At 74.9% G+C, this 112285-nt stretch carries 111 protein-coding genes and 1 pseudogene (2 of these 112 running past the window's edge); 59 read left to right on the plus strand and 53 right to left on the minus strand.

Annotation, left to right across the window (positions count from 1 at the left end; all coding sequences use genetic code 11):
- The 3 genes from EDF38_RS01845 to EDF38_RS01855 all read left to right on the plus strand — a co-directional run.
- On the plus strand, positions 1-524 hold the final stretch of the coding sequence (locus EDF38_RS01845) for a zinc-binding dehydrogenase (RefSeq protein WP_199734550.1). 667 nt of this gene lie to the left of the window's left edge; 524 of the gene's 1191 nt are visible here — the last part of the coding sequence; its start codon lies off the left edge, out of view; its stop codon occupies positions 522-524.
- Positions 521-1552: a DUF4380 domain-containing protein gene (locus tag EDF38_RS01850; protein ID WP_123353691.1), complete on the plus strand. Its 1032-nt coding sequence runs from the start codon at positions 521-523 to the stop codon at positions 1550-1552. The genes EDF38_RS01845 and EDF38_RS01850 overlap by 4 nt, the downstream gene beginning before the upstream one ends.
- Before the next feature lie 138 nt (positions 1553-1690).
- Entirely contained in the window at positions 1691-2491 is an 801-nt protein-coding gene (locus EDF38_RS01855; RefSeq protein WP_123353692.1) for a TSUP family transporter, read from the plus strand.
- Between the two features lie 37 nt (positions 2492-2528).
- Here the strand turns inward: EDF38_RS01855 and EDF38_RS01860 are convergent, their stop codons facing one another.
- Positions 2529-3581 carry a helix-turn-helix transcriptional regulator gene (locus EDF38_RS01860; RefSeq protein WP_123353693.1) on the minus strand — a complete coding sequence of 351 codons (1053 nt, stop codon included), beginning with the start codon at positions 3579-3581 and terminating at the stop codon, positions 2529-2531.
- Between the two features lie 154 nt (positions 3582-3735).
- Between EDF38_RS01860 and EDF38_RS01865 the strand changes: the two genes are divergently transcribed.
- The 5 genes from EDF38_RS01865 to EDF38_RS01885 all read left to right on the plus strand — a co-directional run bounded on the left by EDF38_RS01865 (position 3736) and on the right by EDF38_RS01885 (position 8907).
- On the plus strand, positions 3736-4890 hold the full coding sequence (locus EDF38_RS01865; protein WP_233572133.1) for an FAD-dependent oxidoreductase: 1155 nt from the start codon (positions 3736-3738) through the stop codon (positions 4888-4890).
- Between the two features lie 294 nt (positions 4891-5184).
- Positions 5185-5943: an alpha/beta fold hydrolase gene (locus EDF38_RS01870; RefSeq protein WP_123353694.1), complete on the plus strand. Its 759-nt coding sequence runs from the start codon at positions 5185-5187 to the stop codon at positions 5941-5943.
- A gap of 144 nt (positions 5944-6087) precedes the next feature.
- Positions 6088-6582 (plus strand): pyridoxamine 5'-phosphate oxidase family protein, encoded by a 495-nt coding sequence (locus EDF38_RS01875; RefSeq protein ID WP_123353695.1) that lies wholly within the window; start codon positions 6088-6090, stop codon positions 6580-6582.
- A gap of 83 nt (positions 6583-6665) precedes the next feature.
- Positions 6666-7781: an SDR family oxidoreductase gene (locus tag EDF38_RS01880; RefSeq protein WP_123353696.1), complete on the plus strand. Its 1116-nt coding sequence runs from the start codon at positions 6666-6668 to the stop codon at positions 7779-7781.
- A 79-nt stretch (positions 7782-7860) separates the two neighbouring features.
- The gene (locus EDF38_RS01885; RefSeq protein ID WP_123353697.1) at positions 7861-8907 is read left to right on the plus strand and encodes an NAD(P)-dependent alcohol dehydrogenase; all 1047 of its coding nucleotides are present in this window, start codon (positions 7861-7863) and stop codon (positions 8905-8907) included.
- A 282-nt stretch (positions 8908-9189) separates the two neighbouring features.
- Here EDF38_RS01885 and EDF38_RS01890 read toward each other — a convergent pair whose 3' ends face one another.
- Positions 9190-9657, minus strand: a complete 468-nt coding sequence (locus EDF38_RS01890) for a hypothetical protein (RefSeq protein ID WP_123353698.1) — start codon at positions 9655-9657, stop codon at positions 9190-9192.
- The gene (locus EDF38_RS01895) at positions 9654-9974 is read right to left on the minus strand and encodes a hypothetical protein (RefSeq protein WP_123353699.1); all 321 of its coding nucleotides are present in this window, start codon (positions 9972-9974) and stop codon (positions 9654-9656) included. The genes EDF38_RS01890 and EDF38_RS01895 overlap by 4 nt, the downstream gene beginning before the upstream one ends.
- A gap of 121 nt (positions 9975-10095) precedes the next feature.
- Here EDF38_RS01895 and EDF38_RS01900 point away from each other — a divergent pair, with 121 nt between their 5' ends.
- Positions 10096-11712: a cryptochrome/photolyase family protein gene (locus EDF38_RS01900; protein ID WP_233572134.1), complete on the plus strand. Its 1617-nt coding sequence runs from the start codon at positions 10096-10098 to the stop codon at positions 11710-11712.
- Positions 11713-11752: 40 nt separating this feature from the next.
- Here EDF38_RS01900 and EDF38_RS01905 read toward each other — a convergent pair whose 3' ends face one another.
- The 3 genes from EDF38_RS01905 to EDF38_RS01915 form a co-directional block, all read right to left on the minus strand.
- A complete protein-coding gene (locus EDF38_RS01905) occupies positions 11753-12784 on the minus strand; it encodes an ornithine cyclodeaminase (RefSeq protein ID WP_123353700.1) in 1032 nt (343 codons plus the stop codon).
- Positions 12785-12953: 169 nt separating this feature from the next.
- Positions 12954-13892 (minus strand): AraC family transcriptional regulator, encoded by a 939-nt coding sequence (locus EDF38_RS01910; protein ID WP_158613299.1) that lies wholly within the window; start codon positions 13890-13892, stop codon positions 12954-12956.
- Positions 13893-14011: 119 nt separating this feature from the next.
- On the minus strand, positions 14012-14572 hold the full coding sequence (locus EDF38_RS01915; protein ID WP_148061429.1) for a TetR/AcrR family transcriptional regulator: 561 nt from the start codon (positions 14570-14572) through the stop codon (positions 14012-14014).
- A 391-nt stretch (positions 14573-14963) separates the two neighbouring features.
- Between EDF38_RS01915 and EDF38_RS01920 the strand changes: the two genes are divergently transcribed.
- The gene (locus EDF38_RS01920) at positions 14964-15299 is read left to right on the plus strand and encodes a hypothetical protein (protein ID WP_123353703.1); all 336 of its coding nucleotides are present in this window, start codon (positions 14964-14966) and stop codon (positions 15297-15299) included.
- A 92-nt stretch (positions 15300-15391) separates the two neighbouring features.
- Here EDF38_RS01920 and EDF38_RS01925 read toward each other — a convergent pair whose 3' ends face one another.
- The 6 genes from EDF38_RS01925 to EDF38_RS01950 form a co-directional block, all read right to left on the minus strand.
- Entirely contained in the window at positions 15392-16075 is a 684-nt protein-coding gene (locus EDF38_RS01925; RefSeq protein ID WP_158613300.1) for a DUF4232 domain-containing protein, read from the minus strand.
- A gap of 108 nt (positions 16076-16183) precedes the next feature.
- Positions 16184-17227, minus strand: a complete 1044-nt coding sequence (locus EDF38_RS01930; RefSeq protein ID WP_123353705.1) for a TerC family protein — start codon at positions 17225-17227, stop codon at positions 16184-16186.
- Between the two features lie 262 nt (positions 17228-17489).
- Positions 17490-18521, minus strand: coding sequence for a Gfo/Idh/MocA family protein (locus EDF38_RS01935; RefSeq protein WP_123353706.1), 1032 nt, complete (start codon positions 18519-18521; stop codon positions 17490-17492).
- Positions 18518-19288, minus strand: a complete 771-nt coding sequence (locus tag EDF38_RS01940) for a ThuA domain-containing protein (protein WP_123353707.1) — start codon at positions 19286-19288, stop codon at positions 18518-18520. The genes EDF38_RS01935 and EDF38_RS01940 overlap by 4 nt, the downstream gene beginning before the upstream one ends.
- On the minus strand, positions 19285-20556 hold the full coding sequence (locus tag EDF38_RS01945) for a Gfo/Idh/MocA family protein (RefSeq protein ID WP_199734551.1): 1272 nt from the start codon (positions 20554-20556) through the stop codon (positions 19285-19287). Before EDF38_RS01945 ends, EDF38_RS01940 begins: the two co-directional genes overlap by 4 nt.
- A gap of 91 nt (positions 20557-20647) precedes the next feature.
- Positions 20648-21199 (minus strand): hypothetical protein, encoded by a 552-nt coding sequence (locus EDF38_RS01950; RefSeq protein ID WP_123353708.1) that lies wholly within the window; start codon positions 21197-21199, stop codon positions 20648-20650.
- Positions 21200-21427: 228 nt separating this feature from the next.
- On the opposite strand from EDF38_RS01950, the gene EDF38_RS01955 reads away from it, so the two are divergent.
- Positions 21428-22141 (plus strand): YqjF family protein, encoded by a 714-nt coding sequence (locus tag EDF38_RS01955; protein ID WP_123353709.1) that lies wholly within the window; start codon positions 21428-21430, stop codon positions 22139-22141.
- A 172-nt stretch (positions 22142-22313) separates the two neighbouring features.
- Here the strand turns inward: EDF38_RS01955 and EDF38_RS01960 are convergent, their stop codons facing one another.
- On the minus strand, positions 22314-23051 hold the full coding sequence (locus tag EDF38_RS01960; RefSeq protein WP_123353710.1) for an SDR family oxidoreductase: 738 nt from the start codon (positions 23049-23051) through the stop codon (positions 22314-22316).
- An 85-nt stretch (positions 23052-23136) separates the two neighbouring features.
- On the opposite strand from EDF38_RS01960, the gene EDF38_RS01965 reads away from it, so the two are divergent.
- Positions 23137-23700 carry a TetR/AcrR family transcriptional regulator gene (locus tag EDF38_RS01965; RefSeq protein WP_199734552.1) on the plus strand — a complete coding sequence of 188 codons (564 nt, stop codon included), beginning with the start codon at positions 23137-23139 and terminating at the stop codon, positions 23698-23700.
- Positions 23701-23882: 182 nt separating this feature from the next.
- Here EDF38_RS01965 and hxlA read toward each other — a convergent pair whose 3' ends face one another.
- A complete protein-coding gene (gene hxlA, locus EDF38_RS01970) occupies positions 23883-24506 on the minus strand; it encodes a 3-hexulose-6-phosphate synthase (protein WP_123353712.1) in 624 nt (207 codons plus the stop codon).
- A gap of 48 nt (positions 24507-24554) precedes the next feature.
- Positions 24555-25178: a 6-phospho-3-hexuloisomerase gene (gene hxlB / locus EDF38_RS01975; protein ID WP_123353713.1), complete on the minus strand. Its 624-nt coding sequence runs from the start codon at positions 25176-25178 to the stop codon at positions 24555-24557.
- A gap of 117 nt (positions 25179-25295) precedes the next feature.
- Between hxlB and EDF38_RS01980 the strand changes: the two genes are divergently transcribed.
- Positions 25296-26183 carry a LuxR C-terminal-related transcriptional regulator gene (locus EDF38_RS01980; protein ID WP_123354960.1) on the plus strand — a complete coding sequence of 296 codons (888 nt, stop codon included), beginning with the start codon at positions 25296-25298 and terminating at the stop codon, positions 26181-26183.
- 33 nt (positions 26184-26216) lie between these two features.
- Here EDF38_RS01980 and EDF38_RS01985 read toward each other — a convergent pair whose 3' ends face one another.
- The 8 genes from EDF38_RS01985 to EDF38_RS02020 form a co-directional block, all read right to left on the minus strand.
- Positions 26217-26480, minus strand: coding sequence for a hypothetical protein (locus EDF38_RS01985; protein WP_123353714.1), 264 nt, complete (start codon positions 26478-26480; stop codon positions 26217-26219).
- Positions 26481-26586: 106 nt separating this feature from the next.
- The gene (locus tag EDF38_RS01990; protein ID WP_123353715.1) at positions 26587-27657 is read right to left on the minus strand and encodes a hypothetical protein; all 1071 of its coding nucleotides are present in this window, start codon (positions 27655-27657) and stop codon (positions 26587-26589) included.
- The gene (locus EDF38_RS01995; RefSeq protein WP_123353716.1) at positions 27654-28916 is read right to left on the minus strand and encodes a hypothetical protein; all 1263 of its coding nucleotides are present in this window, start codon (positions 28914-28916) and stop codon (positions 27654-27656) included. The genes EDF38_RS01990 and EDF38_RS01995 overlap by 4 nt, the downstream gene beginning before the upstream one ends.
- Positions 28913-29554 carry a response regulator transcription factor gene (locus EDF38_RS02000; RefSeq protein WP_199734553.1) on the minus strand — a complete coding sequence of 214 codons (642 nt, stop codon included), beginning with the start codon at positions 29552-29554 and terminating at the stop codon, positions 28913-28915. Before EDF38_RS02000 ends, EDF38_RS01995 begins: the two co-directional genes overlap by 4 nt.
- Before the next feature lie 985 nt (positions 29555-30539).
- A complete protein-coding gene (locus EDF38_RS02005; protein ID WP_123353718.1) occupies positions 30540-31556 on the minus strand; it encodes an ABC transporter substrate-binding protein in 1017 nt (338 codons plus the stop codon).
- 118 nt (positions 31557-31674) lie between these two features.
- Positions 31675-32559, minus strand: coding sequence for an ABC transporter ATP-binding protein (locus EDF38_RS02010; protein WP_123353719.1), 885 nt, complete (start codon positions 32557-32559; stop codon positions 31675-31677).
- The gene (locus tag EDF38_RS02015; protein ID WP_123353720.1) at positions 32556-33692 is read right to left on the minus strand and encodes an iron chelate uptake ABC transporter family permease subunit; all 1137 of its coding nucleotides are present in this window, start codon (positions 33690-33692) and stop codon (positions 32556-32558) included. Before EDF38_RS02015 ends, EDF38_RS02010 begins: the two co-directional genes overlap by 4 nt.
- Entirely contained in the window at positions 33689-34804 is a 1116-nt protein-coding gene (locus EDF38_RS02020) for an iron ABC transporter permease (protein ID WP_233572135.1), read from the minus strand. Before EDF38_RS02020 ends, EDF38_RS02015 begins: the two co-directional genes overlap by 4 nt.
- 266 nt (positions 34805-35070) lie before the next feature.
- Between EDF38_RS02020 and EDF38_RS02025 the strand changes: the two genes are divergently transcribed.
- The 9 genes from EDF38_RS02025 to deoC all read left to right on the plus strand — a co-directional run bounded on the left by EDF38_RS02025 (position 35071) and on the right by deoC (position 45346).
- On the plus strand, positions 35071-35670 hold the full coding sequence (locus tag EDF38_RS02025; protein ID WP_123353721.1) for a hypothetical protein: 600 nt from the start codon (positions 35071-35073) through the stop codon (positions 35668-35670).
- Between the two features lie 173 nt (positions 35671-35843).
- Complete coding sequence (locus EDF38_RS02030; protein WP_123353722.1) at positions 35844-37085, plus strand: signal peptidase I; 1242 nt, start codon at positions 35844-35846, stop codon at positions 37083-37085.
- Between the two features lie 177 nt (positions 37086-37262).
- Complete coding sequence (locus EDF38_RS02035) at positions 37263-38252, plus strand: substrate-binding domain-containing protein (protein WP_123353723.1); 990 nt, start codon at positions 37263-37265, stop codon at positions 38250-38252.
- Complete coding sequence (locus EDF38_RS02040; protein ID WP_199734554.1) at positions 38249-39361, plus strand: galactitol-1-phosphate 5-dehydrogenase; 1113 nt, start codon at positions 38249-38251, stop codon at positions 39359-39361. The genes EDF38_RS02035 and EDF38_RS02040 overlap by 4 nt, the downstream gene beginning before the upstream one ends.
- Position 39362: 1 nt before the next feature.
- Positions 39363-40964: a ribulokinase gene (locus EDF38_RS02045; RefSeq protein ID WP_123353724.1), complete on the plus strand. Its 1602-nt coding sequence runs from the start codon at positions 39363-39365 to the stop codon at positions 40962-40964.
- Positions 40961-41920: a sugar-binding transcriptional regulator gene (locus EDF38_RS02050; RefSeq protein WP_123353725.1), complete on the plus strand. Its 960-nt coding sequence runs from the start codon at positions 40961-40963 to the stop codon at positions 41918-41920. The genes EDF38_RS02045 and EDF38_RS02050 overlap by 4 nt, the downstream gene beginning before the upstream one ends.
- 1 nt (position 41921) lies before the next feature.
- Entirely contained in the window at positions 41922-43520 is a 1599-nt protein-coding gene (locus EDF38_RS02055; RefSeq protein ID WP_123353726.1) for a sugar ABC transporter ATP-binding protein, read from the plus strand.
- Positions 43513-44568 carry an ABC transporter permease gene (locus tag EDF38_RS02060; protein WP_123353727.1) on the plus strand — a complete coding sequence of 352 codons (1056 nt, stop codon included), beginning with the start codon at positions 43513-43515 and terminating at the stop codon, positions 44566-44568. The genes EDF38_RS02055 and EDF38_RS02060 overlap by 8 nt, the downstream gene beginning before the upstream one ends.
- 58 nt (positions 44569-44626) lie before the next feature.
- The gene (gene deoC / locus EDF38_RS02065) at positions 44627-45346 is read left to right on the plus strand and encodes a deoxyribose-phosphate aldolase (RefSeq protein WP_123353728.1); all 720 of its coding nucleotides are present in this window, start codon (positions 44627-44629) and stop codon (positions 45344-45346) included.
- A gap of 70 nt (positions 45347-45416) precedes the next feature.
- On the opposite strand, the gene EDF38_RS02070 is transcribed toward deoC, so the two are convergent.
- The gene (locus EDF38_RS02070; RefSeq protein ID WP_123353729.1) at positions 45417-45971 is read right to left on the minus strand and encodes a CGNR zinc finger domain-containing protein; all 555 of its coding nucleotides are present in this window, start codon (positions 45969-45971) and stop codon (positions 45417-45419) included.
- A 93-nt stretch (positions 45972-46064) separates the two neighbouring features.
- Here EDF38_RS02070 and EDF38_RS02075 point away from each other — a divergent pair, with 93 nt between their 5' ends.
- Positions 46065-47048 (plus strand): DMT family transporter, encoded by a 984-nt coding sequence (locus EDF38_RS02075; protein WP_199734555.1) that lies wholly within the window; start codon positions 46065-46067, stop codon positions 47046-47048.
- A 24-nt stretch (positions 47049-47072) separates the two neighbouring features.
- On the opposite strand, the gene EDF38_RS15790 is transcribed toward EDF38_RS02075, so the two are convergent.
- On the minus strand, positions 47073-47240 hold the full coding sequence (locus EDF38_RS15790; RefSeq protein WP_158613301.1) for a hypothetical protein: 168 nt from the start codon (positions 47238-47240) through the stop codon (positions 47073-47075).
- A 303-nt stretch (positions 47241-47543) separates the two neighbouring features.
- Between EDF38_RS15790 and EDF38_RS02085 the strand changes: the two genes are divergently transcribed.
- The 3 genes from EDF38_RS02085 to EDF38_RS02095 all read left to right on the plus strand — a co-directional run bounded on the left by EDF38_RS02085 (position 47544) and on the right by EDF38_RS02095 (position 51671).
- On the plus strand, positions 47544-49103 hold the full coding sequence (locus EDF38_RS02085; protein WP_148061430.1) for an alpha/beta hydrolase: 1560 nt from the start codon (positions 47544-47546) through the stop codon (positions 49101-49103).
- Positions 49100-50653: a GMC family oxidoreductase gene (locus EDF38_RS02090; RefSeq protein WP_123353733.1), complete on the plus strand. Its 1554-nt coding sequence runs from the start codon at positions 49100-49102 to the stop codon at positions 50651-50653. Before EDF38_RS02085 ends, EDF38_RS02090 begins: the two co-directional genes overlap by 4 nt.
- A gap of 61 nt (positions 50654-50714) precedes the next feature.
- Positions 50715-51671 (plus strand): hypothetical protein, encoded by a 957-nt coding sequence (locus tag EDF38_RS02095; protein ID WP_123353734.1) that lies wholly within the window; start codon positions 50715-50717, stop codon positions 51669-51671.
- A gap of 70 nt (positions 51672-51741) precedes the next feature.
- On the opposite strand, the gene EDF38_RS02100 is transcribed toward EDF38_RS02095, so the two are convergent.
- The 3 genes from EDF38_RS02100 to EDF38_RS02110 form a co-directional block, all read right to left on the minus strand.
- Positions 51742-52740, minus strand: a complete 999-nt coding sequence (locus EDF38_RS02100; protein WP_123353735.1) for a Cof-type HAD-IIB family hydrolase — start codon at positions 52738-52740, stop codon at positions 51742-51744.
- 162 nt (positions 52741-52902) lie between these two features.
- Entirely contained in the window at positions 52903-54210 is a 1308-nt protein-coding gene (locus tag EDF38_RS02105) for an MFS transporter (RefSeq protein WP_233572137.1), read from the minus strand.
- Positions 54211-54250: 40 nt separating this feature from the next.
- Positions 54251-55276, minus strand: a complete 1026-nt coding sequence (locus EDF38_RS02110) for a LacI family DNA-binding transcriptional regulator (protein ID WP_123353737.1) — start codon at positions 55274-55276, stop codon at positions 54251-54253.
- A 309-nt stretch (positions 55277-55585) separates the two neighbouring features.
- Between EDF38_RS02110 and EDF38_RS02115 the strand changes: the two genes are divergently transcribed.
- Positions 55586-58468: a choice-of-anchor G family protein gene (locus EDF38_RS02115; RefSeq protein ID WP_123353738.1), complete on the plus strand. Its 2883-nt coding sequence runs from the start codon at positions 55586-55588 to the stop codon at positions 58466-58468.
- 117 nt (positions 58469-58585) lie between these two features.
- Here the strand turns inward: EDF38_RS02115 and EDF38_RS02120 are convergent, their stop codons facing one another.
- Complete coding sequence (locus EDF38_RS02120) at positions 58586-58918, minus strand: TetR family transcriptional regulator C-terminal domain-containing protein (RefSeq protein WP_123353739.1); 333 nt, start codon at positions 58916-58918, stop codon at positions 58586-58588.
- A gap of 89 nt (positions 58919-59007) precedes the next feature.
- Here EDF38_RS02120 and EDF38_RS02125 point away from each other — a divergent pair, with 89 nt between their 5' ends.
- Both EDF38_RS02125 and EDF38_RS02130 read left to right on the plus strand, forming a co-directional pair.
- Complete coding sequence (locus EDF38_RS02125; protein ID WP_255409837.1) at positions 59008-59274, plus strand: GNAT family N-acetyltransferase; 267 nt, start codon at positions 59008-59010, stop codon at positions 59272-59274.
- 266 nt (positions 59275-59540) lie between these two features.
- On the plus strand, positions 59541-60206 hold the full coding sequence (locus EDF38_RS02130) for a hypothetical protein (RefSeq protein WP_123353740.1): 666 nt from the start codon (positions 59541-59543) through the stop codon (positions 60204-60206).
- A 34-nt stretch (positions 60207-60240) separates the two neighbouring features.
- Here the strand turns inward: EDF38_RS02130 and EDF38_RS02135 are convergent, their stop codons facing one another.
- The 4 genes from EDF38_RS02135 to EDF38_RS02145 form a co-directional block, all read right to left on the minus strand.
- Positions 60241-61569 carry a glycosyltransferase gene (locus tag EDF38_RS02135; protein ID WP_123353741.1) on the minus strand — a complete coding sequence of 443 codons (1329 nt, stop codon included), beginning with the start codon at positions 61567-61569 and terminating at the stop codon, positions 60241-60243.
- Positions 61566-63758: a glycosyltransferase gene (locus EDF38_RS02140; RefSeq protein ID WP_123353742.1), complete on the minus strand. Its 2193-nt coding sequence runs from the start codon at positions 63756-63758 to the stop codon at positions 61566-61568. The genes EDF38_RS02135 and EDF38_RS02140 overlap by 4 nt, the downstream gene beginning before the upstream one ends.
- Before the next feature lie 112 nt (positions 63759-63870).
- Positions 63871-64662: a hypothetical protein gene (locus tag EDF38_RS15795; protein WP_158613302.1), complete on the minus strand. Its 792-nt coding sequence runs from the start codon at positions 64660-64662 to the stop codon at positions 63871-63873.
- A complete protein-coding gene (locus EDF38_RS02145) occupies positions 64655-65224 on the minus strand; it encodes a sigma-70 family RNA polymerase sigma factor (RefSeq protein ID WP_123353743.1) in 570 nt (189 codons plus the stop codon). Before EDF38_RS02145 ends, EDF38_RS15795 begins: the two co-directional genes overlap by 8 nt.
- A 208-nt stretch (positions 65225-65432) precedes the next feature.
- On the opposite strand from EDF38_RS02145, the gene EDF38_RS02150 reads away from it, so the two are divergent.
- The 13 genes from EDF38_RS02150 (at position 65433) to EDF38_RS02210 (ending at position 77473) form a co-directional block, all read left to right on the plus strand.
- Positions 65433-66158 carry a CHRD domain-containing protein gene (locus tag EDF38_RS02150; RefSeq protein ID WP_123353744.1) on the plus strand — a complete coding sequence of 242 codons (726 nt, stop codon included), beginning with the start codon at positions 65433-65435 and terminating at the stop codon, positions 66156-66158.
- 5 nt (positions 66159-66163) lie between these two features.
- A complete protein-coding gene (locus EDF38_RS02155; RefSeq protein ID WP_233572139.1) occupies positions 66164-66856 on the plus strand; it encodes a class F sortase in 693 nt (230 codons plus the stop codon).
- Positions 66857-67120: 264 nt separating this feature from the next.
- Positions 67121-68086 (plus strand): tripartite tricarboxylate transporter substrate binding protein, encoded by a 966-nt coding sequence (locus tag EDF38_RS02160; protein ID WP_123353745.1) that lies wholly within the window; start codon positions 67121-67123, stop codon positions 68084-68086.
- Complete coding sequence (locus EDF38_RS02165; RefSeq protein WP_123353746.1) at positions 68083-68700, plus strand: tripartite tricarboxylate transporter TctB family protein; 618 nt, start codon at positions 68083-68085, stop codon at positions 68698-68700. Before EDF38_RS02160 ends, EDF38_RS02165 begins: the two co-directional genes overlap by 4 nt.
- Before the next feature lie 12 nt (positions 68701-68712).
- A complete protein-coding gene (locus tag EDF38_RS02170) occupies positions 68713-70269 on the plus strand; it encodes a tripartite tricarboxylate transporter permease (protein ID WP_123353747.1) in 1557 nt (518 codons plus the stop codon).
- A complete protein-coding gene (locus EDF38_RS02175) occupies positions 70266-71270 on the plus strand; it encodes a sugar phosphate isomerase/epimerase (protein ID WP_123353748.1) in 1005 nt (334 codons plus the stop codon). The genes EDF38_RS02170 and EDF38_RS02175 overlap by 4 nt, the downstream gene beginning before the upstream one ends.
- A complete protein-coding gene (locus tag EDF38_RS02180; RefSeq protein ID WP_123353749.1) occupies positions 71267-73063 on the plus strand; it encodes a dihydroxyacetone kinase family protein in 1797 nt (598 codons plus the stop codon). Before EDF38_RS02175 ends, EDF38_RS02180 begins: the two co-directional genes overlap by 4 nt.
- 3 nt (positions 73064-73066) lie before the next feature.
- A complete protein-coding gene (locus tag EDF38_RS02185; RefSeq protein ID WP_123353750.1) occupies positions 73067-73546 on the plus strand; it encodes a ribose-5-phosphate isomerase in 480 nt (159 codons plus the stop codon).
- Complete coding sequence (locus EDF38_RS02190; protein WP_123353751.1) at positions 73543-74601, plus strand: 4-hydroxythreonine-4-phosphate dehydrogenase PdxA; 1059 nt, start codon at positions 73543-73545, stop codon at positions 74599-74601. Before EDF38_RS02185 ends, EDF38_RS02190 begins: the two co-directional genes overlap by 4 nt.
- A 2-nt stretch (positions 74602-74603) precedes the next feature.
- Positions 74604-75371, plus strand: a complete 768-nt coding sequence (locus EDF38_RS02195) for a triose-phosphate isomerase family protein (protein ID WP_233572140.1) — start codon at positions 74604-74606, stop codon at positions 75369-75371.
- 50 nt (positions 75372-75421) lie between these two features.
- The gene (locus tag EDF38_RS02200; protein ID WP_123353753.1) at positions 75422-76096 is read left to right on the plus strand and encodes a GntR family transcriptional regulator; all 675 of its coding nucleotides are present in this window, start codon (positions 75422-75424) and stop codon (positions 76094-76096) included.
- Between the two features lie 35 nt (positions 76097-76131).
- The gene (locus EDF38_RS02205) at positions 76132-76593 is read left to right on the plus strand and encodes a hypothetical protein (RefSeq protein ID WP_123353754.1); all 462 of its coding nucleotides are present in this window, start codon (positions 76132-76134) and stop codon (positions 76591-76593) included.
- 61 nt (positions 76594-76654) lie between these two features.
- A complete protein-coding gene (locus EDF38_RS02210) occupies positions 76655-77473 on the plus strand; it encodes an NAD(P)-dependent oxidoreductase (protein WP_123353755.1) in 819 nt (272 codons plus the stop codon).
- Between the two features lie 110 nt (positions 77474-77583).
- Here the strand turns inward: EDF38_RS02210 and EDF38_RS02215 are convergent, their stop codons facing one another.
- Complete coding sequence (locus EDF38_RS02215) at positions 77584-77913, minus strand: carboxymuconolactone decarboxylase family protein (protein WP_123353756.1); 330 nt, start codon at positions 77911-77913, stop codon at positions 77584-77586.
- Positions 77914-78107: 194 nt separating this feature from the next.
- Between EDF38_RS02215 and EDF38_RS02220 the strand changes: the two genes are divergently transcribed.
- The gene (locus EDF38_RS02220) at positions 78108-79316 is read left to right on the plus strand and encodes an MFS transporter (RefSeq protein ID WP_233572141.1); all 1209 of its coding nucleotides are present in this window, start codon (positions 78108-78110) and stop codon (positions 79314-79316) included.
- An 89-nt stretch (positions 79317-79405) separates the two neighbouring features.
- Positions 79406-80452 (plus strand): NAD(P)-dependent alcohol dehydrogenase, encoded by a 1047-nt coding sequence (locus EDF38_RS02225; RefSeq protein ID WP_123353758.1) that lies wholly within the window; start codon positions 79406-79408, stop codon positions 80450-80452.
- Between the two features lie 140 nt (positions 80453-80592).
- Here EDF38_RS02225 and EDF38_RS02230 read toward each other — a convergent pair whose 3' ends face one another.
- The 3 genes from EDF38_RS02230 to EDF38_RS02240 all read right to left on the minus strand — a co-directional run bounded on the left by EDF38_RS02230 (position 80593) and on the right by EDF38_RS02240 (position 82256).
- Positions 80593-81144, minus strand: coding sequence for a YbhB/YbcL family Raf kinase inhibitor-like protein (locus EDF38_RS02230; RefSeq protein WP_123353759.1), 552 nt, complete (start codon positions 81142-81144; stop codon positions 80593-80595).
- 120 nt (positions 81145-81264) lie between these two features.
- On the minus strand, positions 81265-81672 hold the full coding sequence (locus EDF38_RS02235; RefSeq protein ID WP_123353760.1) for a hypothetical protein: 408 nt from the start codon (positions 81670-81672) through the stop codon (positions 81265-81267).
- A gap of 215 nt (positions 81673-81887) precedes the next feature.
- Positions 81888-82256: a VOC family protein gene (locus EDF38_RS02240; RefSeq protein WP_123353761.1), complete on the minus strand. Its 369-nt coding sequence runs from the start codon at positions 82254-82256 to the stop codon at positions 81888-81890.
- Between the two features lie 60 nt (positions 82257-82316).
- On the opposite strand from EDF38_RS02240, the gene EDF38_RS02245 reads away from it, so the two are divergent.
- Positions 82317-82817 carry a MarR family winged helix-turn-helix transcriptional regulator gene (locus EDF38_RS02245; RefSeq protein WP_123353762.1) on the plus strand — a complete coding sequence of 167 codons (501 nt, stop codon included), beginning with the start codon at positions 82317-82319 and terminating at the stop codon, positions 82815-82817.
- A gap of 67 nt (positions 82818-82884) precedes the next feature.
- Here EDF38_RS02245 and EDF38_RS02250 read toward each other — a convergent pair whose 3' ends face one another.
- The 4 genes from EDF38_RS02250 to EDF38_RS02265 all read right to left on the minus strand — a co-directional run bounded on the left by EDF38_RS02250 (position 82885) and on the right by EDF38_RS02265 (position 86654).
- Complete coding sequence (locus tag EDF38_RS02250; protein WP_123353763.1) at positions 82885-84354, minus strand: LamG-like jellyroll fold domain-containing protein; 1470 nt, start codon at positions 84352-84354, stop codon at positions 82885-82887.
- Positions 84355-84399: 45 nt separating this feature from the next.
- Positions 84400-85023, minus strand: coding sequence for a hypothetical protein (locus EDF38_RS02255; protein WP_123353764.1), 624 nt, complete (start codon positions 85021-85023; stop codon positions 84400-84402).
- Between the two features lie 226 nt (positions 85024-85249).
- The gene (locus EDF38_RS02260; RefSeq protein ID WP_123353765.1) at positions 85250-86155 is read right to left on the minus strand and encodes an NmrA family NAD(P)-binding protein; all 906 of its coding nucleotides are present in this window, start codon (positions 86153-86155) and stop codon (positions 85250-85252) included.
- A gap of 64 nt (positions 86156-86219) precedes the next feature.
- Positions 86220-86654, minus strand: coding sequence for a hypothetical protein (locus EDF38_RS02265; RefSeq protein ID WP_123353766.1), 435 nt, complete (start codon positions 86652-86654; stop codon positions 86220-86222).
- A 54-nt stretch (positions 86655-86708) separates the two neighbouring features.
- Between EDF38_RS02265 and EDF38_RS02270 the strand changes: the two genes are divergently transcribed.
- From EDF38_RS02270 to EDF38_RS02290, 5 genes are all read left to right on the plus strand, one after another.
- Positions 86709-87263, plus strand: a complete 555-nt coding sequence (locus EDF38_RS02270; protein WP_123353767.1) for a GNAT family N-acetyltransferase — start codon at positions 86709-86711, stop codon at positions 87261-87263.
- A gap of 71 nt (positions 87264-87334) precedes the next feature.
- Complete coding sequence (locus tag EDF38_RS02275; RefSeq protein WP_123353768.1) at positions 87335-88033, plus strand: DUF998 domain-containing protein; 699 nt, start codon at positions 87335-87337, stop codon at positions 88031-88033.
- Positions 88034-88360: 327 nt separating this feature from the next.
- A complete protein-coding gene (locus EDF38_RS02280; RefSeq protein WP_123353769.1) occupies positions 88361-89362 on the plus strand; it encodes a sensor histidine kinase in 1002 nt (333 codons plus the stop codon).
- Entirely contained in the window at positions 89359-90015 is a 657-nt protein-coding gene (locus tag EDF38_RS02285; protein WP_123353770.1) for a response regulator transcription factor, read from the plus strand. Before EDF38_RS02280 ends, EDF38_RS02285 begins: the two co-directional genes overlap by 4 nt.
- A 291-nt stretch (positions 90016-90306) precedes the next feature.
- The gene (locus EDF38_RS02290) at positions 90307-91047 is read left to right on the plus strand and encodes a cation-transporting ATPase (protein WP_233572143.1); all 741 of its coding nucleotides are present in this window, start codon (positions 90307-90309) and stop codon (positions 91045-91047) included.
- Between the two features lie 78 nt (positions 91048-91125).
- Here the strand turns inward: EDF38_RS02290 and EDF38_RS02295 are convergent, their stop codons facing one another.
- Together EDF38_RS02295 and EDF38_RS02300 are read right to left on the minus strand one after the other, a co-directional pair.
- Positions 91126-92169 carry an AraC family transcriptional regulator gene (locus EDF38_RS02295; protein ID WP_123353772.1) on the minus strand — a complete coding sequence of 348 codons (1044 nt, stop codon included), beginning with the start codon at positions 92167-92169 and terminating at the stop codon, positions 91126-91128.
- 388 nt (positions 92170-92557) lie between these two features.
- Positions 92558-93583 (minus strand): annotated as a pseudogene (locus EDF38_RS02300) (helix-turn-helix transcriptional regulator).
- Positions 93584-93686: 103 nt separating this feature from the next.
- Between EDF38_RS02300 and EDF38_RS02305 the strand changes: the two are divergent.
- Positions 93687-94118, plus strand: coding sequence for a VOC family protein (locus EDF38_RS02305; protein ID WP_123353773.1), 432 nt, complete (start codon positions 93687-93689; stop codon positions 94116-94118).
- Positions 94119-94281: 163 nt separating this feature from the next.
- Here the strand turns inward: EDF38_RS02305 and EDF38_RS02310 are convergent, their stop codons facing one another.
- The 4 genes from EDF38_RS02310 to EDF38_RS02325 are packed head-to-tail and all read right to left on the minus strand — an operon-like array spanning position 94282 to position 97900.
- On the minus strand, positions 94282-94854 hold the full coding sequence (locus EDF38_RS02310) for a TetR/AcrR family transcriptional regulator (RefSeq protein WP_123353774.1): 573 nt from the start codon (positions 94852-94854) through the stop codon (positions 94282-94284).
- A complete protein-coding gene (locus EDF38_RS02315) occupies positions 94847-95752 on the minus strand; it encodes an alpha/beta fold hydrolase (RefSeq protein WP_123353775.1) in 906 nt (301 codons plus the stop codon). The genes EDF38_RS02310 and EDF38_RS02315 overlap by 8 nt, the downstream gene beginning before the upstream one ends.
- 45 nt (positions 95753-95797) lie before the next feature.
- Positions 95798-96529 (minus strand): alpha/beta fold hydrolase, encoded by a 732-nt coding sequence (locus EDF38_RS02320; RefSeq protein WP_123353776.1) that lies wholly within the window; start codon positions 96527-96529, stop codon positions 95798-95800.
- 3 nt (positions 96530-96532) lie between these two features.
- Complete coding sequence (locus EDF38_RS02325; protein WP_158613303.1) at positions 96533-97900, minus strand: MFS transporter; 1368 nt, start codon at positions 97898-97900, stop codon at positions 96533-96535.
- A gap of 121 nt (positions 97901-98021) precedes the next feature.
- On the opposite strand from EDF38_RS02325, the gene EDF38_RS15700 reads away from it, so the two are divergent.
- On the plus strand, positions 98022-99938 hold the full coding sequence (locus tag EDF38_RS15700) for a GAF domain-containing protein (RefSeq protein WP_158613304.1): 1917 nt from the start codon (positions 98022-98024) through the stop codon (positions 99936-99938).
- Between the two features lie 61 nt (positions 99939-99999).
- Here the strand turns inward: EDF38_RS15700 and EDF38_RS02340 are convergent, their stop codons facing one another.
- Entirely contained in the window at positions 100000-100908 is a 909-nt protein-coding gene (locus EDF38_RS02340) for an alpha/beta fold hydrolase (protein ID WP_123353778.1), read from the minus strand.
- Entirely contained in the window at positions 100908-102296 is a 1389-nt protein-coding gene (locus EDF38_RS02345; RefSeq protein ID WP_233572146.1) for an FAD-binding oxidoreductase, read from the minus strand. Before EDF38_RS02345 ends, EDF38_RS02340 begins: the two co-directional genes overlap by 1 nt.
- A 217-nt stretch (positions 102297-102513) precedes the next feature.
- Between EDF38_RS02345 and EDF38_RS02350 the strand changes: the two genes are divergently transcribed.
- The gene (locus EDF38_RS02350) at positions 102514-102687 is read left to right on the plus strand and encodes an antitoxin (protein WP_123353780.1); all 174 of its coding nucleotides are present in this window, start codon (positions 102514-102516) and stop codon (positions 102685-102687) included.
- A 94-nt stretch (positions 102688-102781) separates the two neighbouring features.
- Here EDF38_RS02350 and EDF38_RS02355 read toward each other — a convergent pair whose 3' ends face one another.
- Both EDF38_RS02355 and EDF38_RS02360 read right to left on the minus strand, forming a co-directional pair.
- Positions 102782-104050, minus strand: a complete 1269-nt coding sequence (locus tag EDF38_RS02355) for an MFS transporter (RefSeq protein ID WP_123353781.1) — start codon at positions 104048-104050, stop codon at positions 102782-102784.
- Positions 104047-104577 carry a helix-turn-helix domain-containing protein gene (locus EDF38_RS02360; RefSeq protein WP_123354966.1) on the minus strand — a complete coding sequence of 177 codons (531 nt, stop codon included), beginning with the start codon at positions 104575-104577 and terminating at the stop codon, positions 104047-104049. The genes EDF38_RS02355 and EDF38_RS02360 overlap by 4 nt, the downstream gene beginning before the upstream one ends.
- 181 nt (positions 104578-104758) lie before the next feature.
- Here EDF38_RS02360 and EDF38_RS02365 point away from each other — a divergent pair, with 181 nt between their 5' ends.
- Positions 104759-105235 carry a MaoC family dehydratase gene (locus EDF38_RS02365; protein WP_199734556.1) on the plus strand — a complete coding sequence of 159 codons (477 nt, stop codon included), beginning with the start codon at positions 104759-104761 and terminating at the stop codon, positions 105233-105235.
- Between the two features lie 98 nt (positions 105236-105333).
- Here the strand turns inward: EDF38_RS02365 and EDF38_RS02370 are convergent, their stop codons facing one another.
- The gene (locus EDF38_RS02370; RefSeq protein ID WP_123353783.1) at positions 105334-105846 is read right to left on the minus strand and encodes a DUF6578 domain-containing protein; all 513 of its coding nucleotides are present in this window, start codon (positions 105844-105846) and stop codon (positions 105334-105336) included.
- Positions 105847-106032: 186 nt separating this feature from the next.
- Here EDF38_RS02370 and EDF38_RS02375 point away from each other — a divergent pair, with 186 nt between their 5' ends.
- From EDF38_RS02375 to EDF38_RS02390, 4 genes are all read left to right on the plus strand, one after another.
- Entirely contained in the window at positions 106033-106464 is a 432-nt protein-coding gene (locus EDF38_RS02375) for a LexA family transcriptional regulator (RefSeq protein ID WP_148061433.1), read from the plus strand.
- The gene (locus tag EDF38_RS02380; protein ID WP_123353784.1) at positions 106457-107848 is read left to right on the plus strand and encodes a Y-family DNA polymerase; all 1392 of its coding nucleotides are present in this window, start codon (positions 106457-106459) and stop codon (positions 107846-107848) included. Before EDF38_RS02375 ends, EDF38_RS02380 begins: the two co-directional genes overlap by 8 nt.
- A 393-nt stretch (positions 107849-108241) precedes the next feature.
- Positions 108242-108775, plus strand: coding sequence for a PadR family transcriptional regulator (locus EDF38_RS02385; protein WP_233572147.1), 534 nt, complete (start codon positions 108242-108244; stop codon positions 108773-108775).
- A gap of 5 nt (positions 108776-108780) precedes the next feature.
- Positions 108781-110493 carry an AarF/ABC1/UbiB kinase family protein gene (locus tag EDF38_RS02390; RefSeq protein WP_123353785.1) on the plus strand — a complete coding sequence of 571 codons (1713 nt, stop codon included), beginning with the start codon at positions 108781-108783 and terminating at the stop codon, positions 110491-110493.
- On the opposite strand, the gene EDF38_RS02395 is transcribed toward EDF38_RS02390, so the two are convergent.
- Entirely contained in the window at positions 110490-111377 is an 888-nt protein-coding gene (locus EDF38_RS02395; protein ID WP_123353786.1) for a serine hydrolase, read from the minus strand. The two genes, EDF38_RS02390 and EDF38_RS02395, sit on opposite strands and share 4 nt — an antisense overlap.
- A gap of 161 nt (positions 111378-111538) precedes the next feature.
- On the opposite strand from EDF38_RS02395, the gene EDF38_RS02400 reads away from it, so the two are divergent.
- Positions 111539-112285, plus strand: the 5' portion of a protein-coding gene (locus tag EDF38_RS02400; protein ID WP_123353787.1) for a polysaccharide pyruvyl transferase family protein. The gene runs 534 nt beyond the window's last position; 747 of the gene's 1281 nt are visible here — the first part of the coding sequence; the start codon lies at positions 111539-111541; its stop codon lies off the right edge, out of view.

Here is a 112285-nt window from a genome sequence, read left to right on the forward strand (position 1 = left end):
GCGTCGAGCGCTCGCCCGAGCGCATCGAGTTCGTGCGGGCCACGGGCCTCGTCGACGACGTCGTGCTCGCCGACGCCGACGCGGTGCAGAACGTCCTCGCCCTGACCGACGGCGTCGGCTGCCAGGTCGCCGTCGACTGCTCCGGCAGCATGCCGGGCCGGTCGACCGCGGTCGAGGCGGCGGCCGAGTGGGGCCGCGTCGGACTGCTCGGCGAGGGCGGACGGCTCGAGACCGAGGTCTCGGACACCCTCCTGCACAAGCAGCTCACGCTGACGGCTTCGTGGGTGACGTCGCTGCAGGGCATGGAGGACGTCGCGCGCATGATCGCCGAGGGCGGCCTCAGCCCCGAGATCGTCGTCTCGCACCGCCTGCCCCTCACCGACGCCGACGAGGCGTACCGGATCGCGGCCGCCGGGGCCACGGGCAAGGTCGTCCTGGTCCCCGCGGGCGCTCCCGTGCGCGAGGAGCCGGTCGGGCGCGAGCCGGCCGGGCGCGAGCCGGTCGTCACCTCGGCCGACGCGTGACCGCGGGCCCGGCCGAGCCGCTCGACGCCACGGGTGGGGCCGGGCCGCTCCCGGCGCCGGTGGTGGCCCCCGCCGGGACGCCCGAGCTGCCCCTGCTGCGGGTCGCCACGGCCGACCTCGTGCTGACGTTCGCCCCGACGCGCGGGGGTCGCCTGCTCTCGCTCGTCGCCGGTGGCCGCGAGCTGCTCTGGCACGACCCGCTCCTGCTCGACTCCGACCTGGCGCCCGTGCGGCCGGTCGCGAGCTGGCCGGCGAGCGACGGCGACATGTCGACCTGGGCCAACGTCGGCGGCTCGAAGACCTGGCCGGCCCCGCAGGGCTGGTCGGGCCCCGAGGAGTGGGCCGGCCCGCCCGACCCCGTGCTCGACTCGGGAGCGTGGACGGCCGCCTGGACCACGACCCCGGGCCTCGCGACCGTCACCCTGACGAGCGCCGACGACCCGCGCTCGGGCCTCCGCGTCGAGCGCCGCTTCACGGTCCCCTCGAGCGGCACCGCGTTCACGCAGACGGCCACCTTCACCAACGTCTCGGCCGTCCCGCGCACCTGGTCGATCTGGGAGGTCTGCCAGGTCGACACCGCCGGAGGCGCGGGTCGGCCCGTCGAGGAGGCCGCCGTCGTCGTCGCCCACGCCGAGCGCCCCGTGGAGCTCGACCTGGGCAGCTGGGAGGGCCGAGTCGCCTCGACCCGGCACGGCGACGACGTGCTGCTGCCGGTCGGGTCGGGCGTGGCCAAGCGCGGGTACCCGGAGGCGTCGGGCTCGGTCGCGTACCGCGCCGACGGCCTCGCGCTCGAGCTCGCGACCGTGCCCGTGCCCGGGCCCGGGGGGACGTGGCCCGACGGCGGATCCAAGGTCGAGGTGTGGCTGCAACGGCCGACGGCCGAGCCGATCACGTCCCTCGGCGACCTGCACCCCGCGGCGCACCTCGTCGAGCTCGAGGTGCTCGGGCCGCTGACGACGCTCGCGCCGGGCGGGTCGACGAGCCTCGACGTGTCGTGGAGCGTGTCGGTCGCCGACCGGAGCCGCTAGCCGGCGCCCGGGCGTCGCGTCGCGTCGCGTTCTGTGGGTCGCGTCGCGGCGGAACGCGACGCGGCGCGCGGAACGTGACGCCGTGCGGCGGACGGCCAGGGCCGAGGCCCGCGGCCTGCGCACCGCTAGGGTGACGCGGTGGGCGTGGAGCAGCTGACGGTCGGGGTGGTCGCCCTCCTGCTCGTCGCGGCGCTCGCGGCGGGCTGGATCGACGCCGTCGTCGGCGGCGGCGGGCTGCTCCAGCTGCCGGCCCTGCTCCTCGTGCCGGGGATGAGCCCCGTGCAGGCGCTCGCCACGAACAAGCTCGCCGGCGTCTTCGGCACGACGACGAGCTCGATCACCTACTACCGGCGGGTGCGGCCCGACCTCCGCACGGCCCTGCCCACCGCGGCCGTCGCGCTCGTCGGCAGCTACGCGGGGGCGAGCCTCGCGGGGTCGCTGCCGGCCAGCGTCTTCAAGCCCGTCATCATCGTCGCGCTCGTCGTCGTGGCGGTGGTGACGATCGCCCGCCCGAGCCTCGGCGCCGTGACGGCCCTCCGGCACACGGGCCGCACGCACCAACTCGTCGCGGCGGGCATCGGCCTCGGGGTCGGCTTCTACGACGGGCTGATCGGCCCCGGCACGGGCACGTTCCTGCTGATGGGGCTCATCGCGGCGCTCGGCTACGACTTCCTCACCTCGAGCGCCACGGCGAAGATCGTCAACGTCGCGACGAACCTCGGCGCGCTGCTCTACTTCGCCCCGCACGGCCACGTGCTCTGGGCGCTCGGCCTCGGCATGGGCGTGGCCAACGCCGTCGGCGGCTACGTCGGCTCGCGCATGGCGACGGCCCGGGGCAGCCGCTTCGTGCGGGTCGCCTTCATCGTCGTGGTCGGCGCGCTGATCGTGAAGCTCGGGTGGGACGTGGTGCAGGAGAACCTGCGGCCGCTCTGGAGCTGAGCCGCCTCCTGACCGATCCGGGCGGCGCGGCCGGGCCTCAGCGGCCGAGCGTCTCGCTCGGGTACTCGCCGAAGCGCTTCGCGTAGACCGCCGAGAAGCGGCCGAGGTTGCCGAAGCCCCACCGGCGCGCGACCTCCGACACGAGGGCGTCGCCGGGCCCGGCCTCGACGAGCTCCTCGTGGACGCGCTCGAGCCGCACCTGCCGCAGGTACGCGGTCGGCGACATGCCGAAGTGCTCGTTCATCGCGAGCTGCAGCGTGCGCGTGTGGACCCCGACCGCGTCGGCCATGTCGGTCGGGGTGATGGCCTCGTCGGCGTGCGCGTGGATGTACTCGGCGGCCTGGCGCACCCGTGCCCCGCGCTCGGTGCGGAGGCTCCGCGGCACGTCGACGGCCCGCCACGGGAAGAGGTCGAGCATGCCCCGCACGAAGGTGAGCTGCGACTCGAGGCGGAGCAGCGGCTCGGCGGCCCCGTCGACGATCGCGCGGGTGGCGTCGGCGGTCCGGGTGCGCCACCGGGCGACGTCCGCCGCCGACGGCACGACCGTGTGGTCGAACGCGATGCGCTGCGGCGGGCCGCCGTGCCGCTCGGTCGCCGTCTGCTCGAGGAACTCGACGCCCGCCCGCACGAGGTGGCTGTGCCGCGGGGTGAACTCGAACGAGATCGCGTCCTCGGCCGGCACGAGGAAGGGGTCGGCGCCGACGCTCGAGAAGGTGTGCCCCTTCGTCGTCACCCGGGCCGACCCGCGGCGGAACCACATGACGATGTACTGCCGCGGGAACGGGATCTCGCCCTGCATGAAGGCGGTGAAGAGCGACGACTGCAGCACGAGCCGCTCGTCGCCCGCGTAGAGGTACCGGTAGCGGAACGGCTCGTCGGCCAGCTGCGCGCGGAAGTCGCGGCCCCGGTAGTGCGCCGTGCGGCTGCGGAGGGCCTCGGCGAGGTCGTCGCCCGCGTTTTCCTCGCGGAAGTAGCCGGGGGTCGAGGGACCGCCGGAGGCGCTGGTCGCCCCCGTCGTCGCCGTCGAGGCGCGCTCGTCCCGCGACGTGCCGGGGTCGTCGGGCTGGTGGGTCACCTCGGTGCTCGTCATGACGTGCCTCTCCTCGGCGGGCCGTCGTCGGGTCTCGGGCGGGGACTGGGCGGGTCGCCCGACGTGCGGTGCCGTGGCTCCATACTGGCCGACGGACGTCCCCGCCGGGCGGCGACCGCAGGGCCGCACCGGCCCGCCCGACCCGAGGAGGACCGTGACCACGCACCACGACCAGGACCACGTCGTGGTCGGCGCCGGCGTCGTCGGGGCCGCCACCGCCCGGGCGCTCGCCCGGGGAGGCGCCCGCGTGCTGCTCGTCGAGCGCGGGGCTCGCGGCCACGACCGGGGCTCGTCGCACGGGGCGTCCCGCATCGTCCGCCGCGGCTACGTCGCGGACGACTGGGTCGCGCTGACCGGTCGGGCCCTCGACGACTGGCGCGCGCTCGAGGCGGAGACCGGTCGAGTCCTGCTCGACCTCACGGGCGCCGTCGACCACGGCGACCCCGTCGTCGTCGACGGCATCGCGGCCGCCTTCGAGCGCGCCGGCGTCGAGCACGAGCGCCTGACGCCCGACGAGGCGTCGGCCCGGTGGCCCGGCCTGCGGTTCGACACGAGCGTGCTGTTCCACGCGCAGGCCGGTCGCGTGCGCTCGGCCGACGCGATCGAGGCGATGCTCGACTCCGCGGTCGCCGCGGGCGCCGAGCTCCGCTTCGAGACCCGCGTCACGAGCGTGGAGGCCGCGGGGGACGACGTGGTGCTGCGTCTCGAGGACGCGGGAGGCGCCTCCTCGTCGGTCGTGTCGGCCAGCGTCGTCCTCGCGGTCGGCTCGTGGGCCCACGACCTGGTCGGCGACCTCGCCGCGGCGGCCGGCACGCCGCTGCCGCCCGTGCGCGTCACGCAGGAGGAGCCCGCGCACTTCGCCACCGACCTGCCCGACGACGCGTGGCCGAGCTTCGTGCACTACCCGAGCGACCCCGCGCTCGCGAGCCGGGTGAGCTCGGTCTACGGCCTGCTGACGCCCGGCGAGGGCGTCAAGGTCGGCACGCACGGCACGGGTCGCGAGGTGCATCCCGACGCCCGGCTCGAGCCGAGCGAGGAGGGCCGCGCCGTGCTGCGGGAGTACGTGGCCGAGTGGGTGCCGGGCGTCGACGTCGATTCGCTCGACCCGATCAGCTGCCTCTACGACACCACCCCGACCGAGGACCCCGTGCTCGACCGCGTCGGGGCCGTCACCGTGGCGACCGGGTTCTCGGGTCACGGCTTCAAGTTCGGGCCGACGCTCGGTGCACTGCTGGCCGGGGTGGCGACGGGCACGCCGGCGCCGGAGCGGTTCCGGCTGCACGGGGCCGGCGGCGGGGACGTGCGGTGATCAGCGACGTCCTGATCGGCCTCGGCGACCTCGTCCCCGTGCTCTTCTGGGTCGGGGTGGCGCTCTGCGGCGTGCTCGCGCTCCGCAAGCGCCCCGCCCGCCCCTGACGACGGCAGGGCCACGGGTGTCCACGACCGGTCGGGCCCGCACGCGCGAGGCGACGGTCCGTGGACGCTCGCCGTGCTCGCGCGCGCCCGGGCGCGGGTCCGCCCAGAGCGGAACGGGGTGCGGGGCTGCGGGCCCGCCCGTACGGTCGGGGCAGGGCGCGCCGACGCGCCCGGGGACGAGGGACCCATGACCGACGTGATCTTCGTGCACGGCGCCCTGGTGCGCGACGGCGCCTGGTGGTGGCGACCCACCGCCGACCTGCTGGAGGCGCGCGCCGGCCTCCGCAGCCGCGCCCTGGCCCTGCCCTCGTGCGGCGAGACCGCCGACCCGGGCAGGGCCTCCGACCCGGCGTCCCCGCGTTCCGCTCCCGCCGCCGACGCCCCGCCCGCGCCGGGCCTCGTCGAGGACGCCGCCGCGCTCCGCCGGCTGCTCGACGACGTCGAGGACGACGTCGTCGTCGTCGCGCACTCGTACGGCGGCACGGTCGTGGCGGAGGCCGGTCGGCACCCGGCCGTGGCGCGCCTCCTGCTGGTGTCGTCGTACCTGCCCGACGTCGGAGCGACCCAGGCGTCGCTGCTCGCCGACGAGCCCGACCCCGTCGCGATCGGCGACGCGGGCGGCGGGCTGCTCGCCCTCGAGGGCCACGACGCCGGGTCGTTCGGGGCGAGGTTCCTGCAGGACGCCGACCCCGTCGTGCAGCGCGAGGCTTGGTCGCGCGTGACCGGCCAGTCGGCGGGCGCGTTCGTCACGCCGACGACGGCCGCGGGCTGGCAGGGCGTCGACTCGACCTACCTCGTCTGCGCCGACGACCGCAGCACGACGCCCGAGCTCCAGCGCCGGCACGCCGCCCGTGCCACCCGCTCGGTCGAGCTGCCGACCGGCCACCACCCGTTCGTCACGCGCCCCGACCTCGTCGCCGAGCAGGTGCTCGCCCGCCGATCATGAGACACGCCCGGCGGCCGTCGTGCCCGTGAGCCAGCCGTGCATCCCCGCGACGTGAGCCGTGCATCGGACGCCGCCGGGGGAGCAGGGTGGGCGCATCCGCCTCACCGGCCCGGCCTCGCCCGGGCACCACGACAGGAGCAGACCATGACCGACGACACGACCACCCACGACGACGACGTCCAGACCCTCGCGAAGCTGCTGAAGGACTTCGACTTCGCGATGCTCACCACCATCGACGAGAAGGGCAAGCTCGTCGGCCACCCGATGACCGTGCAGGAGGCCGAGTTCGACGGCGACCTCTGGTTCATCGTCGGCAACGACTCCACCGCCGTCGCCCACATCGGCCGCGACGACACCGTCGGCGTCACCCTCAGCTCGAACGACTCGTGGGTCTCGCTCGCGGGCTCGGCCGTCGTCGTCGACGACCACGCCAAGCTCGAGTCGCTCTGGAACAGCCGGGTCGAGGCCTGGTTCCCCGACGGCCCGTCCGACCCGTCGGTCGGCCTCGTCAAGTTCTCGGCCGACAGCGCCGAGTACTGGGACACCCCCGGCGGCAAGGTCGCTTCGGCCCTGTCGTTCGTCAAGTCGAAGGTCACCGGCGACGCCCTCGACGCCCCGAACGCCAAGATCGAGCTCTAGCGAGCGACCGCTCGCCGTCGTCTCGGGCGACAGATGTCGTCCGGGGCGGGAACACCGGGGCGGCCCGACGACTTGGGCCCTGCATGAGCATCATCGACACGACCGACCTCGACGCCCGAGACCGCACCGCCCCGGCCCGCACCGCCCTCGTCGTCGGGGCCTCCGGCATCACGGGCTCCGCGCTGGTGGCCCGGCTGGTCTCGGAGGGGTGGGCGGTCGTCGCCCTCTCGCGCCGCGCCTCCTCGTCGGAGGGGGTGCGCGGCGTCGCCGCCGACCTGCGCGACGCCGACAGCCTCGCGGCCGCCCTCGCCGACGAGCACCCGACGCACGTCTTCTTCACGGCGTGGCAGCGCCAGGCGACCGAGGCCGAGAACATCGCCGTCAACGGCGGCATGGTGCGCGACCTGCTCGCGGCGCTCGCGCACGCGCCGCTCGAGCACGTCGCGCTCGTCACCGGCCTCAAGCACTACCTCGGCCCGTTCGAGGCCTACGCCGCGGGGGAGATGCCCGACACCCCGTTCCACGAGGAGGAGCCGCGCCTCGACACCCCGAACTTCTACTACGCGCAGGAGGACGAGCTCTTCGCCGCCGCCGAGCGCCAGGGCTTCACCTGGTCGGTGCACCGCTCGCACACCGTCATCGGCCACGCGGTCGGCAACGCCATGAACATGGGCCTGACCCTCGCGGTGCAGGCCGCACTCGTGAAGGAGCTCGACCTCGACTTCGTCTTCCCCGGCAGCGAGGCGCAGTGGAACGGCCTCACCGACATGACCGACTCGGGCGTGCTGGCGGAGCAGATGATCTGGGCGTCGACCGACCCGGCGGGCGCCGACGAGGCGTTCAACATCGTCAACGGCGACGTCTTCCGCTGGCGCTGGATGTGGCCGCGCCTCGCCGCCCACCTCGGCGTCGACCCGGCCCGCGTCGTGGGGTTCCGGCAGGAGGCGCGCCCCCTCGAGGTGCAGATGGCGCCCCACGAGGCGGCTTGGCCCCGCATCGCGGAGGCGCACGGCCTCGTCGAGCCCGACATCACCCGGCTCGCGTCGTGGTGGCACACGGACGCCGACCTCGGCCGCGAGATGGAGGTCGTCACCGACATGGGCAAGAGCCGCGACGCCGGGTTCCTCGCCTACCGCCGCACCGAGCAGGCGTTCGCCGACCTGTTCGCGCGGTACCGGGCGGAGCGGCTCGTCCCGTAGGGGAGCAGACTGGGGGCAACAGCCGACACCCGTCGTCGAACGGCTCGTCGGCGTCCGCCACGAGACGAGGAGAGACGCCATGAAGGCGCTGCGCTACACCACCATCGGACAGGCCCCTGAGGTCGTCGAGATCGACAAGCCCGTCCCCGGCCCGGGCGAGGTGCTGCTCAAGGTCACCGCCGCCGGCGTCTGCCACTCGGACGACTACGTCATGAGCCTGCCCGAGCAGGACTACCTCGACCAGCACTACCCGCTGCCGCTCACGCTCGGGCACGAGGGCGCCGGCGTCATCGAGGAGTTCGGCCCCGGCGTCGAGACCGGCCTGCAGGTCGGCGAGGCCGTGGCCGTCTACGGCCCGTGGGGCTGCGGCCACTGCCTCAACTGCTCGAAGGGCTGGGAGAACTACTGCACCAACGCCGCGGCCGAGGGCATCCGCCCGCCCGGGCTCGGCGCCCAGGGCTCCATGGCCGAGTACATGATCGTCGACGACGTGCGCCACCTCGTGCCGATCGGCGACCTCGACCCGGTCGAGAACGTGTCGCTGACCGACGCGGGGCTGACGCCGTACCACGCGATCAAGCGCAGCCTGCCGAAGCTCGGCGCGGGCACGTTCGCCGTCGTCATCGGCTCGGGCGGCCTCGGGCACGTCGGCATCCAGATGCTCAAGGCGCTCTCGGGCACGACGGTGATCGTGCTCGACGTCAGCGACGAGAAGCTCGAGCTCGCGACGCACGTCGGCGCCGACCACACGCTGATCAGCGACGAGTCGGCGGCCGACGCGATCCGCGAGATCACGGGCGGGCTCGGCGCCGACGCCGTCTTCGACTTCGTCGGGGCGGCCCCGACCATCGCGATCGCGACGTCGGTCGCGGCGATCGACTCCGACGTGACGATCGTCGGCATCGGCGGCGGGACGGCCGAGGTCGGCTTCGGCTCGATCGCCTACGACGCCGCGGTCCGCGTGCCGTACTGGGGCTCGCGCAGCGAGCTGATCGAGGTCTTCGCGCTCGCCGCCGCGGGCAAGATCGACGTCGCCGTGCAGCGCTACTCGCTCGACGACGCACCCTCGGCGTACCGCGACCTGCACGCCGGGACGGTCCGCGGGCGCGCGGTCATCGTCCCGTAGGGCTCGCTCGCTCGTGCGCTAGCGCGCGCGCTCGCGCGCGCGCCGGCGGGTGTCCACGTTCTGTCGCTTCAGCCCCGCGCTGGCGACGAGTCGTGGACACTCGTGGGGCGGCGGGCGCGTCAGCGCTTGCGGCCGAGGTAGAGCACGAGGGCGGCGACGGCTCCGGCGACGATCACGACGATCGACGCGATGATGAGCAGGTGGGCGGCAGAGACGTTCTCGAGCATCCGTCGAGGCTAGCGGCCCCGATGCGCGGGCGGCTCCGTCGCGTGGGCGGCCCCCTCAGGGCGCGAGCACACGGTCGACGACGCTGCCGTCGTCGAAGGCGAGCCGCACGGCGACCTCGTCCGCGGGCGCGGTGCTCTCGGGCAGGTCGAGCGACCACGACGTCGGCCCGTAGTCGGCCGTGCAGACCTCGCCTCCGATCTGCTGCATCTCGACCACCACGACGTCGTCGTCGACGCCGACGGCCGTCGGTGCCGACGGGCAGCTCGACGAGCCGTAGGTGGTGACGAAGAAGCTCCGGCCGGTCTCGACCCAGCCGACGGCCGGGGTCGTGTCGCCGGGTCCGTCGAGGGACAGCGCGTCCGGCACGGCACCGTCGTAGCGGTCGCCGACGACGGTGGGCCCGCTCGTGCAGCCGGTGATGAGGGCGACGGCGCCCAGACCGGTGACGACCCCTGCGACGACGCGCCCGACGCGACGCCCGGGCGCGGGCCCGCGCCGACGGCGGGGTGCCGGCCCGGTCACGCCGCGGGCGGAGTCGGGGGCACGGGCGGCCCCGCCGGGCCGGAGGGCGCGGGAGGCGCGGTCGGCCCGCCCGTTCCGTGGCTCGGAGCGGGCCCCTCGGGGCCGCGCGGGTCGGCCGGCCCCGACCCGTCGGGGTCGTCGCCGGCGAGCAGCAGGTCGAGGCGCAGCTCGCGCTCGCGGACGTAGACCGTCAGGGCGCGGATGACCCAGAGCAGGGTCCTGACCAGCAGCACGCCGAGCACGATCGCGAAGCCGATGAGCACGACGTAGACCATGAGGCCGAGCACGCCGGCGAGTCCGATGCCTGAGGAGTACATCCCGACACCGTAGCCAGGGGTGCCCCGCCGCGGCCATCCCCCACGCGACGGGCGTCGCCCCCGGGTACAGCCGACGGCGTCCCCCAGCGTCGCCCGGGCACCCCGCGCGTAGGTTCGGCCGATGGACGCCGACCCGACCGCCGCCGCCGCCCCCGGCCCCGACCCCCGCAACGACGCCGACGCCGGCCCCGACCCCCGCGACGACGCCGAGGCCGGCCCGCGACGCGTGCGCCTGGTGCTGCCGGGGCAGTGGGGCCCGCTCTTCGACACCGACCCGGGCGCCGCGACCGATGCCGAGGGCGATGCGGGCGCCGACGCCGTGCCTCCCCGCGTCCTGGTCGTCGAGGCGACCGAGACGTTCTCGGCGCGCCCGATGCACCGGGCGAAGGCCCACCTCTGGCTCTCGGCGCTGCGGCACCGCGTCGCCGAGCTCGGCGACCGGGCCGAGCACGTCCGCACGACGACCGTCGCCGAGGCGCTCGCCGGTCGCGACGACCTCGAGGTCGTCGACCCGCCGACGCGCACCCTCCGGGAGCTCGTGCGGTCGGCCTCGCCGGCGGTGCGCATCCTGCCCAGCCGCGGGTTCGTCACCGACGAGGCCGACTTCGCCGCCTGGGTCGCCGGTCGGGAGGGCCGCCTGCTCATGGAGGACTTCTACGAGGGCGTCCGGAGGCGCGAGGACTGGCTCATGGACGGCCCCGGCCCCGCGGGCGGTCGCTTCAGCCTCGACGACGAGAACCGCAACCCTCCGCCGAAGGGCGCCACGACCCTGGGCCTGCCCGACCCGGTCTGGCCCGACGAGGACGAGATCGACGACGAGGTGCGCCGCCAGCTCGACGCGTGGGAGGCCGACGGCACCGTGCGCTTCGTCGGCGAGGACGACCGGCGGCGCTTCGCCGTGACCGCCGCCGAGGCCGAGGCCGCCCTCGAGGACTTCGTCGAGACGCGCCTCGGCGACTTCGGCCCGTTCGAGGACGCCATGCTCGCGAACGACTGGACCATGGCGCACTCGCTGCTCAGCGTGCCGATGAACCTCGGCGTGCTCGACCCGCGCCACGTGGTCGAGCGCGTGCTGCGTGCCCACGCCGAGGGCGACGCACCGCTGGCGAGCGTCGAGGGCTTCGTGCGGCAGGTGGCCGGCTGGCGCGACTACGTCTGGCATCTCTACTGGCACCTCGGCCCCGCCTACGTCACCGACAACGACGCCCTCGGCGCCCGGGAGGAGCTGCCCGCCTGGTGGACCTCCCTCGACGCGTCGGAGGTCGAGGCGGCCTGCCTGTCGGAGTCGCTGGACGCCGTGCGGCGACACGGGTGGACGCACCACATCCAGCGCCTGATGGTGCTGGGCAACTGGTCGCTCCAGCGCGGCTACCGGCCCGACCAGCTGACCGAGTGGTTCACCGACGTCTTCGTCGACGGCACCGACTGGGTCATGCCCGCGAACATCGTCGGCATGTCGCAGCACGCCGACGGCGGCGTCGTCGCCACGAAGCCCTACGCCTCGGGCGGCCGGTACATCGACAAGATGAGCGACCACTGCGGCTCGTGCCGCTACTCGCCGACCGTGCGCGTCGGCGAGGACGCGTGCCCGTTCACCGCGGGGTACTGGGCCCTCCTCGCCCGGGCCGAGCCGGCGCTGCGCGACAACGGGCGGATGCGCTGGCCGCTGCGGCAGATGCGCGACCTCGCCGACCTCGACGAGGTCGTGGCGCAGGAGGCGGCGCGGCGGATGCCCTGAGCCGTGCGCCGGCCGGCCTCGGTCGGCCGGCCCGCGCCTCCTACGCGTCGACCGGGCGGCGGGCCGCGACGAGGCCGAACAGGTCCTTCGGGTCGTCGGGCTGGGCGACGAGGTCGAGCGTCGTGGCGTAGTCGGTGCCGGCCACGTCGTCGCGCAGGTACTTGAGGGCCGTGACGTCCTCGATCGCGAAGCCGACCGAGTCGAAGAGCGTGACCTGGTCGTCGCTCGTGCGGCCGGGCAGCTCGCCGGCGACCACCCGCCAGAGCTCGGTCACGGGCGAGTCGGGCGGCTGGTTCTGGATCTCGCCCTCGACCCGCGTCTGCTCGGGGAACTCGACGAAGACGTCCGCCCGCGCCACCGTCGCCGGGTCGAGTTCGGTCTTGCCGGGGCAGTCGCCGCCGATCGCGTTGAGGTGCACCCCCGGTCGCACGGCCTCGTCGGGCAGCACCACGGCGTTCTGCTTGTCGGCGGTGCAGGTCGTGACCACGTCGGCCCCGCGGGCGGCCTCGGCGGCGCTGTCGCAGACCGTCACGTCGAAGCCGAGGGGCGCGAGGTTGCGCACGAGCTTCGCGGTCGCCCGCGGGTCGACGTCGAAGACCCGCAGGGTCTCGATGCCGAGGGAGGCGCGCATCGCCAGCGACTGGAACTCCGCCTGCGATCCCGCCCCGATCAGCGCCATCACGTGCGAGTCGGCGCGCGCGAGCCGCTTGGCCGCCATCGCGCTCGTCGCGGCGGTGCGGAGCGCGGTGAGCAGCGTCATCTCGGCCAGGAAGGTCGGGTAGCCGTTGTGCACGTCGGCCAGCACGCCGAACGCCGTCACGGTCTGGAAGCCGCGCGCCGGGTTCGACGGGTGGCCGTTGACGTACTTGAAGCCGTACGTCTCGCTGTCGCTCGTCGGCATCAGCTCGATCACGCCGAGAGGCGAGTGCGACGCGACGCGGGCGCTCTTGTCGAACGACCGCCAGCGGGCGAAGTCGCGCTCGAGGGCCGTCACCATGCCGGCGGTGATCGGGCCCACCCCGCGGTCGGTGACCCAGCGGATCATGTTCTGCACGTCGACGAACTGCACCATGCGACGACTCTAGGAACCGGCGGAGCGCATCGGCAAGGGCGAGAACGCCTGACTTCTGCGCGGTGGGCGAGCAGTGTGTGCACGGCAGGTGCGCACTTCGCGTGTGGTGCGCCTCGGGAGGCCACGTCGCGCCTCCCGCACGCTCCTGGGCCGCGGTGTGCCGGCGGCCTCAGCGTCCCCGGTGCGTGCCGCGACGGAGCGTGTCGCGCGGGTACTCGCCGAACTCGGCGGCGTACGACGCCGAGAAGCGCCCGGCGTGGCCGAAGCCCCAGGTCAGCGCCACGTCGGCGACCGAGGTCGTGCTCGGCTCGGAGTTCAGCAGCTCGTCGCGGATGCGCGCGAGGCGCACCTGGCGGATGTAGCCGTGCGGCGTCACGTCGAACAGCCGCTGGAACGCCTGCTGCAGCCCCCGAGCGCTGAGCCCGGCGGCCTCGGCCACGTCGACCGGCGTGAGCGGCAGGTGCGCGTTCTCGTGGATGTGCTCGACCGCGGCCCGGAGGCGCGCGTTCTTCGGCAGCAGCAGCTCGGGCGGCAGGGGCGTCTCGTCCTGCGGGTAGAGCTCGAGCAGCGACAGCCCGGCGAGGCGGCCCATCTCGGCCTGCAGCAGCGGGCTCGCGTTCTGGTCGAGGACGCTGCGCGAGATGAGGCTGATGCTGTTGCGCCAGACCTGCATGGCCTTCGGGTCGGGGTCGGTGCGGTGGTCGAGCGTGAGGCTGTGCGGGGCGACGCCGCGCTCCTCCGCGAGCTTCTCGACGAAGCGCCGGTTCATCTGCACCAGGCGCTGGTCGTAGTCGCGGAAGGCGAAGCGGAACGAGCCCTGCGGCCACATCCGCGCATGGCCGGTCTTCAGCTCGATCTCCGTGTCGCCGACGTCGAGCGTGCCCCTGCCCCGCGTGAGCCACTGGACGACGATGTCGTCGCCGGCCACCATCTCGCCGCTGAGGCTGCCCTCGAACTGCACGTGGCGGAGGGTCATGGCGTCGTCGCCGGCGGCCGCGTAGTGGAACGAGAAGTCGTTGTCGCCGAGGTCGGCCTGCCATTCGACGCCCGCGTAGGCAGCGGCGAGCACCGCGCGGGCGGCCTCGAGGTCGGTGCCTCGTTCGTCCACGCGGATGCGTTGCGGTCTGCCCTCATCCACTGGCGCCAACTCTGGCACGGCGACGGGGCCGGGACCGCCGATCATCCGATTTGCGCAGCAGATCCGACCGGGGGGCGCGGGGCGGCCGCCTAGGACGCGACGGTCGGCTCGTACACCGCGATGAGCATCGCCGCGGCGGTGCGGGCGGCCCGCACCGGGTGCGGACGGTCGCGCACCTTGGAGGTCATGGCGGCGCCCTCGACGAGCAGCACGACGGTGTCGCCGACGACGCGGGGCAGGCCCGCCTCCTCGCAGAGCTCGGCGATGAACTGCTCGACCTCGACGAGGTGGCCGACGGCGAGGGCCTCGACGACGTGCTGGCCCGTGCCGACGGTGTCGGCGCAGGGGCAGCAGCCCGTCTCGTCCGACTCGAGGTAGGTGAACACCTCGAGCACGCGGTCGCGCGGCTCGTCGACGGCGCGGACCGCGGCGCGGAGGTCGGCGAACCAGCGGTGGTGCCGCTCGACGCAGATCGCCTCGACGAGGTCTCGGCGGGCGGGGAAGGCCTCGCGCACCTCGTCGACGGTGACCCCCGCGGCCTTCGCGACCGTCGCGTGCGAGAGCTTCGCGAAGGTGCCCGACCCGACGGCGGCGTCGGCGGCGGCGAGGAGGGCCGCGCGGTCGGGGACCACGGGGGAGGGAAGGGGCACAGGAGCTCAGATCGTCAGGACCACGCAGGAGGTGGTGGCCTCACTGTATGCGCAGCCCGCACCGAGTCGACCACACCTGTCCCCGATCCGTGGAAGCCGGTCCGCGCTGTCCCCGATGCGCTGCGCCGGCCCGGGCGCCGATGCGCCGAGGCGCGTCTTCTGGCCACTTGTCGCGGGACCGCGCGCATTGTGTCTGCCCGGATTGCCCGCCCCCGCCGGGGCTGCCATGGTCAGGATCGCGGGCGGACAGCCCCTGAACACGAGCCGCCGGGGCCACCCGGTCGGCGGAGACACGAGTCACCATGAACACCCTCCCCACGACTACCGGCGCCTACGACCTCGCGCCGACGGAACCGATCGACATCGCCGCACTCCTGAAGGAGATGACGTCTTGACCATCGAGAACCTCAGCCGCCTGCCCCACGAGCAGCTCGTGACCCACGTCCAGGGCCGGGTCACCGGCCGTCCTGCACCCCGGATCGCCCACGAGTCCCGCCTCGACGCCGACGCGGAGGACGGGTCACGCGACAGCAGCTACGTCCGCCTGACGAGCGTGCCCCAGGCCCGCATCGAGACCTACCCCCGCCGCCGCACACTCCGGGGCGCGGCCGTCGCCCGCCTCGCGGCCTGGCCCGTCGACGGCTCGACCCTCGTGCGGCCCGTGGCCGGCGAGGTGCGGTACGCCGACTTCTTCCGCCTCGACGAGCGCGAGCACGTCGTCGCCTGACGACCCCGCACCACCGACAGCGCCCCGCGGCGTCGTCCCGGCCTCGGCCGGGGGACGCGCGGGGCGCTGTCGTCGTCAGGGCGTCGTGCCGGTCAGAACGTCTGCAGGGCGCCGACCGAGAGCTGCGAGGCAGAGGTGCTGCTGCACGCGTCGACGAGCGAGCCGCCGGCCGCCACGAAGATCGACTCGACCGACCCGGGCGGGTAGATGCGGAACCCGTCGGCCGTGACCGGCCGGCAGTCGGCGTCGTCGTAGTTCGCGGCCTGGGCGATGGTGAGGATCGCCTGCACCTCGTCCTGCGGGGCGAGCGTGAGCGCGGGGTGTGCGGACGAGCGGTCGAGGGTCGCCGAGGCGCCGATCTGCGTGCCGTCGCCGTCGCCGACGAACGAGACGCCGGGCCAGCCCTGCAGCGTGCAGCTGCGGCTGCCCGTGTTCGTGAAGATGAAGGCGATGCCGACGCTGCCGGCCGCGCCGCCCCCGCCGTCCGCGATCTCGGCGCTCAGCTCGCTCACGGTGCAGCGGTCGGACGCCGTGCCCGTGTTGCCCTCGCCGAGGTCGCCGCCGCCGCCCGAGGCGCCGTCGGGGCCGGGCGTGGCCGTGGGGGCGGTCGAGGGGCTCGCGCTCGTGCCCGTCCCCGTGCTGGGCGAGGCGGTCACGGTCTGCGTCGCGGTCACCGTCGGGTCCGGGGCGGGCCCTCCCGAGCTGCAGGCCGCGAGCACCGCGACGAGAGGGAGGGCGAGCAGGGCGGACGTGAGTTTCCGGTTCGAGATGGACACGCCCCGAGCCAAGCACCGGCGCGACGACCCGGGCCCCGCGGTGTGCGCCCCGGGGACAGCAGGAGGCGCGGGGTGCGTGACCGCACACCGCGCCTCCTCGTGGGTCGCCTAGTGCCCGCGGGGCTCGTGGTCGTCGGACGTGGCGTGCGTCACGGGCTCGCCCTCGACGCGGTCGCGACGGTTCTTCTCGGCGTCGCCGCGGGTCTTCGCGAGGCTCGCGACCGTCGCGACGGCGATCGTCGCGCCGATGAAGGTGAGCGAGAACCAGATCGGGATCTCGGGCACCCAGAGCAGGGGCTCGCCGCCGTTGATGAAGGGCACCTCGTTGACGTGCAGGGCGTGGAAGACGAGCTTCACGCCGATGAAGGCGAGGATCACCGCGAGGCCCTGCGACAGGTACACGAGGCGCTCGAGCAGGCCGCCGATGAGGAAGTAGAGCTGGCGGAGGCCCATCAGCGCGAAGGCGTTCGCGGTGAAGACGATGTACGCCTCGTTCGTCAGGCCGTAGATCGCGGGGATCGAGTCGAGCGCGAAGACGAGGTCGACGAAGCCGATGGCGATGACGCAGAGCAGCAGGGGCGTGACGAAGCGCTTGCCGCTGATCTCGACCGTGAACTTGTCGTCGTGGAACTCGTCGTGCACCGGGAGGATGCGTCGCGCGATCTTGACGAAGGCGTTGTCGGCGGCGTTCCCGCCGTGGCTGCCCTTGATCTGCTGATACGCCAGCACGAAGAGCAGCGCGCCGAAGAGGTAGAAGACCCAGGAGAAGTTCTCGATGAGGGCCGCGCCGGCGGCGATGAAGCCTCCGCGCATGATCAGGGCGATGACGATGCCGATCATCAGCACCTTCTGCTGGTAGGCCCGCGGGACGGCGAAGCCCGACATGATCAGCAGGAAGACGAAGAGGTTGTCGATCGACAGGGCCTTCTCGGTCAGGTACCCGGCGAAGTACTCGCCGCCGTAGCCCCAGCCGTTCGTGACGCCGATGCCGACGCCGAAGAGCAGCGCGAGGCCGATGTAGAACGCCGACCAGCGAGCGGACTCGCCGATGGTGGGCTCGTGCGGCTTCCGCACGTGCGTGAAGAACTCGTAGACGAAGAAGGCGATGGTGACGCCGATCGTGATGAGCCAGGTGGTGGTCGTGACGTTCACGGTGCTCCGCGGGGTGGGTCGGGGTTCGGGTGGGGGGCGGCGAGGCGGGGCCTGCGTCGTCGTGCCCGCGACCGCCTCAGGAGGAAGTGAATACAGGGACGCCGCTCACTGGCTGTGAAGCTGCAGTGCCTGCACGGACCGGACGCGCTCCGCCCGCGACGCCGGACGTGCGACACCCCCGACCCGGCGACGCACCGTCAGTTCTGAGGGTGTTTCGCCGGATCGGGGGTGCGGGGTGCGTGTGCGTGCGCCGTGGGGCGCGCTAGGCGTCGCCGCGGACGGCGGCTCGCGCCTCGTCGATGACCTGCATCACGCCGACGACGTCGTCGTGGGTGTGGACGGGCGACTCGACCCGGCCCTCGGCCACGTACGACGCGAAGGCCGTCGCCTGGTCGCTCAGGCCTTCGTGCAGCGACGCGAAGCGGTCGTCGGTCCAGGTCGCCGATCGCTCGTCGTCCCCGCCGCCGAGCGTGAGCGTGAGGCTCGACGGGCCGAAGAACGGGCTGCCGACGTCGACGCGCCCCTCCGACCCGACGACCGAGGCACGCACCGGCAGGTGCGACGACAACGAGGTCGAGAGCAGGGCCCGCGCGCCCGACCCGTACGAGAGCATCAGGTCGGCGCGCACGTCGACGCCGCCGGGACCCGACTCGCCCTCGGCCACCACGCGGTCGGGAGCCCCGAGCACCGAGGCCGCGAACGAGATCGGGTAGACGCCGGCGTCGAGCAGGGCACCGCCGCCGAGGGTCGGGTCCCACAGGCGGTGCGACGGGTCGTACGGCAGGGCGAAGCCGAAGTCGGCGGTGACGAGGTGGACGTCGCCGATCGTCCCCGCGGCGAGCACCTGGCGCAGCACGTCGGACTGCGGCAGGTACCTCGTCCACATCGCCTCCATGACGAGGACGCCGGCGGCGCGGCCCGCGGCGGTGACCTCCCGCGCCTCGTCGGCCGACATCGCGATCGGCTTCTCGACGAGGACGTGCTTGCCCGCCGCGATCGCGGCGAGGGCCTGCTCGCGGTGGAGAGTGTGCGGGGTCGACACGTAGACGACGTCGACCTCGGGGTCGGAGACGAGGGCCGCGACGCTCGGCAGCACGCGGTCGACCCCGTGCCGGGCCGCGAAGGCGGCGGTCTTCTCCGGGTCGCGCGCCGTCACGGCGACGGCACGCTGCGTGGTGTGGGCGTGCAGGGCGGCCACGAAGCGGTCGGCGATGCTCGTGCCGACGACGCCCCACCGCAGGGCCGGCACCGAGCCCGCGTCGACGACGCGCGGGGCGGGCAGCTCGAGCGTCATCGGGCGTCCCCCTCGAACCAGCCGAGCGGGTGGAGGTCGGCGGTCAGCTCGCGGCGGGGCTGCGTCGGGCGGGCCCAGCGGACGCCGTTCGCGAGCACCCGCCGGATCTCGGCCTGGTGGTACACGGGGTACTCCTGGTCGCCGGGCGAGAAGTAGAAGAGCTTGCCGAGGCCGCGGCGCCAGGTCGCGCCCGAGCGGAACACCTCCCCGCCGGTGAAGGTCGACAGGAAGATCAGCTCGTCGGGCGTCGGGACGTCGAAATACTCGCCGTAGGTCTCCTGCTCGGGGATGACCAGCGGGTCGGGCACGCCCTCGGCGATGGGGTGCGTCGGTGCGACGGTCCAGACGAGCTCGCGCTCGGCGGCGTTCCGCCACCGCAGCGAGCAGGTGGTGCCGAGGAGGCGCGTGAACGGCTTCGAGTAGTGGCCCGAGTGCAGCACGATGATGCCCATGCCCGACTGCACGTGCCGGACCACGCGCTCGACGACCTCGTCGCTCACCTGGTCGTGCGCGATGTGCCCCCACCAGAGCAGCACGTCGGTCTCGGCGAGGCGCTCCTCGGTGAGGCCGTGCTCGGGCTCGGCGAGCGTCGCCGTCGACACGTCGACCTCGTCGCCGAGGAGCTCGCGGAGCCCGGCGGCGACCACCTCGTGGATGCCGTCGGGGTAGTGGGCCAGCACGGTCTCGTCGCGGCGGGTCTCGTGCACGAACTCGTTCCAGACGACGACCCGCGTCGGGCGGGTCGGCTGCTGCGGGGCGTCGGTCATCGGGTGGTCTCCTCGGTGCGGCCGGCGGCGCCGGTCGGGGGCGTGACGGTGGTGGTGGGCGTGGTGCCGCGGTCGGCGCTCGCAGGGTCGTCCTGGGGCACCTCGATCTCGCGGCCCTGCTCCGCCGAGGCGTAGATCGCGTCGACGACCCGGCTGCGGTGGAGCGCGTACTCGCCGTACCGGCCCGGGTAGCGGGGGGTCGCGTCGGGGGAGGCCGCGCCTCCGGGGGCCTGGCCTGCCTGGACCGAGGCGATGAACCCCTCGATGACGGTGCGGTGGTGGCCCGAGGGCACGTGCACGACGGGGCGCGTCACGGCGGGCTGCCCGAGCACGTCGGAGTAGAGCGTCAGGGTGCCGTCGGTCGCGTAGTCGTCGACGTGCAGGCGCGCGCCGCCGGTGGCGCCGAGCAGCTCGACCTCGATGTCTTCGTGCACCTTCGAGTACGAGGCCCAGGAGGCCTGCAGCTGAAGGCTGCCGCCGTCGTCGAAGCGGAGCAGGGCGCTCGAGAAGTCCTCGACGTCGAAGGCCGCCCCGGTGGGGCTCGACGAGACGCCGTAGACGCGGCCGCCGCGGCCGGCCGCGCCGAGCACGCCGTACGCGACGGCCGAGACGCTCGTGACGCGGGGCTCGCCGAGCAGGTGCAGGGCGATGTCGAGCACGTGGGAGCCGAGGTCGATCATCGGGCCGCCGCCGGAGGCCGACTTGTTCGTGAACCACGAGCCCATGCCGGGCACGCCGGCCCGCCGCATCCAGCTCGCGCGCGCGTGGTAGACGTCGCCGATCGGGTCGTCGGCGAGCCAGTCGGCGAGGAACGCGACGTCGGCCCGGCGACGGTGGTTGTACGCCACCTCGAGCACGCGGTCGGCGTCGCGCGCGGCCGCGACCATCTCGGCGGCGAGGTCGCCCGTCGTGGCGAGGGGCTTCTCGCAGAACACGTGCTTGCCGCTTCGCAGGGCGGCCATGGCGATGGGATGGTGCAGCGCGTTCGGGACGCCGATCGAGATGACGTCGAGGTCGTCCATGGCGACGACGTCCTGCCAGTCGGCGACGAGGCGCTCGACCCCGTAGGCCGAGCCGAGCTCGTGCAGGCGGGCCTCCTCCTGCCCGGCCAGGGCGACGACCGTGGCGCCGGGCAGCGACGAGAACGCCTCGAGGTGGGTCGACCCGGCGAAGCCGAGGCCGATCACGCCGACGCGGAGGTCGCGGGGAGTCGTGCTGGTGCTCACGTCGGCGTCGCCGGCGGTCGCGGGGTCGTGATCGAACGTCATCGTTTCCTCTCGAGGGGGGCCGTCGGGGTCGCCGACGCAGTCCGTCGAGCGTATCGACGGGGGAGGGGGGGCTGTCGAGCCCGGGCGGGCGTCAGTGCGCCCCGGGGCCCGACGACGGGGCTGGGGAGGGATCACCGGCGGGGCCGGCTGCGGCTGCTGTGCGGCGAGACCGCGAGACCGAGACGCCGGCGGCGGCGATCGCGACGACGACCGCGGCGGAGCTCGTCCAGTAGAGGGGCACCGCTCCCGGAGCGTGGTCGCCGCCGGTCGTCAGGAACCCGTCGGCGAGCTGCATCCCGGGGGTGAACGACACGAGCGCGAGAGCCGGGGCCCCGGCGGCCAGGACGAGCGAGAACTCGATGACGACGTGCAGCGGCGACAGGTCGCGCGAGCGCAGGGCGGTGACGAGCAGCCAGCCGGCGATCGCGACGCCCGCCACGCCGAAGAGCAGCGGCGGCACCGGCGAGAACGACTGCCCGACCCGGTCGAGCTCGGCGTGGATCTCGGCGAGCGAGCGGCCGGGCACCGTCGCGAGCGGGTTCCAGACCAGCACCTGCAGCACCCCGACGACCGCGTAGGCCGTGACGAGCAGGGCGCCGACGACCGCGACGAGACGGCCGGAGGCGCGGTGTCGGCGAGGCATCCCGCCACCGTACCGGGGCCGGTCCCGCCGCCCCTGCCGGGACCGTCCGGGTGCTGCGTCCCCGACCCGCGCCTCCCCGGCTCTCAGCTCTCGGAACGGGATTCACCCGGCTCGAGCCCGAGCTCGGGTGCGGGGGTGCGGCGCTCGGGCTCGGGTTCACCGGTGTCGCGGGCGCGCGGCGTGGGGGCGCGACGGCCCGGGCAGGCGGGCTCGGTGTAGGCCGGACGGGTGTCCGCCGTCGCCCCGCCCCTGCCGCGCCGCCCCGTGACCCAGCACGACTGGCGCGAGGTCGTCGGGCTGCACTGGCGCGTCGAGCCCGACCGCGTCCGCTCGCTCGTCCCGCCCGGCACCCGTCCCGACGAGCACGCCGGAGCCGCCTGGGCCTCCCTCGTCGCCTACCGCTTCGTCGACAGCACCGTGCCCCCGCTGCCCCGGCTCGGGCGGATCGGCACGATGACCGAGATCGTCGTCCAGGTCGCGACGGTCGACGGCCTCGGCAGGCAGGGCGTCGCCTACCGCTCGATCGACACGCAGCACCTCCCCGCCGTCGCGGCCGCCCGGCTCATCGGCCTGCCCTACGTCTGGGCACGGGCGGGCTCGCGGGTCCGCCCCGACGACGTGGCGCACCGCACCGAGCGTCGCCGGCGCGGCAGCACCGCGGGAGGCGCGGGCTGCCTCGTCCGCGTGACCCCCGGCACCGAGGAGGTCGTCCCCGACGCCGCGACCCGCTTCGTGTCCGACCGCTGGGGCGTGCACGCCCCGTCGTGGGGAGCGACCCGGTGGTGGCGCCGCGAGCACGAGCCCTGGACGTTCCGCTCCGTGACCGTCGACCGGCTCGACGACACGCTCCTCGCGGCGGCCGGCCTGCCGGGCCTCGCCGACCGTGAGCCCGACCTCACGACGTGGTCGCCGGGCGTCGTCGTCCGCTACTCGCGGGGCTGACGCCCTGTCGTGCTGCCCCCGACCCGGCGAACCGCGTTCCGAGCGATGAACCGCGAAGCTTCACGGTTCATCGCTCGGAACGCGGTTCATGGGCGAGTGGCGAGTGGCGAGTGGCGAGCGGGGGAGGCGCGGGGTGCGCGGGAGCCGCACCGCGCCTCCCCGGCGGCTCGGGTCAGACGCGGGCGGGGAGCATGCCGGCGTAGCGGTCGGTCGGGTCGAGGGCGAGGCTCGCCTTGACCTGGCGGGCCGGCTCGTCGGCGAGCACCTCGAGATCGCCGCGCTCGAGTCCGTCGAGCGCCGCCGTGACCACGTCGGCCACGGTGATCTTCTCGCCGTCGAACCCGGCGGTCATGTCGGTGTCGACGAGTCCCATGTGGAGGCCCGTGACCTGGGTCCCCTGCGCGCCGAGCTCGAGGCGGAGGCCGTCGGTGAGGCCCCAGGCCGCGGCCTTCGTGGCTCCGTAGGTGGTGGCGCCCGGGAACGACGACCACGACGACGCCGACAGCACGTTCAGCACGGCGCCGCCGCCGTTGCGGGCGAGCGTGTCGGCGAAGGCCCGGGTGACGGCCAGCGGGCCGAAGACGTTGGTCTCGAACTCGCGGCGGATCGCGGCGAGGTCGCCCGTGACGAGCGGGATGGCCGACGAGATGCCGGCGTTGTTGACGACGATCGTGACGTCGCCGGCCGCGTCGGCGACGCGCTGCACGGCCTCGTGGTCGGTCACGTCGAGGGAGACGGCCTCGACGACGGTGCCGGTGACGGGATCGGTGCCGACGCCGGCGACGGTCGAGGCGTCGCGCGCCCCGGCGACGACTCGGGCGGCCCCGCGCTCGCGCAGCTGGCGGACGAACTCGGCCCCGATGCCTCGGCTGGCTCCGGTGACGACGACGACGGACTCTCGGATCTGCATGGCTGACCCTTTCTGTAGTGGTTGTTACACATCTGACGAGGCCGACCGTAGCACATTGCGTAGCGAGCGCTATAGAATGATCGACATGGCTGGCAGACCGAGGGGATTCGACCGCGACGAGGCGCTCTCCGTCGCGATGCAGCAGTTCTGGACGGACGGCTACGACGAGACGACGGTCGCGACCCTGACCCGCGAGATGGGCATCTCGGCCCCGAGCCTCTACGCCGCCTTCGGCGACAAGGACGCCCTCTTCGACGCCGCCGCCACCTGCTACGCGGACGGGGCGACGGCGACGCTCGAGCAGTTCCTCGCCTTGCCGACCGTGGGGGAGGCGCTCAGTCGCGTCGTGCGCGGCAGCGCGGCCGGGTACTCGGACGCGTCGACGCCCTCCGGGTGCTTCGTGCTCAGCGAGCCCAAGCTCGCCGCCCGCCGACGCGACATGGCGGAGCGCATCGCCCGCCGCCTCGACCAGGCCGTCACGGAGGGCGAGCTGCCCGCCGAGACCGACGCGCGGGCGCTCGCCGAGTTCGTCGTCGCCGTGCTCGGCGGCATGTCGACCCGGGCCCGTGACGGCGGATCGGCGGCCGAGGTGGCGGCGATCGGCGAGCTCGCCCTCGCCGGGCTGCCGGGCGTGCCGCCCGCGCGCTGAGCCCGGAGCGCGAAGAACCGCGTACCGAACCATGAACCGCGGAGCTTCGCGGTTCATGGTTCGGTACGCGGTTCATGGTGCGGTGCGAGTGCCGGGCAGGCCGGGCCGCGGGCCGCAGGGCGCGACCGCATGCGGGAGGCGCGGTGCCGGCCTGGCCGACACCGCGCCTCCTGAGGGAACGACTACTTGATCGCGGCGCGGATCTCCGCGGCGGCGGCGGCCACGTCGTCAGCACCGTAGATCGCGGCACCGGCGACGGCGACCTGCGCGCCGGCCTCCTGCACCGAGCCGACGGTCGCGGCCTTGACGCCGCCGGCGACCGAGAACGGGACGCCCGAGTCACGGCCGGCCTCGAGCAGCTTCTCGAACGTGAAGCCCTCCTCGGCCTGCTCGTCGAGTCCGGCGTGCATCTCGACGAACTCGGCGCCGAGGGCGACGACCTCCTTGGCGCGGGCGGCCTTGTCGGAGACGCCGATCAGGTCGACGACGATGCCCTTGCCGTGCTCCTTCGCGGCCTTGACCGCACCGGCGATGGTGCTGTCGCCCGCGACGCCGAGGACGGTGACGAGGTCGGCACCGGCCTTGAAGGCCTCGCCCGCCTCGAGCTCGCCGGCGTCCATCGTCTTGAGGTCGGCGAAGACGGTCTTGTCGGGGTGCGCCTCCTTGATCGCCGTGATGGCGCGGAAGCCCTCGGCCTTGATCAGGGGCGTGCCCAGCTCGATGATGTCGACGCTCGGCGCCGCGGCGGCGGCGAGCTCGAGGGCGGCCTCGGTGGTCAGGGTGTCCATGGCGAACTGCAGCTTCATGTGGTGCTCCTTCGTGGGGTGGGATGGGTGGTCGAGTCGCCGGGTCGGCTACTCGAGGTTGGCGTGGCGGGGCCACATGTCGTCGGCGCTCTGGCCGGAGCGCTTCCACAGCGCGTGGAAGACGGCGTCGCCGACAAGCAGCACCGCCTGCTCGAACAGGCCTCCGGCGTACTGGGCCGAGGCGGTGCCCGAGCGGTCCTCCTTGCCGGCCGCGGGCACGACGACCGTGACGGTCGCGAGGTCGGCGAGGGGCGACGACGAGGCGGCGGTCACGGCGAGCACGCGAGCCCCCGCCGAGGAGGCCGACTCGGCCGCGCTCACGACGCCGCTCGTCGTCCCGGAGCCGCTGGCCGTCAGGAGCACGTCGCCCGGGGTGATCGCCGGCGACGTCGCCTCGCCCACGACGTGGACGGTCAGCCCGAGGTGCATCAGCCGCATGGCCGTCGCCTGCAGGGCGATGCCCGAGCGGCCGAGGCCGTGGACGAACACGCGATCGGCCGACGACAGCGCGTCGGCGAGGCGCTCGAGGTGGTCGGGAGCGGCGACCAGGTGGTCGACGAGGTCGCCGAGCTCGTCGCGGACGAGCCGCAGCGAGTCGGCCACGGACGGGCCGGAGGCGCGGGTCGGGTCGCCGGCGGAGGCGTCGGTACGGGGATCGGTCACGTCGCTCATGAGTTCCAGCTTTCTCTCGCTCGCCCCGCGACGTCACCGTCCGTCCGGGCCGTTCGACTGCCCGTTCGGGTAGTCCGGCGCGGGTGGGCGGGTAGGTGCGTGGGTAGGGTGACCGGCATGACCGAGCCGAGCCGCGCCTCCTCGCCCGCCCTCGACCACCGGGCGGAGCCGGGCGGTCTGCCGCACGACGCCGCCGCGCGCGCCCTCGCCTCCGAGCACACCCGCGCCCTCGCCGCGCTCGTCGACCGCCAGGCCGTGACGCTCGAGTCGCTGCTCGCGGTGCTGCGCTCGGATCGCCTCGACGACCGCGCGGCGCGCGTCGAGGCGATCGACGTGGCGGCGGGGGCCATCGTCGAGCTGCGGACCGGCACCGACCGGCGACGCGACGGCCAGCTCGAGCCGGTGGTCGGCGCGTTCGCGCGGCTGCGCAACGACCTGCGGCCGCTCGTGCGGTTCGGCGACCTCGACGTGCAGTTCGTCGAGCCGCCCGCGACCGGTCGGGCGCTGCCCGGCGACGTCGCGCACGCGGCCCGGGCGGTCGTGCGGAACGCGGTGCTGACGCTGGTCGACCGGGGCTCGGCCCGCCGGGTGCGGATCCAGTGGGACTGCGACGGGCTGAACCTGCTCATCGGGATCCGCGACGACGGCGACGGCGGCCTGAGCGCCCGTGACGACGCCCTGCGGCCGATCGCGGAGCAGGTGACGGCCGTGGCCGGCGAGCTGACCGTGTCGTCGACGTCGGGCTGGGGCTCGGAACTCGCGGTGCGGATGCCGCTCGACCCGCCCCCGGCGCCCGAGTCGTGGCAGGGAGGCACGACTCTGAGCGAGCGGGAGCGGGAGGTGCTGCGGCTGGTGGTCGGCGGGTCGCGGAACCGCGACATCGCCGGCGAGCTGGGCATCAGCGAGAACACGGTGAAGTTCCATGTCTCTCGACTGCTGCGCAAGCTCGGCGCCCGGAGTCGCACCGAGCTGGCAGGGCTCGCGGGCGCCGTCGGCGGGGCGTAGCGCCCGACCGGGTCAGGGCCCGTGAGGGCCTGTTCAGGGCTTGTTCAACCCGGCGTGGCCGGTCATGTCGATCTCGTCAGGATCGACCTCGACGGTGCCCTCGTCGTCGGGCCCGCCGGTGCCCGGCAGGGTCGTGACGGCGTCCTCGTCGATGTCGTCGTCGACGGCGGGGCTGTCGCTCACGGGCGACGACTGCATCTCGTCGATGGTGCCCTCGCTGCGGGGGCTGTCGACCGTGGGGTCGTCGGTGTTCGAGGTGGCGTCGGTCAGGTCGGTGGAGTGCTCGTCTTCGCGCATGCCGCGACCGTACGCCGCACCCCCGACAGCGGCCCGGGGGCCGGCTCGACGTCGAGCGATCCTCGCCGCGGGGCCGCTCGGCGCCCGGCAGCGCCCGAGGCCGGCGTCAGCGCGCGAGGAAGGTCGCGTCGTGCTGACCTGCCGCGCCGACGACCGTGACCGCCCAGCCGCGCTCGTCGCCGGTCCCCGCGCTCGTCAGGCGGGCCGTGAACGACTCGCCCGTCTCGGCGGCGAGGAGGGGGGCGACCCAGGCGGCCACCTCGTCGCCGACGGCCTCCGGCACCTCGGTGGAGGAGTCGTCGAGCAGCAGCACGCTCACGCCGCGGAGGCGGGCGGCCCGCGCCTCCTCGGCGACGGGTCCGACCGCGAACGAGCGGGCCCGGAGCGCGTCGCGGAGCTCGGCCTCGACGGCCTCGTACTCCCGTCGCTGCCGGGGGTCGGTGGGGCTCGCCGTCGTGATGCGCTCGAGGGCGGGCCGGGCGACGCGCACGAGGCGGTCGGCCTCGCGCCGTCGTTCGTCCGCGCGCGCCGACTCGGCCTCGACCTCGGCCCAGCGGGTGCGCTCGGAGGCGTGCAGGCGGTCGAGGCGGGCGCCGAGCCGGGCGATTCCGACGGCGAAGGCGGTGCCGATCGCGAGGGTGCCGACGTGTCGCACGACGAGTCCGGCCCCCGCCGCCGCGCCCGGCCCGGCGAGCTCGGCCCAGCCGACGACGATCGCGACGACCACGAGCATGCCGACCCAGGCGAGGCGGCTGCGGCCCCGGACCGCGACCCCGGTGAGCGAGAAGGTGACGGCGCCGAGCGCCCAGGCGGAGTACCCCGCGGGCTCGCCCGTCGTGGGGATGCTGTCGAGCGTCGAGAGCACCACCGCCGCGGAGGCGCCCACCACGACCCACGCACCCGCCCGCGTCAGGCGCCGGTCGCCTCGCCGCACGCAGACGACGGCGCTGAGGGCGACGAGCACGAGCGCCAGCCACTGCACCGGGCTGCGCGCCGCCCCGGCCGACATCACGGCGAGCACGACCTGCGTCAGGACGACGACGGCGGCCACGAGGGCGGCGGCGGGCATCGGCAGGGTGAGCGGACCGGGCGCCGTCGAGCCCCCGCGCGGCCGAGCCCCCTCGACGACCGCGGTGCCCTCGGCGGCCGCGCCGCCGGCCCGCTGTTCGCCGCTCACGGCGCCCGCCAGTCGATCTGCACGCGCGTGCCGACGTCGGGTCGCGAGACGACGACCACGCGGGCCCCGGGCTGCGCCGAGACCGTCTCTCGGATGCCCTGCGAGAGGCCGAGCCGGTCGCTCCGGGTGCCGCCCACGACGAAGCCGCGGCCGTCGTCGAGCACGGTGACGGCCCCGCTGCCGTCGGCCCGCACCTCGACGTGGAGGGCTCGCCCGACCGACCGGTCCGGGACGTCGGCGTGCTTCTGGGAGTTGCGCAGCGCCTCCCTCGTGGCCTCGCGGACGGCGGTCGCGAGCCGGGCCGGCAGGTCGGGCGCCGCGACGACGTCGTGCGAGAACTCCGCCGTGGGGGCGAGCTCGGTGAGGTCGGCCTGCAGGGTCCAGGCGAGGTCGCGGCCCGAGACCGGTCGCGAGGGGGCGTCGGCGGTGACGAGCTCGTCGATGTCGCGGATCGCGCGGCGGGCGTCGGCGGCCGCGACGTGGGCGAGCCCCTCGGGCGCCTGCGCGGCGACGAGCAGGGTGCCGAGCACGCGGTCGTGCACGAGGGCGGAGACCCGCACGCGCTCGGCCCGGCGCGCGTCGGCGGAGGCGGCGGCCGCGGCGGCGACCAGCTCGTCGGCGGCCGCGGCGTCGACCTGGGCGGCCGAGCGGCGGGCCAGCAGCACGAACGAGGCGAAGAGGAGGTCGAACGCCACGGCGTAGACGCCGTCCTGCACGGCCGTCGGCAGCGCCTCGGCCGCGGAGGGGTGGACGAGCACACCGCCGACCGTGACCCCGACGCTGACGCCGGCCACGACGACGAGCACCCACGGCCAGCGCATGACGAGGGCGGCGGCGGTCGTGCCGACGGCGGTGAGGCCGAAGACCCACGGTCCCGCCGGGCCGGCGGGCAGGCCCGCGCCGACCACCGCGACGGGCACGGTCGCGACGACGAGGAGGTAGCCGATCGCGACCAGGCGCGCGAGGACGGCCGCGGCACGCAGGCGCCCGAGCAGCGAGAGCACCCCGAGCGCCGCGGGGAGGAGCGTGACGACGGCCACGGCGGCGACGGACCACGCCGGGTGGAAGACGCCCTGCTGGTCGAGCGCGGAGGGGGCCGCGAGGGCGGTGAAGACGACGGCCCCGGCGCCGAACGCCGTGCCGACGACGCGGTCGGCGCCGTCCCGGGCGGAACGGGGCTCCCGGGCGGGGTGCGTCTCGCGCGCGGGCCGAGGCGCGCGCGCGGGGCGGGGCTCGCGGGCGGGTGCGGCCTCGCTCACGCGCCGTCGCCCGGCAGGGGCAGGAACCCGTCCTCGACGGCCCGTTTGTAGAGGTCGACCTTGGTCGGCGCGGGGCGTCCGGCGCGGGCGTACTTGTCGCGGATGCGCCGCACGTAGTCGTCGACCGTCGCGACCGAGATGCCCGTCGTCGTCGCGACCACCTGCGCCTTGTTGCCCGCGGCGAAGAGGGCGAGCACGTCCGACTCGCGCGGGCTGAGCGCGGCGTCGGGCAGGGCGGGGTCGGAGGCGAGGGCGGCGGCCCACTCGGTCGACACGACGGGGGCGCCCGAGGCCGCCCGACGCAGCAGCTCGAGCAGCTGGGGGCCGCTCGTCGACTTCGAGATGACGCCGAGGGCGTCGGTCGTCGCCGCCAGCCGGACGAGGTAGGGGCTCTCGCCCGACGTGAACGCGACGACGCGGGCGCCGGTCGCGGTGAGTCGCCGGACGTTGCCGACCGGGGACGAGCCGTCGCCGAGGCGCAGGTCGAGCAGCACGAGGTCGTCGTCGCCGAGGCCGGGCCGCGCGGCGAGCAGCTCGTCGACCGTCGAGGCGCTCGAGCCGTAGGCGAGGTCGTCGGCCGAGTCGACGAGGCGCTCGACGGCGACCGAGATGATCTCGTGGTCGTCGACGGAGCTCACCGTGGTGCTCGGCCGCGGGGTCGGTGCGTCGTCCCGAGCGTGCGCGTCGTCGCCTGCGTGCGTGTCGTCGTCCATGTGCCCCCCGGCGTCCGTCGGACCCGACGTCGCGTCGGTCAGGGGAGGGGGAGCCGGACGCTGTCCGGCGACCGCGTCTCGCGGTGGCGATCCGACGTTCGGGCGACGTCCAGGCTATCGGCCGCCTGCGCGTGTGACGTCGGACGACCGGGCGGAGGAGGGGGTGAACCTGCCGGGCTCCGGGTGGGTGGTTCGCCGGGGCGCGGCCGCCCGGTTCGGGTCGCGTTCGGCCACGCCCCGACAGCCGGTGACGGAGGGGCGCCGCTGCTCCTCGTCCGCGCCGCGCGCGTCGGGCACCGCGTCGTCGGCTCGTCGTCGGGTCGACGGCGCTGACGACGAGGGGCTGCCACGGGCGGCACGACATCGGGTGACCCCAGGCTGACACATGCTCACGAATGGATCTGCCCCGGGATTCGGGGGCTTGCCCCGGGTGTCGGCCAGCCGGCGGGCGCGGCTCGCCGGGGCCTGCGGGGCCCGCCGGCGGGCGGGGCCCGCGCCGCCCGCCGGCGCGCGTGCACCCGCACGCACCCTCGAGACTCGCACGCACCCTCGAGACTCGCACGCACCCTCCAGACCCGCGCGCACCCCCCAGACCCGCGCGCAGCCTCCAGACCCGCGGCACCCTCGAGACCCGCGCGCACCCTCGAGACCCGCACGCACCCTCGGGCGCGCCGTGGGGTGCGTGCGGGTTCGCGGGGTGCGGGCGGAGCGGGGCGCGCAGCGCGGCTCGGGCGGCGCGGGCCGAACGCGGGCCGTCCGGGTGCGGGCCGGCCGTGCGCGGCGGGGCTCGCCGGGGCCTGAGGGGGCCGCGCGGGTGCGGGTCGGGCGCCGCGGTGCGGGACGACGGGGAGGCGCGGGCGGGCTCCTCGGGGGAGCCGGCCCGCGCCTCCGGCGCTGGTGGGTCTGCGGCCTACAGGGCCGTCGAGGAGCGGAGGATCTCGGCGAGCTCCGTCATGTGGGCGGCCTGCGAGCGGTAGTCGAGGGCGCCGCCGGACCAGCCGTCGTGCGACTGGCCGGCGACGAGGGCGGGGTGCGAGGCGAAGGTCGGCTGCTTCTCGAGGTCGGCGTTCTGGTAGCCCTCGTTGTTGACCAGCAGCACGTCGCCGGTCATCATCTGGGACGCGTTCTCCCAGCTGAAGATGTCCCAGTAGTAGTAGCCGTCGGGGTGCAGGTTCGTGTATTTCACCCCGAGGCTCGAGTAGAGCTCGGTCTCGGGCTCGTCCATCGGCTTGGTGACGTAGACGCCGTCGGCGTCGGCGTACATCGCCGTGACCTCGAGGTCGCTCTCGGCCGCCGCGGCGCTGAGGTCGGCGGCGGCCGCGTCGAACTCCGTCTCGGCCTCGGCGATGGTGTCGTCGCTCACGCCGAGGGCCTCGGCGAGCCTGTTGAGGCTGTCGATGACGTCCATGCCCGCGCCCCCGACCTCGATGGCGACGATCGGGGCGATCTTCTCGAGCTGCGCCTGCTGCTCGGCGTCGGCCAGGCCGTAGAGCGGCCCCTCGAGGTCGAGGGTGCCCTCGCGGTCGGCCGGGTAGATGCCCGCGACGATGAGGTCGGGAGCCGACTCGGCCAGGGCCTCGAGGTCGACCTCGCCGTACGAGTTGCCGACGATCGCCGTGTCGGAGATGTCGTAGTCAGCCAGGCGTTCGTCGCTCGCGACGTCGTAGCGGCCGAACAGGGCGACGGGCTCGACGCCGTAGCTCATGAGGCCGATCGCGTAGTCGGTGTAGCTCGCGATGCGCTCGGGACGTCCGTCGAGGGTGACCGTCGTGCCGGTGTCGTCGGTGAAGCTCCACTCGGAGTCGGACGACCCGCCCTCGGCGGGCCCGGCCTGCGTGGCGCAGCCGGCGGTGCCGAGCACCAGGGCTGCGGCGACGAGGGGGACGAGGAGGCGGAGGGGGCGGCGTGCTGCCGTCGAGATGTTCACGTGAGCAAGGTTAGCCTAACCTAACTTGCCAGGGCGAGACGGGTGACGGGGTCGTGATGAATCCGTGATGCGGGGTGCGCCCCGGCCCGCCCCGCCCCGCGCGACCCGGCCCGCCCGGCTACGCGTCCCGCGGCACGACCAGCGGCGCTCCGCTCGTCGGGTCGGGGATGACGAGCGCGTCGAGGTCGAACGCGTCGCGGAGCACCTCGGGCGTGAGCACGTCCCACGGCGCACCGTCGCCGAGCACGCGGCCGCGTCCGATCACGACGAGCCGGTCGGAGTAGCGCGCCGCCAGGGTCAGGTCGTGCAGCACCATGACGACCGTCGCGCCGCGCGAGCGGTTGATCGACCGCACGAGCCGCAGGATGTCGAGCTGGTGGCTGAGGTCGAGGAACGTCGTCGGCTCGTCGAGCAGGATCGTCTCCGCCTGCTGGGCCAGCACGAGCGCCAGCCAGGCCCGTTGCAGCTGACCGCCCGACAACGTCCCGACGTCCCGCGCCGCGAGCTCGGCCAGGCCGGTGGCCGCGAGGGCATCGTCGACGGCGGAGGCGTCGGCCGCGGTCCAGGGCGTGAGGAGGCTCTGGTGCGGGTGCCGCCCCCGCGACACGAGGTCGCGCACGGTCGTCGCCGACGGGGTCAGCGGCTTCTGCGGCAGGATCGCCAGCCGTCGCGCGACCGCCTTGCCCGAGAGCGACCGCACCGGCGCGCCGTCGATCTCCACGTGTCCGGCGGTCGGTGCGAGCAGTCGCCCGAACGCCTTGAGGATCGTCGACTTCCCGCTCCCGTTCGCCCCGATCAAGGTCGTCACCGTCCCGCTCGCCACCTCGAGGTCGAGCCCCTCGAGGACCACGGCGCGCTCGTACGACAGGGTGACGCCCCGGGCTGCGAGCGCCGGAGGCGCGGCGCCGACGAGCGGGTCGCCGGCGGTCTCGGGGGCGGGGCCCGCGCCTCCCGGGCTCGGGGCGGTCGCGGTGCGGGTGGTCTCGTCGGTCGTGCCGGTCATGCCGATCGATCCTCTCGTCGGCCGCGGATCAGCAGCCAGATCAGGTAGGGCGCGCCGATGATCGCCGTGAGGATGCCGACCGGCACCTCGCTCGGCAGCACCGCCCGGGTCACGAGGTCGGCCGCGACGACGATGAAGGCGCCCGTCACGGCCGAGGCGAGCAGGGGCGGGCGCCCGGTGCCGGTGAGGCGCCGGGCGAGCTGGGGGGCGACGAACGCGACGAACTCGAGGGGCCCGCTGGCCGACACCGCGGCCGCGGTCAGCAGCACCGCGCAGGCGAGCACGACGATGCGGTGGCGCTGCACCGCGACGCCGAGCCCCGTCGACAGGTCGTCGCCGAGCTGGCTCACCTCGAGCGCGGACGACTGGGTGGCCGCGAGCGGTCCGATCACGGCGAGCACGACCAGCGCCGGCCAGACGCTCGCCCACGAGATGCCCGACAGGCTGCCCACGAGCCACTGCGTCGCGGCGGCCGCCTCGGTGATCTGCGCGCGGGCGATCATGTAGGTCGTGAGGCCGGTCAGGGTCGCGGTCGCCCCGATGCCGACGAGGATCAGCCGGTAGCTGTCGACCCCGCCGCGCCAGGAGAGCCCGTAGACGACGACCGAGGTGACGAGGGCGCCGACGACGGCCGCGACGGGCACGCCGACGCTCAGCAGGCCGCCCGTCACGGCGTAGCTGCCGCCCGCGAGCACGATCGCCGAGACGGCGCCGAGGCCCGCGCCCGACGTGACGCCGAGGATGTCGGGGGTCGCCAGCGGGTTCCGCGCGAAGGTCTGGGTGAGCGCGCCGGCGAGGCCGAGGCATGCCCCGACCACGAGGGCGCCGGCCACGCGGGGCAGGCGCAGGTCGACGACGATCAGCTCCTGCGCGGGGGTGCCGAGCCCGACGAGCGTCCGCACGACGTCGCCGAGGCCGAGCGACGACGAGCCGGCGGCGACGCCGACGAGCGACACCAGCACGACGACCACGACGGAGGCGCCGGTCGCCACGACGAGACGGGTGCGGCGGGTGCGTCCCGGCCCCCGTCGGTCGGCGGGCGGGGTCGGGGCGGCGACCCGCGCCTCCTTCTGTCGTGGCGTCGGCGTCGGCGGCGTCTGCTGCGGCTGCGGCTGGGTGGTCGAGGCGCTCACAGGGCGGCCGTCTTCCCGCGGCGGACGATCAGGATGAACACGACGCCGCCGACGACGGTGAGGACGACGCCGACCGAGACCTCGGCGGTGCCGCCGACGAGGCGGCCGACCACGTCGCAGGCGAGCAGCACGACGGCCCCGACGAGGGCCGAGGCGGGCAGCAGGCGACGGTGGTCGCCGCCGACGAGGGCGCGCGCGAGGTGCGGGGCGGTCAGGCCGACGAAGCCGATCGGTCCGCTGAGGGCGACGGCGCTCGCCGTCAGCAGCGTGATGGCGCCGAGTCCGATCAGCCGGGTGCGGAGCAGGTGCTCGCCGAGGCCGCGGGCGAGCTCGGCGCCGAGGGCGAGCGTGTCGAGCGAGCGGGCGTTGAGCGCCGCGAGCACCACCCCGAGCAGCGCGGGCACGAACGCGGCCCCGAAGCCGTCGAGGGTGCGGCCGGACAGCGAGCCGACCACCCAGATGCGGTAGGCGGCGAGGGTCGTCTCGTCGGAGAGGACGAGGTACGAGGTGATCGCGACGAGGAAGGCCGAGACCGCGGAGCCCGCGATCGCGAGGGGGACGGGGCTGGCGAGGCCGCGGCCGAGGGCGGCGACGGTGAAGACGAGGACGCTGGCGACGAGCGCGCCGACGAGGGCGAGCCAGAGCGTCGTCAGCACGGAGCTGGTGCCGAGCACGTAGACCCCGACGACGACGGCGAGGCTCGCCCCGGCGGAGACCCCGAACAGGCCCGGGTCGGCGAGCGGGTTGCGGGTCTGGCCCTGCATCACGGCGCCCGCGAGGCCGAGGCAGGCCCCGACGAACAGGCCGAGCACGGTGCGCGGCACGCGCGAGCCCCAGACGACCGAGCCGACGTCGCGGGCCGGGTCGAGCAGCGCCGCGGCGACGGTCTGCGGGGGGAGGAGGTTGCTGCCGAGGACGAGGCTCGCCGCGGCGACCGCGAGCGCGAGGGCGAGGAGGACCGCCAGGGCCGCGGGGGCCGGGGAGCGGAGGGCGCGGGGGCCGCGGCCGCCCCCGGCCGTGCGGGGGACGCGGACGGTGCGGGGAGAGCGGGCAGAGCGGGTGCGGGGGTGGTCGCCGCGGGACGTCGGTGGGGCGGGGTCCTGGGTGAGCACCGGGTAAGCGTAGCCTCACCTAACCTCTTGGTGCGAGACCGGTCCGCCGCCGGTCGGGCGGTCGGGGCTCCGCACCGCCCCGTTCGGGGGGCGATGACACCTCTTGTCGAGCGGATGAGGATGACTTATCTTGATTGTCGAACCACCACCGCACGCCGAGACCTCACCACTCTCGGGCGACGTGGCCCCACGGCGACCTCACCAGTCGCGAGGCTGCTCGTGACCCCGCCGTCGGTGTCGCCGCGTTCCAGGATCAGGACCTCGCCATGCCCATCGCCACGCCCCGCGCTGCCCGCCTCGCCGCCTTCATCGGCGTCCCCGTCGCCCTCGTCGTCTCCGGGGTGCTCGTCTCCTCGGCGTCGTACTCGGCCTTCTCGGCGACGACCCAGAACCCCACGAGCAACTGGACGGCCGGCTCGGTCGTCCTCGCCGACGACGACTCGAACGCCGCGCTGTTCACCGTCACGAACATCAAGCCCGGCGCGTCCGGCTCGAACTGCATCAAGGTCACCTCGACCGGCTCACTGCCGTCGAACGTGGTCCTCTACGGCACGGGCGGCACGCCCGCGACCCCGCTCGGCTCCGCCCTGACCCTCTCCGTCGACCAGGGCACCGGAGGCGGCTTCGGCTCGTGCACCGGCTTCGCGGCCGACGCGACGGGCGGCTCGGTCTACTCGGGCACGGTCGCCGGCTTCGCCGCGGCCCGCACGAACTTCGCCACGGGAGCCGTGCCGTGGACCACGACCGGCGCCGCCAGCGAGTCGAAGGTCTACCGCTTCACCTGGTCGCTGCCCGCCGGTGCCGCCAACTCGCTGCAGAGCGCGACCACCTCGCTCGGCTTCACCTGGGAGGCCCAGAACAACTAGGCCCCGCCCGGGCCCGCTCCGGCTCGGGCCCCGGTCGGTCGGCCGGGTCCTCATCGCCGAGTCCCTTCGCCGAGGGCGGGCACGAAGACCCGCCCTCGGCCGGAGGGGGAGCAGGCCCGCACCGCCCCCGCCCCGCACCGCCCACCGCACCCGCCCCCGGACGAGAGGCCGTCGTGAGCTCGCACCCCGCACACGCCCTGCCCGGGCGACGCGCGGCCGCGGGCACGGCGGCCGCCGGCGCGGCAGCAGGTGCCGCGGCCGTCGTCACGAGCCCCGACGCCGCCGACTGGGCCCGCATCGGCGTCGCGACCGTCGCCCGCGGGCTCGTCGCCGTGCTGCTCGGCCTCGCGTTCTGGGCTGTCGCCCCGCTCGTGCTGGGCTGGCAGCCCACGACGGTGATGACCGGCTCGATGGAACCGCGCATCCAGGTCGGCGACGTCGTCGTGGCCCGCCCCGTCGCCGAGACGTCGCTCCAGCCCGGCCAGGTGCTGCTCTTCGACGACCCCGACCAGGCCGGTCACCTGCGCCTGCACCGCTTCGCCGAGCCGGGCGTCGACGGCCTCGTCGTCACCAAGGGCGACGCCAACCCCGAGCTCGACTCGACGCCGGTGGAGCGCAGCGCGGTGCACGGCGTGGCGATGGTCCGGGTGCCGGCCGTCGGCCTCCCCGTCGTCTGGGCCCGCGAGGGCCAATGGTCTCGCCTGGCGCTCGTCGTCGCGGCGTTCGCCGTGGTGCTCGCCCTGACCACCCTCGACGGCCCCCTCCGCCGCGGCCCGGTCGCCCCCGGTGCCGACGGCGGCGACGACGCCGGCCCGCGCGTCCCCCCGCTCGACGGCCACGAGGAGGCGCGCCCCACCCACCCGTCGCCCGTCGCCTCCGCGACCCCCTCCGACCCGGTCCCGGCGCACGCCAGCGGCACGAGGCGGGAGCTCCGCCGCCTCGAGCGCCGCCGACGCCGCCTGCGCGCCGCCGCCGCGGGGACCGCCGTGGTCGTCGGGGCCGCCGGCATCGGCTTCCTGCTGCCCGCGGAGGCGCTCGCAGCCCCCTTCGGCGCGAGGACGACCTCGCCGACGAGCACCATGACGGCGTACACGGTGCCGGCCGCGACAGCGGTGACGTGCGTGAACTCGACGTCCAACAGCGGCGTCGTCATCTCGTGGAGCTACCCGACGAGCGTGCCCGCGAGCGACCCTGCGTCCTTCACCGTGACGATCGGCTCCGCCACGCAGGACTTCCCCGGAGCGACCCGGGCGATCTCGTACAACAACGTCGGGCTGCTCGACCTCGGCACGGTGTACCCGGTCACCCTCCGCACGAACGACGGGTCGGGCTGGACCAAGCCGGGATCCAACACCACGGGCATACGGATCGTCTCGGTGCTCGGTCTCGGTGCCACGGTGCGCTGCGCCAACTGACCTGGCGCCGCCCTCTCGGAGAGAACTCGCCGTTCTCGGTGCCGGCCGCGTCGCCGCGCGCGTCAGGCCAGCCGTCGTTGCTCACATGAGCAAACTCCTGCGCGGATGTTGACCCGTCCTCGAGACGCGACCTACCTTGTGGCAGGCCCAACGAGGGGCCTCTCTCCAGGAGGAACGATGAAGTTCTCACGCACGATCCCCGTGGCCGCCGTCGTGGCCGCCACGACGCTGGCGCTCGCCGGCTGCTCCGTCCCCGGCGAGGCCGGCACCGCGGTCAAGACGGTCGCCGCCGACGACGCGCTCACCATCGGCTTCAGCCAGGCGACCCAGCAGAGCCCCTTCTACGTGTCGCTCAGCGACGCGGCGTCGGCCCGCGCCGAGGAGAACGGCGACGAGCTGCTCATGGTCGACGCGAACGGCGACGTCACGAAGCAGAACAACGACGTGCAGGACCTCATCACCCGCGGCGTCGACGTGCTGATCATCAACCCGGTCGACCCCAAGGGCATCGCACCGGCGCTGGCGGCGGCGGAGGCGGCCGGCATCCAGGTCGTCACGGTCGACCGCCCCGTCGAGAGCGGCGCGGTGTCGTTCGTCGGCCGTGACAACGAGGCGATGGGCAAGCTCGTCGGCGACCAGCTCGTGGCGACGCTGGGCGACGCCGGCGGCACGGTCGTCGAGATCCAGGGCGACGCCGGAGGCGCGGTGGCGGCGGCGAGGAGCGCCGGCTTCCACGACGCGGTCGACGCCGTCCCGAGCATCGAGGTCGTCGAGGGCCCCTACGCGAACTACGTGCGCAGCGAGGCCGTCACGGCCATGCAGGACCTGCTGCAGGCGAACCCCGACGTGAAGGCGGTCTACGCCCACAACGACGACATGGCCCTCGGGGCGATGCAGGTGCTCGGCGAGAACGGCCGCAGCGACGTGAAGGTGTTCGGCGTCGACGGCCTCATGGAGGCGGTCGAGGCGATCGCCGACGGCGACCAGTACGTGGCGACCGCCGTCAACGACCCCGGGTCGGAGGGGGCGTCCGCCGTGGACACCGCCAGCTCGGTGGCCCGCGGGGAGGCGGTCGACGAGTTCGTCGACGCCGGCACCGGACTCATCAGCAAGGACAACGCGTCGACCCTGGTCGGCACCACCACGTTCGCGGAGGCGACCAAGTGACCATCGACACCACGACCACCGACAGCACCGAGGCCGGACCGCGGCCTGCCGCGGCAGGGCACGAGATCCCCGAGACCATGACGGCGGCGGTCATGTACGCGCCGGGCGACATCCGCGTCGAGGACGCCCCCGTCGAGCGTCCCGGCCCCGGCCAGGTGCTGCTCGAGGTGGCGGCCTGCGGCGTCTGCGGGTCGGACATCCCGCGGATGCTCCGCAACGGCGGCTACGTGATGCCCATCATCTGCGGCCACGAGTTCAGCGGCCACGTCGCCGAGCTCGGCGAGGGCGTCACCGGCTTCGAGCTCGGCGACCTGGTCTCGGTGCCTCCCCTCATCCCGTGCCGACACTGCGACTTCTGCGTCCGGGGCGACTTCGGCCTCTGCGTGGACTACGACTACTTCGGCAGCCGCAGCAACGGCGCCTACGCGCAGTACGTCGTGTCGCCCGTCGGCAACCTGCTCAAGATGCCGGCCGGCATCGACCCCCGCGCCGCGGCCATGCTCGACCCCGCCGCCATCGCGCTCCACGCGCTCTGGAAGACCGGCCTCCGCACGGGCCAACGCGTGCTGGTCGTCGGCGCCGGGCCCATCGGCCTGTTCGGGGTGCAGTGGGCGAAGCTCGCCGGCGCGGGCGAGATCGTGACGATCGACCTCAGCGCCGAGAAGTCGGCGATGGCGATCGAGGCCGGTGCCACGCACGCGGTGAAGACCCACGACGAGGCGAAGGCCCTGGCGGGCCGCGGTTTCGACGTGGTGCTCGAGTCGGCCGGCGTGCCGGTGACGGTCGACATGGCCGCCGGCCTCGTCGGCCCGAAGGGCCACGCCGTCTTCATCGGCATCCCGCACGCCGAGGTCACCCTGTCGAAGGAGACCTTCAACACCTTCCTGCGCCAGGAGGTGACGCTCCACGGGTCGTGGAACAGCTTCTCGGCCCCGTTCCCCGGCGACGAGTGGCGCACGGCCGCCGAGAAGCTCGCGAGCGGCGAGCTCAAGTGGGAGTTCATGATCACCCACCAGCTGCCGCTGTCGGCGCTGCCCGACATGATGCAGGTGCTCGGCGCCCGGTCGGAGCACAGCTCCAAGGTGATCTTCATGCCGAACGGGGACTGACGTGGGCGTCCTCCTCAGCATCGACCTCGGCACCGAGGGCGCACGGGTCGGCGCCTTCACCGACGACGGGACGTCGCTCGGCTCGGTCCACCGTCCGTACCGGACCTCCTTCCCCCGACCCGGGTGGGCCGAGCAGGACCCGGAGGAGTGGTGGTCGGCGTTCGTCGACGCCGCCCGCACCCTGCTGTCGACCGACGCGTGCCGTACCGCCGGGCCCGTGGTCGCCCTCGCCTCCGCGACGACGGCCTCCACGGTGGCCGTCGTCGACGAGGCCGGCACGCCGCTCCGTCCGGCGATCCTCTGGATGGACTCCCGCGCCTCCGCGCAGTCCCGCCGCACCGCCGACCTCGCGGCGGAGCACCCGGTGCTCGCCTGGTCCGGCGGCTCGGACGCCGCCGAGTGGCTCGTGCCCAAGGCGATGTGGCTGCGCGAGAACGAGCCCGAGACGTACGAGCGCGCCGCGCGCGTCGTCGAGGCGATCGACTACCTCACCTTCCGGCTCACTGGTCGCTGGGTGGGGTCGCAGATGAACGCGGTCTGCAAGTACAACTACGACCCGATCGCCCGACGCTTCCCCGTCGAGCTCTACGCCGCCCTCGGCGTCGAGGGCCTCGCCGACAAGCTGCCGGACGCGGTCGTGCCCGTGGGCTCGGTCGCGGGCGAGCTGACGCGTGGGGCGGCCCACGAGCTCGGGCTGGAGCCCGGCGCTCCGGTCGCCGTGGGAGGGATCGACGCGCACGTGTCGCTGCTCGCCTGCGGCGGCGAGTGCGAGGGTCTCGTCTCGCTCGTCTCGGGCACGTCGTCGGCGATCGTCGCCGAGGTCGACGCCCCCGTCGCCACGACCGAGGTGTGGGGGCCGTACCCGCAGGCCCTCCGCACCTCGAAGTGGCTCGTCGAGGGCGGCCAGGTGACGAGCGGCTCCGTCCTGAAATGGGTCGGCGAGGGCATCATGGGCGTCGCCCGCGACGACCTGCCGGGCCTCATCCAGGGCGCCTCGGCCGTCGACCCCGAGGTGCACGGCCTCCGCGCCCTCGACTTCTTCATGGGCAACCGGACGCCCTACCGCGACGCACGCCTCCGCGGCGCCGTCGTCGGGCTGACCCTGGGCACGACCCGGGAAGAGCTCTACCGGGCGGCCGTCGAGGCCGTCGCCTGCGGCACGCGCGGCGTCGTCGACTCCTTCGAACGCGCCGGGGTCTCGTGCGACCGGCTCGTCTTCTCGGGCGGCATCGAGAAGAACGCGCTGTGGCAGCAGGTCACGGTCGACGTGCTGGGCCGGGAGGCCGAGATCGTCGACGGCGACAACCTCACCCTCCGCGCCTGCGCCGTCATCGGCGCGGTCGGCGCCGGCCTGGTCGGCAGCCTCGACGAGGGCGCGACCCTCTTCGCTCCGCGCACCCGGGTGCTCACGCCGGACTCGGCGCGGCACGAGGTCTACCGCGAGACGTACGACGACTACGTGGAGCTCGTCGGCGCGCTCACCCCCGTCATGCACGCGACGGCGGCCCGCCAGGAGGCGCGTCGCACCGCCGCGGCGTCGCTGCCGTCCGACGCCCGCTCGCTCCTCGTCCCCGGGGTCCGGGGCAGCGCGGCGCTCCGATGAGCGCCCTGGGCGTCGGGAGCGAGCCCGACCGGTCGGAGCTGCTGCTCTCGGTGGCGCAGTCGTACTACGAGCGCGGCCGCACGCAGGAGGAGATCGGGCGAGACCTGCACCTCACGCGCTGGAAGGTGGGGCGCCTCCTGGAGGAGGCCCGCACGGAGGGGATCGTCCAGATCCGCGTCGTGCACCCCCAGGCTCGGAAGAGCGACCTCGAGCAGGAGCTCCGCACGAGGTTCGGGCTCGGCGCCTGCGTCGTGGTGCCGACGCCGGACGACGACGAGCAGGGCCACGCCCACGTCGCGCTCGCCGCCGCGGGGTGGCTGCGGTCGCACGGCGACCGGCTCCGCACCCTCGGCGTCTCGTGGGGCAACACCATGGAGGGCGTCGCGGCCGTCCTGCCGCAGGGGTGGACGCACGGCATCGAGGTCATCCAGGTCAACGGCGGGATCAGCCGCTCGGTCCGCCCGACGACGGCCGCGAACGTCGCGCTGAGCATCGCCCACAGCGGCGACGGTCGTGCGACCCTGCTGCCCGTGCCGGCCATCGTCGAGCACGTCGGCACGCGGGAGGCCCTCTACGGCGAGAACTTCGTCGTCGAGGTGCTCGAGAGCGCCCGCGCCGCCGATGCCCTCCTGTTCTCGCTCGGGGCCCTCGGCCCGCGCAGCGTGCTCGTGCAGAGCGGCGCCGTGGGCGCCGACGAGCTGCTGAGGCTGCGCGGCGCCGGCGCCGTCGGGGACGTCCTCGGGCACTACGTGACGACGGACGGCGGCATCGCCGACGACGACGTCGAGAGCCGCACCGTCGGGCTGACGCTCGACGACCTGCGCGCCCACCCCCAGAGCGTCGCGGTCGCCGCCGGCGCCGCGAAGTCCCGCATCATCACCGCCGCCCTCGTCAGCGGCCTCTGCTCCGTGCTCGTCACGGACGAGGCCGCGGCTCGGGCCGTCCTGGAGCACTGACATGACCGTACCGAGACCCGTGGCCGAGGCCGCGACGCGCGTCGACGGAGACGCGACCGACGAGACGGCGTCGCCCCGCGCCTCCTCGACGTCCCCAGGGGCCGGCACCGCCGTGCCCGCCCTCGTCATGAGCGGCATCGTGAAGTCGTTCCCCGGCACGCGGGCGTGCGACGGGGCGTCGCTCGAGGTCGCCCGCGGGGAGGTGCACTGCCTGCTCGGCGAGAACGGTGCGGGCAAGAGCACGATGATGAAGATCCTGTCGGGCTCGTACGTGCCCGACGAGGGCTCCATCACCCTCGACGGCGAGCTCGTCTCGTTCTCGAGCCCGCTCGACGGGGTGCGCGCCGGCATCGCGACCATCTACCAGGAGCTCGACCTCGTGCCCGACCTGACGGTCGCGCAGAACCTCTTCCTCGGGCACGCACCCACCCGCGGACCGCTCGTCGACCACCGGCGTCGCACCGAGCTCGCCGCCGAGGCGATCCGCCGCGTCGGGGGCACGTTCTCGCCCTCGGCCGTCGTGCGATCGCTCTCCGTCTCGGAGCAGCAGCTGACCGCCATCGCCCGGGCCCTCACGAGCGACGCGCGGGTCATCGTCATGGACGAGCCCTCCGCCACGCTCACCGAGCACGACCTCGAGGCCGTCTTCGACGTCATCCGCGAGCTCGTCGCCGAGGGGCGGTCGATCATCTACATCTCGCACCGCCTCGACGAGGTCAAGGCGATCGGCGACCGGGCGACGGTCATGCGTGACGGCCGCACCGTGTCCACCCACGCCGTCGCCGACGTCAGCAAGCGCGACCTCGTCGACGCCATGATCGGGCGCGAACTGGCCGAGTCGGAGAGCACGACGCGGCCGCCGTTCACGGGCGCCGGGCAGCTGCTCGACGTCGAGAGCGCGGTCATCCCGGGGGTGCTCGACGTCCGCGGCGTGCGCGTCCGACCCGGCGAGATCGTCGGCCTCGCGGGTCTCGGCGGCGCCGGTCGGACGACTCTGCTCGCCTCCGTCTTCGGCGACTCGTCGGCGACGCTCGACATGACGTTCCGCGGCCGCCGGCACACGCGCATGTCGTCGCAGCGGGCCGTCGCCCTCGGCATCGGCCTCGTGCCGGAGGACCGCAAGCGCCAGGGCCTCCTGCTCGACCTCTCGATCCTCCGCAACGCCGGCCTCGCCGCCCTGCGGCCCTTCGGCCTGAACCCGGCCGCGGCCGCCCGCCGCGTCGCCGCCGGTCCGCTCGCGGGGCTCGGCGTCAAGTACGCCAGCGTCGACCAGGCCGTCGGCCAGCTCTCCGGCGGCAACCAGCAGAAGGTCGTCCTCGCCAAGTGGATGGCCCGCGGCATCGACCTCCTCCTGCTCGACGAGCCGACCCGCGGCCTCGACATCGGCGCCAAGGCCGACCTCTTCGCCCAGGTGCGGGAGCTCGCCGCGACCGGCGTCGGAGTGCTGATGGCCAGCAGCGAGCTGTCCGAGCTCACCGAGAACTGCGACCGCGTCTGGGTCCTCCACGAGGGCCGCAACGTCGCCGAGTACGAACCCCACCAGACGCCCGCGGCCGAGATCGCCCGCGCCGTCGTGACAGGAAGCATCGACCATGACTGACAACGCCGTCATCACCGACCCGACCCGTGCCGCAGGGAGCGGCGGCGGAGCCGGTCCCTCGGGTCCGCGCAAGCCACTCGTGCCGGGCAGGGCGACCGGCCGCCAGCAGCGCCAGGCGCTCCTGGTGCGGTTCAACCTGCTCATCATCTTCGTGGTGCTGTTCATCGTGGCGTCGATCGTCGCTCCCGAGTTCCTCTCGCAGCAGAACCTGTCCAACCTGCTGCAGCAGTCGAGCCTCGTCGGCATCGTCGCGATCGGCATGACCGTGGTCATCCTCACCGCAGGCATCGACCTCTCCGTCGGCAGCGTCGCCGCGCTCGCCGGGATGCTCGTCGCGATCTTCATCGGCCTCGGCGTCCCCTGGCCGATCGCCGTGCTGCTCGCCGTGGGCGCCGGCGTCGTCAGCGGCGGGGTCGTCGGCAGCCTCATCGCCTACCTCAAGCTCCCCGCGTTCATGGTGACCCTGGCGGCGCTGCAGAGCGTCCGCGGCGTCACCTACCTGACCACGAACGGCACGCCCACGACCTCCGAGATCCCCACGGGCCTGCGCTTCCTCGGCGCCGGGTCGATCGCGGGCGTCCCCGTGGTCGGCGTCCTCTTCATCCTCGTCACGGTCGTGGTCGCCTTCGTGCTCAAGCGCACGACCTACGGCGAGTACGTCTACGCGGTCGGCAGCAACAAGGACGCCGCCCGCCTCTCCGGCCTGCCGGTCAACCGCATCCTCACGAGCGTCTACGTCATCTCAGGCGGCCTCGCGGCCTTCGCCGGGGTGCTCCTCACGGGGCGCCTGACGATCGGGCAGCCGACCGCCAACCAGGGACTCGAGCTCGACGCCATCGCCGCGGTCGTGCTCGGCGGCACCAGCCTGTTCGGGGGCAAGGGCGGCGTCGCCGGCACCTTCATCGCCGTGCTGCTGCTCTCCGTGCTGCGGAACCTCTTCAACCTGATGGGGCTGAGCTCGTTCTTCCAGATGGTCGTGACGGGCCTCATCCTCGTCGCCGCGCTCGTCATGAACCACGTGCTCGACCAGCGCGGCAAGCGCGCCTGACCTGCTCGGCAGCGACCGCCTGCTCCACGACCCGCCACCCACGAGAGAGAATCGACGCATGACCGACACCACCCCCACCACCGGCGCCGCCGCGCCCACCGCCGCCGACGTCGCGCGGATGATCGACCACACCCTGCTCAAGCCCGAGGCGACCCGCGCCGACGTCGACGCGCTCGTCGCCGAGGCCGTCGAGCTCGGCACCTACTCCGTCTGCGTCTCGCCGTCGATGCTGCCGCTCGTGCTGCCCGAGGGCGCCGACCTCAAGATCGCCGTGGTCGCCGGGTTCCCGAGCGGCAAGCACACGAGCGCGGTCAAGGCCGCCGAGGCCGCCGAGGCCGTGGCCGCCGGCGCCGACGAGGTCGACATGGTCATCGACGTCGGGGCCGCCAAGGCCGGCGACTTCGCCTCCGTCGAGGAGGACATCGCCGCGGTCCGCACCGCCGTCCCCGCCCCGACCGTGCTCAAGGTCATCATCGAGTCGGCCGCGCTCAGCGACGACGAGATCGTCGCGGCCTGCCGGGCCGCCGAGTCGGCCGGCGCCGACTTCGTCAAGACGTCCACGGGCTTCCACCCGACCGGCGGCGCGACGGTGCACGCCGTCGAGCTCATGGCGCAGACCGTCGGCGGGCGCCTCGGCGTCAAGGCCTCGGGCGGCGTCCGCTCCCTCGCCGACGCGCAGGCGTACGTCGCGGCGGGGGCGACGAGGCTCGGCGTCTCGGGAAGCCGGGCCCTGCTCGGCGACGCGGGTGCCGGCGACGGGAGCGGCGCCGGGTACTGACCCGCGCCTCCCCGGCTGTCCCGAGGCCCCGTCCGCACCCGCGGGCGGGGCCTCGGTCGCGCCCGGCGGGTCAGGCCTCGGCGGCCCGGCGCTCGCGGAAGGCCAGCATGTTCATCCGGTTGCCGCACCGCACGCTGCAGAACCGCTTCGAGCCGTTGCGCGAGAGGTCGACGAGCACGCCCTCGCAGTCGTCGGCGGCGCAGGCCCGCAGCCGTCCGCACTCGTCGGTGCGCACCACGTCGACGAGCGCCAGGGCGGCCTCGACGAGGATCCGGTCGGCGAGGGGCGCGTCCTGGGCGGTGGCGTGCACGTGCCAGCCGAGGTCGTCGTGCCGCTCGAGCCGCGGCACGGCGTGCAGGCCCGCGAGCAGCGCGTTGAGCTCGGGCACCATCGCGTCGCGCTCCAGGGTCCAGAGCGACCGGAGGCGAGTGCGGGCCCGTCGCACGTCGTCGAGCTCGGCGTCGTCGCCGTCGAGCCGGCCCGAGAAGCGGAAGGTCGCCATCAGCGCCGCCAGCTGACCCCTCGTGGCCAGCTCGTCGTCGCCCGACCGCGTGGCGCCGGCGACGGTGTTGACGATCGCGGCGTCGAAGTCGAGCACGTCCTCGGTGTCAGGGGCGAAAAACATTTTGACTCCTTTCCTCCGGGGAGTCTAACCTCGCGGTAGCAGGTGTTCGTCATGACCCATCGGTCGTACGGCCCTGACAGTCGAGGAGTCGCCGTGTCGCGTCGTCAGCTCTCCACCGGTCTCGTGGTCGCGGTGGTCGCCGCGGCCTCGTTCGGGGTCTCGGGGCCCTTCGTCAAGCCGCTGCTCGAGAGCGGCTGGAGCCCGGTCGCGGCCGTCACGCTCCGGGCCCTCATCGGCGGCCTGCTGCTCGCGCCCCTCGCGCTCGTGCTGCTGCGCGGCCGGTCCGCGGCACTGTGGCGGGCCCGCTGGCGCGTCCTCGGCATGGCCGTCGTCGGGGTCGCCGGCACGCAGGTGCTCTACTTCGCGTCGATCGAGCACATCCCCGTGGGCACCGCCATCCTCATCGAGTACCTCGCGCCGCTTCTGCTCGTCGCGGTCGCGTGGGCGACCACCCGCCGTCGCCCGGCCGGGGTCGTGCTCGTCGGGTCGGCCGTGGCCGCCGTCGGCCTCGTGCTGGTCGTCTCCCCGAGCGGGGGCGGCTCGCTCGACCTCGTCGGCGTCGCGTTCGCCGTCGGGGCCATGGTCTGCTGCGCGGGGTACTTCGTCCTCGCCGCCCTGCCCGGCGACGGGCTGCCGCCCGTCGCGCTCGCCGCCTCGGGGCTGCTCGTCGGGGCCGTGCTGCTCGGCCTGCTCGGGCTGACGGGGCTCGTGCCCTTCACCGCGTCGACCGACCCGGTCGTCGTGCTGGGCGCCGTCGTGCCGTGGTGGCAGCCGATGCTCGTCGTCGGCGTGGTGTCGACGGCCGTCGCCTACGCGACGAGCATCACCGCGGGGTCGATGCTGGGGTCGCGCCTCGCCTCGTTCGTGGGCCTGCTCGAGGTCGCGGCCGCCGCCCTCTACGCCTGGCTGCTGCTCGGCGAGGAGCTGACGCCGCTGCAGCTCGTGGGCGGCGCGGTCATCGTCGCCGGCATCGTGGCCGTGCGGTCGGAGGCGGCCGCGACGGAGCCCGCCGAGACCGAGCCGGCGCTGCCCGGGGCGCCCGCGGTGCCGCTCGGCGACACGGCCGACGCGGCGTAGCCCGCCGGCCCGGCCGGTCGGTCGTCAGCCCTGGGGGAGGACGCGCAGCCGTGCCTCGAGGGCGGTGTCCCACACGACGGAGGCGACGTCGTCCTCGCGGCGGGTGGGTGCCGTGCCGCGGCGCACGACGCCGGAGGCGCCGGGCGCGATCGCCACGTCGGGGAGGGCCGGGTGCTGGTCGGCGGCGTTCATGCGGTGTCTCCCCGGGGCGGTGCGGTCGCTCGATGGTAGTGGGCGGGGGAGGCTCCCCTCACCACCGCGTCCCGAGGGCTGCGGCGGCTCCGTCGATCGTCGGTGACGAGGGGGGTGCGGCGCGGCCCCCAGTCCGGGTGGGCGGTGCCGGGGACGGCCCCGCGCCTCCGGCCTGATCCGTCCTCCCCAGGCCGACCCGCGGGTCGGCTGTCCCCCGAAGCCGCCCCGCTGCGAGCGAGGTCAGCCGCCCGGTCGTACCGTCGAGGAGCTGTCCGACGAGGGCCGCGACCACGAGGAGCCGCCTTGACCCACCCCACCGACCACCCCTCCGCCGGGGGCCCCACGACGACGATCGCCGGCGCCGGCATCACGAACGCGGCGCGCCCGATCGACGGCCCCACGGCCCGCCCGCACGACCGCCCCACCGCCTTCTGCCTGCATGCGCTCGGCGCGTCCGCCCTCGAGTTCGAGGGGCTCCGCGCGCACCTCGCCGAGACCCTCGACGTCGTCGCGATCGACCTGCCCGGCTTCGGCGACGCCGCCGACGACACCCGCGGCGGCGTGACGGTCGACGACATGGTGCGCCAGGTCACCCGGCGCATCCACGAGAACGGGGCGACCCGCTGGCTGCTCGTCGGCCACAGCATGGGCGGCAAGATCTCGTCCGTCGTCGCCTCGCAGACCCTGTCGGGCGCCAACGGCCTCTACGGCCTCGCCGGCGTCGTCCTCCTCGCGGCCAGCCCGACCAGCCCCGAGCCCATGGACGAGGAGCGCCGCGAGACGATGCTCGGCTGGGCGGCTGAAGGCCAGCTCGACGAGGCCGCCGCCCGTGAGTTCGTCGACGCCAACGTCGGCGCGCCCCTCGACCCCGCCGACGACGGGCGGATGACGACCGACGTGCGCCGCGCCTCCCGCGAGGCGTGGCTCGCCTGGCTCGAGCAGGGCAGCCGTGAAGACTGGTCGCCCGACGTGGGCGTGCTCGACGTGCCCGCGCTGATCGTCGCCGGCGGCGCCGACGGCGACCTCGGTCCGGAGGCGCAGCGTGCGCTCAACGGACGCACCTACCCCCGCGCCCGGCACCTGGTGCTCGACGGCGCCGGGCACCTCCTCCCGCTCGAGCGCCCCGACGAGGTGGCCGACGCGGTCGGCGCGTTCTGGCGTGACGAGGCCGGTCGGGCGCCGAGCCCGAGCCCCGACTTCTCGGCCACGATCGCCGGGCCGCGCACGAGCGCGAAGACGCGTGGCATCCTGGCCCGCCGGGCCCTCGCCGACGACCCGCGCTACGAGCCCCGGGTGCTGAGCGCGGAGCAGCTCCGCACCCTGCGTTCGCTGGCCGACGTCGTCGTTCCGCAGGACGCGGGCAGCCGCGCGATCGACCTCGCGGCCCGGGTCGACGCCCAGCTCGCCCGGGGGGAGGGCGACGGGTGGCGCAACGCCGACCTGCCGCCCGACCCCGAGGCGTACCGGCTGGCGCTCGACGCCCTCGCCGACTTCGCCGACCGCACCGCCGCCCAGCAGGTCGAGCTCGTGACGGCGATCGTGGCGGGCGACCCCGACCCCGAGCTGCAGCACCACGGCGACAGCGGCGGCGGCAGCTCGCACCACGGCGACCAGCCCGACGGCGGCGACGACGCACCCGAGCCGGAGGAGGCGCGCCCGCTCTCGGTCGAGCAGCTGACCGCCTGGTTCGAGGACTGCCGCGTCGACCTCGTGCGGCACTGGCTCTCGCACCCGGCGACGATGGAGCAGATCGGCTTCGACGGGTTCGCGAACGGCGGCGACGGCGTGCGCATGCAGGGGTTCCGGAGGCTCGGTGCCGACGAACGAGAGGGCTGGGAGCCCCGGATGGAGATGGCCCGATGAAGCTCGACGACATGACGAGGTACCCGCAGGACGAGGTCGTCGACGCAGTCGTGATCGGCACCGGTGCCGGCGGCGCCCCGATCATCGCCGAGCTGGCCGCGGCCGGCAAGCGCGTGGTCGCCCTCGAGGCCGGGCCGAACTTCGACCCGACGCAGTTCACCCCGGACGAGACCGAGGCCGTCGTCATCAACTGGATGGACGAGCGCCTGAGCGGCGGCGAGACCCCCACCGCCTTCGGCCAGAACAACAGCGGCCGAGGCGTCGGCGGCTCGACGCTGCACTGGGGCGCCTTCACGCCCCGCCCCGACCCTCGTGACCTCACCCTCAAGACGCTGACCGGCGAGGGAGAGGACTGGCCGATCGACCACGCCGAGCTGATCGGGTACATCGAGCGCGTCGAGGAGTTCGTCGGCGTCTCGGGCCCGGCCGAGTACCCGTGGGACGACTCACGCTCGTACCTCCTGCCGCCGGCGGCGCGGAACGCGTCGAGCGACATGATGATGGCGGCCTGCGCGTCGCTCGGCATCACCGCGACCGACGCGCCCGCCGCTCTCGTCACCCACGACCGGGACCAGCAGGGAGGCGGCCACCGGCACGCCTGCGTCGCCTGCGGTGCCTGCCACCAGGGCTGCCGGAACGGGGCCAAGGTCAGCACCGACACGACGTACCTGCCCGCCGCCGTCGCCGACGGCGCCGAGATCCGCGCCGAGGCGACCGTGACGGGCATCGAGCTCGACGACGAGGGCCACGTCCGTGCCGTCGTCTACGTGCAGGACGGCGTCGAGCACCGACAGCTCTGCGCCGCGCTCTTCCTCTGCGCCGGCGGGGTCGAGACCCCGCGCCTGCTGCTGCACACCGGCCTCGCCAACAGCAGCGGACAGGTCGGCCGCAACTTCATGGCCCACGGGGCCACGCAGGTCTGGGGCACCTTCGAGGGCGAGATGCGCAGCCATCGTGGCTACCCGTCGTCGATCATCTCGGAGGACTTCTACCGCCCGCAGGGCGACGACTTCGCCGGCGGCTACCTCATCCAGAGCCTCGGCGTGATGCCGCTCACCCTGGCGACGACCCTCGCGCGCGGCGCCGGCCTGTGGGGTCGCGAGCTCGTCGAGGCGATGGGCAAGTACCGCTTCATGTCGGGGGTCGGCATCAACGCCGAGTGCCTGCCGTACGAGCAGAACCGGCTCGTGCTGTCGGACGACCCGGCGGAGGTCGACGCGTTCGGCGTGCCGAAGGCCGTCGTCACGTTCACCCCGGGCGAGAACGAGAAGGCCATCGACGAGCACGCCGTCGCCACGATGACCTCGATCCTCGAGGCGGCGGGGGCGAGCGACATCCGCGTGCTCGCCCGCACGGCGCACACGATCGGCACCTGCCGCATGGGCACCGACCCCGAGCGGGCGGTCGTCGACCCCGACGGGCGCAGCTTCGACGTGCCGAACCTGTGGGTGTGCGACAACTCGGTGTTCCCGAGCGCGGTGGTGGCGAACCCGGCGCTCACGATCATGGCCCTCGGGCTGCGGACCGCCGAGAAGTTCCTCGCGGCCTGAGGCCGGTGCGCGGCCTCCGACCTCGTGCGCGAGTGTCGGAGGCCGCCCGTAGCCTGCCCGGGTGCCGGAACCGATCTCGAGGTGGTGGGCGCGACGTCGCTGGTCGCGGGGCCTCGACGTGCCCTACGCCGTCGGCGAGTTCCGGGCAGCGTGGGCGTCCTTCCCCGTGCTGATCCGGCAGTACCGCCCCGAGTTCAACGACGGCGTCGTGCTGAGCCAGGTGCCGCCGGCGGCCGACGTATGGCTCACCTGGCAGTGCGACGTCGGCCACGTCTTCGTCGCGACGCCCGACGAGCAGCGGCACCGGCCCGGCCGTGAACGGCGTCGTTCGTCGTGGTGCCCGAGCTGCGCCGAGCTCGCCGCTCCGCGCACCCCGAGCCTGCCGATGGCCGAGACGGTCCGCCTGCCCGGGGCCGGCCCGGTGCTGGGCAGGCCCGTGTCGGGACGCGACCCCGAGGCGCCGTCCCGACCGTCGAGGGCCGACCGGGTCGTCGCGCCGCGCGCCGTGACGCGGGCCCCGGTGCGCTCCGCGGCGCGGACCACGACTTCCGTCCTCTGCGTCAAGACCCCGACGCTGGCGCCGGGGGAGCCCTTCGCGAGCGTCTGCGCGCCTCCTCCGGCCTCCGCCGTCGAGGAGCGGCTGCGAGCCGACCTCACCGCGCGGCTCGAGTTCACCCCGGGCCTCACCGCCGTCCGGCTGGCGCGGCCGTTCTTCGACCATGTCGAGGCCTGGCCCGACATCGTGCTGCCCGAGCTCCGCGTCGCGATCGAGTACGACTCGACCGGTCGGCACGGACTCGAGCACGTCGGCAGGCGCGAGGACGCCGATCGGCGGAAGGACCGCGCCCTGCGCGCCGTCGGGTGGGAGGTCGTGCGGCTCCGCACCGGCAAGCTGCCCGCGCTCGGGCCCTGGGACCTGCAGGTGGGTGGGCTGAACCGCGGCACGGTGCCGCTGCTGCTCGACCGGCTGCGGGCGATCCGGGGCGACCTGTTCGTCGACGCGTACCTCCGGCAGTGACCGACGGGTCGGTCGGCGACGGCGCGCTCGGCGCGGTCGGTCGCGCTCACCGCCCGGGCGGCGGCCCTGCCTACGTCCCGAGGTGCGGCAGCACCGCCCGGATCGTCGTCAGCACCCCGTGCTCGGTGTTCGCCGGCGCCGTGTGCCGGGCGCGCTCGACGATCGACGGGTGGGCGTTCGCCATCGCGTACGAGTGCGTCGCGACGTCGAGCATCTCGGCGTCGTTGAGGTAGTCGCCGAAGGCCATCGTCTGGTCGGGTCCGATGCCGAGGGAGTCCTGCAAGATGGCCAACGCCCGGCCCTTGTTGATGCCCGAGCGCATGACGTCGACCCAGTGCTCGCCCGAGACGACGACGTCGAGGCCGATGCCCGTCTCGGCGGCGAGGGCGCGCATGGCGGGCCCGGTGCGTCCCTCGGCCGAGCCGAAGTCGTAGACGGCGAGCTTCAGCACGGGGTCGTCGGCCGACGCGGCGACGACGTCGTCGACCACCTCGAGGGCGGCGTAGTAGCGGCGGACGTGCGCGACGAAGTCGTCGTCCGTGCGCTCGATGTACGCCGTGCGGGCACCGCAGACGACGAGCCCGACGTCGGCGTGGCCCGCATCCGGGCCGCCGGTGGTGCCGCCGGCACCGAGGGGCACCGCGCCCGAGGCGGTCCGCCGCACCCACTCGACGACGGGCGCGACGGCGGCCCGGTCGAGCGGCTCGATCGCGACGGTCTGCCCGTCGCGGACCACGTTCGTCCCGTTCTCGGCGATGAACACGAGCCCGGGGCGCTCGCCGAAGACGGCGGCGAGGGTCTGGTACTGCCGACCGCTGGCCGGGGCGAAGAGCACGCCCGCGGCCTCGAGCTCGTCGAGCAGCGGCCAGAACCCGTCGGGCACGCGGCCCTCGCCGTCGAGCAGGGTGCCGTCCATGTCGCTGACCACGAGCCGGATGTCGGGCGCGGCGGGGTCGCCCGTCGAGACCCCCGCCGGAGGCGCGGCCTCCGTCGCCGCCGCCGCCGGCGGTCGGCCGTCGGGCAGGGTGGTGGTCGCGGGCGGGGGGCTCGTCTCCGTGGCGTCGTTCATCGGACACCACTCTGCCGCACGCGCGCTGCCGGGTCCGCCGGGCCGGCGGTCCTGGGCGCGTCCGGACCCTCGGGACCCGCACGCACCCTCGCGCGCGCCGAGGGGTGTCTGCGGGTTCCGAGGGTGCGCGAGTCCGACGGGGGCGGACGCCGCCCGCGGCCGTCAGGCCCCGGAGTCGCCGGCCGCCGCGCCGCTCCGCACCTCGGCCTCGGCCCCGGCCCTGCCGCGCGCCGGGCCGCGTCCGCCCATCGCGCCCGCGACGACGAAGGCCACGCCGAGCAGGGCCGCGACGAGCCAGAACGAGTCGAGCAGCCCGACGGCCTCCGACAGCCCGCCGATCACGGGCGGCCCCGCCAGGTTCGCGAGGTAGCCGATCGAGGCGACGGCGCTGACCCGCGCGGCCGCGTTCGGCCCGCTCTCGGCCGCCGCCGACATGCCGAGCGGGAAGCCCATCGACACGCCGACGGCCCAGAGCACGACGCCGACGAGCACGAGCCACACGGGCCCGCCCAGGATGTAGAACGCCAGCCCCACCACCCCGATGCCCGTCGTCAGGCGGATGGTCTGCACGCGCCCGATGCGGTCGACGACCGGTCCGCCCAGCACCCGCGCCACGGTCTCCGAGATCGCGAACACGGTGAAGAACAGCGCCGCGACGGTCTCGGTCCGGCCGTGGCCGTCGCTGGCCGACAGCGGCAGCCAGCTGTTCGCCGTGCCCTCGCCGAGCTCGGCGCCGAGCATGACCACCCCGATGAGCAGGAGGCGCGGGTCGAGCAGCCGGCGCCCCGACCTCTCCAGGCGCACCCACCACCCCGCCCCGTCCGCGACCTCGTCGGCGGCGACGGCCTCCGCGACCGGCAGCTGCAGGTACCGCGTCGCCCCGAGCCCCACCACGGCGATCAGCGCCGCCTCGGCGAGGAACTGCCACGGGAAGGCGACGCCGAGCGCGGCCGCGCCCGCGCCGATGCCCGAGCCGACGACGGCGCCGGCCGACCACGCGGCGTGGAGGAGCGGCATGAGCGTGCGACCCGCGGCCTTCTCGACGGCGGCGCCCTGCAGGTTGATCATCACGTCGAAGCTGCCGACGGCGAGGCCCACCACGACGAACCCGGCCACCGTCGCGGGCACGGAGGCCGCGAGCCCCGCCCCGACCCCGACGAGGGCGATGCCGACGCCGATGGTCACCGCCGCCGCGCCGATCGCCCGCCTCGGGCCGAACCGCGCCAGCACGTGCGCCGAGAGCGTCAGCCCCGTGATGGAGCCGACGGTGACCCCGGCCAGGGCGATGCCGATGAGGCCGTCGCCGATGCCGAGGGAGTCGCGGATGCTCGGCAGCCGCGGGCCCCACGTCGACAGCGCGATGCCGCCGAGCGCGAAGAGCACCATCACGGCGTTGCGCCAGGAGGCGACGCCGCGATAGGTCGAGAGGGGGCCCGAAGCGTCGGGTCGAGGAGTGCCGTGAACGTTCACGGGGTCACGCTAGCAGCATGAGGCGCCATGTCGACAGGGGTCAGGCCGAGGCGCGGAGGGTGAGCGTCAGGGGCACGCTGACGAGCCTCCTCGGGGCGGGTCCTCCGTCGCGGCCCGGGTCGCTCAGGGCCGCGTCGAGCAGGGCGACGGCCTCGCGCGCCAGCCGGGCCTTGTCGATCGAGAGCGTCGTGAGTTCGGGCGTGACCGCGCGGCCGAGCGCCAGCCCGTCGACGCCGACGACCGCCACGTCCCCCGGCACCGAGCGCCCCGCGTCGGCGAGGGCCTTGAGGGCGCCGAGGGCCATGAGGTCGTTGTAGACGACGACCGCGTCGGCCTCGGGCCAGGCGGCGAGCACCTGGCGGACGCCGTCGGCGCCCCCCTCGAGCGACTCGGGCCCGGCGAAGGCGGGCTGGTCGGCCCCGGGCAGCCCGGCCTCCGCGACGAGGCGGCGGTACAGGTCGAGGCGGTCGCCCGGGCCCTCGCTCGAGTCGACGAACGCGACGCGGCGCCGGCCCGACGCGACCAGGTGACGGAGCGCCTCCGTCATGGCGGGGGCCAGGTCGAGCACGACCCGGGCGTCGAGGCGGGGGTGCTCCGGACCGTCGAGCATGACGAGCGGCATGCGCAGGCCCTCGCCGGCGAGCACCTCGTCGGGCAGCAGGGCCATCGTGTCGCCGCGGCAGCCCGTGAGCAGCACGGCGTCGACGCCGGCGATCATCGAGGCCAGCTGGGCGCGGCTCTTCGCGGGGTCGGTGCCGACGTCGCAGAGCAGCAGGCTCCAGTCGTGCTCGGCCGCCTCGCGCGACAACGCCGACGCCAGCTCGGCGAAGTACGGGTTGCCGAGGTCGTCGATGACGAGCCCCACCGTCGTGCGGCGACCCTGCACGAGACTCTGCGCCGCACGGTTGGGCCGGTAGCTGAGGCTGCGCGCCGCCTCGACGACGCGCTCTCGGGTGGCCGGGGCGACGTCGGCGAGGCCGTTCAGGGCACGGGTCACCGTCTGGCGCGACACCCCGGCGAGCTCCGCGACGTCGATGATCGTGGCGCGGGGCGACGGGGAGGGCATGGGCCGAGGCTACTTCGTCCCGGGCTGCCGCCCGGTGTGACCCGATCGGGGGGCACCCGCGGGCGATCGGGATGATTTCGTCGACCCGGAGCGTCTTTCTCGTCGTCGTGGGGGTGGCAGAACGGCCGACTGGGGGTACCGTCGGCCGTGCAGCACGTCTGCGTCGGACGGCCTCACCAGCCCTCACCGCAGACCTGACCGGCTGCCATGAGGATCAGGAGCGAGTCCATGAGACTTGATGCATCTGCGCGCGCCGACGACGGGCGGGTCACCACCGCCTTCCGGCGCCGCCCACTCACCACGAGGGGGGTGGCCGTCGTCACGGCGGCCCTCCTCGGCCTCGGCGGGAGCGTCCTCGCGGCGTCGCCCGCCCTGGCCGCCCCGCCGGCCTCGACCGGCGAGGGGCGGTTCCTCGGCGGGTCCGCCCTCGGCCTCGACCTCGACGACCTCGTCGCGCTCGAGACCGCCCGCGCCGTCAACACCGGCGGCGACCCCGTCACCGACGTCACACCCCTCGACGCCACGGTGCTGAACGCCGTCGAGGTCGACCTCGGCTCGGGCATCGAGCTGCTGGGGCCGAACGGCCTCCTGACGCTCGGCGCGGTCAACCAGTTCGCGCAGGCGAGCCCGGACGGCAGCTCGACGGCAGCGTCGGGCGCCGTCACGAACGCCGGGGCCGTCGGCGTGGGAGGCGCGGCCGGGGTCCCGCAGGCGGACGCCGCCTTCGACCTGTCCGGACTCGTCGGCGACGACGTGGCCGGGTCGCTCGCGAACCTGACGCTCGACGTCGGCAGCGTGTCGGCCACCGCCGCCCAGGCGGCCGGCCCCGACGGCGCGCAGACCGGCGACTACGGCATCGCGAGCCTGGCGCTGACGCTCGACAGCCCCGCGCTCAGCGCCACGACCGCCGACCTCCGGGCCGCGCTCGCGGCCCTGCAGCCGACCGTCGACGGCGTCGACGACCTGCTCGGCGCCCTCGGGCCGCTCGTCACCGTCGACGGCATCCCCACCCTCGTCGACGCCCTCGACTCGGCGACCGCCGTGACCACCGCCGACGGCTCGATCACCGCCGACCTCCAGACCGGGGCGATCACGGTCGACGTGGCCGCCGTGCTGGCGGCCCAGGGCCTCGACCTGAACGACCTGGCGCCCGGCACCGACCTGCTGCCCTACGTCACCGACGCGCTGACCGCGCAGCTGCTGCCGGCCCTGAGCTCGGCGCTGCAGGGCGTGGCCGACCAGCTCACCGCGTCGCTCACCGACCTCGACGTCACCGTCGCGGGCGTCCCCGTGCCGGTCGGCACGGTGCTCGGCGTCGTCTCGCCGGTCATCGACCAGGTCGTCGCGCCGATCAGCGACGTGCTGGCCGACCTCGGCGCCACGGTCGTGACGCCGCTCGTGGTCGCGCTCGACGGCGTCGTCGCGATCGAGGCGAACACGCAGTCGACCACCGCCGACGGCGTCTTCACGCAGGGCGCGCTCCGCGTGAGCCTGCTCGGCGGGGCGGCGACGCCCCTCGCGGTCGTCGAGCTGGCCTCGGCCGCCGTCGGCCCCAACGCCGGTCCGCTCGCGGTCCCGACGCTGGTGTCGCTGGATCCTGACCAGGGTCCGGTCACGGGCGGCACCCCGGTGACGATCACGGGCACGGACTTCACGGACGACTCGACGGTGTCGGTCGACGGGTCCGACCCGATCGCGCCGACCGTCGTCTCGGACGACGGCACGTCGCTGACGTTCACGACTCCGGCTCACGCGGTGGGTCCGGTCGACGTGACGGTGACGAGCCCGGCGGGCACGAGTGGTCCGTTGACGTTCACGTACGTCCCGGTCGACGGCGGCGGCGACGGCGACGTGCCGACGCTGGTGTCGCTGGATCCTGACCAGGGTCCGGTCACGGGCGGCACCGCCGTGACGATCACGGGCACGGACTTCACGGACGACTCGACGGTGTCGGTCGACGGGTCCGACCCGATCGCGCCGACCGTCGTCTCGGACGACGGCACGTCGCTGACGTTCACGACCCCGGCGCACGCGGTGGGTCCGGTCGACGTGACGGTGACGAGCCCGGCGGGCACGAGTGGTCCGTTGACGTTCACGTACGTCCCGGTCGACGGCGGCGGCGACGGCGACGGCGACGTGCCGACGCTCCTCAGCCTCGACCCCGACCAGGGCCCGGTGGGAGGCGGCACGCTCGTCACGATCACGGGCACCGACTTCACGCCTGGCTCGACGGTCTCGGTGGACGGGTCCGACCCGATCACCCCGACGTCGATCTCGACGGACGGCACGACGATCGTGTTCTCGACTCCGGCGCACGTCGCCGGGGGCGTGCCGGTCACGGTCACGAACGACGCGGGCACGAGTGCCCCGCTGACGTTCACCTACGTGGCCGCTCCGGCGGGCGCGCCGACACTGACGTCCCTCGACCCCGACCAGGGTCCCGTGGGCGGCGGCACGCTCGTGACGATCACGGGCACCGGCTTCACGCCCGGCTCGACGGTCTCGGTCGACGGCTCGGCGCCCATCACGCCGACCGCGGTCTCGACCGACGGCACGACGATCACCTTCACGACCCCGGCGCACGTGGCCGGAGCCGTGCCGGTGACCGTCACGAACGGCTCGGGCACGAGCGCCCCGCTGACGTACACGTACGTCGGGGTCGGCGTCACGCCTCCGCCGGTCATCACCTCGCCCGAGGACGGCGAGGTGGTCGACACTCCGACGCCCGTCATCACCGGCACCGGCACGCCCGGCTCGACCGTGACCGTCACGATCGGCACCGGCGTGGTCTGCACCGCGCTCGTCGTCACCGACGGCACGTGGAGCTGCTCGCCCGTCCTGCCCCTGCCCACCGGCGAGGTCACGATCGTCGCGACGGAGTCCGGCCCGCTCGGCACCTCCGAGCCCTCGGCGCCCGTCACCTTCACGGTCGGCAGCCTCGTCGACGGCGGCGGCCTCGGGGCCGACCCCGGCGACGGAACCACGCCCGGCGGCAACGGCGGCAACGGCGGGGCCGGCGGCAACGGCGGCGGCTTCGGCGGCGGCGCTGGCAACGGCAACGGCGGCGGCTTCGCCGGCAACGGTGCCCTCGCCTACACCGGCACCGACAGCGCGCCGATCCTGGCCTTCGCCCTGGTGCTGATGGTCGTCGGCGGCGTCATGACGATCAGGAGGCGCCAGCAGCGCGACTGACCCCGGTCGGCAGCGTCATCCGAGGTGCCCGTCAGGTCCGACCTGGCGGGCACCTCCGCGTGCGGGGAGGTCCGTGCACGTCGACCGGGACGCGCGTGGGTCTGCCTGGGGTCGGGGCTACCGGCCCTGAGGCCCGCCGAGGGCCGCGTCGAGCACGACCGAGACGGCGGCGCGCTGTCGGTCGGCCGGCCAGCCCTCGGGATCGCCCGCCGCGAGCGACGACACGCCCTCGACCATCGCGGCCAGGGCGGACGCCCGTGCCCGTGCGTCGTCGTCCGAGCTGTCGGAGACGGCCTGCAGGAGGCGCCCCAACCGGCCCGCGAACGCGCTGCTGTCGGTCGCCTGGCGCTCGGCCAGCACGGGGTCGCTCAACGACGCCGCGAGGAAACCCGTCCAGACCCGCGCCTCCGCGAGCGTCTCCGGCGAGATCGGCAGGGCCTCCAGGACGATCGCCCGGACGGCCGACGCGGCGTCGGGCGCTCGTCGCTCGAGGTCGTCGGACCGCTCGCGGGTCCGGGCGTGGGCCCCTCGCGCACGAGGTGCTCGGCCCGGACGTCGTCGAGATCAAGAGGATGTACGTCGAGCCCTCTGCACGAGGCACGGGGGTGGCCACCGCCGTGCTCCGGGCGCTCGAGGCGGCCGCGTCCGAGCGGGGCGCGCGCCGGCTCGTGCTCGAGACCGGCACCGGCCAGCCCGACGCGATGCGCTTCTCCGCCCGGGAGGGCTACGAGTCGATCCCGCTCTTCGGCTCGTACGTCGGGGGAGCGGAGTCGGTCTGCTTAGGCCGGGACCTGGCGACGCGCTGACGGCCCCGCCGGGCGCCCGCCCCGGCCGAGACCCGTGAGACCCGCAGGCACCCCGCCGCCCGCGATCGCTCGACGTCGAGCGGCAGGGGTGACACGACGGGGCTCGGGGAGTACCGTCTCGGTCATCAGGTTCCCCCGATCTGATCGGGATCAGCTCCCCCCGGTTGATCCCCCGGCCCCGACTCGTTTCCCATGAGCCGGGGCCCCTCTCTTTCCCGGCCCGCCCCGCGGTCGGGCACCGCGCCTCCGCCGGTTAGGCTGCCCGCATGGTGACCGTCGTGATCCCGTGGCGGCCGCAGCCGAGCCGCGTGCCCGTCTTCGAGACCGTCGTGGCCTGGTGGCGGGCGAACCTGCCCGAGGCCGAGATCGTCCCGGTCGACACCGACGACGTGCCCTTCGCGCTCGCCCGCTGCCGCAACGTCGGCCTCGCGGCCCGGCCCGACGACGAGGTCGTCGTGGTCGCCGACGCCGACACCCTCCCGCAGGTCGGCCCGCTCCGCGAGGCGGTCGCGGCGGCGCGCACCTCCGGCCGCGTGCACCTGCCGTACACGGCGTACCACTGGCTCGGCGAGGCCGGCAGCGCCCAGTTCGCCGACGGCGTCGCCCTCGAGGACTGCGACCACGAGCTCGTCCGCGGCGCCTGCTCGGGCGTCTACGTCACCACCCCCGCGACCTGGCGCAGCCACGGCGGGCAGGACGAGCGCTTCCGCGGCTGGGGCTTCGAGGACGCCGCCTGGTACCTCGCGCACACGACCCTGCTCGGTGAGCCGCCGGTGCGCCACGACGGGCTCGTCTTCGCCCTGCACCACCAGGCGGAGGTGCGGGAGGGCCCCCAGTACGACGCCAACGCCGCCCTGATGCAGCAGTACCGCGACGCCGCCGCGGCCGGACCCGCCGCGATGCGCGACCTCCTCGGGGTGCCCGCGCCGTAGCGGCTGCGGGCCGGCGCGCTCAGCGCGGCCGGCGCTACGCCCGGGGCGGCAGCGCGGCGTCGACGGCCGCCAGGGCGCGGAGCCGACCCGGCTGCTGCCGGAGCGACGTCGACAGCGCGACCAGCGCCTCCCGCGCGCCGGCGGGCAGGTCGAGCACCCGGGCGAGCGCGTCCGCGACGTCGTCGACCGTCGCGGTGACCGGCGGCAGCACGACGCCCGCGCCGACCCGCTCGAGCGCCTCGGCCCCGGCGAACTGGTCGGTGGAGAACGGCAGCACGACGAGCGGGACGCCCTCGGTCATCGCCTCGGTGACGCTGTTGTTGCCGCCGTGGGTGACCGCCGCCGCCGCGTGGCTCAGCAGGCGCACCTGCGGCAGGAACTCGCGGACGAGCCACGACGGCGGCAGCTCGCCGAGGGAGGCGAGCTCCGCCGGGTCGGCCGAGCCGGTCGCGATCGCGGCCCGCACGCCGAGCCGGGCGAGGGCGGCGGCGACGCGGGCCAGCACGTCCCCCCGCACCGAGAGGAAGCTCCCGAAGCTGACGTAGACGTACGGCTGGTCGACCGCGAGCCAGGCCTCGACCTCGGGGTCGGGCAGCTCGTGGCGCACCGCCGAGCCGAGGTGCGCGTGCGGCGGCAGCAGTGGGGTGCGGGCCGGGTCGGCGAGCTCGGCGGGGTAGTTGTAGAGCAGCAGGTCGCCGTGCTCCGCAAAGGCCGAGCGGGAGGCACGGGCCGACGGGTCGAGGACGGCGAGGGCCGCGTTCCACTCGGCGGTGAAGGAGGCGTCGACGCGCTCGCAGAGGTCGCGCAGCGACGCCAGCGCGGCCGGGTCGAGCGCCTCCTGCCAGCCGGCGGGCCAGGTCGGCGGGAACCCGTAGACCTCGTCGCCGACCGGCAGCGCCGAGGGGTGGCCGAGGACGACGTCGGCGTGCGCGACGCCCCCGGCGACGAGCGCGAGCCGCGCGCTGAACGCGAGGTGGTCGACGACGATCGCGTCGGGCGCGACCTCGGCGACGACCGCCTGCACCGCGCGCGCCGTCTCGACGGGCTGCCACATGAGGTCGGTGAGGCGCTCGCGTGCCTGGTAGGCCAGGGTCTCGACGGGCCCGGCGCGCGTGGCGTCGAAGAAGCCGCGGAGCGAGTCGTCCTCGCCCTCGGGCTGCTCCTCGGCGCGGATGACGCCGGGGTTCGAGCCGCGGGCGAGCTGCAGGTGCACGCGCTCGAAGCCGAACTGCTCGACGATCGACGCGGTGGCCTCGCCGGTGGCGACGACGACGCGCTCGCCGCGGTCGCGCCAGGCGGTGGCGAGGGTCGCGAGCGGCAGCAGGTGCGACGCGTAGTCGGGCGAGATGACGAGGAGGGTCATCGCAGCCACGCCCCGTCGAGCGAGGCGACCTCGTCGCGGTGCACGCCGACGTAGACCGTCGACAGCGCCGCGGCCATGGCCTGGATCGTGAAGCTGCGCTCGACCGTGGCGCGCGAGCGGGCGGCGCGGGCGTCGTCGGGCTCGGTCGTCGACAGCTCGAGCGCCCGGGCGACGGCGTCGGCGAGCTGCTCGACGTCCCACGTGCGGGTCAGCACGCCGGTGACGCCGCGCTCGACGTAGGTCGAGGGGCCGCCGCCGTCGGGCGCCACGACGAACAACCCGGTGCCCATCGCCTCGAGCAGGGCGATGCCGAACTCCTCCTTGAGGCTGCCGCAGACGTAGACGCCGCGCGGCGCGGCGAGCCCGGGCACGCCGAAGCGGGCGGCGGCCACCCAGCGGGCGACGGTGTCGTTCGGGCGGTGGCCGGGCAGCAGCAGGCCGGAGGCGCGGCGCCGGTCACGAGGTACCAGCGCGTCGATGAGGTCGAGCTGCTCCCGCTCGTCGGGCGACGGGTCGTCGAGGGCGCCGCCGATCAGCAGCAGGTTGGCCTGGTCGCGCAGGGGGCCGCGGGCCCAGGCGTCGGCGATCGTCGCCATGCCCTTCACCCGGTGGAACCGTCCGACGCTGACGACGAGCGGCAGGTCGCGGCGCTCGGCGGGGAGGCCCTCGAGCAGCTCGCGCAGCTCGGCGAGGGGCGGGGTCGCGGGCTGGCCCGCGGCGTGGGCGGCGGCCTCGGAGACCGCGCGGTCGACGACCTGCAGGTCGATGCCCTCGGGCACGACGCTGTGGCGCTCGGGGTGCGCCGTGATGTCGATGCCCACGAGGTCGCGCAGGTCGGTCGCGAGCTCGGGCCGGGGGAACAGCACCGTGTGCGAGGCGTTCGAGGCGAGCTGCTGCACGAGGCGGGCGCGGAACCAGAAGTGCTCGCGCTCGTCGACCTCGCCGAAGTTCTCGCGGGTCAGCCCGCCGGCCAGGTCCATCGACTGGATGACGGCGTGCGGGTCGGGCGCGACCGTGAAGACGACGGGCACGTCGAGCTCGCGGGCCACGTCGGCGGCGGCGAGGCTGCCGACGTCGGCCATGCGCAGGTGCAGCACGTCGACCCCGCCGGTGGCGCGGAGCACCCGGCGGATGCCCCGCCGGGCGGCGACGCGGAGGGGCCAGGCGGCAGCGGAGGGGACGGGCTCGCTCAGCAGCGGCACGCGCCCGAAGACGTGGCCGTGCTCGTCGGCGGCGAGGGCGGCGACGCTGTCGAGGGCGCCGGCGGCAGAGCCACGGGAGAGCGTGACGACGCGCCGGACCGCGGCGCGGGTCGCAGGGTCGGCGTCGGCGACGAGCGCGTCGCCGAGGCGCACGAGCAGCGTGGCGATGCCGCCGTTGTCGCCGCTGCCGGCCGCCGTCAGCTCGGCGTCGATGTCGGCGTGCAGGAAGAGCTGCGCCACGGTGAGCCCGCGGTCGTCGTCGGCGTCGCGGGTGGTGGGGGAGACCGGCGCGGCCGACACGGGCGTCGCCGAGAGGTCGACGAGCGCGAGCCGCGCGACGTCGGCGAGGTAGCCCTCGCCCTCGGCCCACGCCTCGAGGGCGAGGGCGACTCCGGGGGCGCCGCGGCGCTGGCCGAGCGCGGAGACCGCGGCCACGCGGACGTGCTCCGTCTCGGCCTCGTCGGCGGCGACGACCAGCAGCGGACGGGTGGCGATGCGGTCGCGCACCAGGCCGAGCGTCTCGACCAGCCGGTAGCGCGCCTCCGGGTCGCGGATGCCGATGAGGCCGCCCTCGACCGCGACGGCGACCAGCCCGGGCGACGAGTCGGACCACTGCTCGAGGGTGCGCTGCGCGAGCATGCCGGCGAAGCCGCCCTCGACGACGAGGGCCAGCAGGCGGCCGACGGTCTCGGGGCGGGGCAGGCGCGAGCTCAGCGCCCAGGCGGCGTGCTCGCGGAGGAAGGCGCGGTCGCTCGACAGGACGCCCGACAGGGCCACGTCGGCCTGCTCGTCGTGCACCTGGGCGAGGGCGTGCGTGGCGGCGATGGCGACGAGCTGGTCGGTGCTGCCGAGGGCTCCCGTGAGGAGGCGGATCGTGCGGGTGCCGCCGGTGCGCGCGGCCTCGAACGCGAGGTCGTCGGCGAGCCGCATCGACTCGACGAGCCCCGCCGCCTGGTGCACGGCGTCGAGCGATGTCTGGATGCCCACGGGCGACCTCCCTGCGGGCCGGAGGCGTCCGGCGCGGCGGCTCCCGCGCGGGACCCGAGACGACGATACCGGGGGCGGGTGCGCGCGTCCGCCGCGGGGACTCGCGGGCGGGTCAGGCGCCGACGGCGGGCACCTCGGCGACGGCGACGTCGCCGTCGGCCCCGCGGATCTCGACGGCGGCCACGTGGTCGCGCGACACCGCGGCGTTCAGCGCGCAGTCGATCTCGACCTCCGAGCCGAGGAACGCGCCCGACTCGTACTCGCGGCCCGCGTCGTCGACGACCACGACCGAGAACGGCGTGCCGGCCGGCAGCCCCTCGACGGTGAGCAGCGTCTCGGTGCCCCAGGTGTGCGCGACGAGGTCGCCGTCGACGCGGACGCCGTCCGGCGCCCCGGCGAAGTCGATGCCCTCGACGGCTCCCAGCGTGCCGGGCGGGCCCTGGACCACGGCATCGCGGGGCTGCACGACGAGGGCTCCCACGGCGGCGCCCACGAGCAGGCACGCGGCGGCGCCGAGCGCGGTGACGAGGGCACGACGCGGGTGCAGGGCGCGGGGCGGGGCGGGGGAGGAGGAGGGCGCCTCCCCGGGTCCGGTGTCGGGCGCGCGGTGGGCGGCCGCGTCGGCGTCGGTCCCGGCCCCGTCGGCGATCGCCGCGACGCGGCGGACGAGCAGGTCGCCCGGGCGGGCGTCGTCCCAGCCGCCGAGGTCGGCCAGGGCGCCGGGCAGGCCGCCCAGCTCGGCGAGCTCGACGTCGACGGACGGGTCGGAGGCGCGCAGGCGGGCGAACTCGTCGGCCTCGGCGGGTGAGAGGTCGTCGGCGAGGGCCGCGGCGATCAGCTCGGCGCGGCGGTCGTCGGCTCCGGCCGCGGCGGGCAGGTCGGGGAGGGCGGGCTGGTCAGGCATCGGTCGGGGTCCCCTCGTCGAGGTGGCTGCGGAGCGCGCGGAGCGCGTAGAACACCCGGGTGCGGAGCGTGGCGACGGGCACGCCCGAGACCTCCGACCACTCCTGGTAGCTGAGGCCGGTGACGTGCACGGCGACGACGGCCTCACGGTGCTCGGGGCTGAGCCGGGCCAGGGCCTCGGTCATGCCGAGGCGGCCGAGCGGGTCGGTCGCGCCCCGGGCGACGGGCTCGGGCAGGTCGTCGTGGTCGACCGGTCGCGGACGCCGGTCACGGGCGCGCACGGCGTCGAGCACGACGTGTCGCTGGATCGTGAACAACCAGGTGCGCTCGCTGCCGCGGGCCGGATCGAAGGAGGCGCGCGACCGCCACGCGCGGAGGAACGTCTCCTGGACGCAGTCCTCGGCGAGGCCGCGGTCGCGGAGCGCGTTGACCGCGAAGCCGAGCAACGCCGAGCCGTGCTCCGTGAACGCCGAGCGCACGTCGAAGCCGGGCGCGGGCGTCGTCATCAGGCTCCACTCGGGTGCGGGTCGGGTCGCCTCGGGTCGTGTGAGCACGAGCGTCATGAGGCTTCCTCCATCCTACGGGGGCACCGCGGCGGCGACCCTGCGGGGGATACGTCCCCGCGCCTCCGTCCGTTCAGATCTCCCCGTCGGTCGCCGGCAGGGCCCGCTCCGAACTTTCTCGGACGGTCGATGAACGCCGGCCCGACCGGCGGCGTACCTCCTTGCAGAAGCGCCGCCCCGGCGCCTCACCGACGAGAGGCCGAGACAGATGACGACGAAGCGCACCATCCGCACCCTGACCATCGGAGGAGCCGCCGCGGCAGCCCTCACCCTCGTGGTCGCCGCCCCCGCCGCCGCCGAGACCACCGTGCCCGAGCCCTCGACGTTCACGAGCGCCTTCACCGTGATGGCCACCCCCGACCAGGTCATCAACAACGACGGCGTCGCCACGCCCGGCGAGACCGGCGCGACCGGCACCTTCGACTTCCGCATCAACAGCGACACCGAGGTGATCTGCTACGACATCACCCTCAGCGGCGTGACGGGCGACTACATGAGCCCGGCGAAGACGGCGACCCACATCCACCAGGCCGCCGCGGGCAAGGCCGGCCCGCCGCGCATCGCGTTCCCGAACCCCGTCGACCAGGGCGACGGCACCCGCACCAGCAGCGGCTGCCTGCAGGGCCCCTTCACCACGGGCGTCATGAACGACGCCGGCGCCGACACGGGCACCGGCTTCACCCTCGCCCAGATCGAGGCCGACCCGGCCGGCTTCACCGGCGACACGCACACGGCGTCGTTCGCGGCCGGCGTGGTCCGCGGCCAGCTGACCCAGGTGCCGGTCGGCGGCGTCGACACCGGCCTCGGCGGCGCGGCCGCCTCGGGCGACCAGGACTCGGGCCTCGCGCTCGGCGCCGGCGCCCTCGGCCTGACCGGCGTGCTCGGCGCGGCGGCGTTCGTCGCCGTCCGTCGTCACCGCTCGCACCAGGCCTGATCGCCGTGCGCGCCCGTCGCCTGCTCGTCGTCGCCGCGGTGGTGGCGGGCGCGAGCCTGCTCACCGCGTGCGCGGTCGGAGGCGACGGGGGCGCGGGCGGTGCCGGTGGCGGTGGGGCGAACTCAGGAGGAACGGTCTCGGCCGAGCCGTCGACCGGCCCCACGGGGACGGACGCGACGGGGAGTCCTGAGTCGTCGACGACTCCTCCGGCGGCGGGACCCGATGCCGCCGTCGGAGGCTCCGCGCTCACGATCGGGGTGGCCCCGGCGCGGGTGGACGTGCCCGCGATCGGCCTCTCCGAACCGCTGATCGACCTCGGCATCGCCGCCGACGGGGCGATGGAGGTGCCGACGGACGCCGACGACGTCGGCTGGTTCACCGGAGGCGGCCGCCCCGGCGGCCGCGGCCCCACGGTCGTCGCGGCGCACGTCGACTCGGCGACCGGGCCGGCGGTCTTCGCCCGGCTCGACGAGGTCGTCGTCGGCGACGAGGTCACGCTGACCGACGTCGAGGGGGGCACGGTCGCGTACGTCGTGACCGAGGTCGTCGACGTGCCGAAGGCCGAGTTCCCGACCGCGCGGGTCTTCGGGGCCCAGCCGACCGACCAGCTGCGGCTCATCACCTGCGGGGGCGTCTTCGACCGCGGGTCGGGGCACTACGACCAAAACCGCGTGGTGTTCGCGGAGCCCGTGGGCTGAGCCGGGTGCGGCGCGCGGGGGGTCGCGTCGCGGTCTGCGCGTCGCGTCGTGTTTCGCCGTGACGCGATGCGCGGTACGTGACGCGACCGGGCTGGCCGACGATCTGGCTGGCCGACCGACCGACCGAGGAGCAGGCGACCCGTCCGGGCGCCTGCTCCTCCGTCGTTGTCGGGGAGGGACTGGCGTAGATCCGATAGGATATGCGATAGTTCTGGCAGCGGGTGGTCTGCACCCGGGTGGAACCGATCACTGGAGATCAAGACGATGAAGTCACGCACCCCCCTCGTCGCCGGCCTGGCCGCGGCGTCCCTGCTCTGCCTCACGGCCTGCGGCTCCGCCGCCGGCGCGGGGTCCTCCGACGGCGTCCCCACGGGCAACGTCACCATGCTCGTGCCGATGGGCGCCGGAGGCGGCAGCGACCTCTCCGGCCGCGCCATCGCCTCCGGCCTCGAAGGCGGCACGGGCCTCAACGTCAGCGTCGAGAACCGCGAGGGCGGCTCGGGCGCCATCGGCTACTCGTACTTCCTGGGCCAGGAGGGTCGCAACGACCTGCTGCTCGCCGCCGAGACGGCGATGCTCGCGCTGCCGGTCACGCAGGACGTGCAGTTCACCTACGAGGACTTCACGCCGATCATGAAGGTCGGCGACGACTTCACGCTCATCGTCGTGCCCGCCGACAGCGACTACGACACCTGCACCGACGTCGTCGACGCCGCCGCGGACGAACGCGTCGTCGCGGCCGTGTCGGGCTCGACCTCGCTGGACGAGATCGTCTTCACCCTCATCGAGCAGGAGGAGGACGTCGAGTTCGACCGCGTGCCGTTCGAGTCGGGCAGCGAGGTCCTCACCGGCCTGCTGGGCGGACAGGTCGACGTCGCGTCGCTCAACCCGGCCGAGGTCATCGCGCAGCTCGAGGCCGGCGACCTCAAGGCGCTCTGCGCCGTCGCCGAGGAACGCTACGAGTACGAGGCGCTGGCCGACATCCCCACGGCGGCCGAGCAGGACATCGACGTGTCGTTCGCGCAGTTCCGCGGGTTCATCGCCCCGGGCGGCATCAGCGAGGAGGCCGAGCAGTTCTGGATCGACGCCGGCGAGGCCTACGCCGACAGCGACGCCTACACCGAGTACGTCGAGAGCAACTACCTGCAGGCCAACGCCCAGTACGGCGACGAGTTCCGCACCTACCTGGGCGAGAACACGGCCGACCTCGAGAAGGTGTTCGGCGAGTGACCGCGGCGCAGCGCGGCGGCCTCGCCGCCAGCGCCGTCCTCGCGGTCGTCGGCCTGGCCGCGCTCGTCGGCGGCCTCGGCTACGGCGTGACCGTGGAGGGCGGCGAGATCGGACCGGGCTTCCTGCCCGCGATGGCCGGCGGCCTGGTCGCGGTCTTCGCGGTCCTCGACCTCGTCGGGCGCCTCCGTCGCCGGTCCGACCGGCCCACGCAGGCCGAGCTCATCCTCGACACCCCCTCCCGCCCCGAGGGCGGCATCGTGCTCGGCGACCCCCTCGACCCGGGCGCCCCCACGACGAGCACCCAGTCGATCCACTCGCCGCTCGCGACCGACGACGACGCCGACGGCGTCGACATCCTCGGCCGCACGCAGCGCCAGCGCAACCGCATGCTCGCGGTCGTGCTCGGCCTCGTCGTCGTGACGCTCGTCATGGTGCAGGTGGTCGGCTTCCTGCTCGCCTTCGTGCTGCTGCTCTTCGTGGTCGCCGTCTTCGTGGAGCGCCGCCGCGTGCTCCCCTCCGCCCTCGTCGCGGTCGCCGCCGGCGCGGTCACCTACGCCGTCTTCGTCGCCCTCCTCAGCGTGCCCCTGCCCCAGGGCCTGCTGGGCCTCATCTAGGGACTGACCCTCATGATCGACAACCTCGTCCTCGGCTTCTCGACGGCGTTCACGCCCGAGAACCTGCTGTGGTGCTTCATCGGCGTGCTGCTGGGCACCGTGATCGGGCTCATGCCCGGCCTCGGCTCCACCACCGGCGTCGCCATCCTCATCCCCCTGACCCTCACCCTCGAGCCCGTCACCGCGCTGATCATGCTCGCCGGCATCTACTACGGCGCGCAGTACGGCGGGACGATCACCAGCGTCCTGATCTCGACGCCGGGAGAGGCCGCGAGCGTGGTCACCACGCTCGACGGCTACCAGATGGCGAAGAACGGCAAGGCCGGCTCGGCCCTCGCCATCAGCGCCATCGGCTCCTTCGTCGCGGCGATCATCTCGCTCGCCCTGCTCATGTGGCTCGCCCCGCCGCTCGCCGACCTGGCCCTCAACTTCGGCCCGGTCCAGAACCTGGCGATCATGATCCTGGGCCTCGTCATCGTCGTCAGCTTCGCCGGCGGCTCGCTGTCGCGCGGGCTGATGATGGCCGCCGCGGGCCTGCTCATCTCCACGGTGGGCGTCGCCACCGGCTTCAGCGACGCCCGCTTCACCTTCGGCAGCATCAACCTGCTGAGCGGCATCCCCTTCATCGAGGTGATGATCGGCCTCTTCGCCGTCGGCGAGGTGCTGCACCAGATCCGGCGCGGGGCCGACGCCCCGATCCGCACGCGCTTCCGCGACATGGTCATCAGCCGCGGCGAGCTCAAGCGGAGCGCCGGTCCGATCCTCCGGGGCAGCGGCATCGGGTTCGTGCTGGGCATCCTGCCGGGCGCGGGCTCGACCCTCGCCTCGTTCATGGCCTACGGCATCGAGAAGCGGGTCTCGCCCCGCAAGGCGATGTTCGGCAAGGGCGCGATCGAGGGCGTCGCCGCCCCCGAGAGCGCGAACAACGCCGCGGCGAACGCGAACTTCGTGCCGACGCTCGCGCTCGGCATCCCGGGCGGCGGCACGACCGCCGTGCTGCTCGGCGCCTTCACCGTCTACGGCCTCCAGCCGGGTCCGCGACTCTTCGAGACGCAGCCGACGCTGATCTGGGGCCTGCTCGTCTCGTTCTTCATCGGCAACGTCATGCTGCTGGTGCTCAACCTGCCGCTCGCGCCGGTGTTCGCCCAGATGCTGCGGATCCCCTACGGCTACCTGTACCCGATCATCCTGCTGACGAGCTTCGTCGGCGCGTACTCGGTCAGCAACAACATGTTCAGCGTGGTGCTCGTGCTGATCTTCGGGGTGGTCGGCTGGGTCATGAAGGAGCTCGACCTGCCGATGGCGCCCCTCGTGCTGGGCCTCGTGCTCGGCCCGCTGTTCGAGAAGGCGCTCGTGCAGACCTCGGCGATCGGCCAGGGCAGCTTCCTCGTGCTGCTGCAGAGCCCCATCAGCGTCGGCATCCTGCTCTTCGCCGTGCTGCTCATGGTCGGCCCGAAGCTCGCGGCCCGGTTCGCGGTCCGTCGCGGCCCCCGTGGCTCCGCGACGGCCGGCCCCGGCTCCGACGCCGCGGAGGCCCGCGAGCACGAGCGTGACGAGGCCGGCCGATGAGCCCCTCCCGCGCCGACTGGCCCATCGCCGCCGCGATGCTGCAGTTCCCCGCCGTCGACCGCGACGGCATGAGCACCCTCGACGCCGAGCCGGGGGCCTGGCAGGCCTCGTTCGACGAGATCCGCGAGGCCGGGTTCGACCTCGTCGAGATCAACGACAACTGGCTGCGGGTCGGTGACCTGCCCGGTCGTCGGCTCGACGAGCTGGCGGCGGCCGGCCGTGCCGCGCACGTCGACCTCACGAGCGTCTGCGTCGTCCGGTCGAGCGTGATCGACCCGGACGCCGGCACGGAGAACCTGGCCTACAGCCACCGCACCCTCGAGGCCGCGGCCCGGCTGGGAGCCGACGTCGTGTCGATCGGCTTCCACCGGCCGCTCACTCCCGAGCAGCGCGCACGGCTCTGGTTCTGGACGGCGCAGGGCGCGGTCGACGCGCCCGACGACCCCGAGAACTGGCGCCTGGCCGTCGACCGCGTGACGGAGCTCGGCCGGCACGCCGCCCAGCTCGGCCTCGACCTGACCCTCGAGATGTACGAGGACACCTACCTCGGCACCGCCGAGAGCTCGGTCCGGCTCGTCACGGAGGTGGGGCTCGACAACGTCGGCCTCAATCCCGACGTCGGCAACCTCGTGCGCCTGCACCGGCCGATCGACGACTGGCGGGAGACCCTCGCCGCGACCCTGCCGCACGCGAACTACTGGCACGTGAAGAACTACCACCGCGACGAGGACCCGGCCACCGGCACCTACACGGCCCTGCCGGCCCCCCTCGAGCTCGGCCTCATCAACTACCGGCACGCCGTGCGCGACGCCGTCGAGGCCGGCTTCCGCGGGACCTTCGTCTGCGAGCACTACGGCGGCGACGGGCTCTCCGTCGCCGCCCTGAACCGGGACTACCTGCGCCGCGTGCTGCCCAGCGCCGAGCGCATGGCCGTCCTCGACGAGCAGGAGGCGCTGGTCGCCTCCGCCGTCACCGACCCGAGAGAGGAGATGGTGTCGTGACCATCCTCGAGTACGACGCGACCACCTTCGCCGACGAGGCCCTGGACGGCTTCACGGCGGCCCACGACTCGCTGCGCCGCGTGGACGGCGGCGTGGTGCGGCGCGACCCGCTGGCCGACGGCCAGGTCGCCGTCGTCGTCGGCGGGGGCTCCGGCCACTACCCGGCCTTCGCCGGCCTCGTCGGCCCCGGCCTCGCAGCCGGGGTCGCCTACGGCAACATCTTCGCCTCGCCGTCCGCGGGCCAGGTCTGCCGCGTGTCGCGGGCCGTCCAACGCGGCGGCGGGGTCGTGCTGTCGTTCGGCAACTACGCCGGGGACGTGCTCAACTTCGGCCAGGCTGCCGAGCGCCTCCGGGCCGAGGGGGTCGACGTGCGCGTCGTCGCCGTCACCGACGACATCGCCAGCGGAGGGCGCGACGAGATCGCGAAGCGCCGGGGCATCGCCGGCGACCTGACGGTCTTCAAGGTGCTGGGCGCCGCGGCCGAGGCCGGCCACGACCTCGACCGCGTCGAGGAGCTCGGGCGTCGGGCCAACGACCGCACCCGCTCGTTCGGCGTCGCGTTCTCCGGCTGCACGCTGCCGGGCGCGACGGAGCCGCTCTTCACCGTGCCCGAGGGGCGCATGTCGATCGGCCTCGGCATCCACGGCGAGCCCGGCGTCGGCGAGGCCGACCTGCCGTCGGCCCGCGAGCTGGCCGAGCTGCTCGTCGGCTCGCTGCTCGCCGAGGCCCCTGAGGGCGCGGGCGACCGGGTCGTCGTGCTGCTCAACGGCCTCGGCACCTACAAGTACGAGGAGCTCTTCGTGCTCTACGGCCACGTCGCGCGCCTGCTCGGCGAGGCCGGCGTCACGATCGTGCAGCCCGAGGTCGGCGAGCTCGTCACGAGCCTCGACATGTCGGGCGTCTCGGCCACCTTCTTCTGGGTCGACGACGAGCTCGAGCAGCTCTGGGGCAGCCCGGCATGGAGCCCCGCGTTCCGCAAGGGAGCAGTGGAGGCGCGGGGCGGCGACGCGCGCGACCGTCCCGACCTCGAGGCGGTGCCCTCGGTGGCCGCGGTCGACGACCCGCGCCACGTCGACGCCGGCCGGCCGCTGCTCGCGGGCCTCGAGCGGGTCGCCGAGATGATCGTCGCCTCCGAGGAGGAGTTCGGCCGCCTCGACGCGGTGGCCGGCGACGGCGACCACGGCATCGGCATGGCCCGCGGCGTCACCGCGGCCCTGACGTCGGCCCGGTCGGCCGTCGAGCGAGGTGCCGGCGTCTCGACGGTCCTCGCCGAGGCCGGCGAGGGCTGGGCGGAGCACGCCGGCGGCACCTCGGGCGCGTTGTGGGGCGTGTGCCTCACCAGCGCCGGCGCCGCCCTGGCCGCGGAGCCCGACCTGCGCGACCCGCGGGCCTCGGCCCGCGCCGCCGGGGCGGGCCTCGAGGCGATCCAGCGCCTCGGCGGTGCCGAGGTCGGCGACAAGACCCTTGTCGACGCCTTCGTGCCGCTGGTCGACGCGCTGCGCCGCGCCGCCGACGACGGGCTCGCCCTGCCGGAGGCCTGGACGCGGGCCGCCGCGGCAGCGACCGAGGCGGCGGACGCGACCGCACGCCTCCGGCCCCGCCTCGGCCGTGCGCGGCCCCTGGCCGAGAAGAGCCTCGGCCACCCCGACGCGGGCGCCGTGTCGTTCTCGCGCATCGCGGGCGTCGTCGCCCGCGAGACCCGCGAGACCCGCGAGACCCGCGAGACCCGCGAGGACCGCGCTGCGGGCCCGACCGTCGACCCCGACCCCACCCCGATCCGCCAGGAGGCCTGACCCGTGAACGAACCGTTGAGGATCGTCGTCGGCTGCGACGACGCCGGCTACGAGTACAAGGAGCGCCTGCGCGCCGACCTCGAGGGCGACGACCGGGTCGCGAGCGTGGTCGACGTCGGCGTCGGCCCCGACGGGCACACCGCCTACCCGCACGTCGCGGTCGAGGCCGCCCGGATGGTCGCCGACGGCCGTGCCGACCGCGCGCTGCTGGTCTGCGGCACCGGTCTCGGGGTGGCGATCGCCGCCAACAAGGTGCCCGGCGTCCGCGCGGTGACGGCGCACGACGGCTTCTCGGTCGAGCGTGCCGTGCTCTCCAACGACGCACAGGTGCTCTGCTTCGGGCAGCGCGTCGTCGGCATCGAGCTCGCCCGCCGTCTCGCCTCGGAGTGGCTCGACCACCGCTTCGACCCCACCAGCGCCTCGGCCGCCAAGGTCGACGCCATCAGCTCGTACGAGGAATCCCCGGAAGGACCCGCAGCATGACCGTCAGCACCCCCGCCTCCACCTCCACCTCCGACCGTCATGACGAGGCCCCGACCGCCGACGGTGTCGCGCCCCGGCCCCGCATCGCCCTGACCCTCGGCGACCCCGCCGGCGTCGGCCCCGAGCTCGCGGCCCGCCTGCTCTCCGACCCCGCCAACCTCGAGGCGGCCGCGATCTTCGTGCTCGCCGACCGTGCCGAGCTCGACGCCGCGGCCGCGGTGATCGACGTCACGATCCCGCTGAGCGACGAGCCGCGGCCCGGCTTCGCGACCCTGCTCGACGACGGGTCGGCACCGGCCGAGCCCATCCCGCCGCGCCAGGTCAGCAAGGAGGCGGGGGAGCGGGCCCTGCACCAGCTGCGGCGGGCCATCGACCTGGCCAACGCGGGCGAGGTCGGCGCCATCGTCTTCACGCCCCTCAACAAGACGAGCCTGCACCTCGGCGGCATGACCGAGGAGGACGAGCTGCGCTGGTTCGCGAAGGAGCTCCGAAGCGAGGGCGTGACGAGCGAGATCAACATCATCCCGGGCCTCTGGACGGCGCGGGTCACGTCGCACATCGGCATCCGCGACGTCGCCGACCGCATCACGACCCAGGGCGTGGTCGACGCCGTGCGCCTCCTCGACGAGCTGCTGCGCGACTCGGGCGTCGAGCGCCCCCGACTCGGCGTCTGCGGCCTCAACCCGCACAACGGCGAGAACGGCATCTTCGGCCGTGAGGAGATCGACGTCATCGCCCCCGGCGTGGCCGAGGCGGCGGCGGGCGGCGTCGACGTGGTCGGGCCGTTCCCCTCGGACACGATCTTCGTCGGGGCACGCGACCGCTACGACGGCATCGTGACGATGTACCACGACCAGGGCCAGATCGCGATCAAGCTGCTCGGCTTCGACGGCGGCGTCACCGTGCAGGGCGGCCTGCCCGTCGTCATCGCGACGCCCGCGCACGGCACCGCGTTCGACATCGCCGGCACCGGCGTCGCGAGCGTCACGTCGAGCCAGCGCGCGCTCGACGTGGCCATCGCCGTGGCCGGGCGCCGCGCGGTCCGTCGGCCCTGAGCGTGCTCGTCGGCATCAGCACCAAGGCGTACCTGTCGCGGGCGCGCACGCTGGAGTGGCTGGGCGAGCTCGCCGACCTCGCCCGCGGCCACGTCGCGGTGCGGAGCGGTGCCGTCGAGCTCGTCGTGGCCCCGGCCACGCCGCTGCTCGAGGCGGCCGTCCGGCTGCTCGACGGCACGGGAGTGCGGGTCATGGCCCAGGACGTCAGCCGGTTCGCCGGAGGCGCGGTGACCGGCGAGGTCGTCGCGTCGCTGCTCGCCGACCTCGGCGTCCTCTACGTCGAGATCGGCCACGCCGAGCGCCGCGGTCTGCTCGGCGAGACCGACGCGGTCGTCGCGGAGAAGGTCGCGCGCAGCCGGGAGGCCGGTCTCGTCCCCTGGCTCTGCGTGGGGGAGGAGGCGCGGGTCGGGCCCGCCGAGGCTGCCGCGTCGTGCCTGGCGCAGGTCGCCGCGGCGGCGCCCGGGCGGGGGCCCCTGGTCGTCGCCCACGAGCCCGTCTGGGCGATCGGCGCGGCGGAGCCCGCGCCGGTCGACCACGTCGTGCGCGTCGCCGAGGCGCTCCGGGCGGGACTGCCCGAAGGCGTCGACGCCGCCCGGCTCGTCTACGGCGGCAGCGCCGGACCGGGACTGCTGGCCCAGACGGTGCCGGCCGTGGACGGCCTGTTCCTCGGACGGCGGGCCCACGACGTCGCGGGGGTGGCGCGCGTCCTCGACGAGGTCGTCCGCGCCTCCTCACGTCCCCTGAGCACGGCGGACCGGCCGGTCCCATGAGCCTGCCTATAGGAAAGACGACCACGGCGAGCATGTGGAACACTGGGCGGATGCCAGCCACGGACGGACAGCGTCGACCGAAGCGCGTGGCGCTGTCGGAATGGGTCTACGACGAGCTCCTGAGCCGGTTGTTCGACGACACGCTCCCTCCGGGCACTCCCCTCAACATCGACGCGCTGGCCCGCGACCTCGACGTGTCGCAGACCCCGATCCGGGAGGCCCTCGCCCGCCTCGAGTCGACCGGCCTCGTGACGCGTGCCGCGCTGCGGGGCTACCGGGCGGCGCCGTTGCTCACGGGCGCGGAGCTCGACGACCTCATGCACGCGCGGGGCGTGATCGAGCCCGCGGTCGCCCGGCTCGCCGCCCCACGGCGCACGGACGGCTTCATCGCGGCCCTCGGGGAGACCGTCACCCGGCTCGCCGAGGCGCCCAAGGGGCCGACGTTCGCCGAGTACCACGCGTACTGGGAGGCCGACGAGACCTTCCACCAGCTGATCGCCCAGCACGCCGACAACGCCTTCCTCCACCGCGCCTTCGAGTCGCTCGGCGGGCAGGCCCAGCGGTTCCGCATGTTCGGCGGGCTGGGCGTGAGCGACGCCGACCACGCGATCCGCGAGCACCGGGCGGTCCTCGAGGCCCTCGACTCGGGCGACGCCGACGCGGCGGGGGCGGCCATGCAGGCGCACGTCGACGCGGTCCGCGGACGGGCCGCGGCCGAGGCGTAGGACGCGACCCGGCCCCGCGACGTACCGTCACCGTCATGCAGCCACGCCGCCTCGCGCCTCCCCGATGGTCCCGTCGCGTCGCCCTGGCGGCGTGGATCGCCTGCGCGCTCACCGGCGTGGCCCTGGCGTCGGCGGCGCTCGACCCCGAGGTGCAGGCCCGCGGGTTCCTCGTCGCGACGGGCGTCGTGTTCGCGGTCGTCCCCGGCCGGGCGGCGGTCCGCAACCACCGCGTCGGCGTCGTGCTCGACGACACGACCCTGCACGTCCACGGCTGGCTGTGGTCGCGCCGGGTGCCGCGAGACCACATCACCGCCGTGTGGGACCCGGGCCAGGTGCAGTTCGACGGTGACCGCGGCGTGCCCGAGACCGTGTGGATCACGTGGCTCATGCGGAACGGGCCCGACGACGACTCGACGGTCTTCGGGCGGCTGCAGCGGCCGTGGCGCGAGGCGACGACGGAGATCCGCGAGTGGGCGGGCGTGACGAACGCGCTCTGACGGGGCCCGCTAGCGTCGGACCAGAGCGCCGGAGGCGCGCCCCGCCCCCGAGGAGGACCCCATGACCCAGCCCCGTCACCCCGCATCCGCCACCCCGGCCACCGGCTCCCTCTGGGTCGTCACGGGGGCCGCCGGCACGGTCGGCACGGCCCTCCGTGCCGCCCTCTACGAGCTGGGCGTCGACCTCGTCTCGACCGACCTCCGCGAGCCGACGTCGCTCGGGGAGCGCGACCGGGTCGTCGCCGCCGACGTCGCCGACCTCGAGGGGCTCGTCGAGCTGGTCGCCGGGGCCGACGGCGTCATCCACCTCGGCGGGATCGCCGACGAGGCCGACTTCCACGACCTGGCGACGGTGAACGTCGTCGGCACGTACCACGTGCTCGAGGCCGCACGCCGGGCAGGCGTGCCCCGCGTCGTCTTCGCGAGCACGAACCGCGTGACCGGCATGCACCCCGCCGGGACGACGACCGACCCGACGATGCCGACCCGGCCAGACGGCTTCTACGGGGCCTCGAAGGTCGCCGGCGAGGCCCTCTGCCAGCTCTACGCCGACAAGTTCGGGCTCAGCACGATCGCCGTCCGCATCGGCAGCTACGGCGACGAGCCCGGCTCGGCCCGGGAGCAGCGCACGTGGCTGAGCCGGGCCGACGCGGTCCGCGCGTTCGTCGCGGCGATGACGACGGACGCCCACCACGCCGTCTTCTACGCGGTCTCGGCGAACCGCGACCGCTGGTGGGACCTCGAGGCAGGCCGGGCCGTCGGCTTCGAGCCGCAGGACGACGCGTCGACGCGTCGTGCCGACGAGCCCTACGACCCGGCGGCGCCGCAGGGCGGGCCGTACGCCGAGGTCGCCTTCTCGCTCGACCGCATGACGCGGTAGCGGCAGCGGCCGGGCCCGCGCGCACCGCTGGACCGCGCGTCTCGGGGCGGGTCCCGCCCTCGGTGCGAAGAGGGGGACTGGCTCAACCGTGAGTCGGCTCGGTCGTGTCGTCAGGCCTGGTCGAGGACCTCCTTCGCCACGGCCATCGCTGCCATCCCGTTCGGCCAGCCCGCGTAGAGCGTCACGTGGGTGATGGCCTCGACGAGCTCGTCCTGGCCGACGCCGTTCTCGACGGCGCGACCGAGGTGGAAGCGCAGCTCGTCGGTGTGTCCGCCGGCGGTCAGCACGGCGACCGTGACGAGGCTCCGGTCGCGGGCCGAGAGCTCGGGCCGGTTCCACACGTCGGCGAAGAGGACGTCGTCGGTGAGCTCGGCGAGCTTGGGGGCGAAGTCGCCGAACATCGTCCGGCCTCCTCCCACCTGGCGGGGCTGGTCGGTCATGGGGGTCCTTCTTCCGTGTCGGGGCGATGCGGGGCGGTGGCGCCCGCGACGACAGTGCACGCCCGGGCTGCCCGACGAGGGATGCCCTGAGAGGGCCTCTCTGCCGAGCGCGCCCGTCCGTAGCGTGGAGCACCTCCCCGCTGCTCGTCCCGCCGACGACAGCGCCCGCCCGCTCCCTGGAAGGACCGCCTCCGGTGCCCACCGCCTCCGTCCCCACCGCCACCGCGCCTCCCGCGGGGCCGGCGTCGCCGACGCGCCTGCCGCTGTTCTCGCTCGTCGTGCTCGCGACGACGGGCTTCATCCTCGTCGCGATGGAGACGATGCCCGCCGGCCTCCTTCCCGAGATCGCCCGCGGGCTCGACACCGGCCAGGGCACGGTCGGCCTGCTCATCAGCGCCTACGCCCTCGGCACCGTGCTCGCGACGGTGCCCGCCATCACCTTGACGCGCGGGCTGCGCCGTCGTCGGCTGCTCGCCGCAGCGCTCGTCGGGCTGGTGCTCGCGAACGTGCTGACCGCCCTGGCGCCGACGGTCGCCGTGGCGCTCGTCTCCCGCTTCGTCGCCGGGGCCTTCTCGGGCACGATCTGGGGCATGCTCGCGGCCTACGGCCGCCGCATCAGCCCGCCCGACCGCGCCGGCCTCTCGCTCGCGATCGTGTCCGCGGGCGCTCCCGTCGGCTTCGCCTTCGGCACCCCGCTGGGCTCGTGGCTCGGCACGACCTTCGACTGGCGCTGGTCGTTCGGCGGGCTCAGCCTGCTCGGCGTCGTCGTGCTGCTGCTCGTGGTCACCGTCGTGCCCGACGCGGCCCCGACCTCGGCCGCGGCCCGCCTGTCGCTCGGCAAGGTCTTCCGCATCCGCGGCATCGCCGTCATCCTCGCCGTGATCGCGACCTGGATGATCGCGCACAACACGATCTACACGTACGTCTCGCCCTGGCTCCGCTCCGGCGGCTCGGGCCTCGGCGTCGACGTCACGCTGCTCGTCTACGGCGTCTCGTCGATCGGCGGCATCGTCGTGACGGGAGCACTGCTCGACCGGCACCCCCGTCCGCTTCTGCACGGAAGCGTCGCCCTCTTCGTCGTCGCCGGCGCCGTGCTGTTCGTGGGCCACGACTCGGCCGCGGCGGTCGTCGTCGCCGCGGTGCTCTGGGGCGTCACCTTCGGCGGGGCCTCGGCGCAGCTGCAGGCCGCCCTCACCACGGCGGGCGGCGAGAACGCGGACGTCGCGAACGCGTTCCTGCCCGTCGCCTTCAACGTCGCGATCTTCGCCGCGGGCATCGTCGGCGCCGCCCTCCTCGGCGGGATCGGCCCCGTCGCGCTCCCCGTCGTCATGATGGTCTTCGGCGCGGTCGCCCTCGGGCTGACCCTCCGGGGACGCCGGTCGGCGTTCCCGGCCCGGCTCTGACGGGGGCGGGCCCGACGGCCCGACCCGCGCCTCCTCGTCTTCCCGTCTTCTCTTCCTTCCCCGACACACCCACCAACCCAGGAGCATCCATGCGCACCGTCAACGCCTACGCGGCACCGTCCGCCACCGAGCCCCTCGTCGCGACGACCATCGAGCGCCGCGACGTCGGCCCCAAGGACGTCATGATCGACATCGCCTACGCCGGCATCTGCCACAGCGACATCCACACCGTCCGCGGCGAGTGGGGCGAGATCCAGTACCCGCAGGTCGTCGGCCACGAGATCGTCGGCACCGTCTCGGAGGTCGGCTCCGAGGTCACGAAGCACCAGGTCGGCGACCGCGTCGGCGTCGGCTGCATGGTCAACTCGTGCGGCGAGTGCGAGTACTGCCAGCGCGGCGACGAGCAGTACTGCGCGAAGGGCAACATCGGCACCTACACGAGCGTCGACCCGATCGACGGCACCGTCACCCAGGGCGGCTACTCGCAGGCCGTCGTCGTCACGGAGGACTTCGTGCTGCGCGTGCCCGAGTCGCTCGACTACGACAAGGTCGCGCCGCTGCTCTGCGCCGGCATCACCCTCTACTCGCCGCTGCACCACTGGGGCGTGACCGAGGGCACCAAGGTCGCCATCGTCGGCATGGGCGGCCTCGGCCACATGGGCGTCAAGATCGCCGCGGCGCTCGGCGCCGACGTCACGGTGCTGTCGCAGACGACCTCGAAGAAGGACGACTCGCTGCGCTTCGGTGCGAAGGCGCACTACGCGACCAGCGACGAGCAGACCTTCACCGACCTGGCGAACTCGTTCGACCTCATCGTCAACACCGTCTCGGCCAAGATCGACATGGGCGCCTACCTCGGCCTGCTCGCCGTCGACGGCACGCTCGTCAACGTCGGCGCCCCGTCGGAGCCGCTCGAGGTCCCGGCGTTCGCGCTGATCCCCGCGCGTCGCAGCTGGGCCGGCTCGGCCATCGGCGGCATCCGCGAGACCCAGGAGATGCTCGACTTCTGCGCCGAGCACGGCATCGTGCCCGAGACGGAGCTCATCAGCGCCGACCAGATCAACGAGGCGTACGACCGCGTGCTGAAGTCGGACGTGCGGTACCGCTTCGTCATCGACGCGGCCACCTTCGCGTAGGGACTGCTGCGGCGCGGGCCTGTGGCCCGCACCCGCGCGAATCGCTCGCACCCTCGAGGACCGCGAACACCCCCGCTCGCGAGCGGGGGTGTTCGCCGTTCTTCGGGGTCCGGGTCGGGGAGTTTGCCGGGCGCCGCGCGCTACTCCGCGGGGATCTCGGCCGTCGCGACCAGCACCGCGCGCCCGAGGATGTGCGACGCGATCGTGAAGTTGAGGTACGCGGGCGTCGCGTCGGCCGGCACCTCGATGTCGGCGACGTCGAGGGCGTGCACGACGACGAAGTAGCGGTGCTGGCCGTGGCCCGCCGGAGGCGCGGCGCCGATGAACGAAGGAGCCCGCGAGTCGTTGGGCAGCTGGTACGCGCCCTCCGGCAGCTGGGCCCCGGAGGAGTCGCCGGCGCCCTCGGGCAGCGACGTCGCCGACGCGGGGACGTTCGCGACGGCCCAGTGCCAGAAGCCCGACTGCGTGGGGGCGTCGGGGTCGTACATCGTGACGGCGTAGCCCTTCGTGCCCTCGGGGGCACCCGACCACGACAGCTGGGGCGAGACGTCCTCGCCGCCGGGCACGCCGAACGCGCCCGAGTACTGCGGCTGCGCGAAGGCGGCGCCGTCGTCGATCGTGGTGCTGGTCACGGTGAAGCTCGGCACCTCGGGCAGGCGGGCGAAGGGGTCGTTGCCGGTGTGGTCGCTCATGGCGGTCCTTTCCTGGGGCGGCCGGGTGGCGCCTCCTGGTCGATGATCGACCCTCGCGGCTGAGGGCGCGCGGGGTGCCCGGTCGTCACGCACCCGGTGGCGGCACCTCCGGCGCAGCCGTCAGAGGTGGCCGAGGTCGAGCATCAGCAGCATCGCGGCCGTGCTCACGAGCGACAGGGCGAGGACGCACCCGCCCACCCGGGCCAGCACGGCGTCGCGTCGGCGACGACCCTCGCGCGCGGGGCGGGAGGCGCCCGGTCCGCGGACCGCGAGCACCGCCTCCTGCGCCTGGTCCAGCGTGCAGAACGCGCCGACCGGGTCGCCCGCGACGTCCGTGGCGACGTAGCCGGAGCCGGTGAGCGTCACCTCGCCGAGGTGGGCCGTGCCGACCGTCGCGGTCCAGACGCCCGAGGTGGTCTCGGTCCAGCGGCAGCCGGACGAGTCGGCGGCCGACGCGGGGCCGCGACTCGCAGGTCGAGACGCGGCGGATGCCCTGGCGGGGGCGGGCGGGGTGGCGAGCGTCGTCACGGGGCGTCTCCTGTCCGAGGTCGGGGTCGGTCTCGGTCCGGCGACCCTGGTCCGACTGGTGAGGTCGAGGAGCTCGGCGGACGATGCCGATGGGCTGACCGTACGTCATCGCGAGCACTGGCGTGACAGGTCTGTCCACTTCCGGTCGCGAGGGGGCACGTGATGGACAGATCGGCCCCGGAACGACCCCCGCACGGGGCACATCCGACCCCTGATCAGGCCTTGTCGTGGATGGTCACGTGGTACCCGTCGGGGTCGGCGAACGTGAACGTGCGGCCGAAGGGGCCGTCGGTCGGCGCCGACACGATCCGGTGCCCGGCCGCGACGAGTCCGTCGTGCATGGCCTGGACGTCGGTGCCGTGCAGCCAGATCGCCGCGCCGACGCCCGGCCGGGGGGCCGCGTCGAGGTCGGTGCCCTCGACGACGTCGCGCAGGGCGAAGGCGATCGGCGTCGTGGTGAACACGACGGCGTGGGGCGGTCCGGCGGGGGAGCGCACGAGGCCGAGGTGCTGCTCGTAGAACGCCTGCGAGGCGTCGAGGTCGCGCACCTGCAGGGAGATGAAGTCGGGTCCGGTGACGGGCATGATGCTCCTTCTTTCGATGTCAGTCTGCTGACATGCCCCACCGTATGTCAGGATGTTGACATGAGTCAAGACGAACTGGTCATCGACCTCGACACCTCCGTCGGCTACCTCCTCAAGGAGGCCGCGAGCGCCCTCCGTGCCGCGATGGAGGACGTGCTCCGCCCGCTCGGCATGACCGTCACCCATTACTCGTGCCTCGAGCTGCTCGCGCAGCGCCCCGGCTCGTCGAACTCCGACCTCGCCCGCGGCGCCTTCGTCACTCGCCAGTCGATGAACGTGCTGCTGCAGCAGCTCGAGCGCGACGGCGTCGTGACCAGGGCTCCGGAGGCGCGGGTCGGCCGAGCCCTGCCCACCCGCCTCACCGACGCAGGTCGTTCCGCGCTCGCCGAGGCGTCGGCCGCGGTGCGCGGCGTCGAGCTCCGCATGCTCGAGGGCCTGTCGGCGAGCGAGCAGTCGCAGGCGTTCCGCACCCTGCGGGGCATGACCCGTGCCCTCCGCGGCGAGGGCACGGGGGGCGACGCGGCGGACGCGACGGACGCGCCCGACCGGCCCGCGAACTGACCGGCCCGGGGCTGAGCTCGTCCCGGCAGCGCACCCCGCGCCTCCTCATCGCTCCGCGCCGGCGCCGTCAGCGACCGGCCGCGTACCGGTCGGCGACCTGCGACGCCGTCAGGGCCGCGTCGGACACGCTCGTCCCGTCGAGGTCGCCCTCGTAGTGCGCCGTCGTCGGCACGGAGGGCCACGCGCCCCCGAGGGTGTCGTAGCCGATGCGCCAGTAGCCGGTGATGGGCTCGGCCTGCGTCTGCGGTGAGGAGGCCACCGCGACGCCGTCGACGTAGAGCACGATGCCGTCCGGCCCCATGCTCACGGTCGCCTGGTGCCACCGGCCGTCGGTGTACGACGACGGGCTGGTGACCGTGTAGTGCTGGGTCCGGTAGACGCCGAAGACGAGCTGCCCCGAGTTCGTCAGGTAGAGGTGCCGGTCGTACTGCCCCGACCCGGAGGAGCGCGCGTTGCCGAAGCCGACGAGCTTGCCGCCGGTCGTCGTGGTCGTGCGGAACCAGGTCTCGATGCTGAACACCTGGGGGGCGAGGTACTGCTCGGCCGTCGTCACCTGCCCGGTCGCCCCGTCGAGCCGCAGGTAGGGGTTCTCGCCCGAGCCGCAGCTCGCGCTCGTGATCTGCGCCCCGCCGACCAGCGTCCCGTCGCGGCGGCTCGGCCCGGAGTCGCGCACCGGCCCGCTCGCGCTGTCGGCGTAGAGGTAGGCGAAGTGCGCCGGGCTCGGCACGGTCCGGTCGAAGCAGGGGAAGCGCGCCGTGGTCGCCGTCGCGGCGCTCGCCGTCGACCCGGCGAACGCGGCGTGGGTCGACCCGACGACGAGGAAGAGCACCGCGACCCCGGCCACCACCCCGACGACCACGCCCGAGACGCGTCGCGCCCGGCCCCAGCCGGTCACGGGCGGTCGTGCCCGGTGCCGGCCGAGGGCGAGCGGGTCGACGACGTCGTCCTCGTCGCGCGGCTCGAGGCGGGTCAGCGCCAGCAGCACGAGCACGGCGAGCGACACGACGCCGATGCCCAGGGCACGCTCGCCGCCGCTCCAGAGCATGGCCGAGCCGATCGCGGGCACCCGCAGCACGCCGGCGCCGTGGACGGCGTCGGGCGCGACGAGCGTCGAGTCGGCCGTGGCGTTGGCGTCGCCGCGCAGTCGCAGCAGCCCGTCGTCGGTGACGTCGACGAGCCGGTGGAGGCGCAGCTCGCCCGGGCGGTCGGGGTCGTCCACCAGCAATACCTGACCCACGTCGAGGGCGTCGGCCGCCACGGGCATGGCGACCACCACGTCCCCCGCGACGATCCGCGGCTGCATCGAGCCGGAGACCACGGTCGTCGGGCTCCAGCCCCACAGCGCCGGTGCGGCCGCCCCGATCAGGAGGCACGCGGCCGTGAGCAGCACCACCCGCGCCCCGGTGGCGATCGCGAGGGCGAGCCACCACGGCAGGGCGAGGGCGGAGGCGCGGGACGCCGCCGACCGGTCCGAGGCGCGCTCGACGGCGGCGTCGCGCGGGGCGTCGCCGAACGGGCTCAGGGCGTCGGAGGTCATGGCAGCGGTGGCGGCTCAGCCGTCTCGGGTGGGCGACGGCGCCGGTCAGCGCGTCTGCGCCTCCCAGGTGAAGGCGACGGCGGCCTTCGAGTCCTGGCTCGTGTTCGGCGTCGTCGACTTGAGCGAGTAGGTGAACTTGAAGGTGCGCGACTCGGGGGCGGTGCCCGTGGGCGCGAAAGTGACGGCGCCGGTCGCGTAGCCGGTGCGCTGTGCGCCGAAGTCGGCGAGGGTGCCGGAGAAGACCTGGCTCTCGTCGCGCGTGCCGTCCGCCGACGTCGACGGCGTGAAGCCGGTGCACGAGGCCGACGAGCCGCCGGTGCCCTGCGTCACGACGAGGTCGAGGTACGACGACAGCTGGTTCGTGGTCGTCGCGCCCGTGCCGTAGAGGCGCACCGTCGAGGGAGCGCTGCCCTTCGACGTGACGGTGATGCACTTCGTGCCGGTGTCGCCGGGCACGAGGTTCGAGGCGGTGAAGAGCGCCGCGTCGGAGTCGTCGTCGACGAGCTGCACGGAGCCCGTCGACCAGTTGCTCGTCGGGTTCGCGGTGACGGCCGAGAAGGCCGAGTACGAGGCGGTCGAGATCAGCGCGCCGGAGGCGATGACGGCGACGGGCAGGGCTGCCCAGCGGGCACGACGCGTCCAGCGGGCGCGACGGATGGATCGAGACATGTCGGGGATGTCCTTCGGGTGGTGGGCCGCCGCGCTCCCGGGTGACACGGTTCGGGCGGAGCTCGGACGGCGCGGTGCGGTCAGGTGAGTGGCAAGCTACGCGGGCGACGCTGCGCGGGATGTCCCCAGTCCTGGGGGCCGCAGCCGTACCCCACCCGTCTCACCCGTTCCGGGCCCCGCCGTTCCGGGCCTCGCGGTCGCGAGGTGGGCTGAGAAATGATCAGGACTAGGAGGCGCGGACCTGCGCTCCGAGGACATCGCGCACGGTCGTCCACTCGTGCGGACCCCATCGGTCGACGTCGACGTGACGCAGCTGCGCCTGGCCGCTGAACATGCTCACGAAGTACTGCATGCCCTGCCAGGCGGGGAAGGTCGCGGACTCGTCACGCGACACGAGGCGCCCGATCTTGCTCATGGCCGAGAGGGTCCCGGCCGTCCCGGCCCACTGCAGGGCGAAGCGCGTGCCGGTGAGCTCGGTCATGATCTCGGCGACCTGGCGGGCCGAGAGCGTCGAGCCGGCGATCTCGACGACGCGCGGAGCGTCGGGGTCGAGGGCGGCGAGGGCGGCGACACGGGCCGTGTCGTCCTTCGTCGTGAAGTCGAGCAGCTGGTCAGGGGACGACCAGTAGAGGACGCGGTGGCGGGAGAAGAGGATCATCGGGGCGTCGCCGGTCAGCAGTTCGGTGAACATCCCGTTGAGCACGGAGGTCGCCCGGATCGGCGCCGCGTCGACGTCGGCCGCGAACTCGCGCCGCAGCTCGAAGTTGCGGTTGCTGTCGACGGCGATCGACCGGTAGTCGGCCGACCAGTCGGAGGGCATGAAGCGCGGCACGCCGGCCTCGACGGCGGCGGCGAGCAGGGCCCGCTGGGCGTCGACGACGACGTCGCGCACGCCGCTGACGGCCGAGACGACGACGTCGACGCCGCGGGCGGCGGCGACGAGCGCGGCGTGGTCGTCGTAGGCGGCGGTGACGACGTCGACGCGGTCGTCGTCGCCGAAGAGATCGGCGGCGGTGCCGCTGCCGGGCCGCGTCAGCACGCGCACGTGGACGTCGTCGTGCCCGAGCAGCTCGCGGACGATGCGCCGGCCGAGGTCGCCGGTGGCGCCCGCGACGAGGAGGGTGGTGGTCATGGGGCTCCGTCCGTGGCCGCCGGGGTGGAGGGGGCCACCGACAGTCTGCTCGCAGCGGGCGCGGTCACGCCCCGCGGCAGGCGTAGTCGTCGCCGAAGGCCTCGTGCACGCGCGCGATCGCCTCGGCGCTGCCCCACTCGTCGGCGGCGTCGCAGTCTGCCCCGGCTCGGGAGGCGTAGAGGCCGAAGACGCCGACCCCGACGTAGCTGTAGGTCGTCTGGCCCACGGTCGTCGCGCCCGTGCCCGGGTCCTGCTCGGGGAGGTCGAGCGTGGCACCGTCGGGGAAGACGAGCGGCACGCCGTGGGGCGTGCACGCAGGACGTTCGTCGGTGACGAGCGACCCGACCTCGACGGGCTCGAAGGTGGAGCAGAGGGGGATGTCGGCCTCGGCGCCGGAGAGGCTGAGGACACCCGTGCCCGGTCCCGAGGCGCGGACGGCGACGACGAGCAGCACGAGGCAGAGCACGACCGCGGCCGCGATCCCGGCGAGCACCTTCATGGGTCGACCGTACTGCTGCGCGGGCGGTGTCCGGGCCTGACAGGATCGACCCCGATGACGATCACGACCGCGCCCTGGCAGCACCCCGACCGTGCGCTCCCTCGGGTGCACCTCGACGTCGTGCCCGAGGGCGTCCTCCACGCGCTGGCCGCGGGCGAGCCCGTGCCGGCCGACGTCGTCCCGCCGTACCTCGCCGGGCCGGAGTGCGCGAGCCTCTGGCGGATGCGCAGTCGGCAGATCCTCGAGGCGCCTGCCGACGCCCCGTGGGTGACCCGGTTCATCGTCGACCCGACCGTGGGCGTCCCCGTCGGGGTGGCCGGCTTCCACGGCCCGCCCGACGCGGCGGGCATGGTCGAGGTGGGCTACCGGGTCGACCCGGCCCACCGACGACGCGGCCACGCCCGTCGGGCGCTCGAGATCCTGCTCGCGGTGGCCCGCGACCATCCCGACGTGCACACCGTCCGCGCGACGATCAGCCCCGACAACCTCGCGTCGCGCGCGCTCGTCGTCGACCACGGGTTCGTCGAGGAGGGCGAGCAGTGGGACGACGAGGACGGCCTCGAGATCGTCTTCGAGGTCTCGGTCGACGGGGTGTCGGCCGGTACCTAGGTACCACCCGGGCGAGAGGTCGGGCCCTGGGTCCGACGACCGGACCCCCTCTCGATTCCTAGCGTCGGAGGATGCTCACGCACACCTCCTCGACCCTCCTCCGATCCGTCGTCGCCGCCGCCGGCTGCGCGACCGCTGCCGCCGCGATCGTCCTGATCTGGGCGCTGCGGGGTCAGGTCGACCGGGCCGTCTACGTGAGCGAGCTCGGCGCCGACGGCGAGCCGACCGCCGCGCTCTTCGAGGTCGCCCTGCTCCTCGTCGTGCTCGGCGGGGCCTGCGTCGCGTGGGCCGGCCGCGGCGTCCGGGCGTCGGTCCGCCTGCTCGGCGCCTGGACCGTGTCGACGTCGATCGGGGTGGCCGCCGCCCTCTTCCTCGTCGCCTCGCAGGTGCCGTGCACCGCGGGGTGCCCGCTCCCGGTCGGCCCCTCGGCCACGCTGCAGGACGCCGTCCACACCTCGTCGGCCGTGCTGGCCTTCGCCGCGGCGTGCGTCGCGATGCTGCAGGCGTCGTTCGCCGCCGGCCACCGTGCGCTGCGGGTGCTCTCGATGTCGTGCGGCCTGCTCGTGGCGCTCGTGGCCGCCGCGGGCGGCGTCCTCTCCCTGCTGCGCTTCGCCACGGAGGTCGGCGGGGTGCTCGAGTTCGTCGCCACCTCGGTCGCGATCTGCTGGCTCGTCGTGTTCGGCGGGTCGACGGTCGCTCGCGCAGGCCGGCCCGCGGCCCAGGTCGTGGCCCCGGGGCCCCGCCGCGCCGCCGCGCCGACGGCTGCGTAGGGTCGTGGTCATGCCCGCTCGACGACCCCCGGCCGCGGGTGACGTGCCCGTCGGCGCCACCGCCGACGTGCACCTCGACGTGCGGTCGGACCTGCCGGAGGCGCCGCGACCGCCCGGTGCGCTGCGAGCCCTCCTGAGGCGCCACCCCCTCGCGGTCGACGTCCTCGTCGCGGTCGCCTACGTCGTCGTCACGGCGTTCGGCCTCGCGAGCACCTACCTCGCCACCGGCGACGGGCGACCGCTCGGCGTCGACGTCGCGCTCGCCGTCTGCCTGGGGCGTCGGCCGCGGCGCTGCTCGTCCGTCGACGGCGTCCCCGCGCGGCGTTCGTGGTCATCGGCCTCGCCACCGTCACGTCCACCGTCGTCGACTCGGGCCTCGACCCCCTCGGCGTCTCGCTCGCCCTCTACGCGCTCGCCGTCCACCGCTCCGATCGCAGCGCCTGGATCGGCCTGGGCGTCTCGGTGCTCGGGGGCGGCCTCGCCGTCGCGCTCTCCGGCGTCCTCCACGGCGACGGGACGCGCAGCGGGGTCGCCCTGCTCAGCCCGGTCTTCGTGCTGGTCACCCTCGTGGCCGTGCTCGTCGGGGTGACGGTCGGCGGTCGGCGTCGCTACGTCGCCGCCCTCGTCGACCGGGCGGAGCGCCTCGCCCGGGAGCAGCAGCAGCGCGAGCAGCTCGCCGCCGCCGCCGAGCGCGCCCGGATGACCCGCGAGGTGCACGACATCGTGGCGCACGGCATCTCCGTCATGGTGTCCCTCGCCGACGGCGCGGACGCCATCGCCGACAAGGACCCGCGTCGCTCCCGTGAGGCGATGACGCACATCGTCGAGGTCGGGCAGCGGTCCCTGGCCGACATGAGGCGCCTCCTCGGGGCCACCGACGAGGCCGGCGCCGCCGCGGCCGCCGAGCTGCAGCCCGCACCGACCCTCGACGGCCTGCCAGCCCTCGTCGAGTCGTACCGGGCCGCCGGCCTGCCCGTCGTGCTCGAGTCCCGGGGCGAGACCCGGCACTCGGAGGGAGTGCAGGCCGCGACGTACCGCATCGTCCAGGAGGCGCTGACGAACGCCCTGCGGCACGCCGTCGCCCCGGAGGAGGTGCGGGTCGAGCTCGACCTCGGGACGGTCGTCCGCCTCGCCGTGACCGACGACGGGCGGGGCGACGACGCCGACGGGGCCGACCGACACCCTGCCGTGGGGCGGGGCTCGGGCCGGGGCCTCCTCGGCATGCGCGAACGCGCGCGCATGGTCGGCGGCTCCGTCGAGGCCGGCCCGGTGCCGGGAGGCGGCTGGCGCGTGCACGTCGAGCTCGAGCCCGGGGAGGGCACCCGATGAGCGACGCCACCACGGTCCTGCTGGTCGACGACCAGGAGCTCGTCCGGCACGGCCTGCGCATGATCGTCGAGTCCACCGACGACCTGGCCGTCGTCGGCGAGGCGGGCACCGGCGAGGAGGCCCTCGTGGCCGTCGCGTCGCTGCGACCCGACGTCGTCGTGATGGACGTCCGCATGCCGGGCATGGACGGCATCGAGGCGACGCGACGCCTCACCCACGAGCACCCCGCGAGCCGGGTGCTGATCCTCACCACCTTCGACCTCGACGAGTACGCGTTCAGCGGCCTCCGGGCCGGTGCCAGCGGGTTCCTCGTCAAGAACGCCCCGCGGGCCGAGCTGCTGGCGGGCATCCGGGCGGTCGCCGCCGGCGACGCGGTGGTCTCGCCGCGAGCGACGCGGGCGCTCCTCGACGTCGCCGTGCCGCGCCTCCCTCGCGCTGCCGTGGCGCCGTCGGCCCTGTTCGGCGGCCTCACCGAGCGCGAGAACGACGTCTTCGTCGCCGTCGCGCAGGGGCTGACGAACACCGAGATCGCCGATCGGCTCGTGCTCAGCGAGTCGACGGTCAAGACGCACGTCGGACGCGTGCTGGCCAAGCTCGACCTCCGTGACCGGGTCCAGATCGTCATCCTCGCCTACGAGCACGGCGTGGTCTGAGCGACCCCGGGCGACAGGTCGAACGGGACGGTTCGGATCACTTCCGCAGCTTCTCCCGGGGGTCTCCACATCGCCACCCAGCACGATGGGCGGATGCCCGACTTCAAGCGCCTCCTGGGCGCCGCCGCGAAAGCGCTCGGCGACTCGAACTCGTCCTCGTCCCCCTCCTCGTCGTCAGCGGACCGGTCCGGCCAGCATCGACCGGCAGGCAGCTCCGGCGGAGACTGGCGAGACCTCGTCCGGACCGCCGCTGACAGGCTCACAGGCGACGAGGGTGGACGAGGAGGCGCGGTGCGACAGCAGCCGACCGCACAGCCCACGCAGCAGGCCGCCCCCGACCAGGCCGGTCAGCGACGGGCCCGCCCCCAGGACGGAGCCGGCTCGGCACCGCGGGCCTCCGAGGCCGACCGCGTCGCCCTGGGCAAGTACGACTACCTGCTCCGCACCGCGGAGCCCGATCAGCTCGAGCAGGTGCACCGTGACGCCTTCGCGCGGCTGACCCCGCAGCAGCGCGAGCTCGTGCAGGCGCGCCTCGCCGAGGAGCTGCCCGCCCACGAGCAGCCCCGCAGCGGCAGCACCGACGATCTCGCGCGGGCCGCGACCCGCGGCGAGACCGTGCACCCCGGACTCATGCAGCGCGTCTTCGGCGGGCGGGGCCGCGACGGCGGGGCGGCGACCGCACCGCGCTCGGGCTCCGGCGCGGGCAGGTTCGCCGCCGGTGCCGCGACCGGGGTCGGCGTCGCCGCCCTCGGCGGTCTCGCGCTCGCCGTGGCGGGGGGCGCTGCCGTCAGCAGCGTCGCGGCCCCGCTCCTGTCCGGTGCCCTCGCGGACGGCGTCGACTTCGGCGGCCTGGCCGAGAACTTCGGGCTCGAGGGCATCACCGGCCTCACCGACGGGCTCGGCGGCCTGACCGAGGGCGTCGACGGCTTCGCGCAGGGCGGCGAGGACTACCTCACCGGCCTCGGCGACCAGGTCGGCGGTCTCGGCGAGGGCTTCTCGATCCCCGGGCTCGGCGACCTCTTCGACCGGTAGCAACCGCCGGGACGCCTCCGCGCCACCGCGCCTCCGCGCCTCCGCGCCTCCGCGTCACCGCGTCACCGCGTCACCGCGTCACCGCGCGAGGGTCTCCCGCGGCTGCTCGCCGTACCGGGCTGCGTACGAGGCGCTGAAGCGGCCCAGGTTGCCGAACCCCCACCGGCGCGCGATGTCGCCGACCAGGACCTCGCCGGGCCGGGCCGCCAGGAGGTCCTGCCGGGCCCGGTCGAGTCGCACGTGGCGCAGGTAGAGGGTCGGGCTCGAGCCGAGGTGCTCGTTCATCAGCTGCTGCAGCGTGCGCGTGTGCATGCCCGCCGCGGTCGCGATGTCGGCCGAGGTGATCGCCTGGTCGGCGTACGAGTGGACGTACTCCGCGGCCTGGCGGAGGCGGCGCATCCGCTCGGTCCGCACGGCGTCGGGCACGTCGACCGCCCGCCACGGGAACAGGTCGAGCAGCGCCCGCGCGATGTCCGTCTGCGCCGCGAGGCGGACGTCGGCCGGCGTGGTGTCCCCGACCACGACGGGCGTGGCCGCACCGAGGGCCTGGCGCCACGCCTCGAGGGCCTCGTCCGACGGCACCGCCGCGTAGTCGAAGACGATGCGCTGCGGGTGGCGGCCGTGCGTCTCCGCCGCGACCTCCTCGAGGAACGCCGCGGCGATGTGCACGATGCCGTGCCGGTGCGGCGTCATCGAGAACGAGTACGACGTCTCGGTCGGCGTCAGGAAGGGGCGCGAGCCCACGCTCGTCAGCTGCCCGCCGGGGTGGTCGATCGTCACCGAGCCCGACCGGAACCACGACACCACGTAGTCGCGCGACCACGGGATGGTGCCCTGCAGGTGCCCGAGGAACGTGCCGGTCTGCAGACTCAGGCGGTCGTCGCCGGCCGAGGCGAACCGGAACGCGAAACGGTCGGCCCCGCGGCGCGCGCGGAACTGGCGCCCATCGTAGGTGGTCTCGAGCAGGCTCCGCGCCTCCTCGATGTCGTCCGTCGAGAAGCGGGCCCGCTGAGGCGCCGTGGGGAGGCTCGACGACGACGACGACGTCGACGTCGACGTCCGAGGCGCGGCGGGTGGGGCGGTCGTCCCGTGGCTCGACTCTGACGCGGAGGTGCTGGTCATGGGGTCTCCTGGTCCTCGTCCTGTCGGCGACCCACGATGGTCAGTCGTAGGGGCGCATCTGCATGACGTGGTGACGGCGCCAGATGTCACGGACTCGCTCGACGGGGCGTTCTCCGCCCAGTCTGACGCAGCCCCGAGAGGGCGCGCGACGCCCCAGAACTCGGGTCACGAGGGCTGGAGGGGGAGAAAGGGCGGGGCGGCGGACCCCGCCGCCCCGCCCGTGGCTGGGCACACCCGAACGGCCCAGCCACAGCGCCAGGGCGACACCATGAGAGCTGCCCCGGCTCAGGGAGGCCTGCACCCGAGCAGGCTGTTCCCCACATGAAGTCAACGTCATCGCCGCCACGATGTCGAGTCGGCACTACTGCGGACAACACTCGTCGCTTTCTCAGCCTGGCGGCCGCGCGGGAGCCCGCGCGAGCCGCTCCGCCAGCTGCGCGAACGCCGCCCGCAGCTCGGCGGGCTCCGCCGACTCGACCTCCCCGTCGTGCCCGGCGACGCGGGCCGCCAGCGCTCGCCACGACCACGACCCGAGCTCGACCCGCGAGCGCTCGTCGTCGAGGCGCTCGACCGTCCCGTCGTGGACGTACGGCGCGACCTGCCCGACGGGCAGCCGCAGCACGACCGACCCGGTGCAGGGCCAGGCGTCGGCCCCGGTCGAGCCCTTGGCCCGGGCGGAGAGGAAGGCCGCCGGGTCGCCGCCGGGCACGGTGCGCGGCCTGAAGTGCCGGCCCGTGTGCTGGCGGAGGTCGAGGCGGTCGACCCGGAAGGTGCGTCAGTCGTCGCGCTCCGGTGCCCAGGCCACGAGGTACCATCGGCCGCCCCGGAGGAGCAGGTGGTGCGGCTGGGCGCGTCGGGCCGGGCCGGGCTGGGCGGCGGGCGCGGCGGGGGAGCCGGCCCGCGCCTCCTCGTCGGCGGGGCTCGCGTAGTCGAAGCGGATCTCGACCTGCTGCTGGATCGCCTCGCCGAGGCGGAGCAGCACGTCGGGGTCGACCGGCGCGGGGGCGGGGCCGGCGCTCGCCGTGCCGATCTCGAGGCGCCCGACGCGACGGGCGAGGCGGTCGGGCAGCAGGCGGCCGATCGTGCGGAGGGCGCGGTCGGCGGCCTCGTCGATGCCCGCCCCGGCGGCGGCGGCGGTGCGCAGCGCGATCGCGACCGCGACGGCCTGCTCGTCGTCGAGCAGCAGCGGGGGCAGCTGCTCGCCGGCGGCCAGCCGGTAGCCGCCCTCGGGCCCCCGCGTCGTGTCGACGGCGTAGCCGAGCTCGCGCAGCCGTTCGACGTCGCGACGCACGGTGCGCTCGCCGACGCCGAGCCGGGCCGCCAACGTCGGCGCCGACCACGTGCGGGGCGTCTGCATCAGGGAGAGCAGGGCGAGGAGGCGCTGCGACGTCGTCGAGGCGGGTGCGGCAGGCATGCCCCGATCCTCCCTCACGATGCGGACGCGTGCTGACCGGTACGGGCGGTGGGATGGGTCCAGCGCTCGGAGCCGGGCGCGTCAGCAGATCAGAGGAGCCACCATGACCGTCACCAGCACCCTCCACGTCAACTTCCGGGGCCAGGCCGCCGAGGCGCTCGCGTTCTACCAGTCGGTGTTCGGCGGCGACCTCGTGCTCGTCCGCTACGGCGACTCCGACGCCGACTCGGGCCAGGGCCCCGACCAGGCCGACCAGGTCGTCTGGGGGCAGGTCACCTCGCCCTCCGGATTCCACGTCATGGCGTACGACGTGCAGGACTCGCTGCCCTGGTCGCCCGGCGAGAACCCGTTCTACCTGTCCCTGCGCGGCACCGACGCCGACGAGATCGCCCGGCTGGGCGGCGCGCTCGCCGGGTCGGAGGGCGCGACGGTGCACGTGCCGTTCGGCCCGTCGGCGTTCTCGCCGCTGTACGGCAAGGTGACCGACCGGTTCGGCGTCACGTGGGTGGTCGACGTGATCGTCGCCTGGGGCTGAGGCGCGGGTGTCGCGCGGTCCCGCACGCACCCGCACGCACCCGCATGCGCCCCGCGAACCCGCATGCACCCCGCGAACTCGCACGGACCCTCGTGCGCGCCGGGGGGTGTGTGCGGGTCTCGAGGGTGCGGGCGGGCGGGCACGGCCTGCGCGCTCAGCCCGCTCAGCGCCCCGCGGCCGCCCGCAGCCCTCGGTCGACGGCGTCGACCAGCCAGTCGAAGCTCGCGTCGACGTCCGTGCCGAGCTGGAAGCCCCGGCCGGCCTCGAGGCTCGCGAACCCGTGCAGGCAGCTGCGGAGGTACCGCAGCGCGTGGACGTCGTCGGCCGGGTCGAGCCCGTACCCCCGCAGGACGGCCGTGAACGAGGTGAGGGCCCGGTCGAGCGCGCCCGCCAGCGGGTCGTCGGCGTCGGCCGGACGCGACCCGACGGTGGCCGCGTAGCGGCCCGGGTGCGCGAGCGCGTAGTCGCGGTGGGTCCGGGCCGCGGCGCGGAGCGCGTCGCGCCCGGCGAGCCCGTCGGTCGCGGCGGCGAGGGCGTCGCCGAGCTCGGTCGCCGCGAGGAGGGCGACCCGGTGCGTGAGGTCGTCGAGGCCGTCGACGTGCTTGTAGAGGGACGGCGGCCGGACGCCCAGCCGGTCGGCGAGCGTGCTGATGCCGAGCCGGGCGAGCCCGAGCTCGTCGGCCAGCGCGGCGCCGGCCTCGGTCACCACGCTCGGGTCGAGGCCCGCCCTAGGCATCGGTCGCGGGCGAGGTCGGGGCTGCCGGCGCGGCGCCGGGGCCGGTCGGGGCGACCTCGGCGAGGAACGGCAGCATCAGCGCGACGAGCTCGCCCGGCGCCTCGACGTGCGGGTAGTGCCCGACGCCCTGCAGCACCGCGAGCCGGCCGAGCCCGTCGGGCAGGTCGGCGACGATGCCGGCGCCTTCGGCGGCGGGGTCGGTCCAGTCGGGGTCGGCGGCGCCCATGACGACGAGCACGGGGCTCTGCACGCCGGGCAGGTGCTCCCCGGCCTCGGCCGGCGAGGTCTTCATCATGGCCTGCAGCACGGCCATGCGCCCGGGCTGACGCAGCTCGTCGGTGAGGCGGGCCCGCTCGTCGCGCCAGTCGGCCGGAGGCGTGGCCACGCCGACGTCGAGGTACGACGACCAGCCCGACAGGCTCCCGCCGAGCATCACGCGGGCGAGCTGCACGGTCGCCCGGCGGTGGTCGGCGTCGCGGACCAGGCCGAGGAGGCTCATCGACTGGCGTCGGGTGAACGGTGCGAGCTCGACGACGCCCACGACGTCGTCGGGTGCCGTGGCCGCGGCGATGGTGGCGGCGCCGCCGCTGATCGACTGGCCGACGACGACGGCCGGACCGCCGAGGTGGCGGACGAGCGCGACGATGTCGCCGGCGATGTCGGAGCGCGCGTAGCCCGTCCACCCGGTGCTCGACTCGCCGCAGCCGCGCACGTCGAGGGTCGCGACCCGGTAGCCGGCGGCGACCAGCTCGGGCACGACGAAGCGGTACGAGCGGCGCGTGTCGCCCATGCCGTGGGCGAGGACGACGAGCGGGCCGGAGCCGGCCACGTCGTAGGCGAGCGTCCCCCCGTCGGTGGTCAGCTGCGGGGTCACGAGGTCCTCCTGGCTAATGGTCATAGCCGAAAGCTACGACCCTTAGCCGATCATGTCAAGCGGCCCGCGTCAGAGCAGGTCGGCGACCAGCCCGAACGTGCGGTCGGGCGCCTCCAGCTGCATGTCGTGGTGGACCCCGGGGAGGCGTCGCACCGCCCAGCCCTGCTGCTCCAGCCGGGCGAGCACCGCCTCGGGCAGCACGGCGGGCGAGTCGTCGGAGAGCACGAGCGTCGACGGCACCGCCGGCGGCTCGACGGCGACGGGGTGGTGGGCCACGTCGCGGAAGACGCCGATCGCCATGCGAGAGTCGAAGCGCTCCTTCGCGCGGTCGAGCAGCTCCGAGGCCCCCGGCTCGTAGCCCTTGCGGAGGGCTGCGCTCTTCCGCGCCTGCAGCAGGCCGGCCACGCCGAGCGTCAGCGGCGGCACCGCCCAGAAGAGCCGGCCCGCGACGCCCGTCGTCGGCAGCGCGAGGTGGAAGCCGGGGTCGAGGTACACGGCGTGCGCCGGGCGGAGCCGCGCGACGGCCCGCACGAGCACCGATCCGCCGAGCGAGTGCCCGACGAGCGAGTGCAGGCCGGTCGGGAGCGTCTCGACGAGGTCGTCGGCGAGCTCGCCGAGGGCGTACGAGCCGGCGCGTGCGCTGCGGCCGTGGCCGCGGAGGTCGACGGTGGTGACCGTGAACCCGCCGGCCGCCGCCATCCGGTCGACGAGCGGGCCCCAGGTCGCCCCGTCGGCGCCCAGGCCGTGGACGAGGCCGACATGCCTCTCGCCGTCGCCGGTCGTGGTGCTCTCGAGCCGCACGGGTCAGCGCACCGACTTGATGGGGATGACCGCCAGCGCGCCGAGCGCCACGAACACGATGCCCGAGACGAACAGCACCGGGTAGCCGCCGGTGAGCGAGACGAGGCCCGCCGCGATGGAGGGGCTGAGCGCCTGCGGCAGCGTCGTCGCGAGGCCGAGGATGGCGAGGTCGCGCCCGGCCGTGCTCGCGCCGGAGGTCATCGACGCGGGCAGCACCTCGGTCATGAGGGCGAGGTCGATCGAGATGTAGGCGCCGAAGCCGAGGCCGAGCAGGAAGCTGTAGACGAGCACGCCCGTCGTGGTCGGGAACGCCAGGGGCACGGCGAGGCCGAGGGCCATGACGACCGAGGCGCCGATGATGAAGGGCTTGCGGCGGCCGAGCTTGTCGGAGAGGACGCCGCTCGTCAGGGCGGAGAGCAGCACGCCGAGCAGCAGCACGATGCCGATCTGCGCCGCGAAGCCGTTCGAGGCCTCGTCGCTCAGCCCGATGTAGTCGCGGAGGATGAACAGGCCGAAGGTCTGCGCGCCGTAGAAGCCGATCACCATGAGGAAGCGCGCGGCGAAAGCCCAGGCGAAGTCGGGGTGCTTGCGGGGCGACACCCAGAAGCCGCGGGCGAACTCGCGGAACGTGGGCCGCTCGACGGCGACCTCGTCGCGCGACGAGCGGTCGGGGTTGAGCACGACGAACAGGGCGACGACGCCCACGACGAGCAGGGCGAGGATCACGTAGGGCAGGGCGCCCCGGTCGGCGAACGACCCGGCGACGATGGCGCCGGCCGTGTTGCCCACCGTGATGCCGAGGCCGATCAGGCCCGAGACGCCGCCGCGCTGGGCGGCGGGGAAGCGGTCGGGCACGAGGGCGGTCGCGGCGGCCTGCAGGGCGTTGAGCCCGAGCTGCACGACGAGCCAGACCAGCGCGACGGCGACGATGGAGCCGGCCAGCGGCAGGCCGAGCACGAAGCCGGCGGCGAGCAGGGCGCCGCCGACCATCCACGGCGTGCGGCGGCCGAAGCGCGACCGGGTCGCGTCGGAGAGGGCGCCGGCGATCGGCTGCGCGAAGACGTTCGCGAGGAAGGCCACGGTCGTCACGATCGCGAGGTTGCCGATCTTGTTCGCGGCGTCGATGTCGGAGACGAGGTTGGGGATGAGGATGCCGAGCCCGCCCGAGTTGATCGCGAGGATCGACACGTAGACGAGGGCGAGGCCGATCGAGAGGCGACGGAGGCGCAGGGGCGCCCCGGGTGCCGGCGGGGTCTCGGCGACCGCGGCGACGCCGGCTGCCCCGGGCGCGACGGGCACGTCGGGGAGGGCGGAGGCGCTGCCGGCGTCCGGCGCGGAGCCGGCGGGGGAGGTGGGGCGGACGTTCGTCATGGGGGCTCCTGAGCTGAGGGGCGGCGCTGCCGCTCGGGGACGCTCTACTCTGCGGCTCGGTCCCCGCCCGCGACAACGGCTGCATCGTCTACTGTCGACGGATCGAGTGGAGGGTGCGACCATGACGGCACGGGGGTGGCTGGAGCTCCTCGTCGACCAGGCCGACCTCCCCGAGCTGGAGGCGCACCGCCGGTCCCTGCTGGCGGCCGGGGTCGACGAGGCGGTCGCCGAAGCCGAGACCCGGGCCGCCGTCGAGGTCGCGCAGCTGCTCCGCGAGCGTCGGCAGCGCGCCGTCGAGCTCTCGGCCCTCAACGACGTCGCCCGTCGCCTCGCCGCGGTCGTCGACCCGGCCGACCTGCTCGTCGAGGTCGTCGACCAGGCCCGCCGCCTGCTCGGCGTCGACCTCACGTACGTCGCCCTGCTGCGCGGCGACGACCTCCGCATCGAGGTGGCGAGCGGCGACCGGTCGTCTCGGCTCGTCGGCATCAGCCTGCCCCGGCACGCGGGCCTCGTCGGCAGCGTCGTGACCCGCGGCACGCCCCGGTGGACCTCCGACTACGCCGTCGACGACGAGCTCGAGCACGAGGAGGGAGCCGACCGTGCCGCCGCGGCCGAGTCGATCCGCGGCCTGCTCGGCGTGCCGCTCGCGGTGCGCGGCCGCGTGCTCGGCGTGCTGCTCGCCGCCAAGCGCGAGGAGCGCCGCTTCGGCGAGCACGAGATCGGCCTGCTCACGGGGCTCGCGGCCCACGCGGCCGTCGCCCTCGACAACGCCGGCACCGCGCGCGAGCTGCGCGACGCCAAGGACGAGCTGGAGGCGACGCTCCGCCTCGACGCCGACCTCACCCGGGCCGTCCTCGCCGGCGGTGACCCGGCCTCGCTCGTCGAGCGGCTGCGGGTGGTGACCGACGTGCCGGTCCGCTGGGCCGGGCACCCCGGCGAGGGGGCCGTGGGGGAGGCGCTGGCGGCGGTCGAGCGGGACGCGGTCGCGGCGGGGCGGTCGGGTCGGGTCCCGGGGCGCGCGTCGGCGTCCGCGCCCGGGTCCGCGCTCGGGCCCACGCCACGTCCCGTGGGCGGTCCCGTGGTCGTCGGGACGAGCGTCGTGCAACCCGTCACGGCGGCAGGGCAGCTCCTCGGCGGGCTGGTGGTCGACGGGGTCGCGTCGTCCCCCGGCGCCCGGGCCGCGGGGGCGGAGGGCGACGGTCTCGGGGACGGGAGCGGCGCCGGGGCGGGGACCGCGCCTCCTGAGGTGCTGCTGCTGCTGGAGCGGGCGGCGCCGCTCATCGCGCTGACCCTCGTCGGCAGCCGGGCGACCGCGCGGGCGGACCAGCTCGGCCGGGACATCGCCACGATCGACCTGCTCAGCCGGGCCGAGCCCGACGAGGCGGCCGACCGGAGGCGCTGGCGCGGGGCCGGCCTCGACCCGCGGCGCGCGCACGCGGTCGTCGTGGCCGGCGGCGACCCGGCCGTCGCCCGTCGCTGGGCCGCGGGCCTCGGCCTCGGCGACCGGGTGGCCACGGCCACGCTCGCCGGACGGTTCGTGCTCGTCGTGCCCGACGCGGACGACCTGGAGGCGCGGTGGATCGGCGAGGGAGCCCCCGCGGCCGGGCTGGCCGGCCCCGTCGTCGACCCCGCGGGCCTGCGGGACGCCTACGCCGAGGCCGACCGCACCGCCCGGGCGCTGACCGCCCTCGGACGTCGCGGGGGACTCGCCCGGGCCGCCGACCTCGGCGTCTTCGCCGTGCTGCTCAGCCGGACCGGCCGCCGAGACCTCGAGGAGCAGACCTCCCGCGAGCTCGGCGTCGTCCTCGCCGAGGAGGCCGCCCGCGGCGTGCCGCTCGTCGCGACGCTCGAGGCCTACCTCGAGCAGGGGCGCCGTCCGCGGGCGACGGCGACGGCGCTGCGCGTGCACGTCAACACGGTCTACCAGCGGCTCGCGACGCTCGACGGGCTGCTCGGCGACGGGTGGCGCGACCGGTCGCTCGAGCTGCAGGTGCTCCTGCGGCTGCGCCGCGTCGCACGGGCGGTCGACGGGGCGTAGCCGACAGGGCCGGCGGGCGGAGCAGGGCCTCGCCGGGGTCGGGGCAGGCGCAGGCGGCGGCTCAGAGGCGGGCGAGGAACTCCCGCAGCACGGCGTCGAACTCGTCGGGCCGGTCGAGGTTCGTCGCGTGGCCGGCCTGCTCGATCACGACGGCCGTGCCGTGCGCGTTCGACCCGACCGCCGCCTCCGCGTGGGTGCAGGGCCAGAGCTGGCTGTCGCGCCCGGCGACCATGACGAACGGCACGTCGAGGCGGGCGACGACGTCGCGCCAGTCCTGCAGGCCGTGGTCGCGCAGCAGCCGTCGCGTCTCGGGCGCGTTCGCCTGGCGCACGGCGGGCATGCCGCCGATGCGCTCGACCAGCCGCGCGACTCCCGGCCGGGCCTCGTCGACGCGGGCGCCGCGGCCCGTGTCGGGGATGCCGTCCTCGAAGAACGAGCCGCTGTCGTCGGCCGTCATGCCGTAGAAGCCGTGGTCCCAGCCGTCGGCGTTGACCATCTTCGGGGTCTGGTCGATCGTGACGACGCCCGCGAGGCGATCGGTGCCGAAGGCGTCGACCAGGGCCCAGACCGAGCTCGCGCCCATCGACTGGCCGACCACGACGACGTCGCGGAGGTCGAGCAGCTCGAGCAGCTCGTGCAGGTCGGCGCCGTGGCGCGAGACGCGTTGGCCCCAGGCGACGTCGTCGCTCTCGCCGGTCGAGCGACGGTCGACGGCCACGACGCGGTGGCCGTCGGCGAGCAGCGCGTCCGACTGCAGGGCCCACGCGGTCGCCGGCATCGCGTAGCCGGCGACGAGCACGACGGTGCGGCCGGGCGCGGGCACCGGGCCCGAGTCGGTGTAGGCGATGCGGGCTCCGTCGGTGGTGACGAAGGAGGCGACGGGCGGGGTGCCCGGCGTCCAGGGCGCGGCGCCGGGGGTCGAGGTGCCGTCGGGGGCGGGCGCGGCGCCGGGGGTCGGTGTGCTCGGCATCAGAAGGCCTTCCCGGGGTTCAGGGTGCCCGCGGGGTCGAGGGCGTCCTTGACCGAGCGGTGCAGGTCGAGCACGCGCTGGCCGAGCTCCTGCCGCAGCCCCGGCAGCTTGAGCAGGCCGACCCCGTGCTCGCCGGTGACCGTGCCGCCGAGGGCGAGGCAGTCGTCGACGATGGCGGAGAAGGCGGCCTCGGCGCGGTCCTTGGCGGCGGCGTCTCCCTCCGGCGCGATGATCAGCGGGTGCAGGTTGCCGTCGCCGGCGTGGGCGATGTTCGCGATGGTCACGTCGTGGGCCGCGGCCGTCGCCTGGATGCGGCGCAGCATCTCGGGGACGGCGCCGCGCGGCACGCAGACGTCCTCGGTGAGCACCGGGCCGAGGCGTTCGAGCGCCGGGTAGGCGAGCCGGCGGGCCTGGAACAGGCGGTCGATCTCGACCGGGTCGGTGGCCCGCTCGACGTCGGTGCCCCCGGCCGCGGCGAAGATGTCGGCCACGTGCGCGGCGAGCTCGTCGCCGGCCGCCCCGCGCTCGTCGACGCGCGCGAGCAGCAGCGTGTCGACGTCGTCGGGCAGGCCGAGGTGCATCCACTCGTCGACGGCGCGGAGGCACGTCCGGTCGACGATCTCGAGCGCGGCGGGCACGATGCCGGCCCGCGACACGGCGGCGACGGCGTCGCCCGCGGCCACCAGGGAGGGGAAGTACCCGATCACGGCGCGTTCGTCGCGTCCGGCGAGCGGGAGCAGCTTGAGGGTGACCGACGTGACGACGCCCAACGTGCCCTCGGAGCCGACCATGAGCCCGACGAGGTCGTACCCCGCGACCCCCTTCGCGGTGCGCCGGCCGAGCTCGACGACCGAGCCGTCGGCGAGCACGACGGTCATGCCGAGCACGTAGTCGCGGGTGACGCCGTACTTGACGCAGCAGATGCCGCCCGCGTTGGTGGCGACGTTGCCGCCGATCGTCGAGATCGCCGAGCTGGCGGGGTCGGGCGGGTACCAGAGGCCGTGACGGGCGACGGTCGCGCGCAGCGCGTCGTTGACGACGCCGGGCTGGACGACCGCGTACCGCTCGTCGACGTCGACCTCGAGCACGGCGTCCATGAGCTCGAGCGAGAGCACGACGGAATCGGCGACGGCGTTGGCCGCGCCCGAGAGGCCGGTGCCCGCCCCGCGGGGCACGACCCGGACGCCGGAGGCGGCGGCCCAGCGGACCGTGGCGGCGACCTCCTCCGTGGTGCGCGCGAGCACCACGGCGAGGGGCGTCTCCCACGGCGCCCACTCGGCGTCGTCGTGGCTGTAGCGGGCGAGGGAGTCGGGGTCGCGGAGCACGCGGTCGGCGCCGACGGCGGCCTCGAGGCCGGACACGTCCACGTCGGGGGAGACGATCGTCACGGGGATGTCCTTCCGGGTCGGGCCAGGTCGGCTCGACCTTAGCCGCCCCCGCCTCGCCCGCGCCGCGCGTCCCGGACCCGTGCCGGCACGTCGGGCGGAGGCCGCGCCCGCCCGGGCCAGGCTGGGACCTCCCTGGGCGCCGCGGACGCGAGCGGTCCGACAGGAGTGGTGTGGTGGCGGCCCGCGTCGGCGGGCCACCGACGAGAGGACGACCGACATGGGTCTCATGGACAAGGCGAAGGCCGCGCTCGACAGCGACAAGGGCGAGAGGGCCACCGACACGGGCATCGACAAGATCGAGGAGCTCGCCTCGAAGAAGACCGGCGGCGGGCACGACGAGCAGATCCGCAAGGCCGGCGAGGCCGTCGACAAGAAGCTCGGCACGAACTGACTCGACTCCCGACACCCCCGATCCTGCACGGCGCCCCTGGTTCTCGGGGTGCATCGCCGGACCGGGGGGTGTCGCACTGTCCGGGGGTCGACGGTCAGGTCCTGACGCGTGGTGCGGCGGGCAGCGTGAGGGTGCGGACGCTCCGCGTCGACACCGCGACGGCCGTCGCCGCGACGATGACGACCGAGCAGGCGACGAGGGTCGGCCCCGTGCCGACCGCGTGTGCTGCCGGCCCCACGAGCACCTCGCCCAGCGGCACCGCGACGAACGAGCCGACCATGTCGTACGAGTAGACGCGCGAGAGGGCCTCGCGCGGCACGGCCGTCTGCAGCGACTGGTCCCAGGTGATCGCGAAGACCTCGAGCGCGACGCCGCCGAGGGCGAACGCCGCGAGCAGCACGGGCAGGGTCGGCAGCAGACCGAGCGCCGCCACGGGCACGGCGGTCAGCGCCATCGTCCCCACGCCGACGGCCAGGGCCCGGCGGGGGCGCCAGCGCAGCGCGACCACCGCCCCGACGACGAGGCCGACGGTCTGCGCCGCGACGACGAGCCCCCAGGCGGCCCGCCCGAACGAGGCGTCGGCGACCACGGGCCCGAGCACGGTCGTCGCGCCGACGAAGGCGGCGTTGAGCACCATGAACTGGACGACGACGATCCACACCCACCGTCGGCTGCGGAACTCGTCCCAGCCCTCGCGCAGGTCGGCGACGACCGAGGCGCGCGGGCCGGTCGGCGACGCCGTCCGCGGCAGTCGCAGCCGGGAGAAGAGCAGCCCGGCGAGGGCGAACCCGGCGGCGTCGACGGCGAGCCCCCACCCGGGCCCGACGAGCGCGACGACCCCGGCCCCGGCCGACGCCCCGACGACCGTGCCGCCGTTGAGGCCGAGCCGCAGCAGCGCGTTCGCCGGTCGCAGCAGCTCGGTCGGGACCGTGTCGGGCACGAGCGCGGCGGCCGCCGGCAGGCTGACGGCCGCCACCGCGCCGTTCAGCACGCCCAGGACGACGAGCGACGGGACGGTCGCCGTGCCGGTGACGACGAGCGCGGCGACGACGGCCTGGGTCGCGGCCGCGGCGAGCGACGTGCCGACCAGCACGACGTCGCGCGGCAGCCGGTCGGCGACGACGCCGCCGAGCAGCAGCACCGCGACGTTCGCGACCGACCGCGCCGCGACGACGAGGCCGAGGTCGGCGGCGGAGCCCGTCAGGTCGAGCACCGCGAAGGCCAGGGCGATCGGGGCGACGGCGTTGCCGAGGACGCTCGTCGTCCGTGCGGCCAGCAGCCACCGGAACGTGCGGTGCCGCAGCGGTCCGGGTGCGTGACGAGCGGCGGCGACCGGCGACGCGCCTCCGGCGGGCCCGGTCACGGTCGTCGCAGCGGGAACAGAGCCGCGGTCATCGAGACGGGCCGGGTGCCGGGCGTGCGCGGGGCCCGTGCGGCGGCGTGGAGGGCCGCCGACGCCTGCCCGACGTGCCGCACCACGCTGCGCCAGGTCTCGGGGTCGACCCAGAGCTCTGCGTCGGTGCTCGTCTGCGGGCCGTCGGCGCGCAGGGCCGAGCGGCGCCGCAGCTCGTCGGCGAGGGCGTCGACGAACAGCTCGCGGTCGTCGGCCTCCGCCCGGGACGAGGAGGCGCGGGGCGCGTCCACCCGGAACGGCCGCGCCGACGAGGCGTGCCGGTACCGCTTCGCCTCGCCGCCGCGCAGGCGCACCGTCTCGACGACCTCGACGAGCCCCGCCCTCTCGAGCACACGCAGGTGGTAGCTGGCGCTGGCCTGCGAGCAGCCGAGCTCGCGGCCGGCCTCGGCGGCGCTCGCCGGGAGGCCGGTGAGCAGCGAGAGGAGGCGCAGCCGGAGCGGGTGGGCGGTGGCGCGGAGTTCGTCGAGAGAGGACACGAGGGCCATGCTGACCGCCGCACGCCGCCACCGTCGAATGGGTCTTTGGGGGTCGTGGAGGCCCGTGTCGCACCCCCTGTCCGGCGCTGCACCCCCGGGCCTGAGGGTGCGACGCCGGTCCGGGGGTGCGGCGCAGGCCGTGCGGGCGCCTGGCGGCCGCCTGAGGGTACGGTCGTCCTCCGTGCCTTCCTTCACCGAGACCCCGCTCGCCGACCGATGGTTCGAGGACTACGTCCCCGGCGCCGGCGGCACCTTCGGCCCGGCGGAGGTGACGGAGGCCGAGATCGTGGCCTTCGCGACGCGGTTCGACCCGCACACGATGCACGTCGACCCCGAGGCGTCGCGCACCGGCGACTTCGGCGGCCTCATCGCCAGCGGGTGGCACACGACGGCCGTGATGATGCGCCTCATGGTCGACCACTTCCTCAACGAGGCGGCGAGCGTCGCCTCGCCGGGCGTCGACGAGCTGCGCTGGCACCTTCCCGTGCGGCCGGGCGACCTGCTGCGGGCGCGGTTCCTCGTGGTGTCGGCGCGCGCCTCCTCGTCGAGGCCCGACCGGGGCCTGGTGCGCACGCGCATCGAGCTGCTCAACCAGCGCGACGAGGTCGTCATGTCGCAGCTGATGATGAACCTCATCCGCCGCCGGCCGGAGGCGTGACGTCGCGTCGCGTCACGTTCTGCGCACGGCGTCGCGTCGTCTCGTGACGCGACGCGCAGGGCGTGACGCGAGACGGGTGCACCGCCGCCGCCGGGTCGTCAGCCGCGCGGCGTGACGGTCGCCCGCCGCAGCCGCACCACCCAGCCCACGAGCCGGCCTGCGTGCCCCCGCCGCTCGTCGGTCGAGAGCACCTCGTGCCCGACCGCGCCGCCGGGGACGGGCGACAGCTGCCTCCGGCCCTCCTCGTCGAGGGTCGGCTCGAACGCCGTCGACACCTGGTCGAGGCGCGAGACGCGCCCGGTCACCGTCATCGTCCCCGAGCGACCCGTCGCGTCCGCGTCCGTGTCCCGGTCGAGCCGCACCGGCCGCCGCCCGGCGAACAGCAGCTCGACCCAGGCCTGGTCGGCGGGCACCACGACCCACTCCACGGTCTCGCTCACCCACGCGACGAAGGCGTCCTCCGCGACCTGCCACTCCGAGAGCCAGACGTCCACGTCGCCCGCACCGGCCGGAGGCGCGGTGTCCGCCTCCTCCACGACCACCGGTCCCCGGGGCGCCCGCGCCTCGTACGAGCCGGCGTAGTGCGTCCGCGGCTGGTCGTCGTCGCTCATCGGTCCCTCCCCGGGTGTCGAGCGCACCACGGTACGGCAGCCCGGGCCCGCCGCCGCCCGGCGGCAGTGTCGGAGGCATGACGTATCGTCCTCGGCGGGAGGCCTGGTGGACGACGACGGAGAGCCATGCGCGCGTGATGACGCGCGCCTCCTCGTCGAGCCTCGAGCACGCCTCGGGGGCTCGCGGTGACCGCCGTCGTCGGCCCCGTCGGGGGAGAGGAGCGGCCCGACCACCTCCTGCCGCAGCAGGCGTCGGAGGCCGTCCACGCCGGCTTCCCGTCGCCCGCGCAGGGCTACTACAACGGGCCGGTCGACCTCAACCGGCACCTCATGCGCGACCCGACGGCGACGTTCCTCGTGCGGGTGAGCGGCGACAGCATGACCGGGGCCGGCATCTTCGACGGCGACGAGCTCGTCGTCGACCGCGGGCTCGACGCGCACGACGGCCACGTCGTCGTGGCGGTCGTCAACGCCGAGCTCACGGTCAAGCGCCTGTCGTGGCGCGACGGCCTGATGGTGCTCAGCCCCGAGAACCCGGCCTACCCCGAGATCGTCCTCTCCGAGCTCGACGAGGCGACCGTCTGGGGCGTCGTGACGAGGTGCCTGCATCGTGTCTGAGCCCGCCCGGCCCGGGCCCGCGCCGACCGGGCGCACGGCGACCGGGCGCACGCCGTCCGCGCGCATGCCGTCCGGGCGCACGCCGTCCGAGGCCCGTCAGACCGAGCGCAGCATCGCGATCGTCGACGCCAACAACTTCTACGTCTCGTGCGAGCGGGTCTTCGACCCCTCCCTCGAGGGCAGGCCCGTGGTCGTCCTGTCGAACAACGACGGCTGCGTCATCGCACGCTCGCAAGAGGCCAAGGCGCTCAACGTCGACATGGCGGCGCCCTGGCACAGCATCGCGCCGATCGCGGCGATGCAGGGCGTCGTCGCGGTGTCGAGCAACTACGAGCTCTACGGCGACATGTCCGCCCGCTCGGCCGAGATCCTCAGCCGCTACACGAGCGAGCAAGAGGTCTACTCGATCGACGAGTCGTTCATCGAGCTGACCGGCACGCTCGACGAGACGATCGCCCAGGCCCGCGAGATCCGCCGGGCCATGCGCAAGCTGATCGGGCTGCCGGTCAGCATCGGCATCGCGCCGACCAAGACACTGGCCAAGCTCGCGAACCGCGGCTCGAAGCAGAACCCCGCCCTGGGAGGCGTCTGTCACCTCGGCAGCTACGCCCCGACCCAGCAGACGGCGATCCTCGCGAGCGTCGACGTGGGCGACGTCTGGGGCATCGGCCGACGCACCGCGAAGAAGCTCGCGCCGCTCGGCGTCCACACCGCGGCGGACCTCCGCGACGCCGACGCGGCGCTCGTCCGGAAGCGCTTCGGCGTCGTCCAGGCCCGCGTCGTGCACGAGCTCCGCGGAGTCGACTGCCTGCCGATCGAGCAGGTCCAGCCCGAGCGCGAGCAGATCTACCACTCGCGGTCGTTCGCCGTGCCCATCACCACCGTGACCGAGCTGGAGGAGGTGCTGTCGGTCTACACGCAGCGGGCCGCCGCCCGGTTGCGGAAGCAGGGCTCGCTGACGCGCCTGATGCGGTGCTTCGCCGCGACCTCGCCGTTCTCCGACACCGCCGGGCACACGAACCACTCGGTGTCGGTCGCGTTCCCCGAGCCCACCGACGACGCGACGACCCTCTACCGCGCGGCCATCGCCGCGCTCGGGCCGCAGCTCGAGCCCGACAAGCGCTACGTCCGGGCCGGGGTGACGCTGATGGAGCTCACGCCGCGTGACGAGCACGCGAGCCTCGACGTCTTCGACGAGGCCGCCGCCGCACCGCCGGCCTACGGCGCCGTGATCGACCGCATCGCCGGCAAGTTCGGCGAGGACACCCTGGGGCTCGGCGTCGCCGGCCTCCGCCACCGACGCGGCTGGTCGATGAAGCGCGACATGGTCTCGCCCCGAGCGACCACCCACTGGGACGAGCTCGCGACGGTCAAGGCGACCTAGCGACCCGCGACCTGGCGACCTGGCGACCTGGCGACCTAGCGACCTGGCGACGGGCGACCTGGCGACCCGACGACGCGACGACCCGGCGGCGCAGCGACCGGGCGACCCGTCCACCTCGCGGGTCCGATGCGCCGGTCGCATACCGCGCCTCCGCGTGCGTCGACGACTCAGGAGCATCCGTCGTCGTCGTTCGCCCCGGCGCCCAGGCCCGGGCGCCCGCGACGAGATGTCCTGAGTCGTCGACGGGGCCGCGCGGCCGACCCCGGGGGCCATCACCGAGCCTGGGTGCCGGCCCCGGGCGGCGTCGGTGGCCGGGTATATCGTTCGGGCATCGTTCGGCCCCCGCCAGGAGGCCGGTCGCACCCCTCAGTCCGACCCCGTCAGGAGACCATCATGGGCAACTCGCACGCACCGACACCCTTCGGCGTCGACCTCGAGGGGATGTGGCAGGCCATGGACCAGCTGCGGTCCACCTTCGACCGTCGCGACGGCTCCCGCGCCCCGCGCGGCGAGGTCCGCGCCGCGATCCTCGCGCTGCTCTCCGAGCGGCCGATGCACGGGTACCAGATCATCCACGAGATCGACGAGCGCAGCGGCGGCGACTGGAAGCCGAGCGCCGGCTCCGTCTACCCGACCCTCCAGCTGCTCGCCGACGAGGGCCTCATCTCGGCGGAGGAGACGGACGGGCGCAAGGTCTGGTCGCTGACCGACACCGGCCGTGCCGCGGCGGGCGTCGACCCGGCCGCCTCGTGGACGGCCCCGCGCTCCGGCGGCGACCGCCGGACGGCCCTGCCGAAGGCCGGCGTCGAGCTGGCCCGCGCGACGGCCCAGGTCGGCCGCACCGGCACCTCCGCCCAGGTCGACGAGGCGGTGGCGGTGCTCGACGAGGCCCGTCGCCGCATCTACTCGATCCTCGCCCGAGACTGACGCGGGTGGCGTCGCCCCGTCTCGACGAGGCCAGCTCCGCGGTGCGCGACCCCGCCGGTCGTGCCCGCTACCGGCGGATCCTGCGGTTCGCCTCACGGCACCTCGCCGTGACCTGGTGGTTCGAGCTCGTGCTGCCGCGCCTCGGCCTCCGGTGGGTGGCCGAGCGCACGCGCGCCCGGCGCATGCAGCGCTTCGCCCGCGGCTTCCACGCGCTCGCGCTCGACCTCGGCGGCCTGATGATCAAGGTCGGCCAGTACCTGTCGTCGCGCCTCGACGTCCTGCCGCCCGAGATCACGAAGGAGCTGGAGGGCCTGCAGGACGAGGTCACGCCGGTCCCGTTCCCCGAGATCCGGGCGCTGGCCGAGGCCGAGCTCGGCGTGCCCCTCGGCGAGGTCTTCGCCTCCGTCTCGCCCGAGCCGATCGCCGCCGCCTCGCTCGGGCAGGCGCACCGGGCCGTCCTCGGTCCCGTCGACTCGGCCGACACCGGCCTCGTCGACGTCGTGCTCAAGGTGCAGCGCCCGGGCATCGACCGGATCGTCGACGTCGACCTCGCCGCCCTCCGCAAGGTGGGCGGCTGGCTCAGCCACGTGCGGCTCGTCTCCGACCGCGTCGACGCCCCGGCGCTCGTCGAGGAGTTCGCCCGCACGAGCCTGGAGGAGATCGACTACCTGCACGAGGCCGCGAGCTCGGCCCGCTTCGCGGCCGACTTCGACTGCGACGACCGCGTCGGCGTGCCCGACGTCGTGTGGGAGCGCTCGACCCGGCGCGTGCTCGTACTCGAGGACGTCTCGGCGATCAAGATCACCGACGTCGACGGCCTCCGCGCAGCGGGCATCGACCCGGTCGACGTGGCACCGGTCTTCGCCGCCGTCATGTTCGACCAGCTCTTCTCGAACGGCTTCTTCCACGCCGACCCGCACCCCGGCAACATCTTCGTGACCCCGGTCGCCGCGGCCGAGGGCGAGCGCCCCTGGCGACTCACATTCATCGACTTCGGCATGATGGGCGAGGTGCCGACCGGCACCCGCAACGGCCTGCGCCAGCTGCTCATCGCCGCCGCCAGCCGCGACGGCAGCGGCATGGTCGGCGCGATGCGCGACCTCGGCGTGCTGCTGCCGACCGCCGACACGATCGAGCTCGAGCGGGCCGTCACGGCGACCTTCGCCCGCTTCGGCGGCATGGGCTTCGCCGAGCTCCGCGAGGTCGACCCGCGCGAGTACCGCGAGTTCGCCGGCCAGTTCGGCGACCTCATCCGGTCGCTGCCGTTCCAGCTGCCCGACGACTTCCTGCTCGTGCTCCGCGCGGTGACGCTCACCTCCGGCGTCTCGAGCGCGCTCGACCCCGTCTTCAACCTGTGGGACTCCGTCGAGCCCTACGCCGCGCAGCTCGTCCGCGACGAGCGCGGCAACGCCGTGCAGGACGTCGTCCGGCGGGCGACCGACGCCGCCGGGGTCGCGGTGCGCCTCCCGGGCCGGCTCGACCACCTCGTCTCGCGCCTCGAGGACGGCACGCTCGAGGTCGGCAGCCCGCGCATCGAGCGCCAGCTGACGGGCATCCGCCGGGCGGTGCGCCGCGTCGTGTCGGCCGTGCTCTTCGCGGGGCTGCTGGTCGCCGGCGCCGTGCTCCGCGTCGGCGACGACGTGCTCGGCACCTGGCTGATCGCCGTGTCGGCGCTGCCCCTGCTGCACGCGCTCTTCGCGGGCCGCCGCACGCCCTAGTCGGAGGGCGGCCGCCCCGGCGACGCGAGCAGGTCCGCGACGGTGCGGGTCAGCGCGTCGGCGCCGAGGTGGTCGTCGGCCGTGACCGTGACGACGGCGTCGCCGCCGAAGACCAGCAGCTGGCCGTAGGCGCCGTGCAGGCGCCAGGCATCGCCGGGTCCGTCCCAGCCTGCGAGGGCGTAGCCCCGGTATCCCTCGTTCTGCCCCGAGACGACCCAGTCGGAATGCATGGCGTCGACGATGCCGGCGGGCACGAGCTGGCGGTCGCCCCACCGCCCGCGGTCCCGCACCAGCCGGCCGAGGCGGGAGAGCTCGGCGGTCGTGAGCCAGAGGCCGCCCGCGCCGACGAGGTGGCCGAGCGGGCAGCGCTCCCACGTCGGGTCGTCGATGCCGAGCGGGTCGAAGAGGCGGGGCCGCAGGTACTCGGCCACGTCGCCGACCCGCGTCGCCAGGGCGCGCATCGCCGTGTACGTGCTCGCGGTCGAGTACTGGAAGACGCGCCCGCGCGACGGCCGCGACAGGAACTCGAGGGCGAGGTCGGGCCAGTCGGTCATGATCGTCTCCGACCAGGGCAGGTCGACGCCGCTCGACATCGACAGCAGGTGCCGCATCGTGATCGCGTCGACGCCGGGCCCGGGCCGGGCGCCCGCCACGAGCGGAGCCACGGGCTCGTCGAGCGAGAGGAGGCCTTCCTCGGCCGCGAGGCCCGCGGCCAGCACGCAGACGCCCTTCGCGACCGAGTGCACGTCGCGCCGCTCGTCGGCCCGCCAGAGGTGCCCCGCCTCGTCGTCGTCGCCGACGAGCACGTGCAGCCCGTGGGCCCCGAACCCGGAGGCGCCCACCGAGCGCACGATCTCGTCACGGAGGTGCTCGGCACGGGTCATGCCCGCCAGTCTCCCGCGTCGCCGCCCGGCGACCTGACCCGTCGCGCGGCGAGCCCGCACGCACGACGAGGTCGCCCGCGTCCGCTACCGTCGAGGAGGCGCGGCCCGGCTCGCGCTCTCCCCCCACCCGTCGACGGCCCCCCCAGGCCCGGAGGTCCCCCGTGCGCACACTCGTCATCGGAGACGTCGGCGTCGTCGACGACATGATCCACATCGGCGACGAGGCCATGACCGAGGAGCTCGTGACGCAGCTCCGACAGCGTCGCGTCGACGCCGTCACGGTCGTCTCGTCCGCCCCCGACGAGACGGCGGCCCGCTACGGCGTCGACGCCGTCCGCCCGATCGGCTTCGCCCCCGCCGGCCTGGCGGCGCTCGGCACGGTCGCGAGCGGCCGCGACGGGCAGGTCGAGCGGCAGCAGCGCGTCGTCGAGGCCGCCGAGGGCAGCCGCACGTCCCTCCCGCACGACGACCCCGCCCGTGCGCTGATCGAGGCGGTGCGCGAGTCCGACGCCGTCGTGGTCGCGGGCGGCGGCAACATGGCGTCGCGCTGGGCGCTCCACGTCTTCGAGCGCTCGACGATCGGCCGGGTCGCCGCGGTCGTCGGCCGCCCCCTGGTCGTCACCGGCCAGACGATCGGGCCCGACCTCGTCGCCGACGACGAGCGCCTCGTCTCGGGGCTGCTCCGCGACGCCCGGCTCTTCGGCGTCCGCGAGGGCGCCTCGCTGTCGCTCATGCGGCGCGTGGCCGACGACACGCAGCCCGGGCTCGCGCGGCGCGTGGCGCAGAACGTCGACGACGCGACCTTCCTCGGGGCGGAGGACGTGCCTCCGGCGGTCCCGGCCCCACGGTCGACCCTCGTCGCGGCGGACGACGCCGCGTACTGCGCGGTGAGCCTGTCGACGCACGTC

The sequence above is a fragment of the Frigoribacterium sp. PhB160 genome, assembly GCF_003751785.1.
Classification (GTDB): Bacteria; Actinomycetota; Actinomycetes; order Actinomycetales; family Microbacteriaceae; genus Frigoribacterium.

Bases quoted from the DNA above. Each gene is read 5' to 3' on its own strand.
- EDF38_RS02170 (WP_123353747.1), top strand. From the start codon at position 68,713: ATGATCGACAACCTCGTCCTCGGCTTCTCGACGGCGTTCACGCCCGAG.
- EDF38_RS02340 (WP_123353778.1), bottom strand. From the start codon at position 100,908: ATGCCGAGCACACCGACCCCCGGCGCCGCGCCCGCCCCCGACGGCACC.
- EDF38_RS02240 (WP_123353761.1), bottom strand. From the start codon at position 82,256: ATGCCCGTCACCGGACCCGACTTCATCTCCCTGCAGGTGCGCGACCTC.
- EDF38_RS02310 (WP_123353774.1), bottom strand. From the start codon at position 94,854: ATGCCTAGGGCGGGCCTCGACCCGAGCGTGGTGACCGAGGCCGGCGCC.
- EDF38_RS02260 (WP_123353765.1), bottom strand. From the start codon at position 86,155: ATGACCACCACCCTCCTCGTCGCGGGCGCCACCGGCGACCTCGGCCGG.
- EDF38_RS02215 (WP_123353756.1), bottom strand. From the start codon at position 77,913: ATGACCGACCAGCCCCGCCAGGTGGGAGGAGGCCGGACGATGTTCGGC.
- EDF38_RS01940 (WP_123353707.1), bottom strand. From the start codon at position 19,288: ATGACCGACGCCCCGCAGCAGCCGACCCGCCCGACGCGGGTCGTCGTC.
- EDF38_RS02270 (WP_123353767.1), top strand. From the start codon at position 86,709: ATGACGATCACGACCGCGCCCTGGCAGCACCCCGACCGTGCGCTCCCT.
- EDF38_RS02110 (WP_123353737.1), bottom strand. From the start codon at position 55,276: ATGCCCTCCCCGTCGCCCCGCGCCACGATCATCGACGTCGCGGAGCTC.
- EDF38_RS01950 (WP_123353708.1), bottom strand. From the start codon at position 21,199: ATGCCTCGCCGACACCGCGCCTCCGGCCGTCTCGTCGCGGTCGTCGGC.
- EDF38_RS02395 (WP_123353786.1), bottom strand. From the start codon at position 111,377: ATGACCCGTGCCGAGCACCTCCGTGACGAGATCGTGCGCTCGGTGGGC.
- EDF38_RS15795 (WP_158613302.1), bottom strand. From the start codon at position 64,662: ATGCCTGACCAGCCCGCCCTCCCCGACCTGCCCGCCGCGGCCGGAGCC.
- EDF38_RS02090 (WP_123353733.1), top strand. From the start codon at position 49,100: ATGAAGCTCGACGACATGACGAGGTACCCGCAGGACGAGGTCGTCGAC.
- EDF38_RS02265 (WP_123353766.1), bottom strand. From the start codon at position 86,654: ATGAAGGTGCTCGCCGGGATCGCGGCCGCGGTCGTGCTCTGCCTCGTG.
- EDF38_RS01965 (WP_199734552.1), top strand. From the start codon at position 23,137: ATGGCTGGCAGACCGAGGGGATTCGACCGCGACGAGGCGCTCTCCGTC.
- EDF38_RS02210 (WP_123353755.1), top strand. From the start codon at position 76,655: ATGACCCAGCCCCGTCACCCCGCATCCGCCACCCCGGCCACCGGCTCC.
- EDF38_RS02285 (WP_123353770.1), top strand. From the start codon at position 89,359: ATGAGCGACGCCACCACGGTCCTGCTGGTCGACGACCAGGAGCTCGTC.
- EDF38_RS01860 (WP_123353693.1), bottom strand. From the start codon at position 3,581: ATGACGAGCACCGAGGTGACCCACCAGCCCGACGACCCCGGCACGTCG.
- hxlA (WP_123353712.1), bottom strand. From the start codon at position 24,506: ATGAAGCTGCAGTTCGCCATGGACACCCTGACCACCGAGGCCGCCCTC.
- EDF38_RS01980 (WP_123354960.1), top strand. From the start codon at position 25,296: ATGACCGAGCCGAGCCGCGCCTCCTCGCCCGCCCTCGACCACCGGGCG.
- EDF38_RS02050 (WP_123353725.1), top strand. From the start codon at position 40,961: ATGAGCGCCCTGGGCGTCGGGAGCGAGCCCGACCGGTCGGAGCTGCTG.
- EDF38_RS02145 (WP_123353743.1), bottom strand. From the start codon at position 65,224: ATGACGCTCGTGCTCACACGACCCGAGGCGACCCGACCCGCACCCGAG.
- EDF38_RS02010 (WP_123353719.1), bottom strand. From the start codon at position 32,559: ATGACCGGCACGACCGACGAGACCACCCGCACCGCGACCGCCCCGAGC.
- EDF38_RS01870 (WP_123353694.1), top strand. From the start codon at position 5,185: ATGACCGACGTGATCTTCGTGCACGGCGCCCTGGTGCGCGACGGCGCC.
- EDF38_RS02230 (WP_123353759.1), bottom strand. From the start codon at position 81,144: ATGAGCGACCACACCGGCAACGACCCCTTCGCCCGCCTGCCCGAGGTG.
- EDF38_RS02130 (WP_123353740.1), top strand. From the start codon at position 59,541: ATGGTGACCGTCGTGATCCCGTGGCGGCCGCAGCCGAGCCGCGTGCCC.
- EDF38_RS01985 (WP_123353714.1), bottom strand. From the start codon at position 26,480: ATGCGCGAAGACGAGCACTCCACCGACCTGACCGACGCCACCTCGAAC.
- EDF38_RS01895 (WP_123353699.1), bottom strand. From the start codon at position 9,974: ATGTACTCCTCAGGCATCGGACTCGCCGGCGTGCTCGGCCTCATGGTC.
- EDF38_RS02275 (WP_123353768.1), top strand. From the start codon at position 87,335: ATGCTCACGCACACCTCCTCGACCCTCCTCCGATCCGTCGTCGCCGCC.
- EDF38_RS02350 (WP_123353780.1), top strand. From the start codon at position 102,514: ATGGGTCTCATGGACAAGGCGAAGGCCGCGCTCGACAGCGACAAGGGC.
- EDF38_RS02135 (WP_123353741.1), bottom strand. From the start codon at position 61,569: ATGACCCTCCTCGTCATCTCGCCCGACTACGCGTCGCACCTGCTGCCG.
- EDF38_RS02035 (WP_123353723.1), top strand. From the start codon at position 37,263: ATGAAGTTCTCACGCACGATCCCCGTGGCCGCCGTCGTGGCCGCCACG.
- EDF38_RS02060 (WP_123353727.1), top strand. From the start codon at position 43,513: ATGACTGACAACGCCGTCATCACCGACCCGACCCGTGCCGCAGGGAGC.
- EDF38_RS01945 (WP_199734551.1), bottom strand. From the start codon at position 20,556: ATGACGTTCGATCACGACCCCGCGACCGCCGGCGACGCCGACGTGAGC.
- EDF38_RS02160 (WP_123353745.1), top strand. From the start codon at position 67,121: ATGAAGTCACGCACCCCCCTCGTCGCCGGCCTGGCCGCGGCGTCCCTG.
- EDF38_RS02370 (WP_123353783.1), bottom strand. From the start codon at position 105,846: ATGAGCGACGACGACCAGCCGCGGACGCACTACGCCGGCTCGTACGAG.
- EDF38_RS01885 (WP_123353697.1), top strand. From the start codon at position 7,861: ATGAAGGCGCTGCGCTACACCACCATCGGACAGGCCCCTGAGGTCGTC.
- EDF38_RS02190 (WP_123353751.1), top strand. From the start codon at position 73,543: ATGACCGTCAGCACCCCCGCCTCCACCTCCACCTCCGACCGTCATGAC.
- EDF38_RS01900 (WP_233572134.1), top strand. From the start codon at position 10,096: ATGGACGCCGACCCGACCGCCGCCGCCGCCCCCGGCCCCGACCCCCGC.
- EDF38_RS02070 (WP_123353729.1), bottom strand. From the start codon at position 45,971: ATGTTTTTCGCCCCTGACACCGAGGACGTGCTCGACTTCGACGCCGCG.
- EDF38_RS01905 (WP_123353700.1), bottom strand. From the start codon at position 12,784: ATGGTGCAGTTCGTCGACGTGCAGAACATGATCCGCTGGGTCACCGAC.
- EDF38_RS02295 (WP_123353772.1), bottom strand. From the start codon at position 92,169: ATGACCAGCACCTCCGCGTCAGAGTCGAGCCACGGGACGACCGCCCCA.
- EDF38_RS02200 (WP_123353753.1), top strand. From the start codon at position 75,422: ATGCCAGCCACGGACGGACAGCGTCGACCGAAGCGCGTGGCGCTGTCG.
- EDF38_RS02305 (WP_123353773.1), top strand. From the start codon at position 93,687: ATGACCGTCACCAGCACCCTCCACGTCAACTTCCGGGGCCAGGCCGCC.
- EDF38_RS02055 (WP_123353726.1), top strand. From the start codon at position 41,922: ATGACCGTACCGAGACCCGTGGCCGAGGCCGCGACGCGCGTCGACGGA.
- EDF38_RS02100 (WP_123353735.1), bottom strand. From the start codon at position 52,740: ATGAACGACGCCACGGAGACGAGCCCCCCGCCCGCGACCACCACCCTG.
- EDF38_RS02175 (WP_123353748.1), top strand. From the start codon at position 70,266: ATGAGCCCCTCCCGCGCCGACTGGCCCATCGCCGCCGCGATGCTGCAG.
- EDF38_RS02250 (WP_123353763.1), bottom strand. From the start codon at position 84,354: ATGACCTCCGACGCCCTGAGCCCGTTCGGCGACGCCCCGCGCGACGCC.
- EDF38_RS15700 (WP_158613304.1), top strand. From the start codon at position 98,022: ATGACGGCACGGGGGTGGCTGGAGCTCCTCGTCGACCAGGCCGACCTC.
- EDF38_RS02325 (WP_158613303.1), bottom strand. From the start codon at position 97,900: ATGACGAACGTCCGCCCCACCTCCCCCGCCGGCTCCGCGCCGGACGCC.
- EDF38_RS01880 (WP_123353696.1), top strand. From the start codon at position 6,666: ATGAGCATCATCGACACGACCGACCTCGACGCCCGAGACCGCACCGCC.
- EDF38_RS02245 (WP_123353762.1), top strand. From the start codon at position 82,317: ATGAGTCAAGACGAACTGGTCATCGACCTCGACACCTCCGTCGGCTAC.
- EDF38_RS01935 (WP_123353706.1), bottom strand. From the start codon at position 18,521: ATGACGCTCGAGCTGCCCGCCCCGCGCGTCGTCGACGCGGGCTCGGTG.
- EDF38_RS02150 (WP_123353744.1), top strand. From the start codon at position 65,433: ATGACGACGAAGCGCACCATCCGCACCCTGACCATCGGAGGAGCCGCC.
- EDF38_RS02205 (WP_123353754.1), top strand. From the start codon at position 76,132: ATGCAGCCACGCCGCCTCGCGCCTCCCCGATGGTCCCGTCGCGTCGCC.
- EDF38_RS15790 (WP_158613301.1), bottom strand. From the start codon at position 47,240: ATGAACGCCGCCGACCAGCACCCGGCCCTCCCCGACGTGGCGATCGCG.
- EDF38_RS02255 (WP_123353764.1), bottom strand. From the start codon at position 85,023: ATGTCTCGATCCATCCGTCGCGCCCGCTGGACGCGTCGTGCCCGCTGG.
- EDF38_RS01960 (WP_123353710.1), bottom strand. From the start codon at position 23,051: ATGCAGATCCGAGAGTCCGTCGTCGTCGTCACCGGAGCCAGCCGAGGC.
- EDF38_RS02385 (WP_233572147.1), top strand. From the start codon at position 108,242: ATGGGCAACTCGCACGCACCGACACCCTTCGGCGTCGACCTCGAGGGG.
- EDF38_RS01875 (WP_123353695.1), top strand. From the start codon at position 6,088: ATGACCGACGACACGACCACCCACGACGACGACGTCCAGACCCTCGCG.
- EDF38_RS02225 (WP_123353758.1), top strand. From the start codon at position 79,406: ATGCGCACCGTCAACGCCTACGCGGCACCGTCCGCCACCGAGCCCCTC.
- deoC (WP_123353728.1), top strand. From the start codon at position 44,627: ATGACCGACACCACCCCCACCACCGGCGCCGCCGCGCCCACCGCCGCC.
- EDF38_RS02025 (WP_123353721.1), top strand. From the start codon at position 35,071: ATGCCCATCGCCACGCCCCGCGCTGCCCGCCTCGCCGCCTTCATCGGC.
- hxlB (WP_123353713.1), bottom strand. From the start codon at position 25,178: ATGAGCGACGTGACCGATCCCCGTACCGACGCCTCCGCCGGCGACCCG.
- EDF38_RS02315 (WP_123353775.1), bottom strand. From the start codon at position 95,752: ATGACCATTAGCCAGGAGGACCTCGTGACCCCGCAGCTGACCACCGAC.